Here is a 115,343-nt window from a genome sequence, read left to right as displayed (position 1 = left end):
ATGAGGATCAGGGTGAGGTTTGGCAACCCTTTCTACATTGTGCTGAAATATTAAAATTATAAAAATGCGTAGTTTAATCAGCTGATTTAATCATCGTGGGTAGTATTTCTGTTTTTTCAGTAGAGAAAGTGGCGATGAGCTTGGCTTGAATTTTTCTCCAAAGTAAAAAAGCAGCGATAATAAATCCACTCATAAATCCGATACGTAATCCAATCGGACCACCGTTACCGTAAAAAGCGATAATATAGCTGATGGGTAATGAAATTAACCATAAACAATAGATACCAATATTCATTGGTGTTTTTGAATCTTGTAGTCCTCTAAGTCCTGCAGAAAGTAAGTTTCTAATGCCATCTACAAATAGGGTTAACGCAGTAATAATGAAAAAGCATATGGCTAAATGAATGATAACTGGATTACCTATGTCGTTGGGCGTCATAAAAAGATTGATGAGATAATGAGGTAAAGCTAAAAACAGTATTAATACACTCGTGAAAAAAACAGTCAGAATGAGCATGGCAGAATTAATATATTGTTTTATTAAGTTTCCATTATGGTTGCCATACGCTTCACCAACTAACAGTGATAATGCTTGTGATAAACCTAAGCTAATAACCACGACCAGCATAGCGTATTGAGAAACGATTTGTCCTGCAGCTAAGGCAATGATTCCGAAATAGCCTAAGAAATAGGTAGATACCGCCATAGCACCTAGTTCGCCACCAAATTGCAAACCAATCGGATAACCTAGTGTAAAGATACGTCGGCATATTGACCAGTTGGGTCGTAAATTGCCAGAAAATATTTTGTATTGGCGGATTTTATTTTTACACAGCATGTATAACAATATACCGCTGCAAAATAGGGATTGTACGATGAATGTAGCACAGCTTATACCGCCTAATGCTAGCTGAGGTAAACCAAATTGACCGAATACAAAACCATAAGTGAGGAGTATATTGATGGGAAGGCTGAGTACAGAGGTAAACAGCGTAAATTTAGGGTTTCCCGTACCTGAAAAAAACTGTGAAATAACCACTAAAAAGAGGGTGGGGATAATCGATAAGCCAGCAAAATAAAAATAATCTTTTGTGAGCGCTATTAAATGCGGGTTTTGTTTAAATAGAATTAATAGTTTGTCCATATGCCATAATGTACCGCTCGCTATCATGGCTAATAGGGTGGCTAACCAAAAGCCATTTCGTACGATGCTGCCAATTTCAGACAATGTTTTATTTTGACCACGTGAATGACTAATTAAAATCCCAACGGCATAAAAAATGGTTGAAACCGCCATCATGATGGGCGTATAGGTGGTAATAGCTAGTGCACCGGCGGCTAGTTGTATTTTTCCGAGCTTTGCGAGCATTAATATGGCTACAAAGCAGGGGATCATGTTAACCAGTAAATTCATACTGAGGGGCAATGCCAAAGCCATCAGTTTGTTGGTGTTTTTTAATCTATTTTGATTATGCATCAAAGGGCAAGTTCTCATGAATATTATTGATATTTGAAAGAAATAATAGCATCAGGGACGTGACTATAGCTAATATTGAGCCTAAAATAGTGCTTCTTAGCCTGGTATCTCTTCCTATAGACTTACAAAAAATAACGTTAAAAACATGATTGATCCTAACGAAAAAATAAAGCTTGTTGAGCTAACGGAATACAATCCAGAATGGCCAAAAATATTTGCCGATGCCGCAAATGAGATTAAATCTATTCTGAAAGAAAATTGTGTGCAAATTCATCATATTGGTAGCACAGCCATCCCCAATATTTATGCCAAACCAATCATCGACATACTTCCCGTAGTCAAAGACATAAGTTTAGTAGATTCATTAAACCATGAATTTGAAGAGCGAGGCTACGTTTGTATGGGAGAATACGGTATTTCTGGCCGTCGTTTTTATTGGAAGTCTAAAACTAAAAGAACACATAATATTCACTTATTTGAGCAAGGGTCACCTGAAGTTAAGCGCCATTTATTATTTAGGGATTTCATGATTGCGTATGAGGATTATGCGCAGGCTTATTCACTGGTAAAACAGTCGTTAGCCGAAGTATTTTCTGAAGATATAGAAAATTATTGTAATGGAAAAAGTTCTTTTGTCCAGATGATCGATTATAAGACCGGCTCGGCAAAAACCGAACAATTAAATGCCCAAGATAATATTATTATTGAACCGTACAATTCTAATTGGTCTAAATTAGCTGAAGCCGAGATAAAAGCAATTAGAGGAGTTTCAAGCCCATTATCGTATGTTTCAATAGAGCATTTAGGCAGCACTGCTGTACCAGGACTTTCAAGCAAGCCAATCATTGATATTTTTATTGCTGTAAAATCTATAGAGGAAGCTAATCAATGGATTAAGCCACTTGAGACATTGGCTTATGTTTTTTGGGATGAGAACCCAAATAAATCTCATTTGAGATTTTTTAAAGGCATGCCACCCTTTGGAGAAAAAAGAACTCATCATATTCATATTATTGATATCAGTAGTATAAAAATGGAACATCGAATTTTATTTAGAGATATCTTAAGACGAGATCATAAAATTAGGCTTGAATACGAAGCGCTCAAAATAAAATTATCAGAATCTAATTCGGCTGATCGCGAGGCATATACTGATAAAAAAGGCGAATTTATTAAAAAGGTATTGCGGGAACGAGGTTATTTAAAGCCAATATCTCGATAAAATAATAAAACATGTGCTGTAAACATGTGGTCATTTTTTTATCATACTGCATGTCTATCTTCTAATTTGAATTTTAGTCTTCATTTTGTTATTTTTGTTTCTTATTTGCTATCAGAAAATTTAACATGCTCCTAAAGCGAAAGAAAAAGCCTTCATATCTTGGAAAAAACCTTGAATACCTACTAAAGCTACATAATATTGATATTAAAAATTTAGCTATTCAAACAGGCATTCCTGTGGCTACTATTGTTCGAATGCGGAAAAAGGATAATAACCCAACAATATCAACTATCGAACCTTTATTGGATTTTTTTCGTATTGATATAGATGATTTACTTTACAAAGATGTATCGCATCCAGAATATCAAGTAAAAAAACAAACGGGTAATCTGGTTTATATTCCAGTTATCGAAATGGCGAACGTTAAGGACGTTAAATCTTCTAAAATTATTACATTTATCGGTGCTGCAGGAATTACAAACAAGCAAGTATTTGGGGTTCCTATCATGACAAATACTTTAGCACCTGCTTTTCAAAATAATTCCATTGTTATCATCGATCCTGTACTTTCACCTAAAGAAAGCGATTATGTTCTCTGTTGTCTAGATGAAGATCCTACGCCTGTTTTTAGACAAATTTTTATGGATGGTAGCCAATACTTTTTTAAACCCATTAATCCTGGTTTTGGCGAAATGAAGTTTCATAAAACATTCGATGTTATAGGTGTTGTTATTAAGTCGATTGGTTCATACCGATAAACTAAAAATATTTAATGTCTGATATTTCTACGAGCGAAGAATTGGTTGATGAAAAGTTGAAAAGTATAAATAATTGTCATTATCTTTACTTTTTCATGATGCTATTTATCACGATCTTCATTGTTTGTGATACGACGGCCTTTAGGATGACAACATGTTTTGGAAAAACTGTTCCTACAAGCGGACTTATCATTCCTATCATGTTTGCTTTGGGAGATATAATAGCCGAAGTATACGGTTATTCCATTTCTCGCATACTTATCTGGAATAATTTAATTTGCCAATTCATTTTTGGCCTATTAATAACTTTGGTACTTTGTTTTCCTTCCCCTCCAGGAGATAAATTTAATATCCACTATACATTAGCTTTCCAACATATTATACGTACCAATATCACAAGCTGTTTATCCGTAACAACCGGCATGTTTACAAATGCGTTTTTAATGTCTAAGTTAAAAATCTGGATGAATGGAAAGCGGGTTTTGGGTAAGAACGATTCTATCAAGTGCTATTAGTGAGTTTGCTTTATGCTTTGTTGCCTATACAACACTATATGTAGGATTGAAAGGGATTAGTGAAATTTGGGGTATCATTGTCGTTGTGTGGTATTACAAGCTGCTTTTTTCTTTATGTGCAGCGCCATTTGTTATCATTTTATCAAACTTCATAAAAAAAAGAGAGCAAAGAGACGTATATGATTACCATATCGATTATAACCCCTTTATATATCATTTAAGAAAAGCTGATATTAAGAATAATAGTTAAAGAAAAATCATGGTATAGGTCTAATGAAGGTTAATGGAAATATATGGATAGCTTGGAAAAATAACTATGTTAAAGCCAAAGATAATTAATTTCTTTTCTCATTTAACCAATAGGATAGAACCAGAGTTTACCTTTCGACTCGTTGATATCGTTTATAGTCCTAAGCATGGTCACGAAATATGTGTTATGCAGCTATCAGGAAAAAATATATTCCCTAAATTTACAGCTGAAGAAATACTATCAAACCCATCTGCTTTAGTGGGTTTAAGCTCTAGAGATGCAGTGAGAATTACTCAATTAGATTATCTAATAAAAGAGAGAAAGAAAAAATGCCAAGTCCTGGAGGTAGATAAAAATGGCTCGATATTACTCAAGGATTCATTCGGCAGAATAGCTCGTTATTCAGAAAAATATATTTCATCAAATCGGGACTTATTAAATACAATGAAAAGTGATGATGCGCATGATTTGGGCTATCGAGTGGGGTTTAGAGATGGTTTTGAAATAAAGAAATTTAAGAAGCAAGCAGAAAACCTTTTTAGGAATAAACTAAAAAAATTTATTCCTTATATAAAATAATTATAGCATAGGGGAACAATAGTCTAGACTTACTTTTAAGAATAAGTCTTCTATTTTTTCTCTTTTATCTTTTGGTAAGTTCGCTATGGGTAAGGTTGCTAAGCCAAGAATCTTATAAAGTTGAGAGATTGGTTGAGGCAGGGAATCCAAATGTTTTATGAGTGTATTTATATCGCCTCGTTGAATTGGCCCTGTAAGAGATTTTTCAGGCGAAAGAGTTGCCTCAAGATTATTAAGCGTGCTTTTCATTAGACTTATAATAATTTTTGACGCCATTTCTTTTTCTACTTCAGCATCTTCTAAACAAAATAATGCGTTCTGACAAACCGTAACCAAATAATTTGAAGCAAAAACCCCTGCTGCATGATAAGAACCTTTTTTGTCTCTATTCACTGTGTAAAGAATAGACCCAATATCAGTAAAAATATTATGTAAGATTGCTACTGCTTTGTCATCGCCTTCAATCGCACAGTAAGTTCCTGGATATTGTGTGACGCTAATTTCAGGTTTTGCGAAGCTTCGCATAGGATGCACGCTAGCAGTAAAACAGCCTATTTTTTTAGTCATTCTTAATATTTCGGAAGATAATGAACCACTACAATGAAGTACGATGCTATCTTCCTTTAAGTTAGAGCTTTCAACTAGTTTGTTACAACAGGATTCTATCTGATCATCTGGGGTTGTAATAAATGTAATATCTGCTGGTAATAGCTCATTGATTTTCTTTGCTTGACCTTGTCCTATAAAGTATACCGCTTTTTCGCTACTCTCTATAGAAGAGTTGCATACTCCTTGAATCAAGCCAGCGTTATGAGAAAAAATTAATTTTGCGATTGTTTTACCTAAGTTACCTGCGCCAATAATATTTATAGTAGGATTCAAAATAATCTCCTTGTGTTCACTTATATTGGCTTAAAGTAACTAAAAATAAAACGATAATCAACAAAACAATAAAATATTTTGAATTCGGATTAAAATCCATATATAATAATTTATTATAGTTAATAAGCCATATAATATTAAAGGGGGTCTATAATGAAGTTGAACTTTAATAGACGCTCCTAAAATTTTAGGGGTTTTTCATACTTTATAAGTAAGGCTAAAAATTACTGTCACCAAAAATTTTTACGGCAAGGGATTAAAATGGAAGCATTAGAGTATCAAGAAGAGAGAAGTTACCACTTTTTACCTGCCCTATTAGTTGAAGATAATGTTGTTTGCCAGATGGCAATTCATTCTCAGTTAACTCACCTAGGCTTCCAGGTACAAGTGAGTCGCTATGCTCCCGAAGAATTTCGGCCATGGTGTCCCCGAAATTCGTTCGCATGACGCGACTGAAATTAGGCCGCGATACGTCCTGCGTCCGGCACGCACTCACTCCTTCGGAGTTCATGCCCGTGCCTCCCACAAATGACTTTACGGCGTGATGCGTTTCCTGCTTCGCCCGTCAACGCACGCCTATCGCGGGCTCTTCGACTTCGCATTGCTTTCACAATGCTTTCCTGTCTCATCGTATGTGGTTAAAACAGCAGAAGAAGCTATTAACCTAGTTAGTAATAAACTTTACGCTTTAATTTTAATTAACTTAGGGTTACCTGATCAACCTGGTGAAGCGGTTATTCAAGCAGCTCGTGACTGTAATTTAAATCAATCAACACCTTTGATTGCTTGTTCAACACATATTGATAAGGAAAAGGAAGATACATGCCTAGCATTAGGAGCGGATAAAGTACTAATAAAACCTATTCTAACTGAACAGTTGGTAGAAGCTATTGAAGAGAATTTATTAAAGGAAGCTGCCTAAATAAAAATTATTATCACATAAAAATTTTAAAAAATAAGTTAACATTCTATTAGGAAAAATAGAGGATTTATTTTAAAGCTAGTGTTATTAGTATGGATAATTTTTTCAACAAAATGTCATTGAGTGAAATCAAAAAAGAATTGTATTCATCATATTTTTTTTGTTTCAAATTATTTATTGGGACTGAGCAAGCTTTATATGGCAAGTGAGTCGCTATGCTCCCGAAGAATTTCGGCCATCGTGCCCCCGAAATTCGTTCGCATGACGCGACTGAAATTAGGCCGCGATACGTCCTGCGTCCGGCACGCACTCACTCCTTCGGAGTTCATGCCCGTGCCTCCCACAAATGACTTTACGGCGTGATGCGTTTCCTGCTTCGCCCGTCAACGCACGCCTATCGCGGGCTCTTCGACTTCGCATTGCTTTCACAATGCTTTCCTGTCTCATCGAAGGGTGGGCATTGTGTGCGAGTTGCTTTAAATAGGATTGCTATAAATATAGAAGCTGCATTACGAGCAGAATCGCTTGAATAGGCCAAAGTATTTGTCAGTAGTTAATTCAAGTTTCTGAAGAAGCCAAAGAAGCCGCTAAAAAAGCGATAACAGAGATTTCTTAGAAAGAACAGGCAGTTAAATTGAATAAATTTTTGTGGGAAAAACCGCCTACAGACCCATGGCGTATTTCTTGTTCGGCAATACATGTTTGGAAAGCCGATCTGGATCAGATTGATAATGAAACGGGGCAATCCTTAGTCTTCTTTTTTTCAGAAGAAGAAAAGAGGCGTTTAAATGCTTTCAAATTTGAAAAGGATCGTTTTCGTTATGCGATTACCCATGGTATGAAACGATTAATCATTGCGCATTATTTAAGTGGGCTACCAGAAAAGATAATGTTTACATCTAATAAACAAGGTAAACCGGCTATCGCTTTACAACAAAATTGGCTTAAATTGGAATTTAATATTACCCATTCTCATCGCGTTATTTTAATTGCGATAACAATAGAAGATCCTATTGGCATTGATATTGAGTACCATTCAGAACGTATTCCTATAGAAAATTTAAGCAACATTATTTTTTCCTTACAAGTGAGTCGCTATGCTCCCGAAGAATTTCGGCCATCGTGTCCCCGAAATTCGTTCGCATGACGCGACTGAAATTAGGCCGCGATACGTCCTGCGTCCGGCACGCACTCACTCCTTCGGAGTTCATGCCCGTGCCTCCCACAAATGACTTTACGGCGTGATGCGTTTCCTGCTTCGCCCGTCAACGCACGCCTATCGCGGGCTCTTCGACTTCGCATTGCTTTCACAATGCTTTCCTGTCTCATCGAAAGAAAAGGTTTTTTTCTCGAAATTAGTAAACCAAGAGGAAAAAACTAAAGCTTTTTTTCGTTGCTGGACACGTAAAGAAGCTTATTTAAAAGCAAAGGGGTGCGGCTTAACAAGCAGCCTCAATAATTTATCAGTTGATATGACAAAGTTTCCCACAAAAGCTTGGCTAAAGAATTTAAGAAAAGAAAGTATAACCTGGAAACTCTTTCCTTTGAATATTGATAAACTCTATACTGCTACTGCAGTTAGTACGCCCTGTAAAGAAGAAGTAATATATTATAGTTTGTTAGATCAAAAAATTTTAAATTATCTTTAGCCTTTAAAGAAAAATTTAATAATAACAAGGATGTTAAATGTCAAAAATAGTCGTTATGTTTCCCGGCCAAGGTTCACAATACCTAGGAATGGGAGAAGTCCTTTTTAAAAAATATCCTAAGCTCATTTCGGCGGCTAGCGAATTTTGCGGATTTGATATTAAAAAATTATGTATCGATGGTCCTACAGAAAAGCTAAATGATACACAATTTTTGCAACCCGCAATTTACATGGTTAATGCACTTTCTTACCTTGATTTAAATGAAAATATAAGCAAAGAAAAAGATTATATTTTTATTGGTCATAGTTTAGGTGAGCTAAATGCCTTACAAATAGCAGGGGCCTTTGATTTAATAACGGGTCTTGAAATCGTAAAGGCAAGAGGTATAGCGATGTCTCATATTAAAACTGGTGGCATGCTAGCAATCCTTGGAATGAAATTAAAAGAAATAAAAGGAATATTGGAGACAAAATTTGATCGCTTAGCCTATATAGCGAACATAAATACAGCTGATCAGACGATTATTTCTTGTCATGAAACTGTTATTGATTTTGTCGAAACTACAATGAGAAATGCTGGGGCAAAAGCCATTATTAGGCTTAGAACAAGCGGGCCATTTCATTCCCCTCTAATGAATAAAGCATTATTTGAGTTCAAACATAAAATTGAACATATAAGTTTTAAAGAAATTAACAAAGAAGTTATATCTAATGTGGATGGTAAACCTTACGAAAATATAAAAGTTCAAGAAAAAATTGTGAATCAGTTAATTTATCCGGTGCAATGGCATGCATCTATTAAATATCTTATTTCTCAGGGTTACGAAACATTTATTGAAATTGGTGAAAGAAAACTACTTACTAATATGATTAATAATATAAAAAGTAATAGTGAAATCATGTAAATATTTAGTTATAAACTTATAAATTAATACATATGCATAATAAATTACCTAAAGATCATAAATATAGAGATGAAGATATAGTAATTATAGGCATGTCATGCCGTTTTCCTGATGCCGAGGATAAAGAAAAATTTATATCTAATTTAATTAAAGAAAAAGCTAGTATTAAAGAAATACCAGATGAACGTTTTTCAGCAGGCTTATTGTATGAAAAGAATATAATTAAAAGCAAGTGGATTGGGTTACTTGCGGATGTTGATAAATTTGATAACGGTTTCTTTAATATTTCGGATATGGATGCCGAGCAAATGGATCCGCAACAGCGGATTTTACTTGAAGAAACCTGGCATTGTATCGAAGACTCTGCCATTAATTTGGCTACCCTCCAAAATTATACTACTTCTGTATACATGGCTGGAATGGCATTTGACTATTTATTAAGGATTTTAAATAAAGATGACATAAAAGTTAAAGCTAAAACGTGTATTAATAATTATGCATGTGCTTTATCTAATAGAATCTCTCATCATTTTAATTTTACTGGAGAAAGCTATTCTTCGGATGCGGCATGTGCATCATCCTTTGTGCCAGTAAAACAAGCTTTTAATGCTCTTCGTCAGGAACAATGTTGTTTTAGCATCGTCGGTGCCGTAAATATTTTAAGCCACCCGCTTCGTTATATAGATTTTTCAAAATCGCATATGCTGGGAGCAAATGGTATATGCAAAACTTTTGATGCAGCTGCGGATGGTTATGTCCAAGGAGAAGGAGCAGGCGTACTATTACTAACCACCTATAAAATGGCAAAAAAAATAAAAGCGCATATTTATGCAGTGCTTAATGCTATCGAGCTTTCACATAATGGGAAAAACAATTCAATAACTGCACCATCTAAAAAAGCACAAGTTGATTTGCTCCGTAAAGCTTTAGATTCCGCCGAACTAAAACCTCAAGATATATCTTATATTGAAACTCATGGGACGGGTACCCCTTTGGGAGATCCAATTGAAGTACATGCTATTAAGGAGGTATTTAACTTTAAACAGCAGCTTTATATTGGTTCTGTAAAATCTAATATTGGTCATCTTGAGGGCGCAGCTGGTATTGCGGGTATTATTAAAGTTATTTTAATGATGCAAAAAGACGTAATACCGGCATCTATTAATTATAATGCTGAAAATCCGCTATTAGAATTAACAGGTTCTAACATTAGAGTTGCAAATAGGTTGATTGCATGGGAAGCGGATCAAGGCAACTCTATAAAGAGGCAGGGGTAAGTTCTTTTGGCTTTGGAGGTGCTAATGGACATTGTATCTTACAAAAATTTGTTGAAGATGATATTTCTCATGCTTCTTTCAACAAAATAGCCGACTATAATATTCCATTTTCAGTTTCGGCTCAATCAATAAGTGCTTTAAAAAATCTCATACGAATATCTAAAGATAGATTAAAAGATTGTGACGAGAAAAATATAAATCAATTTTGTCTGAATGCACTTCTTAGTCGACAACCGTTAAAATATCGCTATATAACACAATTTCATAGAAAAAAAGATCTTTTAGATAATCTCATTCAAGCTGAAAAAAACTATGAACCTTTGTGCTCTAAAAGCAAAAAAATTTCTTTATACATTGGCGAGTTAAATAAAAAAAATATTTCGTTAGTTAGTAAAATATTAAAAGCCGGTATTAGAATAGATATTCTGATTCCGAGCAGCCAAGCTATGATGGATGAATTCCTTCTTAGTATGAATAAATGTAATCCAAAAGAGTTCTCCTATTTATACAGGTGTGCTATTTGGTCTGAAAATGAGATCATAACTCCTGCTTATATTAGCGCAGAAGCTATAAGAGCCATATATACTTCTCTTTTAGGAGATACTATTGCTTTTACTAAGTTTAAAGACAAAACAACTTTTTTGCATTCCACAAATAAGAGCTTTAAAGAGGAATTTGAATATCATAAAAGGTTACTATCTAGTAATGAAAAGGGTGAAGTCCATAAGGATGCTATATATTGTTTATCGTCTATAGCGGCTATTCAATCTATCGAAGATCGATTTAAAATTGACGTATTTAATAAAGATGCTAATTTAAACTATCTAAAATTTTCTATCGGGTTGAATAAAAAAAATATTGCACATATTTATGAGATTATTACTAATAACTCAGATGACGAAATAGATTTAGATTCTGAAGAGGTATCATTATTTGAGGAGAATAATTTACCTTTCTCATGGCGAAAGCGATTTAATGCCAGAAATGATACAAAGTCTGTCATAAATATGCAGGATAGGTTTGGCTCTATCCCTGTAATTTTTGTTGATGATATAAAGAAGCTAGAACATACGACTAAAAATTTTTTTCCAGTTCAAAATAAAAAAGATATCTTATCTATATTGATATTTTTATGGAAAAAGGGCTATAAAATTGATTGGGATACAATTTATTCAAGAAGTTTATTTAAAAATGAACCATTAATACTATACCCTTTCGATAAAAAAATTTATTGGAAAACCAATGAAACTAATTTAATAGTAAATAAAGAGGTAATAGAGGAAAAAGAAAAGGTTTCGCCTAACTTTATTGAAGAATTAATAAATTTACTGGGTATTAAGGGTGAAATATCAACTATCAAAAGTAATTCTTTATTTGAATTTGGAGTTGATTCTATCGTCATTTTATCAGCGCACACCGAAATAACCAAAAAATACGGCAATATTCCTATTTCTATATTTTTTGAATCGAAAAATATAGGTGATTTAATTGGCAGAATAGAAAAAATTCTTAACTCAAATCAAGAAACCGATAGTCAAGTCAAAAACAAACCACTTAGATGCTCAAGTCATAATGCAAAAAACGATAAACAAGTTTTTATTGCTGGTATGGCAGGGCGATTTCCAGAAGCAAATAATATTTTTGAATTTTGGGAAAATCTAAAAAATGAAAAAGATTCTGTAACTTCAGTTCCTGAAGAACGTTGGTCAAGTTCCTTAAAAGATCATTATATAAAAATGCATAATAAAGATTATAGAGAACCTTTTTCCGGTGGTTTTATAGCAGATATTGATAAGTTTGATGCGGAAAATTTCGGTATATCTCCTAAAGAAGCTCTGTTTATGGATCCCCAGGAACGAATGTTTTTAGAAGTTACTGAAGAATGTTTGGAGCATGCAGGAATCAACAAGAAGCTATTAAAAAAACTTAAAGAACAAAAAAAGCGGATTGGCGTCTTTGTTGGTAGCACATTTAACAACTATCAGTTGATTTTAGCTGAAAGTTCTGAAGCTCATGCCACGTCTATAAACTCTCAAACTTACTCTATTGCAAATAGAGTTTCTTATATTTTTGATTTTACTGGGCCAAGTTTGGTTATAGATACCGCATGTTCCTCTTCGCTCTATGCCTTCCATTTAGCATTAAATAGCATCCGATCAAATGAATGTGATTTGGCAATTGTTGGTGGGGTTAATTTAACGCTTCATCCAAGTAAATATGAAATGTTGATTAAACATGGATTTTTGTCTTCCAAAGGGCATTGTAATGCTTTTGGTTCAGATGGTGATGGCTATGTTCCAGCTGAAGCAATAGGGGCTGTAATATTATGCAGAGGAGATATCGTATCGGAATTTAATTTAAATAAATTAGCAAAAGTTGCGGGCTCAGGGGTAAGTCATGGAGGGAAAACGAATGGATATACTGTGCCAGACCCAAATGCTCAAGCGCAATGTATAGAAAATGCGCTAAATGATGCAAAATGGATAGGGGATGATATTACCTATGTGGAGGCTCATGGAACAGGAACATTACTCGGAGATCCAATTGAAATAGAAGGACTCTTGAAAGTTTTTACAGGGAAAATTAAAAGTTATGGCTGTTATATTGGTTCTGTAAAATCCAATATAGGTCATGCTGAGGCTGCGGCTGGTATTGTGCAACTCATTAAGGTTACTTTACAGTTACAGTATAAAACACTTGTTCCATCTCTTCTTTTTAGTCCAACTTATAACCAATATATTGATTTTAATAATTCGCCCTTTGTTGTTAACCGAGCGACGCATTTTTGGGAACCAATTCAAAATGTAGATGATGAAGCAAATATGCGAAAGGCTGGAATCAACTCATTTGGAGCTGGTGGGGTAAATGTGCATGTATTAGTTGAAGAAACTACTTCAGTTCCGTATGTAGCTAGTCAGTTAGATGAAGAGCAGTTAATTGTTATTTCGGCAAGAAACCTTGCCTGTTTGAAAGAAAATATAATGCGATTAACTCGGTATATTAAACTTGTAAAGCCTAATTTACATCAACTAGCATTAACACTTTCAAGGTTGAATTCTCATAAAACACGCTTTGCTTGCGTTACAAAAAATATTGATGGGTTAATAAAGCAACTTGCTGATTGGTACGATGGGATAGTTAGTGAAACTGTATATGTTGGAGAGGCAATAGAAGAAAATATAAATTCAAAAAGTGATGTAATTAACGAGTTATTTAGTATTCATTTGTATGACAAAGTAGCAAAACTATGGGTACTTGGCTTTAATATAAATGATAGTGCTATAGATTCAAAAACTATTCCTAGTTTAGGAATTCCTCCCCGAGGGTTTATAAAAAAACGTCACTGGCCATATGATACTTATCTTCCTAAATATAAAAACGTATTTAGCTTTTCAGATTCATTTATTAATATTAATAAAGAATGTGATTCTCAGCCTGTTTCTCAAACTGTTTCTAAAACAGTCACTAAATCAACTTTAATAAAACAGGTTCAAACTATTGTAAGTAAAGTTTTAGGTTATGAACTTAGTGAAATTAATGTTGATAAAGGGTTCTTTGAGCTAGGAATGGACTCCTTAATGTGTTTGCAGATTATTAGTGAATTAAATAGCTTATTAAGCTTATCGTTAGAGGATGTGGATATTTTTAATTATAATACCTGTGAAACTCTAGCCCAATACATATGTCATTTTTTTAATACAAAGAATGATTCAACTGAATCTATGTGTAATTTACATAGTGTTGAAAAAATTGATAAACCCGATGAATTTTTAAAAGAAATTGAAAGTTTTTTTCAAGGAGTTGCATAGATGACGATTTCCCTAAAAGAAGAAAATGAAAAATTAAAAACCTTATTGGAAAAATCCGTTTCCATTATCAAACGTTTAGATAATGGAAAGAAAAAAGAAAAAATAGCCATAGTAGGGATGTCATGCCGTTTTCCGAATGATTGTTATACGATAGAGAAATATTGGCAACTGCTTAAAGAAGGCGTAATTGTTAACAACAATTATCCAGAAACAAGAGAGTTTGAAACAGGCCTAAGTTTGAGTTATCCAGCTTCTTACTTAGAAAGTATTGCAAAATTTGATCCACTATTTTTTGGTATTTCGCCAAAAGAGGCGGAGGATATGGATCCGCAACAACGTATTCTATTAGAGCTTGTTTGGGAGGCAGCAGAACAGGCTGGTTATAATGCAAAACAACTTGATAAAGATACGACGGTTTACATTGGATGTATAGGATCTGATTTTAATCAAATCCTAAATAAGCATCAGCACAGCAACTCGTACACGCTTACTGGAACGCTTTCAAGTATTCTTTCAGGACGCATTGCTTTTACTATGGGATATGAAGGGGAGGCTATTACGATTGACACAGCCTGCTCTTCTTCGCTTGTGGCATTAAACCTTGCATGTAATTCACTTTTAAATCGCAAATGTAAGTTTTCATTGGTAGGCGCAGCTAACCTTATTTTAGAGGAATATGTATACAATCAGCTTAACAATATTAAAGCGCTTGCTTCAGATGGTTATTGTAAAACGTTAAGCGCAAAAGCTGATGGATACGGCCGTGCTGAAGGGTGTGCTATGCTTCTCCTCAAGAGATTGGATGAAGCTATTAAGGACAATGACAATATTTTGGCAGTTATAGAATCCATTCAAACTAACCATGACGGACATAGTAGTGGTTTAACTGTACCTAATGGGCTAGCCCAGAAAAAGTTGATTCAATCTGTACTGAAAAACAGTGGCTTAACTCCAAGCCAGATAGTTTATTACGAGATGCACGGCACAGGCACACCTCTTGGCGATCCTATTGAATTTAAAGCTATCCAGGAAAGCATATTTGAAAACCCTCACGAGAGGGAAATTCCCCTCTATATTGGATCATCAAAGACTAATTTGGGGCACTCGGAGGCATGTGCTGGTCTTGCAGGTGTTATTAAAGCTGTATTAATGCTAAAAAATAATTGTATTGTTCCATACTCGCTAAGTTTACAAGCTATTAATCCTCGTATTAGATTGACTCCAGAAATTGCTATTGCTGATAGGGCTATAGCGGTAGATATGAAGAATAAAGCTATAGCTATTAATTCATTTGGATTTAGTGGGACCAACGCTGCTGTAATAATATCAAACTATAATATTAATCCAAACCTTATCGAGAAAAATGAATGCAAGTATTTGTTCTCATTGTCATCAAATAGGGAAGTTTCCTTAATTAACTATATAAAAAAATATATTGCTGCTATTGAGGATGATAATGGACTTAATATTGTTCAAATATGCCATACAACTAATATCTCTAGAAGTTTTGATAAATACCGCGTTAATTTTGAGATACATTCTAAAAAAGATTTACTAACTAAACTTAATGAAGTACTTGAAAAACCAAATTTAATTTTAAAAGTGTCCCCTAATAAGCTTGGAATTATAGATGAATTGATTATTAATGCTATTAATAATATTAGCGGTATAAAACATGATTTTCCAGTTATATACGAGGAAGTCATTAGTTTATTATCAGAAAACCAAGCTCTAGCTCCGAGTAAATTAATTTATAAATATCTGGTTGCAGGATTAACTTTAGTTAAGATTTTACAAAGTATTTTTATTAACAGCACATGGTGCTATAGCGGATTGTCTTGTATTTTACCATTCTACTTATTAAACAGAAGTAAGAATATTAATTTTTCAAAATTGATAAACATAGTAAATTTCGAGAATCTAACTCCCGAATTATTAGCTCAAGTTTTAGATAAGCCGAATAAAATAGGCGCTGATCTATTTTATAGTGTAATAGATTTTCAATTGATACCTGTAGATAATAAAAATATTCTAGAAATAGACTCTAATTATCCAGTATGTGCTGATTGGATAAGTCATATTATTTATAAGCTATTAAATGCAGGGGAAAGCATAAATTGGGAGTATTATTATAAAAATAAAAATTATATAAAAACTACATTGCCTACCTATGCATTCGAGCAAGATATTTTTTGGCCCAAACTAATAAAAACCCAAAAACAGGATGCTATTAGCTGCACGACTTTGTTAGATATGCCTAGTGATATTCAGTATTATGATATAACAAAAGCTATATTTAATTATGAAAGTATTCAAGCCACACATAATGTTGTGCATATAGGAATATATATAGACTTATTGCTCATAACATTAGGAGGCGATAGAAAATTTCATATTTCAAATATGATTTTTTTCTGCCCGATCATTTTTAAGAAAAATATTGATAAAAAAGTAATTATTAGAATTACTTCCTATGGATCCCAGTATATATGGGCTTTTTTATCTAAATTACATTCAGATACTATTTGGACAAAGCACGTAGAAGGTAAAATTGAATATAGGGTTGCGTTTGAAAATGATTTGACTTGTCCTGGAAAGAGGAAATATAAAACTTTATCCGGTGATTCTTTCTATAATTATTTAAATAAATCTTTAGACTTATCACTTGGCGATAAAGTTAAAAAAATAATTAAAATAGATGTTATAGAAGAAAAACAATTTTTAGTGCATATTAAATCAGAATCTATAGCAGAGAATCTCTTGCCATTTTCTTCTGAGGTGCTTGATTGTTGCGCACAAGCTTTCCATATGCATAGCTACTGTGTAAATGAAAAAGTAAAGTACATGGTAGCTTCAATGGAAGAGATTGTATTTTTTAATTCAAAAACCAATTTAACTGATATTAAATGCCTAATAGATATAGTAGATAAGACTGAAGATGAACTTATCGGCAATCTTAATTTATTTGATTCAGATAACTTAATTATAGCCAAAATAACCGGTTGTTTTATGAAGAAGGTTACTTTGGATTTAAGTAAAATAACGTTGGAAAATATACCAATATCGCACAAATTTAAAGACCCATCTGAATTTGAAAAGTATTTAATAGATACATTTTGTGCTTTACTCGGCATAAAACACAAAGACGTTATCGATATGAAACTTCCCATGACAAATTATGGATTAGATTCAATTTCGGCTTTGATTTTAAAAGAAAAACTGGATCCTTGGCTATCTAATAAGCTAGATATAATAGACCTGACTAATGATATTAGTATTGAATCTATTTTAAAAAGAGTAGATCAAAGTAGCTTTGATTTAGAAGGCAACAAATCTGAAATTCATTCTCATAGTACCCGTACTGAGATACATCAATGGATAAAAAACATTAGAATCAGCCCTGAAGCAAAATGTGTTTTATATGCTATTCCTTATGGTGGGGCTGGAGCCTCTGTTTTTAACAATTTAATAAAACATTTACCTAGCTGGATACACCTTTCTCCAATTCAGCTTCCAGGAAGAGAAGATCGTAAAAATGAAAACCTATATACAGATATTCAATTATTTAATAGCTGTTTACCTGAGTTAATTCAAAACCATACTGAGTTACCTTTTTTATTTTATGGTCATAGCTTTGGAGCTTTAATCGCTTTTAGATTAATGCTCCATTTTAACACTATAGAGCAAGCATTAGGGGTAATCGTTGCTGCTTGCTCTGCTCCAGGACTTCAAGAAAACCCATGGCTTAAAAAGATAAAGCAGAAAATTTTAGAAAAAATTGGGCTAGATTTAGTAACCATAAGGAGCCTAAAGTGTTTAGATAGAAAACAGATTTCAGTTTTATTATCAATATTTCAAATGGATAACTTAAAATTAAATGAGGGTGAAGCACAGTACTTTCTTAAAATATTACTAGCTGATTTATGTGTTGTTGATTCTTACCCTAAACATATAGATAAAATTTCAAAGCCTATCCTTGCGCTACATGGATTGAAGGATGACCGTGTGGATAAATTAGAAGTAGATGCTTGGTCACATCTAACAACCTCATTGATGCAATTAAATGAGTATAATGGAGATCATTTTTTCATAAGAAATGGTGACATTGCTTATTCTATAGCTTCAGATATTTCTATTTTTGCACAACAGGCTTTAAAAGAAATAGAAATACTTATCAATTAATAACTTTATGGAGAAAAAAATGAAAGTAATGCTTCTTAAACAATATAATATCGATCCAACTAAAGCATTAGCATTAGTAGATTATCCGATGCCTCAACCGAGCGAAGAAGAAGTGCTTGTTGAAATTTATGCGGCATCGATAAATCCAATTGATGCTCGAATAAGATCGGGATATGGTAAAGCGATTTTTTCAGAAAAGACCCCATTACCTATTATATTAGGGAGAGATTTTTCAGGCGTTATTATTAAAGTTGGAGCTAATGTAGAAGAATATAGGGAGGGCGATAGCGTTTTTGGTGTAGTGAGTCCCTTTAGAGTGGCAGGAATGAAGCAGGGGAGTCATGCGAAATATGTCTGTGTGCCTATTTCTGAAATCATAAAAAAGCCTAATAACATCGATTATATTCAGGCTGCTTCTTTGCCTTATGTTGCCCTGACAACCTATAGTGCCTTAATCAGCCAAGCCGGTATGCATTATAACGATTATAAGGGGAAAAAAGTTTTTGTTTCTGCGGGTGCTGGAGGTATAGGAAGTTATGCCATTCAGTTTTTAAAGGCAATGGGTGCATACATTGTTACTAGTTGCAGCAGTAAAAATATTGAATATGTTTGCAAGCTTGGTGCTGATGAAGTTATAGATTATGAGAAGGAGAGTGCGATTACGATAAATGATTGTGATATTGCCTATGATTTACTTGGAAAGTCTAATATAGAACCGATGTTATCTTGCTTAAAAAAAACTTCTCCAGATTCTTCGATTATCTCTGGTATTAAAGTGTTATTAGATAATGGGCTAGCGCAACTTGAATCTGCTGATACAACTTGGACCGTTCCTAGCTATAAAAAAATACTTAAGGATTTTGATATTGAATTAGCTAAACTATTACCTTATTCAGCAAAATACATTTCTATTGTTGGACCGATGATGCCGCTTACTGATTCAAAAGGATTACATGCAGGTATGCAGCAATTTGTTTCTGACACATTAAAATATAAAGCTTTCCAGGCGAGTGAGTTTGGAAGATATTTCAATTATTCATTTTTTGAACCTAACGCTGAAGGATTACGTTTATTGGTTGAGCATATAGAATCTGGAAAAATTGATCCATGTGTTTCTCAAATTTTTTCTCTTACTCAAGCACCTGAAGCACATAGGGCGATAGAGACGGGGCATACCAGAGGAAAAATTGTATTTGATATGAGCTTAGTAAATAAAGATAATTCTACTGAAGAAATAGAAAGTATGCACTGTATGAAACATTGATAACGTGTGCTAATTGCAATGGAAAAACAATATACTGCATTAATCGTTGGGGCCGGACCAGTTGGTTTAGTTACTGCTCACTTATTAGAGAAATTTAATATTAAGAGTTTAGTAATTGATAAAAAACACACGGCTTACACTTATCCTAGAGCTATTGGTATTGATGATGAAACTTTACGTATTTTAAGAAACGTATGTCTTGAAGATGAAGAGATAAAAAACTTATGTAATAAACCAAAAATTGAATATTTTACGCCAAGTGGTTATAAGCAGTTCATACCAAACGAGACTTATCGTCCTTTTGAATACCCTATTTTATCAACATTCTATCAACCAGAATTAGAAAAGATTTTACGGGGCAAATTGTATGCTTCAAAATTTGTAACATTTATTTCTTCATGTGAGATCCTTAACTTTATAAAAAAAGACGATTATTATTTAATAAACGTCTTTTATCTTGGAAAAGTCGTTCAAATAAAAGCCAATTATATTCTTGGATGTGACGGCGCTAAAAGTTCTGTACGTAGATTGTGCGGAATACAGTTTGAAGAGTTAGGTACTGGTGAAGATTGGGTTGTCATTGACCTTTATGATAGCCAAAAAATTAGGGATAACATAAAAAACATTGCAAAAAATGGAATTTATAAGTTTCCTTGCGTCACAATTAATTTTCCACCAAAAATGCGTCGTTTTGAAGTTAAAATACCTACTGCAATTAATTTTGTGGATAAAAACAGCGATAACCTTATACAGTTACTTTTGGAAGATTTTATAAAAGACGAGAATCCTCATATCATACGTTCAAGAATATACAAGCGAAATTTTTGTTTGGCAGAAAACCTTTCTGTAGATAATGTTTACTTGCTTGGTGATGCAGCGCATTTGATCCCACCATATGGCGGGCAAGGAATGTGTTCTGGAATCAGGGATTCATATAATTTATGTTGGAAATTAGCAAGCGTTATTCAAAAGAAATCCTCTCCTAAGCTTCTAGCCACATATAATGATGAACGTTCTGCAGCTATTAAAGAAACAATGCAGTTTATCCATAATTTAACTAAAGATATAGCAGAAACAAAAGATTCAGAGCCAATTAATTGTCATTACTATAGAAAAATAAAACCTCTACCTAGGGCTTTAGCTTCTATGAATAGTGGGGTATTTTCAAGCGGCTCTTGGCTCCCTTCTATTTTCATTTCAAAAAACAATGAAATAAATAGATTAGATGACCTATTAATCGGTAAATGGAGTATCTTATTTAATAAGGATCACTTTGTTAAGTTTAAATCGTTTTTATTGCAATCTAGTATAAATTTAAACTCAATAGATATTGATTTATCAACAATTAGTAATTTAGAAAATTTAGTAAATCAAAGCCTTTATGAACATAATGTAGTTAGTTTAATTAAATCTGGGCTTGCTTTAATTATACGCCCTGATTTATTTATTTTTAGAGTTATTGAACACGAAAATGAGTTGTCATTAGATAATAATATTTATTATGGTTGAGTGTGATGTATTGATCGTAGGTGCAGGTCCTGTAGGACTGACACTAGCAATAATTTTAAAGAAATTTAATATTTCTTATAAAATCATTGATAAAGCGTATACCTGGTCAAGCAAAAGTAAGGCTATGACAATCACGTCACGCACATTAGAGCTTTTAAATACAATTGGTATAGCTGAAAATATAATAAAAGAGGGTATACCGTCTTATTACCTCAATTATTTTTATAATAAATATAAACTTGGCCAAGCCAAGTTCAGTCGTCTTGATAGTAAGTATAATTTTATATTACAAATTTCACAATCTATAACTACTAAAATACTTAATGATCAACTTGAAAATTTAGATACTACAGTAGAACGTGGGTTAGAACTCACCTCGTTTGAACGTAATGATAGATGGATAACGTGTTACATTTACAATAATCGCAGCGATATTCACAGTAATATTAGGACAAATTATTTAATTGCTTGCGACGGTGGACACAGTGCTATTAGAAAGTCTGATGGGATGATTTTTCATGGCGAAGAAGATGATGAAACATTTCTTATGGCGGATATTCCTATAAAAAATTTACCTTTAGCTTTTGATCAGCGGCATCTATTTTATTTAATGCATTCTTTCCTTTACATTATGCCTATTACGTATAATGGGAATAATTTTATTTATAGAATCATTACTACAGAAAAAAATAAAACTGAATATACGAATAATTCTGTACTTGAACTGTTTAAAAAACACCTATGTAATTTACATTATTCTAATATAGAGTTTGGGGATCCCATATGGATATCTACTTTTAATCCAAAGCAATACGTTGTAAATAGTTTTTATAGAAACAAGGTAATTTATGTAGGAGATGCCGCTCATATTCAAAGTCCTATTGGATCACAAGGCCTTAATACCGGAATACAGGATGCATTTAACCTTGGCTGGAAACTTTCTTTTGTTCTTCAGAATGGATGGAGTCAATCTATCCTTAATAGCTATAATGCGGAAAGGAAGGCAGTTGCTAATAAGTTATTTGACTACAATAATTTTATAAGCAAAGTTGTTTTTGGGCATAAGCCTATTAAACGATTTTTTTCTATATTATCCAAGGCCACATTAGGAATAGATTTTTATAATTTAAAAGAAGTGGAAATAATTTCGCAATATAGAGTTAATTATAACAAGGTAAACAGGTCACCCATAATTGGGAGTAGAATGCCAAATTTTAAGCTAGATGATGAAAGATCAATATACGACGTTCTTTGTCCTACTAAATTTAATCTAATCCTCTTCGATAATAAAAATATCTCTAATTACACTAAAACTAATTCGCTAATAAATTTAATTCTAATAGAAAAAAAATGGAATAAATTAAAAAACGAGTTTTTTTTAAAAGCATTGGCGTACTTAATTCGGCCTGATTGCTATATTATGGATGTATTAAACTCCGAAATTGATATAAAGAAATTAATTTCATCAGAAGAGTTTTTTAATCTCTATGTCCATAAAAGATTAGGTTAGAGCTTTTGTTTGTTATACTTATGATTCAGAGGCTAAGTAAGCCATTGTCCACTATATTGAGCAAATTATTTGAAGTCTAGTAGACTGTAAATGCTTCTAAGCTTGATTTATCTAGGTTGCCCGCCCATTTCACGATGTGAAAACCAGCCAAGACCTCACTTTTGCATCGTCTCTACGAGACTTGAAAACTGAGGTCTTGGCTTTGGGCGGGCATGAGAATAAATTAAAGTAAAGATAGTAGAAGAAGAGAGAGAGAAGAGAAAAATTTCATATCTTTAAAATTATTAAATAAATTTATAGAATTATCTTTAATCCAATAAAAAAATGAGGTTCTCCCTATGGTCAAACCATTATCCCTAAAAGACTTCAGATCAGTCAGAAAGATATTAGAACCAAAAGATTTTGGATTGGGCTCTAAAAACCCCGATCCTGCGCCTACTGATCTTATTGACAAAGAATCATGGGATCATTTAACTAATTTGACTGATCATGTGGCCATACTGACATCGAATCATTTTGGAAGCATTATAAATGAATTATTAAGTTTTAAATTACTATGGTTAAGGTTAATTAATACTGAAAACTATAAAGATTTTTATTTAGAAACTTGTATATTATCAGTCTATGAAGATCTTGAGGCTGCTTGTTTTAATTTATTACATGGCTTTTATAGACAAGTATTTCAAGTATTGAGAAGCGCCTTAGATCATATGATAGTAAGTATCTACATAGAAACCATGGATCATAAATCCTTGGAGAGTAAATGGGCATTTGAAAAACAAGAAATAAAGTTTGGAAATGCCTGTAATTCTTTAAAAAACTATCCAGCTATAAAAGAATTAGAACTTTTCTTAGAAGAAAAAGAAAAAGATAGTTTGTTCCAGGCTAAAAATAGAGAAAAAAACTATGAAGGAGGTTTGATAAGACGATTATTTGGAAGATTAAGTAAATATATTCATCCCGATCATGAATATACAAATGGCCATCTATGGGAAAGTAATGGTCCAATTTTTCATCCGGTTTCTTTTTCTTGTGCAGTGGAATGTTACCATGAAATAATTTTAGTATGCTTATTGCTGTTTAAAATGGTCAAAAAAGATTTTCTTATTGATAGTGAAGACATTGAAACATTTTACCGCCTTTATAATTTGGGTGTTCTTGAAAGATCAAGTACATTAAAATCTGCTATGAAATATGTTTTTACAGGTTATTTTGAAAATTCAAAAAGTTCAGAGCCTGTAAACTAAATTGTGTAAATGCTTATTATTACCTAAGCTAATGCGCTGAAAAAAGCACTAGCGATAAAAGAGAAATAAGTAATGAAACAAGAACAAGAAATAAATATAGCTCCCGAATTAATCAGTGAATTGGCTAAATCCATAAAGAGTGAAAAAGATATATCTGCGCTGAGCAAGCAGCTATTAAAGCTCACGGTAGAACGAGCCATGGATGCAGAGCTAGAGGAGCATCTAGGCTACGAAAAGCACGCGATAGAAGGCAAGAATACGGGAAATAGCCGCAATGGTTATTCACCGAAGCGATTAAAGGGTGATTTTGGCGAAGTTGAGATTAACACGCCTAGGGATCGAAATAGTACGTTTGAACCTCGACTTATACGCAAAGGACAAACGCGCTTGACGGAGTTTGATGAACAGATTTTAGCGCTGTATGCCCGAGGGATGACTACCCGTGATATAGCGGCGACGTTCAAAGAAATGTACGGTGCGGAGGTATCGCACAGCTTGATTTCTAAAGTGACTGAAGCCGTGATGGATGAGGTGACGGTGTGGCAGAATCGCCCCTTAGAAACGGTATATCCTATCGTGTATTTAGATTGTATCGTTATTAAATGCCATCAAGATAAACGTGTGATCAATAAATCCATCTATTTGGCTTTGGGCATTAATTGTGAAGGACAAAAGGAATTACTCGGCTTGTGGATAGCTGAAACCGAGGGTGCAAAATTTTGGCTATCTGTATTAACCGAATTAAATCATCGTGGGGTAAAGGATATTTTTATTGCTTGCGTGGATGGACTAAGCGGGTTTCCAGAGGCAATAAACGCGGTATTCCCAAAAACGAAGGTTCAGCTCTGCATTGTGCATCTTATTCGTTATTCCTTACGCTACGTACCGCATAAGGACATGAAAGCCGTGGTAGCGGATCTTAAGCTTATTTACCGTGCTATTTCTATAGAGCAAGCCGAAGAAGCGCTTCTGATGTTCAGTGAAAAATGGGATAAAAAATATCCCGCCATTAGCCGTACCTGGCATAAAAACTGGAGTAATATGGTGACCTTATTCGATTATCCTGACGACATACGAAAAATTATTTATACCACCAATGCCATTGAATCACTCAATAGTGTGATTAGAAAATCAATTAATAATCGTAAAATCTTTCCTAATGACCAATCGGCATTAAAAGTAGTATATTTAGCGGTACAGAAGGCATCACAAAAGTGGACGATGGCTTTACATGATTGGAGAGCCGCTATGAATCGATTCGCTATCGAATTCGAGGGTAGGTTCTCCTGACACGGCACTTACACAAAATTGTTTACAGGCTCAATGATTAACAGTCATTTGCTTAAAATATAACTTATTGAAAAAACAACAATTTTAACTGTGGCGGCTATTACAACTATCACAGAAAAGCACATGAAAACCCGTTTCAATCACGCAAAAGTCCGGCACGGATTTTATATACGTTATTGCTGTTTGCTACAATGTCATCAAATGAATTGACTAAAAAATAATCTATGAAAAAACAATGTCCACAGGCTGTAGAAACCAAACGATTACTTGGTTTAATACCTAGTCTTAACGATTTAGATGACTATTACTGCATGATGCAAAATAAGCAATTTGTTGATTGCTATGGTGTAGCGTTTAATAAAGAAGAACTTTATAAGCGAGTCATTTCAGATATCAATCACTGGCAACAATATGGTTTTGGCATGTGGCTATGGCGTGATAAAGAAAATAAAGATTTCGTTGGTCGAGCAGGGTTAAAATATTTCCTATTGGATAATAAGAATGAAGTTGAATTGGGTTATGCCATAAGACCTGAATATTGGGGAAAAAGTATAGCTGTGGAGATGTCTTTAATGGCTATTGAGTTAGCATTTAATAGACTTTCTTTACCAGAACTTATTTGTTTTACGAGCTTTCAAAATTACCAATCATTGCGTGTTATGCAGAAACTAGGATTTGGCTATGAAAAAGATTTTGTCTATTTGGATATCCCCCATAAATTACACCGTTTAAGTACTGTGAATTTAGTGCTTTAATCTTAATCTACTTTTTAGTTTTTTCTAGAGCTTTTATAAGATCTTCAATGACTTTAAGGTCATCAATTTTAAAAGGCTTTTCAAAAAGAAAGTCTATTCCGGCTTCTTTACAAATGCGTTCCATCGACTTAAAGGGGTAGCCTGTTAAAGCAAAGACAGGAAGGTAGGATTTGTTCGTTTCTTTTTCCCAGTCACGATAATTTTGTACAAGATCGATTCCATCTGTTTCGGGCAAAACGAGATCTAATAACGCCCATTTGTACGTATAACTTTTCAAATAACTGAGTGCTTGAACACCATCTTCAACTGCTTTAACACGATAACCTTGCTGTTCAAGTAAGTTTTTTATAGCACGTAGAACCAGTAGATTATCTTCAGCTAACAGGATTGAGTATTTTGGAAAAGAATCCTTTTTTTGTATGCGTTCTTTTTGTTTGAAAGAGAATAGACGACGAGCGATTTTTCTCATGGTATTGTTATTTATTGTATGAATATTTTAGATTACATTGATTATTATATATCTATTATATAGTTATAACTACCTGAATAGAGCTCAAATAGAAAGTATGAGGATAGCTAAGTTATAAGGCTCTGGGTTCTGATTTGGTTCCTTTTCTCTCCTGTGTTATCTTTTTCCACTTATTAGCGGAATAATGTATGAAGATTAAGATTATTAACGTATTTTCTTATAATCATCAAGGTGGAAACCCCTGTGCCATAGTCGATAATGCTATCGCGCTTAGTGAAGAAGCCATGCAGAAGAAGGCAACTGAGTTAAATCTGCCTGAAACAGTTTTTATCATCCCTGATAAAAATCAGTACTTGTTACGGTTTTTTGCAACAAAAGGCGAACTTCCTCTGTGCTGCCACGGTACGCTTGGTGCGGTCTTTTATCTATTTAAATCCAATGTTAACCAACGTCCAACTATAAAGACCTATAAAGATAATATCAAAATTGATGTTAAATATGAGAACGATTTGGTCTCCATGTCTATTGCCAATAAGGGAAAAGTATTAAATACCCCTATAGACCCTTCTGTCATCAGTACGATGTTGAATATCGAAAAAGAATTTCTAGCAAAAGATTTGCCCTGTACCGCCGCTTCTATAGGAAGTCCTAAGTTATTCGTCCCGTTTATTAATAGGGCAGCTTTATTTGATATGAAGCCCGATTTAGACTTAGTTTCTCAATGGTGTAAAGATAACGCCATTAATGGTCTTTATGCTTACTCTAACGATGTAGAAAACCCTAACTTTGATTACGTAGGGCGGAATTTAAATCCCTTATTTAGCCACCAAGAAGATATTGCAACAGGCACGGCCGCGGCGGCACTATGCCAAATGCTATGCAAAAGCCGCGGTCAATCAGAGGGTACTTTTACCATAGAGCAGGGTGCTAATTTAGGAAGCCCCAGTCAAATCTATGTTTCTATCTCAAAGAAAAGCATAGAGATTAAGGGGCAAGCTTATTTTTCAAGTTGAAGATGCTTTTTACAAGCTCTAATAAGGTTAGAATTACACCTTTTCTTGTTCTAGCTCTTCTTTAGAAAGCTTCAGAATTTCTTCAATAGTACTTTCATCAAACCCTTTGGACTGCATAATTCTTGTAACAGAATTTACACCTTTCTCAAAGCCTTCCTGTTTTAGTTGTTGTGCGAATGTCATGATAATTTCTTTATCCTCTGGTAGATCAGTAGTGAGAATTTGAACAAGCTGCTCAACGGCATCAGGCTCATTCTCATCCTGGGTCTCATTTATTACATATTTTACCATAAACCGACGAGATTCTTTATTTAACTGCTTTAATATCCCTTTAATAGCTTCGCGTCTCTGTTTAAGAATAGTCAAAAAATTCCTTGTCCGAGAATGCTTTAGAAGCATTTCCATTAAAAAAGCGAGGCCGTCTTTAGCAAGCTCATCATCTGAAAGAACCGTTAGGTCAAGTAACGTAAAGGGCATAAAAGCAACTTGTTTAGCAAGATCAGGGGTATCGAAGCACTGATAGACATCGAGGGGATGTGGGTAAGGCGACTCTATACCATGATAAAGGCAAATCGGTAAGACAATCGGTAATTTTTTGTGGCCTTGGCGAATATGTTGATCCATAGCCGCAATACTATATTGCAATAACCTAAATGCCATTAATTCTTCATTGGCGGTTGATTCTGCCTCTAACAGAAAGAAAATATATCCTTCTTTGTTATCAAATTGACAGCGATACACAATATCTGAATGAATTTGACGAAACTTAGGTAAAATAAAACTCTTATCCGTTAGTTCTAATGTATTTATATTAATACGCTTATAGATTTCGGCTGGTACTCGTGCTTTAAGATAGGAAATAGCTACTTTCTTTTCTGTGAGAGATATTTTAAAGAGCTTATCAAAAGGTTGGTGGATCGTAATGGTCATTTTTTTATTATCCCTTATTTTTAATTAACCAATTGTTTTTACTACAGAAAGGAAAATTAGGGTTTCTTTTTTTCTTTAGCTAGGAAATCATCTATAAGCTTATTAAGAACCTCTTTCACGGTTAATCCTTTGGCTGCAGCTATCACTTTTAATTCTCTATGCTTTTCTTGGGATAGCATAAACCCAACTCGAGTGAGCGGATTTTTTTGGCTTTTAGAAAGTTTTGTCACATTCATCCCTTACTTAAATATAATAATGTAAAAATTTACACTTGACAATTTTTACATTATAGCATAACTTTATAAAGTATTCTTATTTAGCTAAGAGCTAACATAAATATAGGTAATTAAAAAGAGAAGCGCTAGTAGCCGAGATTCGCACTCTCAACTACCAGCTAACCACAATCTACTTACTAGGAGTAAACTATGGCTAACGTCAGTTTAAATCAATCCGTCCGTGTTCAGCAATCGTTAGAAGCACTTACCTATCGATCCTGCCAATTGAGTAAGCAAACTCAAATCCTAACCAAACTCATTACGTTACAGCTCGGCAAGTTAACCCATCAACTAGACAAAGAGCGCAAGCAATCCAAAAAATTTATCCCTCTCTATGATCGAGAAAAATTTGTACAGCTTAACGAACTTTATCTATCAAAAGTTAAACAACTCCTTAATAGGCTTTTCCTGGAAGAACAGTTATTAGAAGAGAAATTGCATAACCATCAAGCCATTATCAATCGCATTAAGTCAGAGGTGGCTCATGCTTAGTAACCCTTACCAATCCTAGGGTTGTACATCTTTAGGAACATTTAAACCACTAAACAACCTTAAATGAGTTAAGGAGTCATCATGACTATGAATGTCAATGTAAATCAATTTTGGTGCTTAGAACAACCTGCTCGCGATTATCTATTTGAAATCAAACATTTGAATGAGCATTTATACCGACTTAAACATGCTACAACTAAACTTTTATTTGATTGCCATGCTTACTTTTTATCTTATGAGATGCTTTGTAGGCTGATTCAAAAAGAAGAGTTCGGATCAATCAAATTAATCGATATTAAATATTTATACCAACTTTTTTATTCCCAACGATTGGATGAGTTAAAACTAATGGCATCCGACTTAATGCCCTATAAAGAGCGATTACATAAGTGCTATCAAAAACACTTCCGCCCCGTAATAGACGAGATAGAAAAAGGGGAGGTTAAGTAATTATATGCCGATAATTAAATACTGAGGGATTATTTAAATCCCTAGAGTTTCCTAACCACCAACCCCGTTAGGGGCGACAGCGACAATGCGCTAACACTGTCGCTGTCGCTGTCTGGCCACTTAGCATAACAACCTAATACTAGTAGGAGTTAGCCTCATGACCACATGTAGCTTATCTCGATCGCTCGATCGAAGCAAATTTAAAAATGTCAATATCCAGTTTCATGAATTCCAGTTTCATGAATTCCAGTTTCATGAATTCCATCTAATTTTTTATCTATTCATAATAAGCACATCCAAAATAAAAAGAGGTTGTGGAATGTATGCGTATCTCAGCACTAATTCCCAAATGTATGGGAGTTGATATGGCCTACAGTGAAAAAAGAGAATTAGCTTGGAGTAGAACGCTCTTACATGAAGATTATTATAATAACGAACGTACTAAATTATCCCTTATTAAAAGAGGAATAAATCATCCATCATCATTGCAATTTCGATTAGAAAAACTGTTTCTTTTACACCAAAACCTAAAAGGTTATGTTTTTTTAGGAGATCTTTCAGAACAGGAGGTTTGCTGCCTTCTTTTAGCAGCCTGGGGTGTGGGAATAAAAGAATGCGCAAACATACTTAAAATAAAAGAAGATACCGTACATAAAATCCGTACTAGAGCCTGCCAAAAATTAAATGCCATTGATATACCTAATGCTGTATTTAAAGCAAGCGAGGTAGGAATTTTCATGGTTGATAGCATTGATTTTATCATCGAGCTCCGGAATAAAAAAACTCAACTCATTCAGAAAAATATAAAAACTGAGGAAATGGACAATGCCTAATAATAACAATAAATCAAAATTAAAAGATTCCTTAGATAGTATATTAATTGAGCTAAAAAGTCTAACAGAATTAGTTATCGAACTAAATAAACCATTGGCTAATACAAAAAAACTCGCATTAACTTTAAATTATGACGAAGCTATTCCATTATATTTAATTGGTGACCCTGTGCGTGTACAACGCATTATATTAGAGTTAATAACGAATGCTTTAACATTTACTGAACAAGGAAAAGTGACATTAACGGTTCGGCTCAGCAGAAGCAATTACCACGAAAGTATTATAGAAATTGCTGTGAGTGATACGGGTATTGGCATGTCGCCGGAAGAGCTAAAAGATATATTTACTCGCTTTAAACGCTTAACGCCTTCTTCCCAGAGTATTTATAAAGGGGAGGGTTTAGGCTTGAGTATTATAAAGCAATTTGTTGATGATGTGGGCGGGGAAATTTTAGCGAGTAGCCAAGTAGGGCAAGGTACGACATTAAGTTGTTTTATACCCTTTGAAAATCCGTTAATCATAGACTCGGTCGATATTGTGGGATTGATTCCGATCAAAGTCAACAGCGAGGTTTAGCCGTTAGCTCGAGAGCTATTTTTTATATAGAGTTAGTAGGAAATACAGGGGCCATCTATTAGTTAGTTGCTGTTGTATTAATTTTTCATTATATTCCTTTCCCTATATCAAGGGACGAGATTTAGTGAAGAAAAACCTAGTGAGTCTCTACCTACTTGTTATGCTCTCCAAAGTAATGGTTTAATTCAATATAGTATTCTACGGATTTTTTAGAGATAAAAATAATAATTAAATGCTAATACAGCATTTCTCTTTTAAATTGAAAAACTTTAGTCATGATAACAATTACATCCACGTTTACGTCTGATCCTATTGCAGAACCTTTACAATTATTTTTAAAATTGATTAATGAAGTTCCTGAAATAAAAATTTCTCCTTATAGACAAATATTTCAACAATTACTTGATCCAGATAGTTTATTTAGACAGAACCAAGATACCAATATTATTTTGATTCGTTTTGAAGATTGGTTACCTTCTGAATCTGGAGAAGATAAAGGGTTATTTGCAGTTAGCCATGTTAAAAAAATGGCTGATAATTTCTTATCAACGCTTCAGGTACAGGCGAGTGAATTGCAAGGCCATCTGATTATAGGAATATGCCAACCTAGTCCCACTGTTTATGAAAATCCCATTTTAAAAGAGACGTTTAAAGAATTAGAAGTAGTGTTTCAACAAGCAATTACTCAATTAATAGGGGTTGATTTACTTACATACGATGAGATTAATACTTATTATCTAATTTCTGATTACCATAATCCATATGCAGATAAATTAGGACATATTCCTTATACGGAAAATTATTTTTATGCGCTGGCGGCTATGCTGGCTAGAAAAATTCATGCGATAAAGCACGCAGCTAATAAAGTTATCGTGTTGGATTGTGATTACACTTTATGGGATGGGGTCTGTGGTGAGGAAGAAGATGTAACGAATTTAAAGATAACAGCCGCCCAACAAGCGTTACAACATTTTGTTATCCAGCAGCAACAAATAGGAAAACTTATTTGTTTGTGTAGCAAAAATAAAGAATCAGATGTTTGGTTAGTGTTTGATAAACATCCGAATATGCTATTAAAGCGTGAGCATATTACCTCGCATCGAATAAATTTGAAAGAAAAAGCGCTCAATATAGCTGAAATAGCAGAAGAACTTAATTTATCACTCAATAGTTTTCTGTTTATTGACGATAATAGTCGTGAATGTAAGTTTATGAACGAGTTACAGCCCGAAGTGCTGACTATTCAATATACTGATAATATTTTGCATGTATTACAACATATTTGGTTTTTGGATAAACTGAATGTAAGCATAGAAGATACACAACGTACCAAATCCTATCAGCAAAAAGTGAAGCTATCCGCTTCAAAAGCCTATAATTCTCTTAGTCAATTTATTAATGATTTGCAGTTAGAAGTTCAATTATTAGAACTCACAATGGATCCTTCCCAGGTAGACCAACTAAAGAGAGCGGCTGAGTTAACGCGAAAAACCAATCAGTTCAATTGTACGACAGGTAGATTTACAGATAAGCAATTACAACAGCTTTTAAATAGTTCGAAGGTTGTCATCGTTCATATTAAAGATAATGAGAGAAACTATGGTTTGAAGGGAGTTATTATTTTTGAAATAAAAACTAATTCTCTCGAAGTATCAAATTTCTTATTAAGCTGTGAAGTGTTAGGCCGTGGAGCAGAGCACCGTATTCTTAATGAATTGGGCCTTATCGCTAAAAAAAATAATGTATCAACTATTAAGTTTCCTTTTATACCAACAGAGAGAAATGAACCCGCTAAAAATTTCTTAGCAAGTGTTTGTGATCCTGTTTTAAACGAAGGAGATCCAGTCACTCATTTTAGCATCTCTACAGAAAAAGCTTGCTTGGTTAAATATGATACAACGCAAAACTTTGTTAAATATAAAAAAGAAAAAACCGTACACACTGTAGAAAAACAGAAAAAAAAGGAAAATGCGATAGATTACCTTAAGATCGCAAATGAGTTTTCTACAATAGAGCAAATTCAATCGTGTTTAAGAATAGCGCGTCGTAAAAACTTCATTAATACTAATTTTATAGCACCTGAAACTTCTCTTGAGAAAAAATTGGTAAATTTATGGGAAGAAACTTTAAATATTTCAGGGCTCGGTTGTACGGATAATTTTACTCAACTAGGTGGTGATTCAATAAAAGCTACTCTATTAATAGCTAAAATTTATAGTATTTATGAGATAGAAATAAAAATAGATGAACTACTGACTAGTACTATAATGGATCTTGCTACTTTAATTGAAAGTAAACAAAGTGAACAAATCGATTATCCTAAAGAGGTGGCTTTAATTGGAGACAGAGAAAATAAGTTATTTCCACTTTCCTTTGCGCAACAACGACTTTGGTTTATGGATCAATTGGAGCCAAATAATCCTCTTTATAATATGTTTGTTGCGTTTGAACTTTTAGGTGAGTTAAACAAAGAAGCTTTAAAGCAGTCATTTTTGATTTTATTAGAGCGACATGAGAGTTTACGAACAGCATTTATTACGCAGGAAGGACAGGCTTATCAAACTGTTTTGCCTTATACACCGGAGTTGCTTGATTTTACTTTGGAAGAAATCAGCGATTCATCTGAACTTTTTTTACAAAAATTAGCGCATGAGGAGGCTCAACGGGTTTTTCAGCTTAATAATGCACCTTTATTAAGAGTTAGAATGTTGGAATATACGACGGATCGTCATGTTTTGATGTTATCTATGCATCATATTATTCATGATGGCTGGTCATTTCATATTTTTTGTAATGAGTTATCAGAAATTTACTCGGCATTAATTGAAAAAAGACTGATTAATTTACCAGTAAAATATTGGGATTACATTGATTTTTCGCAGTGGCAGCGGCATTTATTAGATGAAGCTAAACAAGAAAACCTGCTTAGTCATTGGTTAGAAGAATTATCTGGCTTTTCTCCTACAAAATTACCGCTAGATTATTCAATAGATGATGTTAACCAAAACAGCTATGAAGGGGCACGAATCCCCTTTTCAATCAAAGCGGAAACTGTAGCGGCTATTAAAAATCTTTCACAAGCTAATCAAACCACGCTGTTTACATCTTTATTTTCCGCGTTTTCACTATTGATAGGGCGTTACACGGGACAAGAAGATCTTGTCATTGGTACACCGATTTCAGGCAGGCATTCTCCAAATCTTGAGCATGTCATTGGATTTTTTATCAATATTTTAATGTTACGTACTGATACAAGTCTTGATCCTAGTTTTGAGGATTTTTTAAAGTTAAATAAAAAAATGATTTTAAAAGCTTTCCAGCACCAGGACTTGCCTTTTGAAAAATTGGTTTCTGCCTTAAATCAGTCGCGAAGGGTGGGAGAAAGCCAGCTCGATAATATCATGTTTATTTTTCAAAATTATCCTGTAGATCCTATAGAGTTAGCGGGTTTAAGTTGTAAGCGTATATTATCCGATAATGAATCTTTATTGTTGGCTGATTTTGAAAGCGCGAAAGTGGATTTATCTTTATATATGCAAGAAGTTGGCGACCAGTTGCAAGGTCTTTTTGAATATAATACCCAGTTATTTCAGCGTTCAACAATCGAAAGGCTTATTGGACAATTTCAGAGATTATTAGAAAATATCGTAGCCACACCGGCATTGCCCATTTCAAAAATATCGTTGCTGGATAAAGAAGAATGTATCCAATTATCGGCTGGGCTGAGTACCTACAGTAAAGATTACCCGGTTGATTCGTCATTATGTGAATTATTTCAACAGCAAGCTGAAAAAAAACCTAATAACATTGCAATAAGTTTAGGCAAAGAAGTCATTACCTATCAACAATTGAATGAACATGCAAATCAATTAGCGCGTCATTTAATTGACTTGGGTTTGCATCGAAAACAAACTGTTGGGCTTTATTTGGACAGAAGCGTTGAATTATTGGTTAGTTTGCTGGCTATTTGGAAAGCAGGAGCAACCCCTGTCTGTATCGATCCAAATTACCCTAAAGAGCGGGTTCAGTTTATTGTCAATGATTGTGAACCCGCGATGTTAATAAGTCAGGGAGATTTATATAGCAAGCTAGAGATAACGTTGAGACAACCTAATAAATTAGGGAGTATTGTACCCAGCATAGATTTAAATCAAGAACCTTGGCAAGATCATCCTTCTAAAACGGACTTAATGACTATAGCTTCTCCAGATGATGTGTTTTATATCATTTATACGTCTGGTTCGACAGGAGAGCCTAAGGGCGTACTGATTGAACAACGGGGCGTTGTCAATATGGTTTACAACCAGATTGAACTATTAGGTATTCATTCTAAGGATCGCATTTTACAGTTTGCTCGTCCGACGTTTGACGCTTTTTTTTGGGAGATATTGGGAACCTGGTTGGCAGGTGCTCAATTATGCTTAGTTTCTAAAGATATTAAATTAGTAGGTTATGAGTTAATAGAAGCATTGAAAACCGAATCTATTTCGGTCGCTACCTTGACCCCTTCAGTAGTGGAAATTATTCCAGAGGGAGTCGTATTACCCAAGTTGCGGTGTTTAGTATTAGCCGGTGAAGCGGCATCTGTCGCAACGATTGAAAGATGGAGTGGGCATTGCCAAGTTATTAATGCCTATGGCCCTACTGAAACGACTGTCTGTGCTTCCATTGAGAAAGTAGATTTATCAAGTGGTAAATTAGGTATTGGAAAACCTATTGCTAATGTAGAGATTTATTTGTTAGATGCCAATTTAGAGCCTATCCCCATAGGATCTGCTGGAGAGATGTATATAGGTGGAATGGGTGTAGCAAGAGGCTACTTAAAACGTGAAGCATTAAATCAGAGTAGCTTTTTGACCATTTCATTGAATGGTCAAAACAAGCGTCTTTATAAAACGGGTGATATGGCGCGATGGTTATCCGATGGACGCTTGGAATATTTAGGAAGAGTTAATGATGAACAGATAAAATTGCGTGGATTTCGTATCGAACTCGATGAAATAAAACGGCAGATACTTAAACATCCCGCCATTGCTAATGCAGTAGTAAGGGCATATGACCAGCATCTTATTGCTTACTTAGTGACTAAGCCTACTCATTCTCTCGAAAAAGCCGTCTATCTTTCTCATGCCGAGGAGCAAACCCAGCAGTGGCTTAAGTTGTATGAAGAGCTTTATCAGCGCTTGGATGCAACGCAACCACTTAATTTCAATTGTTTAGGCTGGAATAGTTCGTATACCCGAGAACCTTTTTTAGAAGAAGAAATGCAGGAATGGATCGATACGACCGTCGAAAGAATACTTTCTCTTAAGCCCAAACGCGTTTTAGAAATTGGTTGTGGGGCTGGGTTATTGATGACACGTATAGCGCCTTATTGTGACTTTTATAGAGCAACTGATTTTTCTGAGGCGGCGATCCAGTATTTAGAGAAGGTACGATTGAACTTAAATTTACAGGAAAAAGTAAGTTTGTTACAAAGAGCGGCAGGCGTTTTTGATGATAAAGAGCAATCTGATTACGATGTCATTATTATTAATTCAGTGGTTCAATATTTTCCTGATATAGAGCATTTGATTCAGGTGATAGAAGGATCAATCGTTTGTATGAAGCCTGGCGGGAAATTATTTATTGGAGACATTCGTAGCTTAAGGCATTTAGAAGACTTTCATCGCGCTACTCTTTTGTCTAATACCGGAGCCGAAAAAAAGCTATCTGAAAGGAGTGTCGCGGATAAAATCAAGCATGAAGAAGAGTTGCTTATTCAAGACAGTTTTTTTGAAAAATTTGCACAAAGCCATCCCTTGCTTGAGTGTGCTATCACACAAATCCGTCGCGGTAGGCACATTAATGAGTTGACACAGTTTCGTTATGATGCCGTTCTATGTAAAAAAGGGCCTCAGTCTGTTCCAATGTTGCGGGTATCTTGGACGGCATGGGGTGAAAAATTTACAACACAAGAAACGATTCAAAAAACTTTATTACATGAGTCGCCTTCTTATTTAGCTATTCAAGGTATTCCTAATGTTAGATTGCCTCTCTCTAAGGATAAATTATCTGAAATAACGAATAGTTCGGCAGAGAATCCAGAAATATTATCCGGTTTAGCTGAAGAATTAGGCTATCGAGCCGTTATTAACTGGTCTAAACACGATCCCGTACATTGTTTTGATATTGTTTTTTATAGGGGGGAAGAATTAGTACATATTGTTGAACAAGATCACTTTTCTGATCAATTATCAAATGTAGAAAATTGGTCGACCTATGCAAATCAGCCACAAACTATTAAGCTGCAACAAGGCATTCTAAGTGATGTAAAGGAAAAAATTAAAGCAATACTTCCAGATTACATGATCCCCGCTAATTGGTATTTTATTGAAGAGATGCCATTGACATCTCATGGAAAAATTGATGATAAATTTTTAAGAAGCTTGCGTTTAGAAAAGGCTAATTATTCATTTAATCCTCCTACTACAGAAACCGAAAAACAGTTATGTTTATTATGGGAGTCTTGCCTAAATATTAATAATTTAGGTATTGATGATAATTTTTTTGAAAATGGTGGGGAGTCATTACGCGCGGTTGAATTAATTTCTAAAATAAATGAAGCGTTTAATCTAGATCTTCCTGTAAAAGTTATAATGGATTTTCCAACTATTAAAGCATTAGGCACTGTTATTGAGAAAAAACAACTGGGTGAAAAAGAAGTAACCTCTCCTTCTTTAATAAGTTCAGTGGTCACATTAAAAAAAGGGTCTAATGATGAATTGCCGTTATTTCTAATACATCCAGTAGGCGGAATGGTATTTTGCTATAAAGCTTTAATAGAGCAATTAAATTTCAATGGTGCTTGCTATGCCTTGCAAGATCCCAGTATTGGGGTCAAAAAATTAATTTTTTCTAGTATTAAGGAAATGGCGGCCAGCTATATCGAGTGTATTAAGCATTTCCAACCTAAGGGGCCTTATAAGCTAGCAGGGCATTCTTTCGGGGGTACGGTTGCTATTGAAATAGCCCGACAGTTGATAGAAATGAAAGAGGAAGTTCAATTTGTTGCTTTATTTGATACCTGGGCTAGGGCAAGTAATAAAGAGAAATTACATCATCAAGTAAAAGAATCGCTTGTTAAAGAATATGAGGCTACTAAGCGAAAGGAGTATAGTGCTAAGCTATTTCGAGTAGGGCCTATTATAGATTTGTCTTTTTGGATAAAACTAGGCGCAGATCGTATGAATCTATCTTTAAATTATCAAGTTCCAAAAAACCTAAATTTTCCCATTATTTTGTTTAAAGCGGAGGAAAGTTCAGATAAAACAATAGGCGAGCAAGCATCATTAACTAATTACTGGGACAAATATAGTGCTGATCTAAAAATACACAGTGTTTATGGAAATCATGAATCTATGTTAGAAAATCCTTATGTTAGCCAGACTGCCTTTTTACTGGATTTTTATTTGAGAGCTGATTCTAAATTACAGCAGGAGCATGCTCAAATGACTAAAAGGTATGGCGCAAATTATTAATATATTTTTTATAGGCTAGGAAATTACCTATGTTAAAAGAAGAGAAAACTTATAAGAAAACGATGGATCTTTTATCTATAGGGGTTTATTGGAAAGATAAAAAAAACCTCTATATTGACTGTAATCTTTATTTTTGCCAATTATTAGGTATAGGCTCGAGTGATATCATTATTGGAAAAAATGATGAAACTTTGAATAATGAGATTCATTACAAGGATACTTCTAAAACAATAGACGGGCAAACAACGGTCCTAGAGAAAAGCATTATTCATAAAAAGGGGATTAAAAAACATTTGCTTATTCATGAAGTCCAGTTAGAGGATAACAAGGATAATGAAATAAAAATTATGGGGGTAGTGACAGAAATTACTTCTTTAAAAAAAGAGATTTTAACCTTAAAAAAATATAAAAAGGAAGCTCAAACCTATTTAGAAAATATTATGGCTAGGATGCCAGGTAGTGTGTATTGGAAGAATAGGGAAGGCGTATATTTAGGGTGCAATGGCTACGTTGCTAAAATAGCAGGTGTTTCTTCTATAAAAGAAGTGATAGGCAAGACAGATTTTGATTTCTCTTGGAAAGACGAGGCTCCTACTATTTTACAAGCAGAACGTGAGATTATGGAAAGTGAAGTCCCTAGAGAGTTAGAAATCTCAGGTAGGTTATCTAATGGAAAAAAAGCTACCTTCTTAGTTATTAAAACGCCTTTATATAATGTTAAGAAAGAAGTTATAGGTATTTTGGCTACTTCTTTAGATATTACGGAAAGAAAAAGATTGGAAGAAAATTTAGTTGCCGAAAAAGAAAAGGCAGAAGCGGCTAATCAGGCAAAAACTGAGTTTCTGGAAAACATGCGTCATGACATCCGAACGCCCTTGTCGGGAATCGTGGGTTGCGCTCATTTGATTCAAAGGCAATCAAATAATCCAAAAAAAGTAGAAGAATATGCGACAGACCTTGTGGACTCAAGCAATGCTTTATTGGAATTCCTGAATAAAATATTAGAAAGTATACAGGTAGCAACGGGAGAAATTCCGCTCTTAAGGAAAAAATTTGACTTAAATAAAATATTAGAACAGGTCGTACACTTAAACAAGCCGCAGGCTGATGTAAAAAATCTTGATTTACATTTTTATTATGATAAAAATATTCCTCCGTACTTGCTAGGCGATCCCATACGACTACAACGTATTGCACTAGAACTCGTGACCAATGCGTTAAAATATACGGATAAAGGTGAAATTAAAGTCAGCGCACGTTTAATAGAGAATAAAAAACGTGAAGTGATCATTGAATTGCGTGTCAGCGATACAGGGATGGGTATTCCTCGAGATAAGCATCAAGAGATTTATACTCGCTTTACACGCTTAACGCCCTCGTATCAGGGTATTTATCCAGGAACAGGCTTGGGTCTTTCAGTGGTTAAACAATTTATTGATGACTTGGGAGGTGAGATTCAGCTTGATAGTCAACCCAACCAAGGTTCAACCTTTACGTGTTACATTCCTTTGCAAGAATCGTTATCACCACCTACCGATAAAAATGAAACAGAAGAGACTTTATCGTTTGCAAAAGGTATTCACGTACTCACTAAAAAAACGACTGTGGCACCTGGGTTACAAGAAATGCCTGTGACGACAGGAAGTCGCGTGTTAGTGGTTGAAGACCATCCAATCGCTGCCAAAGTAGCACAGGGCGCGCTGTTAGAGCTTAACTGCCAAACGGATATTGCTCCAGATGGGAAAACAGCGTTAACTTTGGTAGAAAAAAACTATTATGATCTGATATTGATGGACATTGGCCTCCCGGATGGAGATGGTTGTGATGTAACACGTCGTATTCGTTTAAAACAATGGCAGAGTAATCCATCGGTTCCTATTATTGGATTAACAGCACACACCGTTGAAGAAAAGAAGAAGCGTTGTCTTGAAAATGGAATGAATGCGATCTATAGCAAACCATTAACCCCTGAGAAAGCCTCAGAAATACTCAGTGTGTTTCTATCACACTCACAAGCCTCTGCTTTAAAAGCAAATCGTGATGAATCCTCCAATAATAATGATTTACAGTCATTGCCTCTTTTAGATAAAGAGAAGGCGTTAAAACTACTGGGTAGTGAAGAAATATTTCATGAGCTGCTGGGATTACTAGAAAGCGGGTTGATAAAAGAAATAGTGGAGCTAAAACAATATCATCAGGACAAGGATTGGCAGGGTGTAGCAAAGTTGGCACATAAATGGAAAGGTGGAGCTAGTTACTGTGGTGCGAGTCGCTTAGAACAAGTCTGCAAAGAAATTTGCAAAGAAATAGGAGCTGCATTAAAAGCAAAATCACCTGAGAAGCTCGAAATACTTTATCAAGCGTTACTTCAAGTTGTAGAAGAAACTAACGAAGCAGCTAGAAAAATTATAGCGTCTGATAAGTAGATAATTAAAGCAATGTATCTTCCTAAAGAATTGGAAAAAAATATCCTTAGTATCTATGGGCAAGTGGGCAGAGAGTGGTTAGATAATTTACCCCACTTATTGTCTTATTATTCTAAAAAGTGGCAGTTAACGGTTAAAGATTGTTTCAATAACGCCAGTTTTAATGTAGTTGCCAACGTTATTTTAGAGAATGGTCATCCAGCTATTTTAAAGTGTGGTGTTCCTAGTAAAGAGTTTATGAATGAAGTAGCAGCGCTTCAGCATTTTAATGGAGTAGGGTCTGTAAAATTATTGGGTGCAGAAGCAGGTGCAGGTATTATGTTATTGGAAAGGCTGGTACCAGGTACTTTGTTAGAAGAGATTCCTGATGAAACACAACGTGTAATAAGCAGTGTGGAGCTTATACAGAAACTACATAGACCCTGCCAAGAGACCGCTTTATTTCCTAGCTTAGCCGATTGGTTTCAAGGATTTCAGCGTCTTTTTCAATATTTTCAGGTCGGAACAGGGCCTTTTCCTAAACAGTTAGTTGAACGAGCAGACGCTATGAGCCAAGAGGTTATTAACCTCGATGGGGCCTACGGTATTGCTACATGGGGATTTGCACTACGGTAATATTTTATTGTCAGATAAATATGGTTGGTTAGCGATTGATCCTAAAGGGGTGATAGGTGAACGCGAATATGAAATTCCTTTCCCTCGCTTGAAGGGTGAAATTAATGAAAGCCTTATTAAGCGCCGATTAGACCAATTCATAGAGATATCTGGATTTGATAAATCACGTGTGTTGGGCTGGGCTTTTTGCAAAGCGGTATTAGCGGCCTGGTGGTCATTTGAAGATCAGGGTGAAATTTGGCAACCTTTTCTAAGGTGTGCCGAAATATTAAAAGTATGAAAATGCATATAAATAGCAAAACTAGACGTTCAAAACATGATTGATCCGAATGAAAAAATAAGGTTTGTTGAACTAACAGAATATAACCCAGAATGGCCAAGAATATTTTCTGATGCTGCCAAGGACATTAAATCTATTCTGAAAGAAAACTGTGTCCAAATTCATCATATTGGTAGCACAGCCATACCTAATATTTATGCTAAACCAATCATTGATATGCTGCCTGTCGTCAAAGATATTAGTTTGGTCGATTCATTAAACCATGAATTTGAAAATCTAGGCTACGTTTGTATGGGAGAATACGGTAATCCTGGCCGTCGTTTTTATTGGAAGTCTAAAACTAAAAGAACCCATAATATTCACTTATTTGAGCAAGGGGCATCTGAAATCAGGCGTCATTTATTATTCAGGGATTTCATGATTGCGCATAAAGATTATGCACAGGCCTATTCGCTGCTAAAACAGTCATTAGCCGACGTATTTTCTGAAGATATAGAAAATTATGTCAATGGAAAAAGTTCTTTTATCCAGATGATCGATTATAAGACCGGCTCAGCAAAAGCCGAACAATTGGATGCGAAAGATAATATTATTATTGAACCGTACCATTCTAATTGGCCTAAACTAGCTGAAGCTGAGATAAAAGCAATTAAAGGAATTTCAAGTCAATTATCATATGTTTCAATAGAGCATTTAGGCAGCACGGCTGTACCAGGGCTTGCAAGCAAGCCAGTGATTGATATTTTTATTGCTGTAAAATCGATAGAAGAAGCTAAGCAATGGATTAAACCACTTGAGACATTAGCTTATGTTTTTTGGGCTGAGAACCCCAGCAAATCTCATTTGAGATTTTTTAAGGGCATGCCGCCCTTTGGATCAAAAAGAACCCATCATGTTCATATTATCGAGAACAGTAGCGGAAAAATGGAACATAGAATTTTATTTAGAGATATCTTAAGACGTGATCAGAAAATTAGGCTTGAATATGAAGCGCTTAAAATGAAATTGTCAGGCGCTCATTCGGCTGATCGCGAGGCATATACGGATAAAAAAGGTGCATTTATTAAAAAAGTGTTGCGGGAACAGGGTTATTTAAAGTCAATATCTCGATAAAATGTGTGAAGATGATAAATTTAGTAAAAAAATTTAATACGAAACAGGACGTATAGTATGCAGATTGATTTTCCATTATCTCCCTATGAAAATATCGTATTTGATATAGGAAATGTCGTTTTAGAGTGGAAGCCTGAGGAGATACTAAAAAATGCCTGGGGAGTTTCAACAAACTTTCAATATTATATAGATAAAACATTTGGATCACCTGAGTGGCTGAAATTCGATAAGGGGGAAATTCAACTTGATGAACTTTGTTTGATATTTTCTACTAGGTTAGGAAAATCAGTTGAAGAGATGCGTAGATTATTGGAAGTTGCTAAAGAGTCTTTAGTACCTTTCCCGAAAAGCTTGGAATTATTAGATAGTTTTGAAGAGGTAGGTTTTAGCTTGTACGCTTTAACTAATATGCCAGATTACACATTTAGCTATTTATTTAATAAGTATGAATTTTGGAAAAAATTTAAGCATATTACAGTCTCTTCTCATGTCAAAATGATTAAACCCGATCTAGCTGTTTATGAGCATATGCTCAATAAAAATTCTCTTGATCCTGCCAAAACTATATTTTTAGATGATAGTTTTAAAAATGTACAGGCTGCTAATGAGTTGGGGATATTAGGAATACATTTTTTTGATGCAGAAAATTGTATTGAACAATTAAGAGTTTATAGTACAGCTAATAACTTCCCTTGTGCAGGCGAGAGCACTTAGTGAAAAATGCGTACCATATATTCTTTATGTAATAGGAAGTTTTTTTGAAAAATAAAGTTGCAGTTGTGGGTGCTGGCATCATTGGAATAACCAATGCGGTTTGTCTTCTGCAGGAAGGCTTCTCAGTTACCGTGTTTACCAAAGATAACCCACTGGAAACAAATTCGGATGCGGCGGTTGCTACATGGTATACACCTGATAATTCTAAACCGATGTTACAAAAATATTGTTTAGAAAGTTTAACTAAGTTTTATGAATTAATAGAATTTGAACCTTCTTGTGGCGTAAAAAAAATTCCAGTGATCCTTTATTTTAAAGGGGAAGAAGATTTTATAAACAGTGTTTGGGCAAAAGAACCCCTTAAAACATTAGTTAATCTTAGTGATCCGCCTGCCAAGCAAGCAAAAATACCAGGATTTCCCTTCTCGGTGCTTGTGCATAATCCTCTTATAGACCCTACTATTTATCGACCCTATATGCTGAAAAAATTTAAAGCATTAGGTGGAGAGCTTAAAATAGAAAAAATTGATTCCCTAACAGAATTGACTGATTTATATGACGTTGTTGTGAATAGTGCAGGGTGGGAAGCTAAATATCTAACCCATGATCCTCTGATATATCCAGCTCGAGGCCAGACCGAAACGATAAAAATACCTCAAGATTTAGGAGCTAGTTATTCTCTAAACGTTGAAGCAATGGATGCTTATGTTGTTTTTCGCCCTTTGAGTGAGGATTGTGTCATTGGGACAACCTATCAAGTAGGTGATTCTGACAGAGCAGTAAGAGAGAGTGATAAAAAAGCAATTTTTCAAAAAGTTTCTGCTTTTTTTCCTTACGTTAAAGATAAGAGTATTGAAGCAACCTCAAAAACGGGTATTCGTTGTGGAAGATCTGAAGTACGGATAGAGGGAGAAGAAGTAAATAATACTCATGGTAAGCAATCACTTATTGTGCATTGCTATGGACATGGCGGCACGGGGTATAGCGCTTCATGGGGTAGTGCGGATGAAGTTTTGAAGCATTGTAAGCCGTTTACTCCAAGTATGAGGCCAACTTTACGATAAATTAATTTTATGGAATCAAAATACGAATTTAAAAAAATAACAGATCTTTTAAAATCCGATGATGAAGATATTAAGCAACAGCTTATAATTCCTGGATTATTTCTTATGGTTTTTGAGAGCTTTAAGAAATATGTTGTATCTACGGTGGATGAATTTTTTTCAGATCCTGAATACAACACAAGTTCCTTTGTTCGGAAGCGAGGCGCTGAATTTAAAGAAATAATAAAAAATTTTGGAAAAAGGAAAAATAAAGCTCAACATAAAGATAGTACTTTTCGAGGCGCATTACATTTTTTTAGTGATCTTGATGCGATAACCAGTGAGGAAGTAAATGAAATTGAACGACTTTCTCTTGTTAGAAATGATGTAGGGCATGAATTGTTTAATATCATTGTAGATGATCGAAAACCTATTATAATATTTGAAAATATAGATACTATAATGGGCTTATATTCTAAGATTCATAAATGGTATATTAAAGAAATAGAAGCAGAAATTAACCCTTTATTTATTGAAAACAAAGACAATATTGATTTTGAAAATGTTACTTTGTTTGAAATAGAGTTATTAAAAATAATAATATCGAAAGCATTGTTAACAAAAAAAGAAAGAGAAGAAGTGAATTTACCCTGATAGATAATTTCAGTTATATCGATCTACTATCAAAATAAATATCTGCTATTTCCACAAATCTTGCTGAGTTAGTGCTCCGTTTTAGCTGGATAACAATCGGAATAATGGATTGAATATAGGTGCGTAGGTTTTCTTCAGTTGAAGATGAGTGCGCTTGCTGCATCATAAAAACGAGCTGATCAAAACAACCTTTCGGGGTATCGGCATGCACTGTGCTGATACTGCCAGGATGGCCACTATTTGCAGCTCTCAGAAACGACCACGCTTCGGTGCCCCGTAATTCGGAAAGCAGAATCCGATCAGGTCTTAAGCGTAAACAGGCTTTAAATAGTTTTTCTACCGTGATGGTTTCATCGTCTTCATTAAACAATAAATGTACAGCATTAGGCTGATTAACTTTAACCTCGCGCGTATCTTCTAGGGTGATCAACCGCGCTGTCTCAGGAATCAGTTTTAAACACGCATTCAGAAAGGTTGTTTTACCTGTGCCAGTTCCACCACTAATGATCATATTCTTTTTAGCTTTTATGGCTACTTCCAGAAAACCAAAAATATCTTTCTTGGCATGCAATGATTTTAGTAAATTTGTTGTTTGTGCATATGTACTCTCGTTTGCAGCGGCATATTGGTCAAAAACCCCGCTTTTCTGATAATCCTCTAAACTCATATCACGCCGTGAATGACAGCGAATGGAAAAGATAACCTTATTTTTTTCACAAGCAGGTGACATAACACATTGCACACGTTGACCTGTGGGTAAATAACCGGAAAGCAAAGGATTGGGAAACTGCTTATGATTAAATTCTGTAATCAGGTTTGCTAAGGTTTCAAGATAACCGAGTTCAAGTGGTTCACTGGTGTACCGAGTAAACTTCCCCTTTTCTTCAACAAATATCGCACCTGGTTGATTAATGCACACTTCAGTAACACCGTTAGTTTGCAAATAGGGTTGTAACGGCGCTAAGTATTTTTCTAGGGCTTTAATCGACATATGTTTTTTTTGTTAAAAAATATTCATTTTAGAAGTGGCCGTTTGATTCACCGCACTAAAATCGAGATCGTGTGCCACAAATACTTGAATAGGACTACCTTGATTAACCCATAGGGTAGGTGGAATCATACCGGCCTGTAGTGTCTGCTGAGCTGTTTGGTTAAAACTATTGGCTATGGCCATACGATAAGCCTGTGAAGCGTTATAAGACGCATTACTATCTACACCGACATTCGATGTGCCTACACCTAAGATAGAAAGCAATGCCGTTGTACCAAACTGTTGCCAGAAATGATGATTAATGGTGTCTGCTGACATGCCCGCCATCCCGAGCGAATCCACACCAGGCGAAGCTAGATTTAAGCTAATACCGTCTGGTGTCATTAAACGTGTCCACACCACAAAAACTCGTGATTGACCTTGTAATATGCCACTTTTATATTGACCGACTAAGCGACTGCCTGGCGGTATTAACACCTGTGATCCATCTTCGGCATAAACCGGCTGATCAATGGTTGCTCTTAAACTCCCTGGCAGATCAGAATTAATTGCAGTCTCTAAAATGGCATGGATCATGTGACCTTCAGCAATTAACTGATTTAAAGCACCCATCTTCGTTACTTTAACACGTTGATTAGAAACGGTACTAGTTTGTTGTAAAAATTGACGGTTAGCATCCATTTCACCCGTATTCACTGTTTTATCGGTGTTGACCGTGTGATTATCATTACTCTTGTTTGCTTGACTCAATAACATCATCGGTGCGGATAAACGCTGTTGTAATTCTTTTTGCTTTTCCTCTAATAAAGCGAGTTGTTGTTCTGATAATGGCTTTGTTTCGGGTGAATCTGATTTTTCTCTTGGTTTTTTTTGTTGGGTACTCGGCGTGGTATAGCTTTCCTCTACCGAAAACTCGCTTTTAGACGTTGTTTTTTTAGAGTTAAAATAGAAGTGTGTTACTAATAGCAATAATAGCCCACCGAGAATAACGAGTAGTACCCGTTTTTTACCCGCTGGCTCTGCAATCTCGGGTAACCCCTCAGAGGAGGGTGTTTGTGATGTTGGTTTTACCATTGTGCTTCCTATTGCCAATCGCCTAGAAGGGCATCGTTATAGACGCTGGTCACATAACGCCCACTGCGTAAGGTAAATTGCTCGGCAGTGGTATTAACCACCACATAGTTTCCTTTCACGTGATAATTAACGAGCGTCTCTTTACGTTTTTTATCCACTACAAAAATAGCCGGTAAACTACTTTTGAAACGAAAATAGGTAAACTGACCATTGCAATCAAAGGCTTCAATCGGTGCTAAACGTTGATCGCCAGTAAAACTATATTTCCAGTTGATTTGGGTAGGATCACAAGTACCAATCGCATTACTTTTTCCACGGTTATCATAACCGGCCGTCGGATAATTAAATTTTAATTGATAGGTTGGTGAGATCTTTGCATCGTTGGCATCTAATTGAAAGTTATAGCTATTGGCACTGGTTAATACGGTCATACGATGAGACAGGAAAGCATTGTGAAAGCAATGCGAAGTCGAAGAGCCCGCGATAGGCGTGCGTTGACGGGCGAAGCAGGAAACGCATAACGCCGTAAAGTCATTTGTGGGAGGCACGGGCATGAACTCCGAAGGAGTGAGTGCGTGCCGGACGCAGGACGTATCGCGGCCTAATTTCAGTCGCGTCATGCGAACGAATTTCGGGGACACGATGGCCGAAATTCTTCGGGAGCATAGCGACTCACTTGTTGGTTTTAGAGGCTGCCGTCGGTTTGATAAACAAATTGTTTTTAACTGGTACCGCTTGCCAGGCTAAGCTATCGCCAATGGAGATATTTTGTACTTCCTCATCCGGCGCGAAAACAATTTGTGTTTGGTAACCATACGCGCCATGAATCATCACTACATTATTGGGATCATAATTGACTGTTTTTACATGCCTGTCTGCGGCAACAGGCCGAGGCAATAAAGCCGCCTGTACAAAATTCATATGCCCCATCACGAGTGAGACAAAAACAAACAGATTTATTTTTTTATTCATATTATTTCCCTTCTTCATGGCTTAAATTAACCGGCGTTACTTGATAGTACGTCACGGTAAATCCGAGTGGATTTCTATCTAATTGAGTTTGCGTGGCGGTAATCGATTGATATTGCCATTTTACAATCGCTTCCTCATGGGCAATCTGCTGCGTATTAGCGGATTTATCACGTAATTGCTTTTCAAAACGAATAGCCGCGGTATTGTCATTCAAACGAGAGACTGATACTACGCGCACTCTTATGGCTTTATCTTTACCATATTTGTGATAAGGCGATGTGGTAACCTGACTATCTACTTCCATCTCATATTGTTTACGGATAGTAGGGTTTGATTGTGTCCAGGCTAATTGATAGGGCACTTCTAAATTGTCACTGTCATAGCTTTCACGATTCATCACATAATGAATCAGGAAATAACGCGTCATTTGCCAATTAGCGCTTAGGTGTGAGGGTTCTAATTCGCCGAGTTTAGTTATTTCACCCGTCGCGTTATTAAATGCATAGAGATAGGGGATTTTTTGTTTAAGTGGCACTAAACAAACCAGCGTGAGGAGTGCCAGTAACAAGGATAGTAATAAGCCCACATTAGCTATCAGTGAATAACGCAACCAAACACTTTTACGTTGATAGATATCGTAGCGCCAATCTGCTGCCGTTTGGTAATGCGCTTCTTTCACATTATTGTTAACGTCGTTTGCCTGACTCATTGTTCTTTACCGTTTTTGTTGTTTTAGAAAAATGATTAATTATTTTTTCCTTGTTGTACCGCCTCATTAATTGTGGATTGTTTTTGCGCAGCGGCGCGGTTTGCGAATGAATTTCTCGCATATTTGAACCCTTGGCTGGCTAAGTGCGCCGCCGTATTGATACCACTGCTTGTTAAAGCGGATTTCACCATACCGCCGACTTGGTTTAATGCCGCTAAAGTAAGACCGCCACTTAAACTACTGGCTATGGATAGACTTTGTTTTAATAGAAACGCGGTGATGAGCGATAATCCACCAAAAAGTCCCACTGTAAAAAAATTAGGTTTGCCGACCGAGGCTTCATAGGATAAATCTGGTAGTACCAAATTGATAATCGACAACATCAAGACCAGAATGCTGGTGGTTACAATGGGTACCAGTGAAAAATTAAATAATTTTCTTAACCAACTCACAAACCAACCGCGTGTGGATTCAAACAGGATAAAGGTTAAAAACAGTGGTCCTAAAGCCAAGGCAATCGCCATCGCTAATTTGGTGTAAATTAACAAGCCTAATGCAGATATACAGCATAAAAAAGTAAAGGCCATAACAAAAATACCACAGAAAAAAAGATAGAATCCTTTGCTAAACATAACCGTTGCTGCTTCCATCCCCGCACTAAAGACTTGATTCAATCCTTGTGCAATCGTTTCATCAGGCATTTGATAAGGCTTCTGACTAATGATTTGTGCAATATAATTCGGTTCGTTGGTAAAAATATTGTAGATGAGCAAGTGGTACAGAGACCAATTCGTACATAAACTACAAACGACTAATAAAACGATTAAATGTCGACTAATCGTCATCAGATCCGCGCTCAAGGTGTGTGTGGCAAAGCGATAACCCAGTAACACAATATAGAGCGTACTTAATGCGACCAACGTGTTGCTATAGTGTTGTACCCATTGCTCATACGTTGTTTGTACAAAGTAACCAATTACATCATCGACTGCTGCGAGTGTATCGGTAATAAAACTTTGTACAAAAAGCATTACCATTCCATTTTAGCCCAAGCATCTTCCTCTCTGGTTGCGCTGACTTTTTTCCAAAAGGCGGGATCTCTAAAATTCGCTAATGTCGCGGAGGGTGCAATAAATTTCGCCTTCATTAATTGTTGATAATATTTTTGCGTCCATTCGGTACATAACTTTTTTAATTCCCCGCCGTTCTGATCGCCACTATAGTAAGCAGCACACTTATCAATAGGAAAATTCGGTGCCCTGACAAAAAAACTTCTTTTCATAAAAGCAATGTCTTGATCATTCACCAGCGGATTTTTTTTATGACATCCGACTAAAAATAAACTAGCCAACATAACGATGGCTGCAATAAACGTATAATAGTTTTCATTGATCATGTGGTTACTCCTTACCCAAAATTAATTTTTGTCTTTAGAACGATAGGATCGTGCGGTGCATGTAAAGGTTCAGTTGAACAACTCACCAGAAAGGCGCCTAGTAATAACATTAATGCCACATACGGTGCTAGTTTTTGCATGGTCATACTCCTTGGTATTTACCTCAGGGATGTCAAAAAATGCGCATTTTGAAGGTCAAGGTTAACCTCGGCTTGCGCATTAATCGCATGTTGTTGATTCATCAATGCTAATTGACGCAACACTTCAATCTGAATTAAGTTATTTTCGACAGTAAGACGGTTTTCTAAATCAACCGCTTCTTTTAAGGTGCTGGTTGTGCCAATCTGTGAACGCAATTCGTTTGCGTAGTTAATTTGTTCTTGAATTTTATCATAGCTGAGCTGACTTGCCGCTCTTGTGACTAAAGCGGTTTTTGCTCTTAAGCTGTAGAAGCTTTGATCGGATCGATTCGGATTTACTCGATTGTAAAGCGCCATGGCAGATGGAAATTCTCTTGCTAATAAACGTAGTACGACGCCTAACTGTCCATCATTACCACCGTGCGTCACTAGATTTAAAAGTGAACTCCAACGATCAGCTTGCAATCCCCAGGACTGAAAATCATTAAAGCGCCAATTTCCCCATTCAGAGCGCCCCGATACCGCTTGTTGTATCTGGCGATTTAATCGTGAAATCGTCGATTGAATATCCGCCATCTGCATTTGATATCCTTCGATCTGTGCTGCAATATGTAATAAGCCGCTAATAAAGGGATCGGCGTAACTGGTTAATGGAAAAAATATCAACCAGCTTAATAGTATAATTTTAACCCGCATGTGATTTTCTCCGCTGATGGAAAATCGGTAGCCAAATGTTTGGATCATTGCCGACTTCAGCACGAATGATATCGAGGAGAGCGATGGTTTCAGTGCGCCCTGAAATGATAGCAATTTCATCATCCATATGTTGTAGATTGGCTCTTAAGACGACCGATGTTTTACCTCGGCCATAGTTCAGTAGAAAATAATGGCTATCATTGGGTAAGGTTTTAATCAGTTCAAATTCGCGGTCGCTTAAACCGAAATGCTCAATATACGTTTTTCGATCCGCCATCGGATTGGGAAAAAAGATCTTACACGCCGCCGCTTCGTTAATAGCGGCCTGATTTGCAGATGAGGTAGTATCAAAAGCAGCTTGTGTTGCCAGGCCAAAACAATTATTTTTCTTGCGCGGTGTTCGAGATAAATCATTGATAATGTTTTTAAAATAATCATCTTGTAAGGCCAACCAGGCTTCATCAAGAAAGATAAGGCCACGTTGACCTTCCAGTTGTTGACTAAAGCGATGTAATAAATACATCAAGGTCGGTGTTTTGCAGGATTCGTCTTTTAGAATATGGCTTAAATCTAAACCAATAACATCAGATTCGTAACGCTGCTGTTCAAAACAATCCTGTTGATTATCAAATAACCAGCTATTTTCACGGTCACTGTGCCATGACTCAAAGCGTGCGCGCAGTGATCCTTTACTATTTTTACCGAAGAACGGTGCAATATGACAAAACTGTCTTTCGCTCGGATCCAAACGATACAGGCCAGTAATGGTTTCTTCTATCACTTTGATATCGGATTCATCTAATGGCTTCGTAGGATATTTTAAAAGTTGTTTAAAGAGTTGTAATAGGAAGGTACGATTTTCTGAAGTATCCGCTAATTGGCAGGGATTAAACCCCGTGGCAATGCTAGGTTTTAAAACTTCATAAGTCCCACTCAAAGCCCTGACTAAGATTTCCAATCCGCGATCTTTATCAAAGATCACACGTTTGCCGCCAAACTTCATACTCTGTGCAATCAGAAATCCAACCAGTACGGTTTTACCACTGCCGGTGGCACCGACCACCATAAAGTTACCGACATCTCTATCATGAAAATTAAAATAATACGGACTACCGGATAAGGTTTCTAATACCGTGACCGCATTACCCCAGAAATTATGTTCACGTTGGCCAGAAGGGGAGTCATGCAAGCTCGCAAAGGCGGCGATATTTTTAGTAGAGATATCGGCTTCTCTGACAATGTAACCAAAATTACCTGGTAACTGCGCCCAGAAGCCACACTCACAACCTACATCCTCTCGAACACACACGATATCGCGATCGGATAACAAGGCGATGATTTCGCCCACGTGTTGGTTTAATTGTTCTAAGGTTTCTGCATAGCACACTAAACTAAAATGATGTTTGCCATAATTCACTTCACCACTGGCGGTATCATCAAAAGACTCATCAATTTGTTCGGTTTGTCGTACAGATTCTTCTTTGGTTTGCTGCATATCATGCTGCTGATCACGTAAACGTGCTTTGGCAAGATAGCGGTCATAAAATCTAAAAGACTGCGTTAGCGTATATTCCATCCGTAGCGAATTAAGACCGTCTAATAATCCTTGATAAGTCATTGCTGGATACGCTTTAATCGAAATAACCGCAGCAAATTGCTTCAACTGATCACTAGTGCGATATTCAATCGTGCCAGTATGTCGATTAAAAAATAATCGTTTCCTCGGTAAATACGTGCAAGCATCCTGTTTGAGTAAAGGGATAGACAGCTTATCCCCATTGATCAATTGATCGATAAACGTTAAAGGCGCAGAAAATGTAATGCCATTGTTTTGATAAACACCCAATAATTTAGGTTGATAATCCGATAAGGTTTGTAATACTTTTTGAGTGACGGCCACTAAGGCTTCGTATGTTTTAAGTAATTGTTGTTGCTGTGCAAATTTATCGGCTTGATGGTTTAGTTTTTTAAACCAATTAAAACTTTGATTTAAAATACCTTCAGCCGGTTTTGTGACGATACCAATGTACATGTCATTCTGAAACATAGGGCGCTGCTGAATTTTTTGACGATATTTTTCATTGAGTTGCTGTGCAAAGCCTGACTGAAACTCTCCCGCAGGGAAAGCGATGGTTTGACGGCACACTGTCCAAAAATAAATCGCATATTCAGAGGAAAAACTTTTTAACAAACTATTTCGGCGATTTTTATAGGCATCTAAGGTGGCTTCACTGTGTGTGAGGCCATCAATGCCTGACAGTTGAATGATCTGAATGAGTTTGCCACTTTTATCAATCAACGTGTCATCGTTATAGTGCCCTATAATATTAATGTGTCGTGAAGCATTAGCTTCGTTTCTGAGTCGTCGGTTTGATGGGTTATGTCCAAGCTTTCTTATTTTAGACAGCATGTTTTATCCAGGCTGATAACTATTCGTGCCGCCCCAAAAGCCACTGTTTAAAACAGGCGGCGTTTGCGTAAAATACTTCAACCATAATTGAAAAAATTGTAAATCCTTCATCGCTAACCGAAATAAAATCAGGTGTATGGCACCAAACAAAGGAATACCCATTAAGGTATGAAGATCAATACAAACCATCATGTTTACCGCTACATTAGCGAAAAACAAACGTAGTGGAATGCCCATAAATACCGGTGGTCGTGTTAATGCCAATGCTAAGGCGTCAACTTCGATCGGATAATTTTTCACAGTCATTCCTTGTTATCGTTTTTATTAAAAAATGAGGCCATGTATTGTGCTTGCAATACCACTGGCGCCAAATATAACGGCGATACCGATTAAGGTTTGTATAAAATATTTCCACTCGATGCGATGGCTAACACATAACAATCCGACAGCAATAATAGATATTGTTGCAACAGCCAGTCCCGTGCCGCCATACATGAAATCAATAACCCAATTTAAACCTTGACTCACCGGTGTTTCACCACCATAGGCCCATGACAATGAAGGGAAAAATAAGGAAAGACCCATTGTTAAATAAATCAGTTGAAATCTTCTTTTTTTCCCTTTTCTTAATGTCATATTTTTAATAAAAAGTGAGGAATTTAATAAAGATATTATAACTTATTTTTTATTAAAAAACACTATAAAAATAGATATTTTTTAATTATTTTGTAAAAATAATCTTTACTTTTTTATGTTGAAATTTGTTCACTTTACTAATGTAAAACGCTTCGCCAGATTGTAATTCTTGTTTAATGGAATCAGGGTGAATAATGAAGGATTTATTACGCTTTACACTACCCATTCCGGTTGAATTGTCCTCGCTAATCTGAGCAGTAACGTCAAATCCATCTTCGGTGCCAACCCAGCTCGCAACACTCTCCGCACTTTCATGATCATTCAATCGATGACAAATTAACGTATTCACACAATTTAATAGTTGATTACCAAAATTATCATCGACACGTTTTAAATCGGCTAAACCCTGGGTACCAAAAATAGCGTGAATGCCTTTGCCACGTCCCATATTCACGAGGTTTAACACTTGTTCGCCGGCAAAGACAGAGAACTCGTCAAATACCGTAAAAATACGCTGCTTGGTTTCTAAGCGATCAATGACTGCTTTGATATCATTGATGATTAATTTACCTAGAACCTTCGCAAAGCTGGGAAAACGTAAGGCGGGTAGGGCAAAATACACTACGCTGTTGGTTTGAATGATTTCTTCTAAATTAAAGGTATTATCCGTTTTTTCAAAAAAAGCACCGAGTTCAGAATGGATTAATAAATTCAAATGCGCCTGTAATCCCGTAATATCTTTCGCATCATACTGTTGTAAACGGAGTACACGGCTTTTAAGTGTTTCATTGGTGATGCCGCGCGTTTTAAGCGCCAACTCTCGAAAATCTAAACAATTAACAACGGTTTTTAAATCAAAGGGTTTGTTCAAATGTAACAGCACTTCAAACGTAGTTTGTAAGTAATCTTCAGCAATCGAACGGTAATAATCGTTTTCCCACTGATCTTTAAGGCTGATTAATTTATCTTTAAGCTCAGTATAACCGCCGTGCGCTAAGGGATCATAGTGGTGATTGTCTGCGCAGTTAAAGCCATAGAAAGTACGTCTGTGCTCCTGTGATTTTTTCTGTAGCCAGGCGACATTTTCTTCGGTGGGTTTACCATCGATAATAATCAAGGGATACGCTTGTTGCACAGCGCGTTGATAAAAGCGTCGCAAAGTAACCGTTTTACCACCGCCTGTGGTGCCCAATACCAAGAGCATCTGATTGATAGCGCTGTCAGGTACAACAATCGCTTCTTGCGCGTCAGAGAAGCCTAAAAGCGTTCCTTCTTGGACTTGTTTGTTCGGTTTAAGAAAATATTTTTTCCAATTTAACGTATGCTGCTTCGATGAGGATTCCATGCCCCTTTGAATGGCCTTCAATTCCCATTCGTGTGTAGAGTTCGGAATCCATTCTGTCATGCCAAATAAGCCCGCAAACAGGAAGGGAAAGCCAAGCGCATAATCAATTCCCTGTTGATAAATAAACCTTAATGCCGCGCTAAAACCGCGACTAAACACTATTTTCCAAAATGTCAGATTTTGCTCAAAGCAGGCGTGCATCAATTCAAAAAATGATAAGCTAAAATGTGATTGCCATTCGATGAAGAAACTACTGGCGAGTGCCAACACTATACCCACTAAAAGTATCAACCAAACGGAATAACGAAATACTCGGATTAAGATAAGAAAAAGTAAAAGACCAAGCAAAGCTACTAAGCTTTGCCATAAACAACAAAGCGCAATTAATAACCATTGAATAATTTCGCGTGGATGCTCCAGGAAACCACTATCCTGCATGGATATCCGCGTTGATAGGATTTTTTTCTAAAAATGGTTTTAGTGCATGAATTTTGACAAAGGGCATCGCTTTTGCAGCTTCTTTCAATCGAGGCACCATCGATTCATGACAAAAATACCAAACTTCTTGTAAGGTAAATTGGGTCGCATAGGTTTTTAGGATGTCATCTAAACGTTGTCTGCTTTTAGAGGAAAGTTCTACTTCAATAGCCACCTGTTTTCCATCGGGAAACATTAATATCCCATCCGGTAAATGGCCTTCTTTGCCCACACCTAGTTTACATTTCTCATGCTTTAGTTTTCGTTCGCTAATCCAAGTGGCATCCGGATAAATTGTCATTAACTTAATATGAAGATTTATTACCATGCGATCATGGTAATAATTTGCAAAGTTAAGTTGGCGCATGTGTGGTAATGGCGTGAAACGTGCGCCAGCCGGCGTTAAGCGAAATACTCCATGTTTCATATGCCAAATTCGTTCATGTTGTAACAAATTATGGCGGACTAGTTTACTGAGTAATTGGTAATTACGGGGTTTTCGCAAAGAAAAGCGTTGGTTGATCTGCGGCATTTCACAGAAACCAAATTCATTGATAAATTTTAAAATTTCTACATCACGTGATGTTAATTTCAAAAAAGAATTATCCTAATTACTTTTATATAAATAATGGATACTCTTTTAATGAAAATCAAGTGATATTGAAGCAAAAAATAGTTAAAAAAGTTATCCATAGGCGCGGGACTCTTCAAAAAAGTCCAAGCGACTATGGGTAACTTTTTAACTGGGTTCTGCTACATTTTGTCTTTTTATCTTTTCTTGTTTCAAAAACTCATCTAAATAAATTAGATTGATATGAGGATTGATGTGTTTTGCATGTTTATAAATAAGATCATAATCGGCACTCAAAAAATAAGCGCAATACGATGCTTCTATCAATATGCTAGCATCAAAAAATCTATCCTTAGCTGGCGTTTGACGATTTGTTTCAGTTAGAAAACCCAAATACAACTGAGAATAAAGAAGAGATTTAAGTGCCGGATAACCCGACATATTGTAATAAAATTTAATTACTTCCTTGTCACTTAAAATACCTTGCTCATTCGTAGCACGCTGAATTAGCTTTCGAACATAATCTATTTTATCAGGGTTATCTTTAAAATCACCTAAAAATTCAAAAAGTAAGCGCTGAAAGCCTTGTTTATATTTTTTGAATTTTTCATATTGGATCGGATACCAAGTTGCCCGAGATATATTGAAGTAATGTTGACGTTCTTCGATATACCCTATAGCATCTGCTTTATGCTTTGCATCTTTTAAGTTATCTCCCTCTTGAAGTAAGGCAGTTTTCCTCCAGTCACTTGAAAAATATTCTACAGGCGTATCGTCCTTTATCCTTTTAACTTCAGACATATAAAGCTCTGTACTGAGGTAGCAACACTCTGGATTCAAAATTTTAATAAAAGAGAAGTCATCAAAGGTTTTAGTAGGATTTTTACTTGTAAGGGTTTTGGCAAGTTCATAGGTTACATATGGACTTATAACAGGTATCAAATTTTTTTTATTTAAAATATCATTAAATTCTTTTGGGGAAATACCAAGTTCTACCAGATTACTAATGACACAGGTATCTAAGAAGATCGATTGCTTCATCGTAAATAAAATCCTTATTATTAAAAATACATTATAAGTCTATAACAATGAAATGGCTTTTATATGTTGTTTTTTTCTTCTTCCTTCTCTCTCCTTCCTACTACTTCTACTTTGATTTATTGTTATGCCCGCCCAACAGCCAAGACCTCAGTTTTACAAGTATCGTAGAGACGATGGAAAAGTGAGGTCTTGGCTGGTTTTCACATCGTGAAATGGGCGGGCAGCCTTTATGAATCAAGCTTAGAAGTATTTACAGTCTACTAGACTCCAAATAGCTAGCTCAATATAGTGGGTAATAGCTTACTTAGCTTCTGCAAAAAATAAATTTCTTTTAGTAGTGAATTATTATCATATAAAAAATAAATAAAGTGTTATCGCTAGATTTAATAGATAAAAATAGAATATACTTTCATAGAAATTAATTTGCATTAGAAAAAATACAATAGGGATAAAAAAACAATCGATGCTTAAATTGTTTTTAAAAAAATCGTTGATTTTCACGCTTGGCAATCATGATGACCTTAGTTTTGGTATGTGCTTTCATTACGGGTACTACAATTTTAGAAAAGACTTCACACTGGCGAAAAGATATTATTTAGAAGCAGTTAAGAAAGGGAAAGAAAAAGAAGCTTACTACCATTTACACAAACTTGCGGAGGAAGAGAAATCTTTTATTGATTCTTTTTATTACGGAGGAAGAAACAACGAATGTGGTGAGAGATGGAAATCAGCATTGGAATTTTATGAACAGATTGTTAAAGGGAATAGCTGGTCTAATTTGGTATGGCAAATAGGTGGCAATGAAAAAGCAAGTAAGGAAAACTATGCACCCGCTATGTATCGAGCGGCATTACTTTTTAAAGAAGATCATTTATCTACACCTGAACAAAGCATTAAAAAAGATTTAGCCACTGCGTTGATATGGTATAGGAAAGCGGCTATTGCGGGTTCCCAAAAAGCTTTAGCTGAATTGATTGCATACAGTAAAGACTACCCAAAAGCGGCATTATATCTTGCTCAAATGTATGAAAGAGGCGAGATTGCTAGTGAACTATCCATCAATTCTTTTATAGAGGACTATAACTCTGCTGTACAGTACTATGAGAAAGCAAAAGCCCTAGGTGATCCTATCGCGGCTTGTCGATTACATCAGCTAAAAGATTTAAAAGACTTAGAGAGCCCAAAGCATACAAAAATCCTTACAAATTCAAAAACTCAGGATGATCTCAGTGTCTCCAATCTCTGGGATATCCTCACTAAACAACTGGGGGAAATGCCTGGGATTAATGAATCACTAGAATATAGCAATTTCTGTGAAGCATTTGGAAGAATACTCACAAGTGAAGAAAGATTAGGATTTGGTATTTTCTATAAAGAGCTTGGAAGAAAACCAACTTCTGACGAAATACTAGGGTTTGACACTTTACATAAAGAACTTGGAAGAATACCAACATTCGACGAAGTCATAGGATTTGACATTTTATATAAGCAATTTGGAAGAATACCAACAGTACATGAGTTATTAGGATTTAAAAAACAACCAGTGCCTTCTAAAAGCTCAGCAATTCCAAAAGAGCCAAATAGTTTAAAAACGCCAAAAAATAAAACAAACCTACCGGATCAGAAAGAAGCAATTGCTCATAAAGAAGAACAAACCTCTTCTAAAAATTCAACCGTTCCCCAAGCGCCAACACGTTCAAAAAAACCAAAAGAACAAGATAATTTAAAAGATCAGAAAAAACCAGAAATATTAAAAGAGACTACTTCAAAGCTAAATAATTCGGTCCATGATGCTAAAAAAGAAAAACCAGTTATAGAGAATAAAAAAAATCCTTTCAGTTTCTATAAAAAGACAACCGATCAAAAAGCTGAGGACAAGAACTCAGTATTTCAGTTAGGCTTGCAGTGTCAATCTGATAATAAAGAAAAAGCATTTGATTATTTCATAAAAGCAGCGCAGTTGGGACATTCAGAGGCACTGCTCATCTTAGAGCGATTAGCGCATGAAATGAATCCGGATAAACAACTACAGCTATTTAATCTTTATCGAACCCCACCGTTTAGTGATCAAAATAAGGCTTTATACTGGTGCCAACAAGCCATGCAAGGTAGTGACTTACAAGGCTTAGAATTAAGCACAGAAAATATTAAAGCATTGTTTGAATCTAAACAGAATATCAATCTTCAGCAGCTCTCACAGATTCTTAAATCGTCTACGCAACAAGAAAATAAAGGTTTATTTAATTTATTCAAGTAAATGTGATTGACAATAAAAGAATAACTTCGTTAAAGGAAGCAAAGAAATGCACGATTTCTATCAAGTTTTAGGCGTCAGTTCGAATACTTCATCGCAAGCCATCAAGAAAGCTTATCGAGAAAAAGCCTTATCTGAACATCCGGATAAGGGCGGTGATGCTCAGAAAATGGCATTACTCACGACGGCGTATCAAACATTGAGTGATCCAATCAGAAGGCAACAATTTGATAAAGATTGGTACGTTTTTAATGCCTCTAATGAGAGTGAAATGGTAGTAACGCCAGAGGGTTATTTACCCACGGCAGGCACCCCTTTTTCGGAAAAGTTTAGAAAACAACATAGTGAGTTTATTAAACAATGCTATGCTAAACCACTTCACAAAAGTTCGGTGGCTCAATATCTAAAACCCTTTCACTCCGATCTGTATCTAAGCAAAGAAGATAAAAAAGAAAGCAATATTTTTGCGTTGATGCAACAAAAAAAGACCACTGTTTCAGAGGTTAAGCTTAATTTTCAATCGTTAACGCCAGAAAAATCGATTAATTATTTTTTAGAATTTTTGCAGGGTCATTATTCTTGGCAAGCACTTCAAGATTTAACCCAAGAATTTGCTGGAAAACTAAAACAACTAGAAACATTAGGACAACAGGCGGGCTATGAATCTCAGTTATATCAGGGTATTTATGAAATTTTATTGGTAGCCGCTAAAGAAAAGCCACCTACCGAAAAAATTCTCTATTCATTAAAGAAAATAACCGATTACGCCAAAGTAACCGCTGATCAGTCGATGACTTTTATGGCGCCGTTATTGCAAAGTAAGTATTTCCGTAACTTACACGCACAAGCTTTACACTTGTATTGGCTATCAGATGAACAAGTATTAGAGGAATCTTTTTTAAGAGCATTCGATGGTCAGAAGGCGATAGAAAAATTAATTGAAAAACTGAAATCGCAAGTCTCTGAAAAGCAATCTTCTGATCAATCCAGTGGAAATCTAACCCATCTGCTGCGATACGCACGTTTATTATTCAAACTAGAACAAGACATACAGAAACGTCGCTTTACCACACCTGAAAATCGTGCCACTTTTTATAGAGAAAAAGCATTTCATCTGCTCGATTGGTTACCCGCCATCATGGGATTTGCAGAATATGCGGTGATTGTTAATACCTTATTACAAATTGGACTCACATTACAAAAAGCGGCTGCACAAGAATCAAATCCCATCCTGCGCATGGCGGATGAAAGACTCGTTGCTCAAATTTATCTCGAAGCCGTCGGTATTGCTCACCATGCAACACCCGAAGTTGAATTGTATGCTTGCCTACACAGCATAAAATGCTTGCTGTCTTGTCATTATACCCATTCCGAATCAGAACAAATAATAGAGGCACTACAACATCGTGCACTTTGGCTAGCCGATTTATTTCCTTTTTTTCAAGCAACGCAATCCAATGCGAATTTACTGGCCGAAGAAGATAAAAATTTGCTCTTAATGCGCCAATTATTACACGCACTAATCGATAAAATTGATAACAAAAAAGAGGGTGTAGAAAAAATTGCGATTGATCACAGTTATGTGCGTGTTTTTTATCAAGCCTATGAAGCCTGTTTAAAAAACTGGTATCAAAAGAATCATGATCCTGAATTAGAAAAAAAATTCCGTCAGCGCTTAATGCAGGAATTATTAGTCAGTAAAGAATGGACCAGCGATGATCTGGATTACAATCTCAATGCACCGTGGCCATTAGATAATTTAAGTGAAGAAGGCTGGACTCAACCTGAACCGGCACTACCCTTAGCTAAAAAAATGAATATTCCTACCTATAAAACGGTACACGGAGTAGAAATCAATTATAAAACTGGAAGAATGGCCTTTATTCTGGATTATTGTGAAGACAGCGAAAGAGATTACAACCATTTATTAACATGGTTTGATCTAGAAGAGATGTTTCAGCGTCGCCTGGGATCTGCTGTGTTCAGCTTAGATGCGGCCGATCCTGACATGCCATATCACCCCTTTAACCAAATGCGATTCGCACCATCGACGCTGCATCACTCACAGCTGCTACATACGATGTTGCTGACGGATTACTTATTAAAATTTTTAACCGTCGGTCAAGAAGTACAGCGCCGTGATCCTTATCAACTCAGATCATTGGACGAAATAACTCAGCATCTTCCTGATTATCTCAAAAAAGTAATCACGGATTTTCATGCCAGTCATCATGAAGAATCACTCAATCGTTTTTGGATTGAATCAGAGGAAGTCGATCTAGCGATTGATGATGGAAATGCTAATAAAGATGGCACGGTATTATTTGCCTTAGGCGACCTCAAAATGGTGGTCAAGCATCACAAACTTAAGCGTGATGCCGAAGGTAATCTGGTTGATAAAGAAGGTGAAGATGAAGGTTGGGAGTGTTACGTATTAACACCCGCACAGAAAGTAGAATTAGAATGTGGAAAGCGAATTATTTCCGAGCCTGCCTTGCTGATCATAAAAGACAGTTGGGAACTTATTTTCTGGGAAAACCATAAGGCAACAGCACATTGTTCCTTAGAAGGTGATACGCACCTTTTAATTCGTTTAAACGGACGGCCACGTGATGAAAACGAAAAAGTTAAAATAGACGATTCAGAATCTTTACGTCAAATCCATAGGATTGTTTTAAAAGCGGCTACTAAAGCAAATATGCCGCATCGTTACTCGCCTGAGTTTATCTTTGCACAAGAATTTACCAAATATTACAACGAGTTTGCTATTTATTTTCCCGAATTTGGACGCTTAAGAGAACTCAGTAAAGCAGCGACCTTAGTCAATATCATGGCGGCTCAACGTGCCACGAATAAAGAAGAAATTCAGTTATCAGAAAACCGCTTGCAAGATAAGAAATATTGGACCGCTGCAGAACATGACTACTGGAAAGAAACGGAAGAGGAAGTTAAAAAACTCGTTAGAGAGAACATAACGGAACAGTTCCAGGAATGGCGTCGTCAACTTTCCAAAGAAAAGCTGACACAATCGCGACAAACCTCACTGAATGACATTAGACGGCAAATAGGCAGTTTAACCTTTACTAAAAACTCCCCTGAAATTGTAGCGCTCTGCGATAAATTTTATGAAGATACCAAAGCAAAAATCATTGCTGAGCATGGGCGTTCGGGTTGGAATAGTGTGTCGCATAAGATCCGATCAGAAGCGATTGACTCTAAAGTACCTCAGCTTATTTTAGATTTACAAACACAAAAAAAGACCGAATGTCGCAAACAATTACTCGAGTTATTTAAAAACGAATTAGCCGGATTATTTTTTTCGAACCCGAGCCAACTCATCGATAAATTTTTAGAAGCTAACGATAAGCCTCTGCTCGATCAGTTGGTTGCTTATGATCGAAATCAAGTCGCTAAGAAGATCAAAGCGCTCTATCCCGAACATACCGAAGAAAGTTTAGATGGAGCACTGAATCATTCTTTACTCACGATAGATGATATTGTTGAAAAAGAAACACCAAAAGCACTAGAGCAACATAAACAACAATTAAAAAAACGATTAGGCGAACGAAAAGTATTAGAAAAATCCTTTGTTGACTTAGGTTTTGCATGCGATGCCGAAGAAGTCGATTTAAAAGGAACTTGTTTATGGGTGCCGGCCAGTTTCCGACATAATGTTGAAAAAAGCCATACGCGAACAGTCTATGGCGGTGTGCATATTTTAGGGATTGCCAGACAGATTAGCCCGGCGCAGATGCAGATTTTAGCCAGACAAACTACCCAAGCAGGGCAGAGATTATGGCAAAATAAGGTATGGGGCGATGCGGCTAACCGTTATCATTCCACTTTAATGCGACAGCAATTTCCGGATTCTAAATATGAAATAAGAATAGATCGGTATTTTAAAAACCCTGTTGCAGCACGTTACCCCGATGTAACTGTTCTTTTAAACGGAAAGCCCATTCATTGTTCTGAAGTGAAAACGGGCTCTGCGCCTATTAACCCTAGGCAGGCAGGAGCAGATAGTTGGATAAACGCAAATAGATGCCCAGCAGAGTTATTTCGCTATCCAGGATGTCCTATTAATTTGTATGACTATGCGAAATACTTTCGTTGACAATAAAAATATAATTTATTTTGGAGAATAACATGTATCAAGAAACATTTAGCCGCTTCATGAAATTGATAAGGCCATTAATGAAAACACAAGGATTTACCTCAAAAGGTAATAATTTTTATAAACGACATCCGCAAGGCAATATAGGTATCATCAATTTTCAAAGAAATAGGGATGGGCTTCCTAAGTTTACTATTAATATAGGTATTTATTCATTGGTGTTAGCAGAGTTTTTTTTAGCCAAATTTAATCAAAATAAGGTAGCAGAATATCCTTTGCTTGGAGATTATCATTGGGACACAAGAGTTGGTTCTTTAGTTCCTAAGGAGCACCCTTCTAGACAAAAGGATGAATTTTGGCAGGAAGTTGGTGACAAATGGTGGGAATATAATGATAAAACAGATGTAGAGGAATTATTTAAAGAGATTAGTCCATTAATACTAGATTATGGAATCCCTGCTATTAATCAGCATATTACTGACGAACAATTAATCGATGAGTGGCTTATTTTAGCTGAAAGTACCAAGAAACATGCGGAAATAGAAGTTGGCGAATTACGTGCTAGAGTACAAATATTGAGAGACCTTTCAGTTTTACTGCTAGCTTATGGTAAAAAAGAAAAATTTAAAATGATAATGTCTGAATTTAATAAATACCTACAACACCACCCAGAGTATACTGGTTTAAAAGAGGACTACGATAAACTTTTTAAAGAGCCAACTTTTAATATAAAAGAATTAACTTCAGAGAAGAGGAAAATTTACGAAGAAGAATCATCAAGTTCTGATCATAAAATTAAAAAAATAAAGCCCTAATTATTGCAAATTAACATGTATCAAGAAACATATACACGAGAACAATTTGGTAAAGAACTGAAACAACGTGTCTCTAATAAAGAAGCTATAGAATTAATTGGGCATTAACTATATATATGGCTCACGTCCAGAAATTGATGATATTCTTGAAGAACTTTTACTAATATTAAATAGGATGGAAGATGATCCGCAATTTGCTTTTTCTTATGAAGAACTTAATCAAATTGCGGATGATTTGATCGCGGGAAAAGAGGTTAAGTTATAAGATGTATAGGCTCTAAATTGTGATCCCGATATTTATTCCAAAATTCAAACCCAAGCGTATGGTGACAAAAACCGCTCCATAAATTATCTAAAAATAGGCTTTTATCTATATCAGGCGAATTGCTAGGAAGGAATAGTTTAGTTTGGTAAATGGCTAAACCTTCGGCACTGCTTGCTGAGCGGTATGGAATGATTATCTTATAAGCCTGTCCTTTTGGCGATAGACATTCAAACGCGTCAATTAAAAGCGCCTCATCACGGTTATCGCAGTCTGTATAATAGCCATCAACGCCAACAAAGGCATAATCACCAGGGGATAAGGATATCGTGTTAAATTTTTCTCTGGCTTTGTCTGCGGCATGTTCATATGAGCTGCTCTCGAACCATTCAAACCAAGATTCGTCTGCTTTTTGGATAGAAAGCAGTGGCATAATATTTTCACCTGCTTCTAGGGGGTAAATCATATGCGCCATGTAAGTGCCAAGGAAATGTCCAAAATTACTATACCTATGATCCATGGATGTTTTGTGGAGTTTTATAGACATTTTTATAGTTCTTAATGGGTAATTTTGATCTAATGCAAATTAGCATCTTTCTATTAAGGAGACAACTTCTGGATAGCCTGTCCCGCACGGGAATTATTGAGGTGGTAGGGGTGTGCTGAAATTAGTATAAATCTTTCTATTCCTAGAAATCCACCTAAAAAAATAAAAAATAAGGGGTAAGTAAATGAGAAAACCTAAATTCATTAAAATTCAGGTAGTATTTTTTTATTTATTATTCATTATCCCTCCTCATGAGAAATTTTTTAAAATTTATTTATGCCGTCGCACGAACAGTCAAAGTACTTGACGGTTGCTCAGTGAATTTAAAAGAATTTTTAAAAAAATAAGGAGAATGCTCAGGGTTATTTATTAATGGTTGAGCTTGTGTTGATAGCGGTTCAACTTCTTCCCATGAACTGTGAGAAGATAGACTATCGCTATCTGAATAGGATTCAGATAGCTCATCAGTTTCCTGATAGATAGCTTGCTCGGCTTGAGACTGTGCAGCCAGCTTTAACTGCTCCATACTGTATTTGGGGTTATCAAGCACCGTTTTTAAATTACGGCGTAAAACATTGAAATCCAGTGCAGGCATCCATTTGAATAAAACAGGTTGCATCGCTCGATAGCGTTGCGTCAGTTCCTCTCCAAATTTCACAATATCATTATCATTGGAATTTAGGATGAGACCCCATAAAGCGATAACATCTGGGAAGCTTTTTCTAGGTGTAGAAGTGCCTTGATCATGATAATATTGCGTATAGTCTCTTAATACAGTCGATACGTCATCTTTAAAACTCTGTAGCAACGTATCTGAAGCATAAAATATTGGGATATTATTTTTTTTGACTTTTCTTTCTTGTAGCAAGATGGATAAATGTTCCAGTGTTGACGTTAATAATATATCTTGATGTTCAGATGGGTCATTACCAATTAATGTTTGGATAAACTGAATAGTCGCTTGGACTTTCTCACAATACGTCGTTTCATTGAGCTGCTTTTTATGGCTTTGTATGTGCTGGGAAAAAGCCGCTAAGCAATCTGATAAACATCCTTGATTGTTATGAATCTGCTCGATCAGCCAAGCTTTCCATGCTTTATGCCAACATTTTTGCTGCCATTGCCACCAATGATAAGGCTGTTGTTTAATCAATAATTGAAGTGATTGTTGTAACAATTCATGACGGGTTATGACTATCTGTAATGCTGGATCAGATAAAGTCAATGCATCAGGTGATTCGACATCAAAAACCATCGAAAAAGAAAGCTGTGCTAATAATGCTTGCTGGACTTCTAAGAATTGTAAGCGATGATGATTAAAAAATAACCCAACCCATTTCTTTATAGGCTTTGGAATTAATAAACGATGTGATGCTAGGGTAATAAAACTATATTCTTTAAGTTGGTACCTTTCTAATTGATACAGCCATTTCTTTTGATTTACATTGCCATGCTTTTCGATAGCATGCTGTATTTGATGAAAGGTAGTGTTCTCAAGCTTCAATTGATAATTAGGCAAAGGAATATCAGGTAAACCTAATGAGGGAATACATTTTGCAAACGTATAACTGACATCATCACAGATTACTTGTCCTTGCGCTTCGATGGCTTTTAAGCGTAACAATAGCGCTTCAATCACTTGCTCTCTTAACACGACCAGCTTATTTGATTCAGTCAGTAAAAAATGTTCGTAGCTTTCCGCAATAGACGGAGGAAGACGCATAGGGCGAATCCAGGCTTTTTGTTTTGCCATGAGTTCTTTTTGCGCTTCTGAAAAACGATCTTGGTATTGAGTGATAACCTCCAATAAAAACAGTAAGCCTTGGCTTGAATAATATTGAAAAGGTTCATGTATTTTCCATTGTTTATAGGCTTGAACAATCATTTGTTGAGTCGCGGCATCATTTTCTACTTTTGCCTCATTAAAACGTTGTTCTAAACTATCTTGACTGAAAGAACGCGCTAGCAATTCTTCCCAATTGAAGCGATCTAAAATAGATTGATCAATTTTTAGTCGTCGAACAATATCTTTTAAAACGGATAGCGATTGATGAGTTGATTGGTGTCTTGTTTCGGCTAATGCCTTGCGTAAGCCTTTACGATCGGTAACAAAGTGTGAGGCATGATAAACGTATTTTTCAGTCAGTTGCTTACAGTCATTTAAAACCGCTAAGCCTTCTGGCTGTAGATAAGCAAGACCCCAGGTTTTATTTGATTTTATGTTTGCTTGATGCGTTTGATTATACTGCGAGATAGTTTCAACTAAATTAAACATAATTTGTTTCCTATTTATTTTTATTTTTCGGGATCAAATTGTTGAATAGCTTTTGAAAGAGGTAATTGAAAACTTGACTCCAACGGTTTACTACCGGATTTGTAAACTGCTAAAGCAAGTTTAGGATCACCTACCAATTTTGGATCAGGTTTACTGTGGGAGAACCCTCTAGCCGCGTTATCGTGTTCTAAACTGCCTATGAGCGTGCAGGGATGATGAATACTTGGATTAGCATGATACTTTCGGTAACGTTTTATAAAATCTTTGCGTAAAAATGATAAAGTCTTTTCAGATTGCTGGCATAAGTAAATCCACCCACCCATATCACGTATCACGCAATGTGTGATGGTATTATCAAATACCACACTGTTATAACGACCGATGGTTCGTATCGCATGGATAACTTGCATCCATGCATTCTGTGCAAACTGTCGGCTATCACCTTGGATCAAGGCGATTAGTTCAGCCGCTATGGGCATGCGCCATAATTCGCGATCAGGATTTCTCAGTGTATCTAAGATAGCAGTTTTCACTTGGGCTAAAGGATAAGGACAGAGACACTGCCAGTACGTTTCTACCAATAAAGTAGACACTTTTCTGTTAAAAGATTCTGCCAACAGGGTTAGCCATTCTAAAAATTCTTTTTTATCGTCGTCGGTCATGTTGTTTTCTCCAAATTATTCTTCAGTTTTAGAGCGGTTAAGCCATTGTTTACCCACGGTAAGGTTATGCTCTAGCGTAGGGCTTAACCCACTTTCAGCTAAGCGATTAGCGTGTTTTACGGGTGGTGATTGTTTACGGCGTGACTCACGTTGTTCTTTAGCCAACCAGGTATTGATATGACGAAAAATCGTCAATGTTGTTTTAAGTTCAGTGGGATTTGCTTCATTCCAGGCTTGTATTTGGCGTAGTTCTTGTAAAACGTTGATGTTCGGATACGTTTTTTGCCAATTTTCTAGTTGTGCAGGCGTTACCAAAAATTGATGGTTTTTCTGTAGGGGGATGGCAATGTCGATAGTGAGAGGTGTTTTTACTAAACATAAAGATTTATTAACAGGGATTTTTAATGGGCTGCTGCTGAGCGCGACGTCTGTCGCGCCAACATCATCATCTTGTTTCTGAAATTGTTTCTGATCCTGCTTCTGCTTCTGATCCTGTTCCTGTTCCTGATCCTGTTCCTGGCTTCGAAGGGGCTTCGAAGGGCCTAAATGAAATAAGTCACGGTATCTTTCATAAAAGGCCATTCGAAGGGGTATATTAGGAAGTTTTTTATAGATTTTATTAATATTTTTAACAAGATTATCGCTTTTTTTAAGCGCACCTAATTCATTCGCGGCCATATCATGTACCCAAACATGATCGGTCTCAGCGTCATAGGAGCAAAATTTTATTTCTATAAGTTCTTTAATCCCTTTTGACACGCCATCTAAAGGCATTCCTGTTTCATGAGCGATAAAAAAGAAGGGTAAATAATAAAAACAAATCATGTTGGTGTGGCTACAGGCCATTAAATACAAGGCAAGGACTTTTGCTTCTAATCCACAATCTTTTATTTTTTTACCCATGGGGCTTATCCAAAATTTGCAGGAGATTTTTGCATAGTCACGCATGGTATTTTTTTCCTTTTATAATAAAAATTTATATGTTTAATTGATCTTTAATTTATTTTTTTGTTCTTTATGTGATAATTTTGTTAAATTGGCTGCTCTTGATATAGATATTTTTGACTGATCAACATCGGTAATTAGCTCGCTACAACCGTATTGAAGTATTTTTTTAACTTGCCTGTATTGAATTTTGGAACTGAATCCAAGTGAATTTGAAATAAAAACATCTGTCCTTCCTCTAACTTTGTCTAAATTGAGACGGAGTTTTTGTTTAAAATATTCATTTTGTTTAATTTCAAATAAATCAGTTCTTTGACCTTGGCGATTTCCAATATATTTTTCTAATGCAATCCCTATTGCTGCACGTTCGCTTATTAAAAAAGTCTTTACTAAATCTTCAGTTATATAATTCCCTTCAGCCAAACTTCGCAGAGAAAATTTCCAACAAGGGATTGTTTTTTTATTTTTTTCTTGGTAAATAAAGAAACTTTCGTGACCAAATATAAGTGTATAATCTTCATTAATGCAGGGTGGTCTATTTATATTTAAAAAAGTTTCTTTATTTTTTAAAGGTTTTAAGTTGTCGGATACATGAATACGACTAGTCAATACATGAATTAATTCACAAGGATAAACCGCCACTTCTTTAAGCGATAAACAGAGATTTTTTAAACGATAAGCAATTTTAAAAGAGACCAAATCCTTCCAATCCACTTCCCCGCGCATCATCCAAACTAAATGTAATGCGAATTCCAGAGGCATTTCACTACGACCACGATACCAATCACTAACACTTTGTTGTGGAATTCCTAAAGCTTCCGCAACCTTTGTTGCTGAACCGAAGTGAGCAATTACTTTTCTTAATGAATTGATGAGCATTATTGATATCCGCTCCTTATCATTATTTTTATGTAAAAGCATTTTATATAAATTACCTACGACATATGTCGTAGGTAAATTCGATAACCTGATAAAGATGAAGAGATAAAAATAAACCTGGTTTTAAATAAAAAGTTAATAAGGGGATTAAGAATGCAACCGCGACTAATTCGATTACGTGATGCACCAACTTATTTAGGGATGGATAAGAACCGATTTAATAAAGAAGTAAAACCTACCTTATCCATTATTCCGATAGGAAAAAGAGGAATTGCATTTGATCGACTTGATTTAGATACCTGGGTTGAGCATTATAAAGCCTGTAATGGTCGCCCCGCTGATAGGAGTAAAAAATTATGGGGCGAAAAAGAACGTCGGGTCTCCTTAACCGCAAAGGTATCTGGCACATCGACAAAAAAATACTCGGACAGCGCATTTGCGAAAGTACTGGATCAGATTCTCTCGAAGAAGCCGAAATCTACCTCGCAAAACGTATCGAAGAGATAAGGCAAGTTAAAATTTATGGTGTTAGATTACAACGAACTTTTAGGGAAGCAGCAACTCGCTACTTACTGGAAAATCAGCATAAATCTAGCATTATAGAAGCGGGTTACTTAATTAAACATTTGGATAGATTTATAGGAAATTTGTCCTTGGAAAATATCCATAAAGGCACTTTACAAGCGTATATCGATTCAAGAGAAAAGGATGGGGTAAAAAAGACAACTATCAATCAGGGATTAGAGATAGTTCGTCGTATTTTAAATCGGGCAGCCGGAGATTGGGTTGATGAAAATGGAGTTACTTGGCTTGCTACAGCGCCTAAAATCAAATTGCTAATCGAAACAGATAAACGTAACCCGTTTCCATTAAATTGGAATGAACAGAGCAGGTTATTTGCTGAGTTGCCACTTCACTTACAGAGAATGGCGCTCTTTGCAGTTAATACAGGCTGTCGGGATAAAGAAATTTGTCGTTTACAATGGGATTGGGAAGTAAAAGTACCGGAATTAAATACTAGTGTTTTTATTATTCCAGGAGAAAAAGTAAAAAATCGACAAGATCGCTTGGTAGTGTTAAATCAAGTAGCTAGTCAAGTGATTCGGGAAGTAAGGGGAATGCACCCAACCTATGTGTTTGCCTATAAAGGGCACTGTATAACTCGGATGTTAAATTCCGCTTGGCTTAAAGCGCGTGTACGAGCAGGTTTATCTCGTGTAAGAGTACATGATCTAAAGCATACTTTCGGACGAAGATTACGTGCGGCTGGAGTAAGTTTTGAAGATAGGCAGGATTTGTTGGGGCACAAAAGTGGGCGTATTACTACTCATTATTCCCAAGTCGAGTTAATTAGTTTAATTCAAGCGGCTAATAAAGTTTGTAGAGAAGAAAATCGAAAGCCGATACTAACGGTATTAAGAAGGGTAGCTTAATAGTAGCTCCCGCAAAAGTCCCGCAAGGGATTTTTTAGATTAGTTCGAAAATGATGTAAGTGTTTGATTTAATTGGTGCGCTCGGAGGGACTCGAACCCCCGACACCCAAGTTCGAAGGTTGGGTATCACCCATATACGTTTGGCTGGTTGGTAGGTGAAATTGTACGCAGAGTATCAAATCTAACAATCAGGGAGGCTGTTCATAAATTTATTGCTCAGCCTTTGAGCACAATCATCACAGTTGGAGCAGCCTCTGATCTTAAACCGCTCATTGCGCCTCAAGTTTTAGCTAAGGAAAAAGATGCTACTGCATTTTCAGTAGCGGCGCGCAATAATCCAAATTCTATTCAAGCTGCTGTAGAAAATTACCCCATCGACTTTGTAGATACGGAACGAGGATTTAGCTCCGAGCTTTGCGCCGCAAATATAGTTACGAATGCGCAAGGGTTGGCCAAATTTTACGATTCTCTGCTCACAAATGACATAATCATCGATGCCTGCCATCGCCGATTAATGACAGAAACATCCATTCAGTCTGAATGTGACGCCACGTTCCTGACCCCCTCAGCGTATGGGCTTGGAGTGATGAAAAGTTTCGGAAAAATAGATGAGGATGGCTCTTTTGTTCTCAGCCGATCTGCCTTTGGCCACGTTGGGGCAGGAGGGCATTTCGCATTTGCAGAACCTTCTTGTGGCTGTTCAATGGCCTTTACTATGCGACGTATGAGTAGTGGCCTTCATATTGATGAACGCGGTAAGAAGCTTATCACAGCATTTTATCAAGACCTCGGGTACGAAATTAGCAGCGATAAAAAAAGTTTTGAAAGGAAGCATAATGCAACAATATAAATCAATTGATCTATTAGGGAAACGTTTTCCTTCCGATCTACGGCAGCCATATTATGTTCCTCATCAGATGCGTTGGTTGGGACCAAATACCAAGGTATGTGCAATTGGAAGTTGCTTTGCAACCAATTTCTCAAGGTGGATCGCGCTTCAAAACGTTCCTGTTATATCGCCGGTATGGGGACTTCATTATAATTCCCGCACAATTGCTGAAGAAATCCGGAAAGCAACCGGTGCTCAAATAAATAGAGTTATCTGGAAAATTTTAGAAGAAAATGGGAAATATAAATATTATGATGCAAAACGTCATCCAGTATTCGCGGACACAGAAGAGAACCTCTTTCAAACTGTTTCGGATATTGAAATAAAAGCATCGGTAGCAGTCGCAGACGCGGATGCTTTTATCATTACATTGGGGTTGTCAGAAATATGGGAGCAACGCACTAACTCCGGTTGGGAAGTATTAAATCGTTCTCCTCTTTCCCAGCATGTAGAGCAAGGGTTGCCAGACGTTAGGTCACGCTTTCAATCCATTAATGAAATTATAACTGATTTGAAAGAAATTGTTAGTGCGATTGATCAAACAGGTGGTCCTATTAGACCTATTGTGTTTACGGTGTCGCCAGTACCGTTAAAAACCACCGGTGCTGACATCGATGCGCGGATTGCTAATACTCGCTCTAAAGCAACATTGATTTCAGCATTGCATAATTTTCTTGAAATTATCCAGAAACCTGGTCGAGCCTCAGTATTTTATTTCCCGGCGTATGAGCAGTTTCAATATACTGATACCGATGAGCAAATCTGGCAGCGCGATATGAGACATATTCATGCGAGTAAGATTGATAAAGTTTGCTTCTCTTTTTGTCATATGTTTGCAGATGACCCCGATCGATTTTCATTATTACCAGATTTTTCCGTACCGTTGGTGTAATCATGACAACTGAAATCTTAACGCCAATGAGAGCGACTCCATCCCTTATTTCACTGGGTGTTTCAACCGCAAAAAATTCTATTCTCCCTTTATTGGCCGCATCAATTATTTGTAAAAATGAGACCACTTTTTTAACGTCAAAAGATTTCTGTTTGATTGATGTTGATACGATGCTTGATATGCTCAAGTTGTGCGGAGTGAATGTGATGCAAAATAATGACTCAATTCATCTTGACTGTAGTTGCGTTCACCAAGTGCATCTTAAAACAGAGTATACCGAGAAAACACGCTATAGCATTATATTGTTTGGAGCGCTGCTAGCACGATTTGGCGAATGCTCAACCTCGTTGCCTGGAGGATGCGATCTTGGTCGAAAATACGATATTCATTTGGATATTATGCGGCAATTAGGTTTTTACGTTGAAGATAGTATGCAGGGCATTAAGGCAATTCGAACAAATAAGGCATCAACGCTGGTAAAATTACGTTATCCTTCCGTTGGTGCGACACTAAATGCGCTCATTATTGCTTCGAACAGTGAGCCGCAGAATGGCGAAGTCATACAGTTAGTTAATTGCGCAATTGAACCAGAGATAGATAACTTAATTGAATATTTAGTAAAGTTAGGTTGTGCAATTGAGCGAAACTGGAGAACAATTTCTATCACAAGGGCTAAAAGAATAAATATTGAAAAAGTATGGCATGCTCCTATTCGGGATCGTATAGAAGCTGGATCATTTGCTTTAGCTGCTGCATTGTTAGGCTCTAAGATAATTATTCAAGGAGCACCAATTAAGTATATGGATGCCGTAATCGCTCTGTTGGTACAATTAAATGTTTATGTTTTTAACTTTGGTGATGCGTTAGTTGTTGATGGATGTTCGATAAATCGAAGTATGACAATTAATATCAATACTGAACCATATCCCGGATTTCCAACGGATCTACAACCCATTTTAGCAGCACTTTGCTCAGCCCAGTCCGTGCCATGTGCAATAACTGATACCGTAATGCCAGAAAGAACAAAGTATATTGCTTCATTAAATGCTCTAGGCGCTAATCTACGCTATGAACAAGGAGTTATTAAAGTATTCCCAGCTTATGAAGCTTGTCCAAATAAAGAAATTGTTTCCGTGACCGCTACCGATTTAAGGGCGGGCATGGCCGTGATTTTATATGCGCTTAAACAAGGGCGGGCTTGCCGGATTGAAAATTTTTTCCAGGTACGGCGAGGATATTCTAATGTTGAAGAAATAATTAGAAGTTTAGGGGGAGAGCTACAGTGCAATGTATTCAATAATTGAAGCTGCTACGTGGTGTTGGCATGTCTATATACCAATTAAAACAAACACGATGTTCTAGTATGAAGATACCTGAAAATAATCTTCGGCCCTATCAGATCGTTAATCTTATTGCTTTCAATTCATATGGGATAAATTCCATAGCAGAGCGGTGCTATTTTCCTCGAAACCTTCAAGATTTGACAGAAATCTTAGAGGAAACTTATGAGTCTAATCCTAAAGTTATTGGCGGCGGTAGCAACATAATTCTCTCAACAAATAAATACAAAAATCCAATTATATTATTATGTGGTTTCAACCAGTATTTGGTAAGTGATGCCAATTTTATTTCAGTTGGGGCCGGTGTCAAATTATCAACTTTGGTAGAGTATACGAATGCCTGTGGATTAAAGGGGATACAACGGTTAATCGGAATTCCAGGTTCCGTTGGAGGAGCTGTTAGAATGAATGCTGGGGCATATGGCCAAGAAATTGGGCAAGTTGTTAATTGGGTGGATACCCTAGATATAAAGATGGGTAAAAGAAAGCGTTGGGAAAAACATGAACTTTGTTTTTCATACCGGACAAGTTCATTTGCTTTAGATAATTATATTATAACTGATGTAGGTCTAAAGCTATCATTAGATGAAAATATACCTTTAGCTGAGCGTGTTGAGTTAGTGAGATCTGAATCTGCGGAGTTATTAGCGATTAGAATGCAAAAGATACCTTATCATATGCCAAATGCAGGAAGTGTGTTTAAACGAACACAAAATTCTATGCCTATAGGACTTATGGTGGAACAACTTGGCTTGAAAGGATACTGTATAAATGATGCGATGATTTCTTATCAACATGCAGGTATCTTTGTGAATAAAGGATTTGTTATAGGAAAGGATCTCATTTCGCTTGCAGAATTTGTTCGTGAAAAACTCGCTAGTCGATTTGGTGTGAATATTGAATTAGAACAGGTAGTCATTTGATGATTAGACTTCGTGTAAAAGAAAAAGTGCAACATTTTTTCCGTCGCATCGGGCGTGCAAAAACGGTGGGTGTGAGAGCGGTTATTTTCAATACCCAAGAAGAGGTATTGTTAGTAAAACATACCTATCGCCCGGGCTGGCACACTCCTGGAGGTGCGGTGGAAAGTGGTGAATCTCCCATTGATGCTATATGCCGTGAGATCTATGAAGAAACCGGTCTTGAGGTAACTACCGAACCCCAAATATTTGCAGTTTATAGGCACCGATGGAGAGATTTAGATGATTACCCAATCTTATATGTTGTCAAAGATCAAGAGAGTACACCAGTGACTAATGACAAAATAGAAATATCCGATGTAAAGTGGTTTCCGTTATGCGCGCTTCCCGAAGATATAACTAATAAAACCCGCGAGCGGATTGATGAAGTTCTTGGTAATAGAAAAACTGCAAAGGTTTGGTAATGAGTATTAATTCTATTAAAGATAACTCATATGTTTTAGCGGTTGGTGAGCAGGATCGTGAGCGGCTTACCATACTGAATGATATTTATGGTGAGGCCAGCCGGAGTTTTTTGGAGAGCGTATTTGCACGCATACCGCATCCTAGTGTGTTGTGCGATATAGGATGTGGTCATGGGCATATATCACGATTTATTGCAAAGACATTCAAAAAATCAGAAGTAATAGGTATTGATCAATCAGAGAGGCAATTATCAGAGGCTCAGAGATTATTAGATTTAGAAGGACTGACTAACGTACAGCTATCTTTACCTGATAATAAAGACTTAATTGGAATAGCTGATTTTTGCTATAGTCGATTCGTGCTTATGCATCAAAGTGAGCCTCGTAAATTAATCGAAAATATAAAAAAAATTGGAAACCCCGCCGCTTATTTTGTTTTTGAAGAACCTTCTTTAAAGGACGTTATTTCTTATCCTTATCGAGAATCGGTGTTCCGCGCAAATGAGCTTACATTGACTTTAGGAAAACAAAAAAAAATAAATTACAGTTATGCGGATGGTATTATTTCAGATATAGGGCATTATTTCAGGATATTTGATATAAATGTAGTGCAACCATATTTATCAAATGCTCGTAAGAAATCAATTATATATTTATCACTAATGCAAATTGCAGAGGAGTTGATAACTAAAAACTTATCAACAAAAACAGAAATTGATGCATTGATAACGGATTTAAAAGGATTTTCTCGGGATGAGAAATCCATTTGTTCAGGGTTAAAAATATATCAAATTTTTGCAAGTAATCACCAAATATGACGGCGAAGAGGGAGATTATGGCTCGTGTTGTCGGTTCTAATGATCGCATATGCGTGACTTGTTTGCGTGATGTAGAAAAGGTAGCTTTTTTTTGGGAGCCTACGCACGTATTATCGCTACTTGATCCATGTCTGCCTTCGGAGAAATCACCCAAGCTAGAGAAAGCCAAACACATTGTTTTGCGAATGTATGACCAGGAAGACACAGGGGCAACTGGCCATTTTTCGAGTATAATCGAACGTGCGTATGAACAGCTATCTAGCATCTTTGCAAAACCTAAAAACAAGGTTTTGATTCATTCGATGAGACAGGAAAGCATTGTGAAAGCAATGCGAAGTCGAAGAGCCCGCGATAGGCGTGCGTTGACGGGCGAAGCAGGAAACGCATCACGCCGTAAAGTCATTTGTGGGAGGCACGGGCATGAACTCCGAAGGAGTGAGTGCGTGCCGGACGCAGGACGTATCGCGGCCTAATTTCAGTCGCGTCATGCGAACGAATTTCGGGGACACGATGGCCGAAATTCTTCGGGAGCATAGCGACTCACTTGGTCATGCTGGCGTCAGTCGGTCCACAGCTTTCGCATATGCTGCTTTGTGCATCTTGTATGCGTCCGAAAATACCACGGATATATTCACGCGATTAATGGGAATAACTGAAAAACCGTGGCCTAATGATCGCATTGTTGAAGAATTTGATAGAGTTTTAAATCGTGGTGGAAGTTTAACTACAACATTAAAAATATATAAGGGCATGTATCCCTTACGTCTGGAAGCTTATCGTAGGCTTAACCGAAAACGAGGATTGGTTTCTCCGGTTTCAAGATAGTACATCAATTTTTTGCAGAGACTAAGTAAGCTATTGTCCACTATATTAAGCTAGCTATTTGGAGTCTAGTAAACTGTAAGTGCTTCTAAGCTTTATTTATAAAGATTGCCCGCCCATTTCACGAAGTGAAAACCAGCCAAGACCTCACTTTTCCATCGTCTCTACGATACTTGTAAAACTGAGGTCTTGGCTTTGGGCGGGCAGTAAAGTAAATCAAAATAGAAGTAGTAGGAAGGAGAGAAAGAGGGGAAAGGAAAAGAAAAAATAACTTAAGATAACTAAATATAATTCGTTCCAATTTCTTTATAAAAATAAAAAATGACAATAAAATTAACTCTACTAAGAATTCTAGATATTTCTACTAGTTGGAATGATATCCATCATCAACTTTCAAAACCTGATTTTATAAAAAAAAATTTTACAGGGAAATTATTTGAGGAGTTTTGTAAGTATTATTACCTTACCGAGCCTTCGGTACGCAGTGAATATAAAAACGTTTGGCTTTTTTCAGAAGTTCCTCATTTGGTTAGAAAGAAGCTAAATATCGGGACTCGTGATTATGGTATCGATCTTATCCTTGAAGGGCATGATAATGATTTTTCGTCAGTACAGTGTAAATTTAGAAGTGATCAAAACGCTCCGGTTAGCTGGACAAAAGATAACTTAGCAAGTTTTTTTGCTGAATCAGAAAAATCAAAATATATAATTGTTTTTACCAATGCTTCCGGAGTTGATAGTTATTCTCTAACAAAAAATAGAGGACGTATAAAAGTTGTTACTTTAGGGGATCTTCTAAATTTATCACAATCAACTATTAATCAAATTAAAAATCGAATAAAAGGTAAAAAAATAACTGCGCCTGTAAAAAAACCAAGAGATTACCAACAGAACGCTATTAATGCGGTTATTAATGGTTTTAAACAGCATGATAGAGGTCAATTAATTATTCCTTGTGGAGCTGGAAAGACACTTATCGCATTATGGATAAAAGGAGCACTAATGGCTAAACATACATTGGTGCTAGTTCCTTCTTTAGCCTTACTAAGACAAATAAAGAATGAATGGAACTCCAATAATAACGATTATATACCCTATATTTGTGTTTGCTCAGAAAAAGATATTGATAAGGAAAATGATAGTTTAGTAGTAACTATTTTTGAGATCCCTGGTAGGGTTACCACCGATCCCAAAGAAGTTCGTAAATTTTTAAGCCATAACAAAAAAAGTATTATTTATGCGACTTATCAAAGCTTAGAAGTAATTTGTAAAGTGGCTAAAGATCTCAATTTTGCTTTTGATTTAGCTATTTGTGATGAGGCGCATAAAACAGCAGGGCATAGATCAAATAAATTTTGTCTAATCCATGAAGAGGAAAATATAAAAATAAAAAAACGTCTTTATATGACAGCCACCCCGAGGGTTGTATCAAATAGATTAAAAAATGAATGGAAGAATAAGGAAATTACGTATCTTTATGACATGAGTAATAGAAATATATTTGGTCGTGAATTCTATCGTATGAGTTTTAAAGAGGCTATAGATAGAAAAATACTAGTCGATTATAGGATTGTTGCTATAGGGGTTAGCAACAGAGAAGTAGAAGAAATGATAAAACAGAGAAAATATACCTCTGAGCATGAAACAACAGCAGATGAAATTGCTAATAATTATGCACTTGAAAAATTTAGCCGAGAACACGGCACAGCGCATGCTATTACTTTTCACTCAACAGTTAGAAAAGCAAAAGATTTTCAAAAAAGACATAAAGAAATTTTTCCTGATATTCGGGCTTATCATGTGAATGGAACTCTTACTACAAATGAACGGGTTGTCATTATGAACGAATTTAAGAGTTCCGAATATGCAGTGATGACGAACGCAAGGTGCCTTACAGAGGGCATTGATATACCTGCTATTGACACTGTGTTTTTTTGTGATCCTAAAACTTCAAAAGTTGATATTGTCCAAGCGACGGGCAGGGCTTTACGAAGAGCTCATAATAAAGAAAAACAGTTAGGTTACATTGTAGTCCCCATTTATCATGCAGATGAGGAAAAGCTAGAAGAGGAGATAGAAAGTGGATTATTTAAAAACCTTATTAGTGTAGTTAGGGCTTTATCTTCTCAGGATGAAAGATTAGAGGAGGAAATAACACAGATTAAATCTGCTAAGGGGAAAAGTCCTATAATTTCACAGCATATAAGCACTAATTTAGCTTGTAACTTGATTATTCCCTATAATTTCACTGCTCAGATAAAAGATAATTTATTTTATCAAGAAATCAGTACAATTCGATTAGGTTGGTTACCATTTGAAGAAGCTAGAGAGTTTGTCCATAGTTTAGGCCTAAAAAAAGGAGATGATTGGTTAATCTACTCTAAAAATGGAAAGAGACCTGAGAATATACCATCAAACCCTGATAAAGCATATAAGAGTACAGGATGGGTATCTATGGGGGATTGGTTAGGAACTGATTACATAGACACTAAAAAAAGAGCTTACTGGCCTCATGGAAAAGCAAGAGAGTTTATTCGTAAATTGAAATTGCAAACTGGAGAGGATTTTCAATTATTTTGTGAAAGTGGGGAGAAGCCTTCAGAGATACCCAAAGCCCCTGATCAAGTTTATAAACAAAACGGATGGGTATCTATGGGGGATTGGTTGGGGACTAATTTCATACATACACACAAGCGGAGTTATCTACCATTTGAAGAAGCAAGGCTAATTATTCATAAATTTAAAATACAAACTCAGGAAAAGTATCGAGAATTTTGTAAAAATGGAGATAACCCTGAAAATATACCTGCAAGTCCAGCAACAGTATATAAAGACACAGGATGGGTCTCATGGCCTGATTGGTTGGGGACTAATTTCGTACATACACATAAGCGGATTTATCTATCATTTGAAGAAGCAAGGCTAATTATTCATAAATTTAAAATACAAACTGGGAAGGAATATCATTCATTTTGTAAAAGTGGAGATAAACCCGAGAATATACCGTCAAATCCTGATAAAACATATAAGGATAAAGGATGGGTATCTATGGGGGATTGGTTGGGGACTAATAATAAATCTTCTTTTGATTATGAATTTCTTCTCTTTGAAAAGGCAAGAAAGTTTGTTCGTGATTTAGGTTTAGAAACTAGAAACGACTGGTTGAATTATTGTAAAAGTGGAAAGAGACCTGAGAATATACCTTCGAATCCACAAAGAACTTATAAAGATAAAGGCTGGATATCATGGACAGATTGGCTTGGAAAACAGGAGGAAAATGATTCATAATCCGCGGGGACAACTTCTATTTAACTATTTTATAATTTGCTAATGACTTGATTATTATATAAATAGTATCCATTATTATATAATAATAATTAGGATAATTCTTTTTGAAATTAACATCACGTGATGTAGAGATTTTAAAATTTATCAATGAATTTGGTTTCTGTGAAATGCCACAGATCAGCCAATATTTTGGCTTGCATAAACCTCGTAATTATCAAATTATTAATAAATTAGAACGACACAAGCTGTTGTTACATGAACGCATTTTTTATCGGCGGCATGGCTTGTATCGTTTAACACCAGCCGGTGCCCGCTTTTCTCAGTTACCACCTTTGCATAGGGTACCCTTAGCTAATTACCATCATGACTACATGGTATTAAATCTTTTTATGAAATTAAAGGCGATTTATCCTGATTCATCATGGATTAGCGAACGAAAATTAAAACATGATAAGTATAAATTAGGGGTAGGCCAACATGGCCATTTGCCGGATGGCATATTAGTTTTTGCTGATGGAAAACAGATTGCTATTGAGGTAGAACTTTCTTATAAAAGCAATCAACGTTTAGAGGACATTTTAAAAACCTATGCGACCCAGTTTGCCTTGCAAGAGGTTTGGTATTTTTGTCACGAATCGATGGTGCCTAAATTAAAAGAAGCCGCAAAAGCCATGCCCTTTGTCAAAATTCATGTACTAAAAACATTTTTAGAAAAACAACTCACTCACGTGCATGCCCTTACAGGATAGCGGCTTTTTAGAACGACCACGAGAGACTATTCAATGTGTGTTGATTGGACTTTGTTGTCTATGGCAAAGCATAGTTGGTTTATTGGGTCTTTTACTTTTTCTTATCTTAATCCGAGTATTTCGTTATTCTGCATGGAAGGTATTGTTTATTGGTCTGGTATTAGCACTTACCAGTAGCTTGTTGATCGAATGCCGATCACATTTTGACCTATCATTTTTTGAATTGATGCGCGCAGGGTTTGACCAAAACCTGACATTTTGGAAAATAGTGTTTAGTCACGGTTTTAGCGCGGCAGTAAGGTTTGTTTATCAACATGGAGTTGATTATGTGTTGGGCTTTCCAATCTTGTTTGCGGGCTTATTTGGCATGACAGAATGGATACCTAACTCGACTCATGAATGGGAACTTAAGGCCATTCAAAGGGGTAGGGAATCCTCATTGAAGCAGCATACGTTAAATTGGAAAAAATATTTCCTTAAACCGAACAAACAATCCCAAGAAGGAACGCTTTTAGGCTTCTCTGACGAACAAGAAGCGATTGTCATATCAGACAGCGCTATCAATCAGATGCTCTTAGTGTTGGGCACCACAGGCGGCGGTAAAACGGTTACCTTGCGGCGCTTTTATCAACGAGCTGTCCAACAAGCGTATCCCTTAATTATTATTGATGGTAAACCCACCGAAGAAAACGTTGCATGGTTACAGAAAAAATCACAGGATCACGGACGTACTTTCTATGGTTTTAACTGCGCTGACAATCACCACTATGATCCTTTAGCACATGGCGGTTATACGGAGCTTAAAGACAAGCTGATTAGTTTAAAAGATCAGTGGGAAAATGATTACTACCGTTCAATTGCCGAAGATTACTTGCAGACTACATTTGAAGTGTTGTTGCATCTCAAAGAAGCCTTTGATTTAAAGACTGTCGTTAACTGTTTAGATTTTAGAGAGTTAGCACTTAAAACACGCGGCATCACTAATGAAACACTTAAAAACCGTGTACTACGGTTACAACAGTATGATGCCAAAGACATTACAGGGTTACAGGCACATTTGAATTTACTCATCCATTCAGAACTCGGCGCTTTTTTTGAAAAAACCAGCAATACCTTTAATTTAGAGGAAATCATTCAAACGAATAGTGTGGTGTATTTCGCTTTACCTGCCTTACGTTTTCCGAGTTTTGCTAAGGTCTTAGGCAAATTAATTATTAACGATATCAAAGCAGTGATTGATCGTTTAGAAACTAAGCAACGTATTTTTACGGTATTTGATGAGTTTTCCGTATTTGCCGGCGAACAAGTGTTAAATCTTGTAAATATGGGGCGCGGTAAAGGTATTCATGCGATTTTTGGTACACAAGGGTTGGCTGATTTAAAACGCGTCGATGATAATTTTGGCAATCAATTATTGAATTGCGTGAATACCCTGATTTGTCATCGGTTGAATGATCATGAAAGTGCAGAGAGTGTTGCGAGTTGGATTGGAACACAAGACGGATTTGATGTGACTGCGCAAATTAGCGAAGACAATTCAACCGGAATGGGCAGCGTCAAACGCAATAAATCCTTCATTATTCATCCTGATTCTATTAAGCAAGAATTACAATCAGGCGAAGCTTTTTATGTTAGTAAAGTAAATCAATTTCAACATAAAAAAGTAAAAGTTATTTTTACAAAATAATTAAAAAAACACTATATTTATAGTGATTTTAAATACAAATTAAGTTAAAATAATCTTATTAAATACCTTTAATTTCATAAAAAAAATGATATTAAGAAAAGGGGAAAAAAGAAGAATTCAACTAACTTATTTAATCATTTGTTTTTTCTTATTTTTCCCTTCCGTATCATGGGGATATGGTGGAGAAACCCCTGTTAGCGACGGGCTAAATTGGTTTATTGATCGCATGTATGGCGACACGGGATTAGCTATTGCGACACTATCGATTATTGCCGTAGGACTATTATGTGCGGGTCATCGTATCGAGTGGAAATATTTCATACAAACACTGATTGGCATTGGCATTATATTTGGTGCCGGTAGTATGGCAAGAACCATACGTAGCGCTGTTTATTAATAAAAACAATAACAAGGAATACTGTGAAAGATTATCCGATCGAAGTTGACGCCTTAGCACTGGCATTAACACGGCCGCCGGTATTTATGGGTATTCCACTGCGTTTGTTTTTCGCTAATGTAGCGGTAAACATGATGATTTGTCTTGATCTCCATACCTTAATGGGTATTCCTTTGTTTGGTGTGATACACCTGATTTTATTTCGCTTAACAATGAAGGATTTACAATTCTTTCAATTATGGTTGAAGTATTTTATGCAAACGCCACCCGTTTTAAACAGTCACTTTTGGGGTGGTACGAATAGTTATCAGCCAGGATAAAACATGCTGTCTAAGATAAAAAAGAGGGGATATAGTCCCATAGACCAAAGACTTAGAAAAGAAGCCAATGCGTCACGCCATATTAATATAGTAGGACACTATAACGATGAGACGTTGATCGATAAAAGCGGCAAATTGATTCAAATTATTCAAATAGAGGGCATTGATGGTCTTACACATAGTGAAGCGACCTTAGATGTCTATAAAAATCGGCGTAATAGTTTATTAAAAAGTTTCTCTTCTGAAGTTGCGATTTATTTTTGGACAGTGCGGCGTCAAACCATCGCTTTTCCTGCTGGAGAATTTCAGTCAGGTTTTTCCCAGCAACTCAATGAAAAATATCGTCAGAAGATTCAGCAACGCCCGATGTTTCAGAATGAAATGTACATCGGTATTGTCACAAAACCGGCTGAAGGTATTTTAAATCAAGGTTTTAATTGGTTTAAAAAACTAAACCATCAAGCGGGTAAGATAGCCCAGCAACAACAGTTACTTAAAACGCGCGAAGCCTTAACGGCGGTGACTCAGAAAATAGTAAAAACCTTATCTGACTATCAACCACGATTACTCAGCGTTTATCAAAAAGGCGGCATGGCCTTTTCTGAGCCTTTAGCATTGATGGGTCAATTGATTAATGCTGACAAACAAACGATTCCCTTGTTGATGCAAGATGCTTCTGCTTATTTACCCAGAAAACGATTATTTTTTAATCGACATAGCGGCACGATTGAATCCCGTACGGGTGATAACATTAAGCAATTTTCTGCGGTTATTTCGATTAAAGCGTATCCTTCTATGACCTATCAAGGGATATTAGATGGCCTTAATTCACTACGCATGGAATATACCTTAACGCAATCCTTCCGATTCTATGATCGTTATTTAGCGAAGACTCGCTTACGCGATCAACAGCGCGATATGCAACAAACCAAAGAAGAATCCGTGCGGCAAACGGAACAAATTGATGAATCCTTTGATGATACGGCCAGTGGCGAAGTCAATTATGGGAAACATCATTTTAGTTTAATTTGCTATGCCAACACCTTAGAACAACTAAACCAACACGTAGGAGAAATCATTGCCTTGTTATCCGATCGCGATATCGTCTGTGTTCGAGAAGAGGTCGGTTGTGAATGTGCTTTTTGGGCGCAGCTACCAGGTAACTTTTCTTATATTGTGCGCGAAGCGGAGATCTCTACTAAAAATATCGCGGCTTTTGCGAGCTTGCATGATTCACCTCGTGGTCAACGTGAGCATAATTTCTGGGGTGATGCGGTTACGGTGTTAGAAACCTTATCCGGTAGTCCGTATTATTTTAATTTTCATGAAAGAGATGTCGGTAACTTTATGGTGGTCGGTTCAATGGGTAGTGGTAAAACATTACTGGTTGGATTTCTGATTGCACAAAGTATGAAGTTTGGTGGCAAACGTGTGATCTTTGATAAAGATCGCGGCTTAGAAATCTTAGTCAGAGCCTTGGGTGGTACGTATGAAATTCTAAAACCAGGGATTGCAACGGGATTTAATCCTTGCCAATTAGCAGACACACCAGAAAATCATACGTTTCTATTACAGCTTTTTAAACAATTGCTGAAATCACCGACTAAACCCTTAGATGAATCCGAAATAAAACTCATTGAAGAAGCGATTACGGGTATGTATCGCTTAAATTTAAGTGAAAGACAATTTTGTCATATTGCACCTTTCTTTGGCGTTAATAAAAAAGGCTCGCTGCGCGCACGGTTTGAGTTGTGGCATGGCGGTTGTGAAAATAGCTGGTTATTTGATAATGCACAGGATTGTTTTGAACAGCAGCGTTACGAATCTGATGTCATCGGGCTTGATTTAAGCCATATTCTAAAAGACGAATCCTGTAAAATACCGGCCTTGATGTATTTATTACATCGATTTAGCCAACAACTCGAAGGTCAGCGCGGTCTTATCTTTCTTGATGAAGCTTCGCCCGCCTTACAAGACAAGTATTTTAAGCCCATTATCAATGATCTATCCCGTACTCCGCGCAAGAAAAATAATTGTTTTGGCTTAGGCACGCAGGCCGCCTATGACACAACGTTGTCAAAAAATCATCAGGTGATTAATGAAGCGGCCGCATGCAAAATCTTTTTCCCTAATCCGATGGCGGATCGAAAAACCTATATGGAGCATTTCGGTCTAAGTGAACGAGAATTTGAACTGATTAAAACCTTACCCAATGAAAGTCATTATTTTTTATTAAATTACGGCCGAGGTAAAACATCCGTCGTCTTACGAGCAAATTTACAAGGCTTGGAAGACGAGATTGCGGTTATTTCAGGACGTACCGAAACCATCGCATTACTCGATACCATTCGTGCTGAAGTGGGTAATGATCCAAGCATTTGGCTACCGATTTTCCATCAGCGGAGAAAATCGCATGCGGCTTAAATTGGTTAAAATCATGACTTTAAGTTTATTAATACTTTGTCCCTTAAAGAGTAACGCCGATCCTTTTATTAGTGGTGTATTGCACCTTGTCGCACAGATAGAAGGGTATCAAATGCAGATGGAGAATATTCAATCGACGATTTCACGATTAAATCGTCAGATAAAACAAGCGGTATCAGGTCATTCTGAATGGGCACATTGGCGATTTAGGGATTTTCAATCCTGGGGACTTCATGCCGATCGTTGGGGTTCGCTTTTAGAACTAGTAACGCATGGTGGGAATGACGGTCAGTTAGGTCTCATTCTTCGTTTATTATCACGCGAATTTCCGGCAGGCATCGAACTTTACAACCGAGTGAATCGGAATCGATCGGATCAACAATTTTATAGCTTAAGAGCAAAAACCGCCTTAGTCACAAGAGCGGCCAGTCAATTGAGCTACGATAGAATTCAAGAACAAATAAACTATGCAAACGAATTGCGTTCACAAATTGGCACCACCAGCACCTTAAAAGAAGCGGTTGATTTAGAAACCCGCATTAACCTAGAAAATAATTTAATTCAGATTGAAGTGTTGCGTCAACTAGCGTTAATGAATCAACAACACGCGGTTAATGCACAAACGGAGGTCAATCTCGACCTGCAAACGGCGCGCTTTGTTGCTTCTATTCGGTAAATACTAAGGAATATGACTATGCAAAAATTAATACCGTATTTCACATTCATATTATTTCTAGGCATTTGTGTCGTGAGTTGTGCGGCAGAACCCTTACGAGCACCGAACGACAACATGGTGATTAAAACAAAAATTAATACCTGGTAAGGAGTAACAAAATGATCAGTGGAAACTATCATGTGCTGGTTTTAGCCTTCATCATTATGGCCGGTTTGTTTTTGATCAATGAAGATTATTATGCGCTGACAGTAGCCTTTGTTGTGATGGGTGGTTTGTTAGTGTTAGGCGTATGCCAGGGCTGAAATGATAAACCTTTCTCCAGACAGCTTTATTACAGACACATTATCCGCCGTAGATGATGTGATTGCTTATTTTGTACAAACTACTTATGAGCAGTTGGTACAAGGCTACAGTAACACCTTATTGGCCTTAAGCACGCTCTATATTTTGTTGTTGGGTTATCGTTTTGCGATGCATACTTTAACGGCGGATTTTACAACCATTTGCCGACATTTGATCGTTTTATTAGTAGTGACCAGCTTATGCACTAATTGGTCAATGTATCACTTATTTATTTATAATATTTTTACTAACGAGCCAAATTATATTGCACAAATCATTAGTCAGACGCCAGGTCAGATACCGGATGAAACGATTGCACAGGGACTCAATCAAGTCTTTAGCACAGGGATGGAAGCAGCAACCGTCTTGTTTAGTAAAGGATTCTATCTTTTTTTCTGTGGTCTTTTTGTCGCGGCCTTTACCTTTTTATGCTGTATGTCCGCGCTAGGACTTTTAATTTATACAAAATTGGCGATGGCCATTGGCTTGGCTTTGGGGCCCATTTTTTTAACCTTTATACTTTTTGAATCAACACGCGGTTGGTTTGTGAGTTGGTTGGGCAAATTATTTAACTTTTCACTGGTGCCTATTATCACCACCAGCATTCTAGTGTTGATGTTGTCGATTATTAATCTAGTGTTGCCTGATTTAGCGTATGAAGCCACCGTGAGTAAACCTAATTTTTTTACGGTAGGCATTTTTGGTGGATTATCACTCATCACCGCGTTTCTATTAAAACAAAGCCTATCGATAGCCAGTAGTTTAAGTGGTGGCCTTACCTTAGCGGCCTTAAATCAAGTCGGTGGTATGGTGAAATCGGCTTTAACGAATAGTGGTGCTAAGGCGGCGGCTAACTTAGCCAGTCGCGGTTTTAACACTGTGCGTGGTGCATTAGCAAACCGCGCAGCCGCCCAAAAACAATCCACGATTAATGCAGCAGTACAACAAGGAAAAGATAAAGATTAGTTAGTCATTTTTATAAAACAACAAAAATAGTAAAGAATGATGAGTCAGATAAAAGACGTTAACAGCGATGTAAAAGAAACCTATTACCAAGCGGCTGATGATTGGCGTCACGATATTTATCAAAGTAAAACGCTTTGGTTACGCTACTCTCTGATAGCTAACGCAGGCTTATTACTATCCTTGTTACTGGCACTCCTCACCCTGGTTTGTTTAGTGCCACTCAAACAAAAAGTGCCTTATCTATATACGTTTAATCATGCGACTGGTGAAGTAACCAAACTCGGTGAATTAGAACCCACACACTTAACGGCTAATTGGCAAATGACGCGTTTTTTTCTCATTCATTATGTGATGAATCGTGAAAGCTATGACAGTGATCATTTAGAAATACCCTATCAATTAGTTTGGGCACAATCCAGTCCAACGATTCGTCAACAATACGATACCGAAGTGGATAGTCAAGCTAGCACATCGCCTTACCATAAATACGGTAAAGATAAAGCGATTAGGGTACCTAAAGTATGGCCTTCTCGTTTAAATGACCACACAGCGGTTATTCGATTTGAAAAGCATTTGATTGATAAAGGGACTAATACACAACAAATCGCGCATGAAGAAGCGATTGTAAAATGGCAGTATCAATCCGTTAAAGCCACGCAAGCCCAACTAGATAGAAATCCACTCGGATTTACCGTGACATATTATCAAGTGACCTCGGTTAATTTAAGCCACGAAGAAGGAAAATAACATGAATAAAAAACTAAGTTTCTTTGTTTGCATCCTCATGATCATTATCCCGCTTCATGAGACAACAGCCGCTTTATTGCCTCGATCCGTTGCGGCAGATAAGCATGTAAAAACAGTCAATTATGATCCAAATAATGTCGTAATGATTCAGGGTGCCTATGGTTACGAAACGCACATTATTTTTTCGCCAGATGAGAAAGTACAAAATGTTGCTATTGGGGATAGCTTAGCCTGGCAAACCAAATACATTGAAAATAATTTTTTTATCAAGCCGATAGCCGCCTCTAAAACAAATATGACGGTGTTAACCAATGTGAAGAGCTATAACTTTGAACTAGCTGCCAATGACGAAAAGATTTCACCGCTCTATCAATTAACATTTACTTACCCGACCGGCGGTTTTGATAATCGTGGACAAAGTAACGCCATAGGTACTTGTGATCCTACACAAATTAATTGGAAATATAGTTTTACGGGTGATGAAAGCTTAGCGCCGATTGAAGCCTTTGATTGTAACGGTCAATTTACGTATTTTCGGTTCAAAAGTAGCCTGCCTGCTATTTTTGTCGTTGATAAGAAACGTAGAGAAACGCTCATAAATTATCACATGAAAGGCGACTACGTGATCGTAAATACCACAGCGCCACGATTTACCTTACGCAGTGGACGTTATGTAACCAGTATTTATAACGAAGCTCTTTCAGGCGAGGAATAAGACGATGGAGAAGCCAACACCAACCACTACGGATGGGTCATCAGACATCGCGCAACCAGCGCGAAAAAAGCCGGTACTCATTGTCATTCTCGGTGGACTATTATTTTTATTAGTCACACATTTTTATTTTAATGCTAAAAAGACAACGTCAAAAAACGAATTCCAGGTAGAAGAAAGCTATACCACACCGACTACGGCATCAAAAAAATCAACCATCATACCGATAAAAGAAAAATCAGAGGCAGAAGAAAAGCCACTCTCGGAACAACAACTCGCCTTATTGGAAGAAAAACAAAAAGAATTACAGAAACGCTTAGCCGCACCGATGCTTGTACTCAATCAAGAAAGTAAGGATCACACGGATCATGTTGTCAAAGAAAACAAAGTGTTGAATACGGATGCGAATAGTCAATTTTTACAACAAGCGAGTGCCACTTCCCATCAAAGTGTTCAAGCAACCCAAGTAGGCGCTTTAAATCAATTGATAGGCGAAGGTCAAATCATTCATGCCATTTTAGAAACGGCTATTAATTCTGATTTACCAGGCAACTTAAGAGCAATGATTGATCGGCCTGTTTACTCAGAGGATGGATCACGGATATTAATACCGTTAGGCAGTCGCTTAATTGGTCAATATAAAAGCGGCATGTTACAAGGCCAATCACGCGTGTTTGTGGTTTGGACACGACTCATAACACCGGAGGGTGTTAGCTTAAATCTCGCTTCGCCTGGCGTAGATACTTTAGGTATGGCGGGCATGGCAGCAGATACGATGGATCATCATTTTTGGCGACAATTTGGCTCTGCCATATTGCTGTCAGTGCTGGGTGTCGGTACATCTAATGTGGGTGTGGCCGAAAATACCTCCTATAACGCCACACAAGCCTATCGAATCGCTGTGGCAAATAGTTTAAATCAGACTGCACAACAAGCCTTACAGCAGCAGGGCATGATTCCACCGACCTTATGGATTAACCAAGGTAGTCCTATTCAAGTGTTTGTTGCCCATGATCTCGATTTTAAAGCGGTTAATCAAACGACAAATTCTAAAATTAATATTTTCTAACCAATAAAAAATGTCTATCAAAGCTTTAGAAAGTTATTTAGAACCATTAAAACCTTGTTTACAAACAGAGGGCGTCACGGAAGTGTGTATCAACCGACCAGGCGTTGTGTTCGTTGAAGAGAAGGGATGTTTTAAACAATACACAGCAGAAAAACTTGAATTTGGCTTTCTTGAGACCTTAGCGCATCTCATTGCAGAATTTAATCATAAGCAATTTCCGCATCCTTTAATTTCTGGCGATTTACCTAGCAGCGAGCGGGTACAGTGTGTCATGCCGCCGGCTTGTGAAAAAAATAAGATTATTTTTTCTATTCGCTGTCATTCACGTCGCAATATGAGTTTAGAAGATTATCAAGCCGCTGGAGTCTTTGATTCATCTAATTCTGCAAATGATAACTCGTATGAGCAAACAGCCGATTTACTCAAGGACTTATATGAGGAAACGTTGAAAGATAAGAAAAAAATTCTAAAATTTCTACAATTAGCCATAAAAGCTAAAAAGAATATCCTTATTAGTGGCGGAACGGGTACAGGTAAAACCACCTTTCTGAATGCGTGCTTACAATTGATTCCTGATACTGAACGCTTAATTACCGTAGAAGACACTCGAGAAGTTAAGGTTAAACAGCCTAATACCGTTCATTTGCTTTTTAATCAAGACGATGAAGAGATTACGGCTGAAAAACTATTTAAGACGTGTTTACGCTTAAGACCGGATCGAATCTTATTGTCTGAGTTACGCGGTGCCGAGGCGTGGTCGTTTTTAAGAGCAGCCAATAGTGGCCATCCTGGCAGTATCAGCACGGTGCATAGTGATACACCGCGAGCTTGTTTTGACCAGCTCGTTTTTATGATGCAGCAAGCGGGTAACACATCGAGTGAAGAAAAATTACGTGCCTACATTCAATCTATTATTCCTATCGTTATTCAATTAAAGCGCAGTGCCAATAAAACGCGATTCGTAGAGATAGCCGAGGTTTATTTTAGTAACTCTTTTACCTAAGGCGATTTATCGCATCATTATGAATAACGGATAATTTCCTATATTCACAATGATAAAATTATCTAATTAATTTTATTTTATGAGAATCTTGCTAAGATTGTAATTAGGTAATTTTTATTAAAAAATATTTGTATATTAGTAATATTTTATTACTATTTTTACAGTAAAATTCTATAAGTCCCTATTTTTACAGTCATTTTTTAACATTAGTTGACTTAATTAATTAAATTATGGTTATATATTATTTCGATATACATTCCATATTAGTTATAAACTTTACTAATAAATTACTAACAAATTATAAGTAAGAGAGAAAAATTTATGAACCCATCAATAGATACAACTTGGACAGAAGAAGAAGCTAAATTAACTGAGTTTGAACTCCTTCTTTTGAAAATGTTTCATGTATTTAGTCGTTGGCAAGAAGACTGTGAGAAAGTAGCTAGTCAAACGGATTTAACTAGCAGTGAGCTATCTATCCTGCATACGATGAGACAGGAAAGCATTGTGAAAGCAATGCGAAGTCGAAGAGCCCGCGATAGGCGTGCGTTGACGGGCGAAGCAGGAAACGCATCACGCCGTAAAGTCATTTGTGGGAGGCACGGGCATGAACTCCGAAGGAGTGAGTGCGTGCCGGACGCAGGACGTATCGCGGCCTAATTTCAGTCGCGTCATGCGAACGAATTTCGGGGGCACGATGGCCGAAATTCTTCGGGAGCATAGCGACTCACTTGTTCACACATATATTTTTCAATAAGCAACGCGTATTTTAGATGTATATGAATGACGCCTCGTCTCATTGCACCGATATGCTCACGACTTATGCCTAATACCTTGGCCGCTTGATTCAACGTTCCACAGTGTCGAATAAAAGTATCAAAAACATTTTCTGTCATGCTTTGCTCCTATTATCCTTCTTTCTTTTTGAACAACACATTATATAGAGATGCCTGGGAACATATTTTCCGCAAAAACTAAATAAACTAAGCGAAGAAAAAATATAAAGAGGGGTAAAAAATGCAGCCGAGACTTATCCGTTTGCGTGATGCGCCAACTTATTTAGGAATGGATAAAAATCGATTTAATAAAGAAGTAAAACCTTCCTTATCTATTATCCCAATAGGCAAGAGAGGGGTTGCCTTTGATCGGCTTGATTTAGATGCTTGGGTGGAAGATTATAAGCAATGTAATGGCCGCCCTGCTAATAAGAGGAGTAAAACACTATGGGGCGAAAAAGAACGTCGGGTCTCCGTAACCGTAAAGGCGTCTGGCACATCGACAAACAAATACTCGGACAACGAGTTTGCGAAAGCACTGGATCAAATTCTCTCGAAGAAGCGGAAATCTACCTTGCAAAACGTACCGAGGAAATAAGACAAGCTAAGGTTTATGGCGTTAGGCCTAGAAGGACTTTTAGGCAAGCTGCTATAAAGTATGTAGAGGAGAGTCAAGAGAAGCCAAGTATTGCAGTTGAGGCTACGCAATTAAAAGTTTTGGATCGATATATAGGGCATTTGCCACTGGAAGCTATTCATATGGATAGTCTTAAAAAATATATAGAAGATCGTGAAAGGATAGAACCGAAAAAAAAGAAGAAGACTAAAAAGGACAGTGCGGAAAATGTAAAAGTGCTCAAAAAAAGAACGATCAACTATGGATTACAAGTGGTTAGGCACATTTTAAATTTAGCTGAAAAAGAATGGAAAGATGAATATGGATTAAGTTGGTTAATAAAAGCGCCAAAGATTAAATTAGAGGAGCAGAAAGACGCAAGAAAACCTTACCCTTTATCACAGGGAGAACAAATGAGGTTATTTTATGAGCTTCCTGTTCATTTAAGAAGGATGGCCTTATTTGCAGTTAACACAGGATGCCGTGATCAGGAGATTTGTAATTTAAGATGGGAATGGGAAATTAAGGTACCGGAAGGTTCAGTCGATGAGACAGGAAAGCATTGTGAAAGCAATGCGAAGTCGAAGAGCCCGCGATAGGCGTGCGTTGACGGGCGAAGCAGGAAACGCATCACGCCGTAAAGTCATTTGTGGGAGGCACGGGCATGAACTCCGAAGGAGTGAGTGCGTGCCGGACGCAGGACGTATCGCGGCCTAATTTCAGTCGCGTCATGCGAACGAATTTCGGGGACACGATGGCCGAAATTCTTCGGGAGCATAGCGACTCACTTGCTTTTTAATTCCTGAATGGCAAGTTAAGAATGGAGAAGAACGGCTTGTCGTCTTAAATAAGATAGCGCATCGAGTGATTGAGGAAGTGCGGGGAGTTCATTCGCAGTATGTGTTTACTTTTAAAGGTAAGCCTGTAACACGGATGTCAAATTCAGCTTGGAATAAAGCACGGAAGCGGGCTGGTTTACCTCAAGTGAGGGTACACGATCTCAAACATACCTTTGGACGACGTTTACGTGCGGCTGAGGTGAGCTTTGAAGACCGTCAAGACTTGCTAGGGCATAAAAGTGAACGGATTACGACTCATTACTCCCAAGCTGAGTACAACAACTTAATTCGTGCTGCGAACAAGGCGTGCGATGTAGAGAGTGGAAAGAAGTTAATTATTTTAAAGCGAAACCGACGATCGTTGGCTAGCTCCGGCAAAAGTCCGGCACGGGGATTTGAGGGATTGTCTGAAAATGGCATGAGACCTTGATATATCTGGCTCCCCGAGCAGGACTCGAACCTGCGACCCAATGATTAACAGTCATTTGCTCTACCGACTGAGCTATCGGGGAATTAGCTATCAAAAGGCCGCTTATAGTAATCGGATGCCATACAATCGGTCAAGCGCTAATAAAAAAATCAGATGGGTACTAGGTTCTTGCCTCAAACCCCAGAATCGCTTAGAATGCGGACGGTTTTAGACCGTTTGTTGACAGACTTCTTTCTAAACTGAGTTTAGCTCCGTTTGGAAAGAAGTCTTCGCGTGTTTTTGGAGATTCTAAGATATGTACGCAGTTATTTCCACAGGTGGAAAGCAATATAAAGTAGCACCAGGCGAGCTGATAAAGCTTGAGAAATTGTCCGCTGAGGTAGGTGAGACCGTTGAGTTTCCTGTCTTATTAGTAGCAGGTGAAGCGGCTGATCTAAAAGTGGGTACACCCTACTTGGCCGATGCAAAAGTGACGGCATCCGTGGTTGAACATGGCCGCCATGATAAGATTAAAATTATTAAGTTTCGCCGCCGTAAGCATCATCGTAAGCAGATGGGGCATAGGCAGCATTATACCGCAGTTAAAATTACAGAAATTTTATAGGGGTTTGTCCTAATGGCACACAAAAAAGCAGGGGGTAGTACCCGAAATGGTCGCGATTCCCACTCTAAACGTCTAGGCGTAAAGCATTTTGGTGGTGAGTTTGTGAAGGCAGGTAATATCATTATCCGTCAGCGCGGCACACATTACCATGCTGGTAGTAACGTCGGAATCGGTAAAGATCACACTATATTCGCTTTAGTCGAAGGTGCGGTTAAGTTTATGCGCAAAGGTCCTAAACTAAGACAGTATGTCTCTGTTATGCCAATAACGACCGACGCTCAAGAGCAAGCACAAGCAAGCTAAACGTTAATTACTAACTTAATGACCCCGCTTGACGGGGTTTTTTTATGAAATTTCTTGATGAAGTAGAAATCCTGGTAGAAGCAGGGAAAGGTGGCGCGGGTTGTGTCAGCTTTCGTCGGGAAAAATTTATCCCTTTAGGCGGGCCTAATGGCGGCGATGGCGGTGACGGTGGCAGTGTCTATTTGAAGGCCAGTGCTAATCTGAACACCTTGATTGATTTCCATTATAACCGTCTTTATAAGGCGAAACGGGGTGAGAACGGCAAAGGGAGTGATTGCGCCGGAAAAAAAGGCGATGATTTGATCCTGGAAGTGCCCGTAGGAACGCAGATATATGATGCGGATACGGAAGAGTTTATTGGCGATTTGATGGTCTCAGACCAAGAGCAACGGGTCGCTCAGGGAGGCTGGCACGGCTTAGGAAATGCGCGTTTTAAAAGTAGCACCAACCGTAGTCCCCGCCAATTTACACCCGGCCAAGTAGGGGAAACCCGCCGTTTAAAGCTTTCGCTTAAGTTATTAGCAGACGTAGGACTGGTTGGCTTGCCCAATGCAGGAAAATCTAGCTTAATCCGTTCCGTATCGGCGGCTACACCCAAAGTAGCAGATTATCCTTTTACGACGCTACAACCGCATTTAGGTGTGGTGCGTTTAGAATATGCACGTAGCTTTGTTATCGCAGATATACCTGGCCTTATTACGGGTGCCGCTGAGGGTGCCGGTCTGGGTATTCGTTTTCTTAAACATTTGGAACGTACTGGCTTACTTTTACATGTGGTTGACGTTTGTCCTGCAGATGGCAGTGATCCGCTGGTTAATATCGCCACGATTGAAGAAGAACTTGAAAAATACAGTCCTGAGCTAGCCGCTAAGCCACGATGGTTTGTGTTGAATAAAATCGATTTGCTCACTACACCTGAATTAGAAGAAGCGTATCAACGCTTAAAGAGTAAACTTTCTTCCGATAGACCCCTTTTTGAAATTTCAGCCTTGCAACGTGTAGGGACTAAAGCATTATGCTATGCTTTAATGGACTTCTTGGAACAAGCTAATTCGGCTGTATAAACACTATCTATTATCGTCTAATTCTTGGTCGATATGCTTAGAGGGTTGATTAATACGCTGTTTTAGATTTTTCCCCATTTTAAAATGAAGTCGGTATTTTTCAGGCGCTAAAAAATGTTGGCCTGTTTTGGGATTAAAAGCAGAGCGTGCGGCATTATAATGGGAAGAGAAACTTCCAAAACCACGGATTTCTATGCGACGGCTTTGTTGTAACGCTTGTTCTAGCGTTTTGACTAATTGTTCAACACTTCGTTTAACGACGGAAGTCGATAGCTGAGGGAACTTTTTTATGAGTTGGTTAATGAGTTCTGGTTTAAGCATAGCTATAATTGATCCTATGATAAGTCTGATTAAGCCAAAAAAATGATCCGAATACAACTACGTTACTTGCCGAATTTAATTACTTGTATTCGTTTTGTACTAATAGGTCCTATTCTATGGGCTTTACTTAAGAAGTGTTATCCTTTTGCATTCTATCTATTTTTAATAGCCGGCTTAAGTGATGCCTTGGATGGTTTATTAGCACGTTTCTTTGGCTGGACAACGCACTTAGGTGCTTTATTGGATCCACTGGCCGATAAATTATTACTCATGGGGAGTTTTATTGTTCTGGCTTATCTCAATCAAATTCCACTCTGGTTAACGGCGCTGGTCATAGGGCGTGATATTTGGATTATGGGTGGTGCGCTTATTTATCGCTATTGGGTTGGCCCTTTAGACTATAAACCGGTTTGGATTAGTAAATTAAATACTTTCTTGCAGCTGGTCTTAGTAACTTTATTAATTATCAAGTTAGCTTTTTTTTCCTTACCCGATCTTGTTATCCAGCATCTGGTTGAAGCGGTGTTTGTTACGACATTACTGAGCTTCGTTCAATATACTTGGGTATGGGCAAGGCATGCCGCTTTTTATTTAAAAGTCGGTGCAAAAAATCCAAAGCGAGAGTTATTATAAGATATGACAACGCAACTTATTCTTCCTATTCAGCCACCCGATGCGAATACCTTTGAAAATTTTTATACCAGTACCAATAATTCTGTTTTATTGCAGTGTTTGCATAATTTTTCTTTAAAAATGGGAGAACCTTATATTTATATATGGGGAAATCCGGGTGCAGGTAGCACACATTTGTTACATGCGTGTTGTCATGAGGCACAAAAGCGCGGTTTTTCGGTGGCTTATTTGCCATTGGGTGCGCTGAAAAAAAACAGTAGTCCAGAAATTTTTCATGGTTTAGAAACGGTTGACATGGTTTGTGTGGATGAGCTTGAGAGTATTGCGGGTGATCGGCTTTGGCAAGAAGCGTTATTCCATTTTTATAATCGTTTACAGGAACAAATGCACTATTTATTAGTAGCGGCAAAAAGTATTCCTAAAGGTTTAGATTTTTCATTACAAGATTTAGTGTCTAGGTTAGCGAGCGGTGTTTTGTTACAAGTGCGCGAATTAAACGACAGTGAAAGATTGTTGGCGTTGCAACAGCGCGCACGCTTAAGAGGCTTAGAGTTTTCTGATGAGGTCGGTCAATTTTTATTGTTACGACTTCCTCGTCAATCCAATAAACTTTTTTCAGCGCTTGAACAATTAGATAGCGCGACCTTAAGTTTAAAGCGCAAATTAACGATTCCTTTAGTAAAAACGATTTTAGCGCTTTAGTGTAACTTGAGTGCAATGGTGGCAACTCTTTTTCCTAAGGCTTTGCAAAGCCGTTTTTCTTCATCACTGAGTGGGTTTTTACTATCTTTTCCTGCCATGTGCGTGGGGCCATACGGCGTTCCGCCGGTTTGGGTAGTGGACAAATCGGCTTCTGTATAAGGTACGCCAACCACAAGCATGCCTAAATGCAGCAATGGCAACATCATGCTAATCAAGGTCGTTTCTTGTCCACCGTGTAAGCTAGAGGTAGAAGAAAAAAAACCAGCCGGTTTGTTAACCAGCGCGCCTGAAAACCATAGGCCACTCAGATGGTCAACGAAATGTTTTAAGGGGGCTGCCATATTCCCAAAACGCGTCGGACTACCCAAAATTAATCCACTGCAGTCGCGTACATCTTCAATGCTGGCATAAGGCGGTCCTTCGCTAGGAATTTCAGCCGCGGTGGTCTCGCAAACCGTAGAAACTTCAGGCACCGTACGAATCCGTGCCTCTATATCGCTTACTTCTTCGATACCGCGCGCAATCTGTTGTGCCATCTTTGCAACGGCACCATAACGACTATAGTAAAGGATGAGTACATAGGGCTGCATCGATGGCTCCTTATAAAGTAACTAGCTAACAAGATTAGTTTATATATTAGCACTTCCACAGTCAGTGATTTGTTTTTTTAATAAAGCGCTGTAAAAAACGTAGCGCCACCGCCGGTGGCGTTGATGACTGTTTTAGCGGATGCTCTAAATAATCCAGGACCTAATAATTGATTATTAAAGCTGAGAATTGAACCCACTAAATAGAGCGCGTCATCGCTGTTTTTTTTATCGGCAGAATGATAGTTGATAAGATTAAACAAAGGTTGTTCAATAAAAGGTTGGGCAATTGTATCTAAAGCAGCCGTTGCTAATATTTTTTTAAATGCCGATGGCTGTGTTTCTTTACCAATCGTCATGCCTTCGCCTTTACCACCCGAAAATTTCTTTAAAACCCAAGCGTCTTTATTAGCGTCTGCAAGACGTTTGATTTTTTCATCGATTAAATACGTTGGTATCACATACTGGTGCAAGCGATTCAATTCGTCGGTGCTCAGATAGTTGGACATAATGTTTTTATTGCATAATACGGCAAACAATCGTTTATCGTGTGCTATAAATATCGTTCTTAGATCATTAAAATAAAGGTTATCGCTTATTTGAGTGAGTAGTTTAGGGTCCATCGCCAATAATTCTTCTTGTTGTAAATTTAGTATAAATTGTTCGTTTTCTTCAGTTTTGTTTAATAGGTGTTCTTCAGGCGAAGTAGTAAAAACGTTTGCATGCGAAAGATTAGGTAACAGTTTGTTTTTTAATAAGTAAATTTCAGCGCTTTTTTCTTTGGCGATAAGAACAAGTGAGTCGCTATGCTCCCGAAGAATTTCGGCCATCGTGTCCCCGAAATTCGTTCGCATGACGCGACTGAAATTAGGCCGCGATACGTCCTGCGTCCGGCACGCACTCACTCCTTCGGAGTTCATGCCCGTGCCTCCCACAAATGACTTTACGACGTGATGCGTTTCCTGCTTCGCCCGTCAACGCACGCCTATCGCGGGCTCTTCGACTTCGCATTGCTTTCACAATGCTTTCCTGTCTCATCGTATGAATTGATTTTTTTAAATCAAAAAACGCTTGTATTGTGGTTGTGCTGTTGATCGAGGGTTGGCTAAGCTTCAAGGCAAGTGAGTCGCTATGCTCCCGAAGAATTTCGGCCATCGTGTCCCCGAAATTCGTTCGCATGACGCGACTGAAATTAGGCCGCGATACGTCCTGCGTCCGGCACGCAGTCACTCCTTCGGAGTTCATGCCCGTGCCTCCCACAAATGACTTTACGGCGTGATGCGTTTCCTGCTTCGCCCGTCAACGCACGCCTATCGCGGGCTCTTCGACTTCGCATTGCTTTCACAATGCTTTCCTGTCTCATCGATGGACGCTTATATTTTTGGAACATTTCTTCATATAAATATTCGCTAAATATAAACATGTTACTCGGGAATCGCGCATTTATTTCACATATTTTTATATGGTAGTCGTTGTCAAAAAGAAAGTCCGGGCGAATGGCGCCGAGTTGATAAGGTTTATACTGGCATGTGGCTAATAAATTAAGTGTTTTATCGGGTAGCGATAGCATGTTTTGTATAGCATGATCTTTAAAAAAATGCGTGACTATTTGCGTGACAGCTTTTGTGAGTAAGGTATGTGCCTCTTTTATCTGATCAATTAATGTTTGGCTGAGCAATAAGGGATAAGGATTAAAGTCGTATTTTTTAAAATCTATTGCGGGGGATGCCTTTTTGTTTAATTGTTTAATTAAATTATTTTTATCTTGTTTGAATTGCAAATAATCGGTTAAGGCTTCAGGTAACAGTTGTTTGATAGGGTTCATAGCGTTTATTTATATTAATTTGCCTTGTTATTAAGGCTTTTCAAAAAAATGAATACGTTTTAAATGTCTTTTTTTATCTTTTATTAGGGTTCTTCCATGCAGATACCTTTTATTATGTAATAAAAGGATTTGATTTTTATCTAAAGCTAAATGACGCGTATGTTGCGTTGAATAAGCCAAATTTTCAAATTCATGTAGGGCTGTTTTTTGTGCGCTGGTTAATTTTTCTAGATCGATGATTTCACGTCTATAGCGCAGATTTAAATCCTTATCAATGATGGGCGCTGTTATAGCGGTGATGCCTTTATAAAACTCTTGCGGTACCTTGATAGTAACGGGATGGTTTTGTAATACATATAAACTTTCTTTAGATAAGCGCGGTATTAAATCCCGGTGATCTACGATTAGGTTTTTACCGCCGTCAAATTGGTCTGGATTTAAGACATATAAACCAAAATAATCAGGCACTTTTTCTTCGTATGAACAATCCGTATGTAAATAAAACTCATTGGCCTGGTGGGAACGGGCTAGATAATCGGCAGTAGCGCTTTCGGCAGCTACTTTAATATCCCAGACAAAAGACTCCCGGTCATTGTGCTTGTGCGGTATATCGATATTTTCGGCAATGCGTTGCAGGGTTTGACCTTCATCCGCATAAGCCAGTGAAATAATCAGCACCCCAAATTTTTTGAGCTTAAAGCGGTAACGCGCATAAGGCGTGTTATCGCTATTTTTTGTAGTCAGGCTTTCATAGCAGGCATTCGGTAGTTGAAGCGGTTTACTGGTACGGGCGAGCTGGTCTAAATTAACAGGCACATCTAGCGGGTTTTTTATATTATTTTTCATGTAAATGGGACTGTTATTATTTTTATGCATCAACACGAAGGGACAGGCATCAGATAATCCTATCTTATAGGAATAAGCTTTATCGAACCTTAAGCTTCCCTTTTAATCAATTAGATCAGTATTTGGCTTACATTTTAGGGTTTGTTCGATCCTGATCGGGTGGTGGGACGCGCTGTTTCCAGAGGGCTCTTAAGTTGTTTCTGGGGGGGCTCTATGGTATAAAACATCGCGCTTAATGTACTCACAGCAATGGAATTTTCGGCAACACAGTCGGAATTCAAGTGCGAAGAGTATAAGGCGTTATTTCACACACCTATTGTTAAGGTATCCGAGGGTGGCTATAGCCGTTACGCCAAAAGCCTAGGCTTTTGATTTGTGCGGGGTAGTCTTCAGGTATTGATAGGTGGAGGTTTAACCCAGCGAAGCATTTTTAACTCGATTGCTAGGCAATAACGAGAGTAAGTTTCGCGATTTTGGAGAGTAAGAACTGTGTCAACAGCAACATTAAGACAATTATTTGAAGCCGGTGTACATTTTGGTCACCGCACCTGTTTCCGTGAGCCTAAAATGGCGCCTTATATCTATGGCGTTAGAAGCGGAATCAGCATCGTCGATTTAGAAAAAACTCGTGATTATATTACTGAAGCCCTCAACTATGTGGCTAAAATCGCTGCAAGACCGGGTAGTAAGATTTTATTTGTAGGAACAAAGCGAGCAGCGCAAGATTTAGTGAAAGCTGAAGCGAAGCGTTGTGGTATGCCCTATGTTAACCATCGTTGGTTAGGTGGGCTTTTGACAAACTACCGTACGATTCGTCAGTCCGTTAGACGGCTGAAAGAGTTAGAAGCACAAAGCTTAGATGGTAGTTTTCTTAAATTAACCAAGAAAGAAGCCCTCAATTTACAACGCCAAATGGATAAATTAGAGCGGGGTCTGGGTGGTATCAAGGATATGAGCGGTTTGCCTGACGCCTTATTTGTTATTGATAGAGGTTACGAGGATATCGCCATTGCTGAAGCGCAAAAGTTAAAGATACCTGTTATCAGTGTCGTGGATACCAACCATTCACCTGAAGGGATTGATTACATCATTCCTGGTAATGATGATGCGGCACGTGCCATTGAGCTTTATACCCAAATGGTGGCAGATACAATTTTAGAAGCGCGATCAAAAGCAGACAATGCTTCGGATATTCCTGCGAAAGAAGCTGAAAAAGCGCAAGTAGTGGACGCCGAAGAAAAAGTTGCTGAAACGGTAGCGGATAAAAAGGGAGAATAAAAACATGGTAACACCAATAACAGCCGCGCTGGTTCAAGAATTACGTGCCCGAACAGGGGCCGGTATGATGGATTGTAAAAAGGCATTAACCGCTGCTGAGGGTAATTTAGATGCCGCGGCAGATGCGATGCGTAAATCAGGTCAAATCCAGGCTGAGAAAAAATCAGGTCGTATTGCAGCAGAAGGTTTAATTGTTATTAAGTCGAATGCAGAACGTTCTATTATTTTAGAAGTTAATTGTGAAACGGATTTTGTCGCCCGCGATGAAAACTTTAAACAGTTTGTTGATGCGGTAACACAATTAGCGTTGGATAAGCATATAGACTCTGTAGAAACACTTTTAGCGGCTTCTTTCCCTGGAACGGGCGAGTCTGTAGAGACTACCCGCCAGAATTTGATTGCTAAGTTAGGCGAAAATATCCAGATTAGACGTTTAGCCTTTGTTGATGCAAAGGCCGGTGGCGTCATAGGTTCCTATGTTCATACGGGACGACTGGGTACTATTGTGCAACTACAAGGCGGCGATGAGCAGTTAGCGAAAGATTTAGCCTTGCATATTATTGCTAATAATCCTTTAGTAGTTTCAGCCGATGATGTTTCTAATGATGTCATTGCAAAGGAACGAGAAATTTTTACGGCACAAGCACAGGCTAGCGGTAAACCACAAGCCGTTATTGATAAAATGATTGCCGGTCGAATCACAAAGTTTCTTAATGAGGTAACTTTGTTGGGACAACCTTTTATTAAAGATGAAACGATGAACGTGGAAAAATTGCTGCGTGAATCACAGGCCAAAGTGGTTGGTTTTGTTCGTTTTGCCGTAGGAGAAGGCATAGAAAAGCCTAAAGAAGATTTTGCTGAAGCGGTCATGGCGCAAGTCAAAGCCTCATAGTATAAAAATCTGCAGTAGTAAGCTTTACTTTTGTATCCTCGGTGCAGGCCGAGGATGACAGGGAAGTGGAGAAAAGGTTATCATCCAACTCTTAGTTAAAACAGCGTGTTAATTCTATGACGTCACACCCACTTAAGTATCGTCGCATTTTACTTAAACTCAGTGGAGAAGCACTGAATGGAAAGACTTCTCAAGCCCTTGATCCTACTATCCTCCATGCCATTGTTGATGAAATTATTGAAGTTGCCGATTTAGGTGTTCAAATTGGTATTGTTATTGGTGGTGGAAATCTTTTTCGAGGCGCCGCTTTAGCGCAAATAGGGATTGATCGCATTACGGGTGATCAAATGGGCATGCTGGCTACTTTTATCAATGCACTGGCTTTAAGGGATTCATTTGAAAAGCGTGGCAAAGTAGCAAAAATTATGTCAGCTATTTCCACGGGAAGTTTAGCTACATTATTTGAACGGCATAAAGCAAAGCGTTATTTAGAAAAAGGCTATATCGTTATTTTTGCGGGGGGAACGGGTAATCCTTTAGTGAGTACGGATTCTGCCGCTAGTTTACGTGGTATAGAAATTAATGCGGATGTGTTATTAAAGGCAACGCATGTGGATGGCATATTTTCTGCTGATCCGAAGAAAGATAAGAATGCAACTTTGTATTCACATATAAGCTATCAAAAAGTGTTAGAAGAAGAGTTAGGTATCATGGATTTAGCCGCTTTTTCTCAATGTCGCGATTATAATTTACCTATTCATGTGTTTAATATCCAATCTAAAAACACCTTGCGTGACATTATTCAAGGTAAAAAGAAAGGTACCTTGGTTAGTAAAGGGGAGTAAAAAATATGAGTATTGATTCAATCAAATTAGCCGCCGAACAAGGTATGCAAAAAGCTATTGAGGCGTTGGAATTTAATCTTGCTAAATTACGTACCGGTAGAGCGCATCCTAGTTTATTAGAGCAACTGCGTGTTCCCCAGCATGATAAAGAAGTGCCTTTAAATCATGTGGCGAGTATCAGCGTTGCTGATGCGAGAACATTGTTGGTGACACCGTGGGATAAATCATTGATGGCTGCTATCGAAAAAGCCATTAGAAAATCAGATTTGGGTTTAAATCCGGTGACGGCTGGTAATGTGATGCGTGTGCCATTGGCAGCGCTGACCGAAGAGCGTCGACGCGAAATGAGTAAGCTGGTTAAAAAAGAAGCCGAAGCCGCGTGTGTTTCTATCCGTAATCATCGTCGGGATGCTAATAATCAGTTTAAAGAGTTGATAAAGAAAAAATTAATCACTGAAGATGAAGAGCGCCGCGCTCAAGACATGATTCAGAAAGTGACCGATCGCGCGATTAGCGATGTAGAAAAAGTAGCCGGTATAAAAGAAAAAGAACTGATGCAGGTATAGTGCTCTTTTTATGACGCAAACGCTTTCCGCCACTTCTTCTGCGAAACATCCTCGCCATCTGGCTATTATTATGGATGGAAATGGTCGTTGGGCTAAAAAACGGCATTTGCCCCGTATGTTGGGTCACCAAGAAGGGTTAAAAGTTGTTCGTAAAATTGTTAAGACCTGTGGCGAAAAGGGTGTGGAAGCACTGACGCTGTTTGCTTTTAGTAGTGAAAATTGGCAGCGGCCGCCCCAAGAAGTGAATCATTTGATGACACTTTTTCTTAATACCTTAAAAGGTGAAATCGAAAAGCTCAATCAAAACAATGTACAATTGAGGATGGTGGGCAGCTTAAAGCGTTTTAAAGAACCTTTACGCCAATGGATAGAAAAATCGCAGCAACTGACCGCAAAAAATACCGGTTTAAAGCTCATTATTGCAGTCGATTATAGTGGCCAATGGGATATTATTCAGGCGGTGCAAGCCCTGGCGCAGCAAGTTAAGACCGGCACACTGCAAGCTGAAGACATTACTCAGGATTTATTTGCACGTTATTTAAGTTTGTCTGATCTGCCTCCTCCTGACTTATTAATCCGTACCAGCGGCGAATACCGTATTAGCAATTTTCTTTTATGGCAGTTGGCTTATACCGAACTCTATTTTACAGAGACGTTATGGCCTGACTTTAATGAAGAAGAATTGCACAAAGCCTTCCTTTTTTATTCGCAGCGGGAACGACGCTTTGGTTACACCAGCGAACAACTCTCGGAACTCAATGCTTAAACTTAGAATTTTAACGGCATTCATCTTAATTCCTTTGGTGGTAGGGGGTATTTTTTACTTATCCTCTCCTGCTTTTATGGCCATCACCGCTATCATTATGCTGCTAGGCTCATGGGAATGGTCACGCTTAAGTGGTTTAATTGATATTAAAAAACGCATTTTATACGTGGCTTTACAGGCTATGATTCTGTGGCTGCTGATGTTTTTTCCAGGACTTAACCCATGGCGCGGGATTATCGTTTTTGGGTTGATTTTTTGGGTGTTTCTCTCTATTTATTTACTCTGGGCGCGAAGAAGGCCGGTGTTACCGACGATACCGCTTATGCTAAGAGCGGGTTTAGGCTGGTTAATCATGACCTTATGTTGGGTGGCGCTTCAGGCGCTGCATTTAATACCTTTTTATCTGTTGTTTATGTTGCTGATTATTTGGCTGGCGGATTCAGCAGCCTATGCGAGTGGTCGTCTCTGGGGACAACATTTATTGGCACCTACCTTGAGCCCTAAAAAGACTTGGGAAGGCATGCTGATAGGATTGCTGGTTACTTTTTTAGCAGGGTTGCTGATTCAAACGCTTTTCAAGGGCGTTAAGCCTTCATTAGGGGAAATATTTTTAATTATCGTAGCGACCGGTTTAGCTTCCATTGCAGGCGATTTGTTTGAAAGCCAATTAAAGCGCTTAGAAGGATTAAAAGACAGTGGGCATTTGTTACCGGGTCATGGTGGTATTCTCGATCGTATTGATAGTTTATTGGCAGCGGCACCCGTCTTTGCGGGATCTCTATTATTACTAGGTTTAGCTTTATGAAGGCCTTAACTATTCTGGGTTCAACAGGCTCAATCGGCGTCAATACCTTAGATATTATTGGCCAACATCCGGATCGTTTTAAAATTATTGCATTAACGGCGCACCATAATATTGAATTACTTTTTAAGCAGTGTATTCAATATAAACCAACGTATGTGGTGGTGAGTACTGAAAAGTTAGCGGACAATTTACAGCAACGTTTAAGAGAAAGATCTTTAAGTACGGAAGTATTGTTTGGTGCTAAAGCATTGGCCGATGTGGCGAGTCTTTCTGAGATAGATACCGTCATGGCCGCTATTGTAGGCGCCGCGGGATTATTACCGACTTTGTCCGCGATAAAAGCCAAAAAGCAGGTATTGTTAGCGAATAAAGAAGCGCTAGTGATGGCGGGTCCTTTATTCATAGAGGAAGCGAAACGTTCGCAAATAACGCTATTGCCTATCGATAGCGAACATAATGCTATTTTCCAATGTTTGTATGGCAGTTTTGAGCCGGGCATTCCACCCAAAGAAGTATCTAAGATTATTTTAACTGCATCCGGTGGCGCGTTACGAAATAAACCGCTGGCGCAGCTTAAAGAAACAACACCATTAGAGGCTTGCCAACATCCTAATTGGGTGATGGGACGAAAAATTAGTATTGATTCAGCCACGTTGATGAACAAAGGTTTTGAAGTTATAGAAGCGCATTTTTTATTTGGATTATCACCTGATCAAATAGAAGTGGTGTTGCATCCACAAAGTATTATCCATTCACTGGTAGAATACCTCGATGGTTCGATGCTAGCCCAATTGGGTAGTCCGGATATGCGTATTCCTATTTCTTATGCTTTAGCATGGCCTGAACGATTAGAAAATGCTGCAGCGCGTTTGGATTTGCTAAAAGTAGCACAACTTGATTTTAAACCGATTGAAGCAGCGCGTTATCCCTGTTTGGATTTAGCGATGCAAGCGCTTAAAATAGGTGGCACGGCTACCACGATTCTTAATGCTGCGAATGAAATCATGGTCCAGGCTTTTTTAGAAGGGAAAATTCGATTTACGGAGATCGCCTCACTTAATCAGCAAGTACTCGAAAAGATCCATTCACGTCCGGTTGTCAGCGTAGAAGTGATCCTAGAAGATGACAGTTTAGCCCGTGCGGTGGCCTTAGAAATGGTTGAACAAGCACAGAAAAGTATACTCATCGCAATGGGGTTTTCGGCAAGGCGCCGCGAAGGTGAGCAACCGGAATGTATGCAAAATACATGAGGATTGTGAACTGAGCGGGAACACAGCTGATGTCAAGTGCGAAGAGTGTATGGCATCTTTATCAGATACTGCTATGATGGGCATCCACACAGCTACTTTATAACTTTATTTAAAAAATAACTCACATGTACCGTTTATTTAGATTTTGTTTACCAACAATTGCTTTGCTAGCAACCCTATTACCGCTGCAGGCACAGGCTTTTTTTCTAAGTCGTATTGATATTAGAGGATTGCATGGAATAAGCCGGGATACCGTTTTGAGTTATTTGCCCGTGAAAACGGGGCAAACGTTTAATCCCGAACAATCGTCACAGATAATCGATGCGCTGTATGCGACTGGTTTTTTTAGTAATGTGAGTTTGCAAGAGCAAGGAAATACCTTAATTATTAATGTGGTCGAAAGGGCGACGATTGGTGAAGTAACCATCACGGGTAACAAAGAAATTCCCAAAGATAAACTCGATGAAATACTCAAAAAAATAGGCTTGGTTCAAGGGCGGTTGTTGGATAAATCCGTTTTAAATCGAATGGTTTCCCAGCTTCGATCGCAATACGATATGATGGGTAAATATTCTGCACGTGTTAGCCCAGTTATTCTTCCGCAAGCTAATAATCGAGTTTCCGTTCGGATTGAGATATCTGAAGGGCTTACCGTGCAAATAGGCGGTATTTCTATTATCGGCAATCATGTTTTTAGTGAAAGAAAGTTGTTGGGTGCATTGCCTGTATCGTCTGCACATTTTTGGTCTTTCTTTACTAACTCCGATCAATACAATCAAACGAAATTAGCCGCTGCAATGCAAGCTTTGCAATCTTATTATCTTGATCGCGGTTATCTTAAATTTAAGGCTGATTCTACCCAGGTTACGTTAACACCGGATAGAAAAACAGCTTATATTATTATTCATGTCACAGAAGGGCCACAGTATAAATTTCGTGGTTATGAGTTGGCGGGGCGTGCTTTATTAGATCAAGGTAAATTGCAATCAGTTCTGCGCAAAATGAAAACCGGCGAAGCATTTTCTAGACAAAAAGTAGTGGATGCAGAAGAAGGTATTAAAAAAGCATTAAGTGATTTTGGTTATATTTTTGCGACAGTTAACACCTTGCCCGATGTCGATGAGAAAAATAAAACGGTTTTTCTTACCTTTTATGTTGATCCAGGTAATCAGATTTATGTACGACACATCAATATTTCAGGTAACTTAAAAACACAAGACGAAGTCTTTAGGCGTTTATTACGACAACAAGAAGGTGGTTTATTCTCAGGCAGCGATATGAAAGAGTCTATAAGACAGCTGAGCTTGAGTGGTTTTTTAGAGGGTGAACCCCAAGTAAATACCGTGCCTATTCCAGGATATACGGATCAAGTTGATTTAGATTTAAATATTAACGAAGCGCATGCGGCGCAAGCATTATTTAGTTTAGGTTATGGTACCAACGGTCCCGTGATCGGTGCTTCCTTAAATCAAAACAATGTGTTTGGAACCGGTAATACCTTGGGTCTTAACTTTAATAATACGCGTGCGGCGACTATCTATAGTATTAGCTATAACAATCCGTATTACACCTTAGACGGTGTGCAACGTGGTTTTGATCTTTTCTTCCAGCGTTCTACGCCCAGTAATCTGAATACAACGACGTATAGTACGAATACCTATGGTGGTGATCTACATTATAGTATTCCTTTCGATAATAAAGGCGACACCTTGCAACTTTCAGGTGGTTTGCAAAAGTTACAACTCAATTTGCCGCCCTTTAGTCAATTATCGACGGAAGTACAAAACTTTGTTACGCAGCACGGTACACAATTCAATCAGCTTTTACTGAGTATAGGCTGGACGCGTAATGGTTTAGATCGGCTTGTTTTTCCAGAAAAAGGACTTTACCAAAGCGCCAGTGCGCAATTGGCCTTACCCGTCGGTGGTAAACCATTGGACTATTACAAAGCCAATTATACCGGCATAGATTACCTTCCATTAGGCCATGATTTCATACTGCAAAGCCGTTTAAACTTGGGTTATGGAAATGGATTTGCTTCTACGACCGGATTACCTTTCTTCGCTAACTACTATGCGGGGGGAATAGGCGTAGATGGCCAAGTCCGAGGTTATGAGGTGAGTTCTTTAGGACCTAGAGATAGTAATGGTTATCCTTTAGGGGGTAATATCATGACCGCAGGAAGTGTGGCGCTTATTTTTCCTATGCCGGCTTCTGTCTCTGAGAAGGTTAGAACAAGCGTCTTTGTAGATGCAGGTAACATTTATTCTACATTAGGCGTCACTCAAGCAAATAATCCGCGTGGGGGGACTGCCTCAGGCCCTGTACGCTATTCAACCGGTCTTAATGTAGATTGGCGAGTGCCTGTTTTTAATGTAACATTGAGTTTTAGTGTGGCTAAGACAATCAATCCAAAGCCAGGCGATCAAACCCAAGTCTTCCAGTTCAACATTGGAACTGGTTTCTAGTATAAGCTTATTTAAGGAGCTGATAATGAAAAAGGTCTGTCTATTATCTCTTGCATCATTGTTTACCTTGCTAGCGGCTAATGCCCAGGCGGATGGTGTGAAGTTAGCAGTTGTTGATATGCAATCTATACTGCAAAAAGCTCCACAGATAGCTAAAATTAATGATAGTTTAACCAAGCAATTTAAAGGGCGACAAGATCAAATCGTTCAAGCGCAGCACAACTTACAAAACGAAACGCAAAATTTAGAAAAAAATGCAGCGGTTATGAAAGTCGATGAGCGCGCTAATTTAGAAAAGAAAATCATGATGGATCGTAATAATGTTCAGAGCATGGTAGCTTCCTTTCAAAAAGATCTCTCTAAGCAACAAAGTGATTCCTTACACGGTTTTAGCCAGCAATTAGACAGCGTGGTGAGTAAATTAGCTTCGCAAACTGGTCTTGACCTCGTCGTGCAAAAGGGCAGTACTTTATACGCTAAGAGTGATTTGGATATTACCCAACAGGTTTTAGACGCTTTAAGAAAAGCCTAAAAAACTTAAGCCACTCTAAATTGACTTTTAATATACTCATAGCAATGAAGTATTTGGCAAGGCGCCGCGAAAACGAAGCCACCGGAGTGTATGGATGATACATGAGGATGGCGAGTTGAGCGGGAACACAGCCAAATGCTTAAGTGCGAAAAGTATAAAGCATAGAGCTAATGCATGCAGCGCTCCTATCGATTAGAAGAAATAGCGCGTTTAATCAATGCTGATTTAAAAGGCGATGCCAATCGTACTATCAGTGGAATCATGACGTTGCAAAATGCAAAGTCGGGTCAGATTTCATTTTTAGATAATAAACGTTATCTAAAATATCTTTCTCATACACAGGCTTCAGCTGTTATTCTACGTCCAGAATATGCGGCCGATTCGCCTTGTGATAGTTTAGTCACGGCGGATCCTTATCTTGCCTTTGCAAAAATTGCTAAACTTTTTGAAAAGCCAAGACACACGCTAGCCGGTATACATCCCACCGCGGTAGTTGGTGAACAGTGTCAGATACACCCCAGTGCGTCTATTGGTGCTTTTTGTGTGATTGGCAATCATACTTCTATCGCCGAGGGTGTTGTGATTGCCTCGGGTTGCCAACTCGGTGAAAGTATTTTTATTGCGGCTAATAGTCGTTTAGAGCCGAATGTGACTTTATATGCGGATACCGTGATTGGTGAACGTGTGATCATTCATAGTGGCAGTGTGATCGGTAGCGATGGTTTTGGTTTGGCGAAAGAAAAAGACGCGTGGGTAAAAATTCCTCAATTAGGTAAAGTCATTATTGGGGACGATGTAGAGATAGGGGCTAATGTCAGCATTGATAGAGGCGCTTTAGAAGATACCGTGATTGCTAAAGGCGTCAAACTAGATAATCAAATTCAGATCGGTCACAATGTACACATCGGTGAAAATACAGCGATTGCGGGTTGTACAGGTATTGCAGGTAGTACACATATTGGCAAAAATTGTATGATTGGTGGCGGCGTCTGTATCAATGGACATATTGAGATAGTGGGTAATGTCATGATTACGGGTATGTCCAGTATCGTTCATTCTATCCATACACCAGGGATTTACTCCTCAACGCAATCGGTGCAGCCACAAAGAGAATGGCAAAAAAATAGTGCTCGATTTCGTCAGCTTGATAAAATCGTTAAACGTTTAAAAAAAATCGAAAGTTTTTTTGCTAAAGAAATTAAGAAAAAAGAATAGACCTTTTTAGCGGTCTATGCTCATAGCAATGGGATTTTCGGCAACACAGCTGAGAATTCAAGTGCGAAGAGTCTATTAAACTAGGTAAGAATTATGAGTAATACGATGGACATACAAGAAATATTAACTTATTTGCCGCAACGTTATCCTATTTTAATGATTGATAAAGTTATTGCGATAGAGGCAGGCAAGTCGATTATTGCAATTAAAAATGTCACCGTGAATGAACCTTATTTTTTAGGTCATTTTCCCGGAAAGCCCATTATGCCAGGCGTGCTTATTTTAGAAGCCATGGCGCAGGCAACGGGTATCCTTGCTTTGCATGCAAATAAGGAGCGCAATAAGGAAGGTTTCCTTTATCTTTTTGCCGGGATTGATAACGCACGTTTTAAACGTCCTGTAGTGCCTGGAGATCAATTGCGTATTGAGGCCGAGGTATTAAAGGTTAAAGGTGATATTTGGAAGTGTAAAGTCAAAGCAAAAGTGGATGGAGAGCTAGCCTGTGAAGCGGAATTGATGGGCGCTGGGAGAAGGTCCTAACTATGATCGATCCGCAAGCTAAAATTGATCCCAAAGCAAAGCTAGGGGAAAACGTTTCAGTTGGTCCTTGGACTATTATTGGTCCCGACGTTGAAATAGGCGAGGGAACAATCATCGGTTCTCACGTTGTCTTAAAAGGCCCTACCCATATTGGTAAGGCGAATAAAATTTACCCATTCGCATCGATAGGGGATGATCCGCAAGATAAAAAATATCAAGGCGAAAAAACCCATCTTGAAATCGGTGATCATAATGTTATTCGTGAATATTGCACGATTAACCGAGGCACAACACAAGATAAAGGGTTAACTAAAATCGGTGATCATAATCTTTTCATGGTTGGATCGCATATTGCGCATGACTGCCTGATAGGTGATCATACTATTTTTGTAAATAACGTCGCATTAGCAGGTCATGTTACGGTAGGTGACTACGCTATTTTGGGCGCTTATAGTGCAGTACATCAATTTTGTAAGGTTGGAGAATATAGCTTTATTGCGGCAGGTAGTATGGTAAGACAAAACGTTTTGCCTTATGTGCTAGTAGAGGGAGGGCATGACGCCAGAGTGTGTGGCCTTAATAAAGAAGGCTTAAGGCGCAATGGATTTAGTGATGAAACGATTAATGCCTTACGTGCGGCGTATAAATTTATTTTCCGTAAGAATCTAACCGTGCAACAAGCATTAGAAGAATTAGAATCTTCAATAGCGGATTATCCTCAGGTAAAACAAATGGCCAGCACACTCAAAAATTCTGATCGTGGCATCATCCGCTAATCGCCCGCTACGAATAGGTATTGTTGCCGGTGAAACCTCGGGTGATCTATTAGCGGCTGATTTACTCAAGCAGTTAAAAATTAAAGGAATAGCCTTTGTAGCAGAAGGTATTGCCGGTCCTGAAATGCAGAAACAAGGCTGTCGATCTTTGTTTGCCATGGAAACCCTCTCCGTGATGGGCTTGGGTGAGATTCTTAAGCAACTTCCTCAGATATTGCGTTTACGCAGCCAATTAATTCAGCACTTTATTGCGAATCCACCTGATGTTTTTATAGGTGTTGATGCACCTGAATTTAATTTGGGTGTAGAAAAAAAATTAAAACAACACGGTATAAAAACCATACACTATGTCAGCCCCAGTGTGTGGGCTTGGCGGCGATGGCGACTTAAAAAAATTGCTAAGGCGGTTGATTTAATGTTGACCCTCTTTCATTTTGAAAAACGATTTTATCAAGAAAATAATATTCCTGTGGAATGTGTGGGACATCCTTTTGCCGATAACATTGCCTTAGAAACCGATGTTTTGCAGGCTAGAAAACATTTAGCATTGCCTGAATCTGCGTCCATCATTGCATTATTACCAGGCAGTCGACGTAATGAAATTGATTATCTAGGTCGATTATTTCTTGAAACTGCACAACGTTGCTATAAAACAAATCCAGCACTTGTGTTTGTGGCGGCAATGGTCAATCAAGAAAGAGCAGCACAGTTTACAGCGCTTAAATTAGCGATAGCGCCCGAACTACCTATTACACTGATACAAGGCCAATCGCGTCAGGTAATGGCTGCTGCGGATGTTGTTTTGTTGGCATCTGGTACAGCCACCTTAGAAGCGATGCTACTTAAAAAACCGATGGTCGTTGCTTATCGCATGAGTGCTTTGTCCTATTGGATGGCAAAATGTTTAATCAACGTAGATCACATTGCGTTGCCTAATTTATTAGCCAATAAAACCTTAGTACCCGAATTTATTCAAGAAAATGCAACGCCTGAAAAATTGGCTGAAGCATTATTTTATTATTTGAATAATCCCACAGTCGTTAGTACACTGCAAAAGGAATTTTTAATATTGCATCATCAATTGCGTTGTCACGCCAGTGAAAAAGCAGTTGATGCATTGCTTAAGCTTTTATCGCATTAATCCGTCATTGTTGATTGTCGCGCTTCGCTCGCAATGACAGCGCGCGCGGCAATCCAGTAAATAAGCCTAGTGCAATAGAAGACACTTTCTAGGAAAGCAACAGTGGAACATCTTATTGCCGGTGTGGATGAAGTAGGGCGCGGTCCTTT

General features: G+C 37.4%; 117 protein-coding genes, 1 tRNA gene and 1 pseudogene (2 of these 119 only partly in view). 83 read left to right on the top strand and 36 right to left on the bottom strand.

Annotation, left to right across the window (positions count from 1 at the left end; all coding sequences use genetic code 11):
• Nucleotides 1-62: the 3' end of an aminoglycoside phosphotransferase family protein gene (locus tag KX723_RS06575; RefSeq protein ID WP_218813599.1), read on the top strand. The gene continues 820 nt to the left of window position 1, outside the view; 62 of the gene's 882 nt are visible here — the last part of the coding sequence; its start codon lies beyond the left edge, outside the window; the stop codon is at nucleotides 60-62.
• An 11-nt stretch (nucleotides 63-73) separates the two neighbouring features.
• Here KX723_RS06575 and KX723_RS06570 read toward each other — a convergent pair whose 3' ends face one another.
• Nucleotides 74-1,477: an MATE family efflux transporter gene (locus KX723_RS06570; protein ID WP_218813598.1), complete on the bottom strand. Its 1,404-nt coding sequence runs from the start codon at nucleotides 1,475-1,477 to the stop codon at nucleotides 74-76.
• Between the two features lie 145 nt (nucleotides 1,478-1,622).
• On the opposite strand from KX723_RS06570, the gene KX723_RS06565 reads away from it, so the two are divergent.
• The 5 genes from KX723_RS06565 (at nucleotide 1,623) to KX723_RS06545 (ending at nucleotide 4,801) form a co-directional block, all read left to right on the top strand.
• Nucleotides 1,623-2,699 carry a GrpB family protein gene (locus tag KX723_RS06565; RefSeq protein ID WP_218813597.1) on the top strand — a complete coding sequence of 359 codons (1,077 nt, stop codon included), beginning with the start codon at nucleotides 1,623-1,625 and terminating at the stop codon, nucleotides 2,697-2,699.
• Between the two features lie 125 nt (nucleotides 2,700-2,824).
• Nucleotides 2,825-3,457, top strand: coding sequence for a helix-turn-helix domain-containing protein (locus KX723_RS06560; RefSeq protein WP_218813596.1), 633 nt, complete (start codon nucleotides 2,825-2,827; stop codon nucleotides 3,455-3,457).
• Nucleotides 3,458-3,471: 14 nt separating this feature from the next.
• On the top strand, nucleotides 3,472-3,972 hold the full coding sequence (locus tag KX723_RS09880; protein ID WP_218813595.1) for a VUT family protein: 501 nt from the start codon (nucleotides 3,472-3,474) through the stop codon (nucleotides 3,970-3,972).
• Nucleotides 3,926-4,222, top strand: coding sequence for a VUT family protein (locus KX723_RS06550; protein ID WP_218813594.1), 297 nt, complete (start codon nucleotides 3,926-3,928; stop codon nucleotides 4,220-4,222). The genes KX723_RS09880 and KX723_RS06550 overlap by 47 nt, the downstream gene beginning before the upstream one ends.
• Nucleotides 4,223-4,288: 66 nt before the next feature.
• A complete protein-coding gene (locus tag KX723_RS06545) occupies nucleotides 4,289-4,801 on the top strand; it encodes a hypothetical protein (RefSeq protein ID WP_218813593.1) in 513 nt (170 codons plus the stop codon).
• On the opposite strand, the gene KX723_RS06540 is transcribed toward KX723_RS06545, so the two are convergent.
• Nucleotides 4,802-5,683 carry a Rossmann-like and DUF2520 domain-containing protein gene (locus KX723_RS06540; RefSeq protein WP_246562432.1) on the bottom strand — a complete coding sequence of 294 codons (882 nt, stop codon included), beginning with the start codon at nucleotides 5,681-5,683 and terminating at the stop codon, nucleotides 4,802-4,804.
• 261 nt (nucleotides 5,684-5,944) lie between these two features.
• On the opposite strand from KX723_RS06540, the gene KX723_RS06535 reads away from it, so the two are divergent.
• Entirely contained in the window at nucleotides 5,945-6,130 is a 186-nt protein-coding gene (locus KX723_RS06535; RefSeq protein ID WP_218813592.1) for a response regulator, read from the top strand.
• Between the two features lie 11 nt (nucleotides 6,131-6,141).
• On the opposite strand, the gene KX723_RS06530 is transcribed toward KX723_RS06535, so the two are convergent.
• The gene (locus KX723_RS06530) at nucleotides 6,142-6,312 is read right to left on the bottom strand and encodes a hypothetical protein (protein WP_218813323.1); all 171 of its coding nucleotides are present in this window, start codon (nucleotides 6,310-6,312) and stop codon (nucleotides 6,142-6,144) included.
• A gap of 5 nt (nucleotides 6,313-6,317) precedes the next feature.
• On the opposite strand from KX723_RS06530, the gene KX723_RS06525 reads away from it, so the two are divergent.
• Entirely contained in the window at nucleotides 6,318-6,605 is a 288-nt protein-coding gene (locus KX723_RS06525) for a response regulator (RefSeq protein WP_218813591.1), read from the top strand.
• Nucleotides 6,606-6,881: 276 nt separating this feature from the next.
• Here the strand turns inward: KX723_RS06525 and KX723_RS06520 are convergent, their stop codons facing one another.
• Nucleotides 6,882-7,052 (bottom strand): hypothetical protein, encoded by a 171-nt coding sequence (locus KX723_RS06520; protein ID WP_218813323.1) that lies wholly within the window; start codon nucleotides 7,050-7,052, stop codon nucleotides 6,882-6,884.
• A gap of 187 nt (nucleotides 7,053-7,239) precedes the next feature.
• Here KX723_RS06520 and KX723_RS06515 point away from each other — a divergent pair, with 187 nt between their 5' ends.
• A complete protein-coding gene (locus tag KX723_RS06515) occupies nucleotides 7,240-7,752 on the top strand; it encodes a 4'-phosphopantetheinyl transferase family protein (RefSeq protein WP_218813590.1) in 513 nt (170 codons plus the stop codon).
• An 11-nt stretch (nucleotides 7,753-7,763) separates the two neighbouring features.
• On the opposite strand, the gene KX723_RS06510 is transcribed toward KX723_RS06515, so the two are convergent.
• Nucleotides 7,764-7,934, bottom strand: a complete 171-nt coding sequence (locus tag KX723_RS06510) for a hypothetical protein (RefSeq protein WP_218813323.1) — start codon at nucleotides 7,932-7,934, stop codon at nucleotides 7,764-7,766.
• Between KX723_RS06510 and KX723_RS09875 the strand changes: the two genes are divergently transcribed.
• The 11 genes from KX723_RS09875 to KX723_RS06455 all read left to right on the top strand — a co-directional run bounded on the left by KX723_RS09875 (nucleotide 7,907) and on the right by KX723_RS06455 (nucleotide 26,001).
• Nucleotides 7,907-8,254, top strand: a complete 348-nt coding sequence (locus KX723_RS09875) for a 4'-phosphopantetheinyl transferase family protein (RefSeq protein ID WP_218813589.1) — start codon at nucleotides 7,907-7,909, stop codon at nucleotides 8,252-8,254. The genes KX723_RS06510 and KX723_RS09875 overlap by 28 nt on opposite strands.
• Nucleotides 8,255-8,291: 37 nt before the next feature.
• Entirely contained in the window at nucleotides 8,292-9,158 is an 867-nt protein-coding gene (locus tag KX723_RS06500) for an ACP S-malonyltransferase (protein WP_218813588.1), read from the top strand.
• A 32-nt stretch (nucleotides 9,159-9,190) separates the two neighbouring features.
• Nucleotides 9,191-10,435 (top strand): beta-ketoacyl [acyl carrier protein] synthase domain-containing protein, encoded by a 1,245-nt coding sequence (locus KX723_RS06495; protein WP_218813587.1) that lies wholly within the window; start codon nucleotides 9,191-9,193, stop codon nucleotides 10,433-10,435.
• Nucleotides 10,393-14,244 carry a beta-ketoacyl synthase N-terminal-like domain-containing protein gene (locus tag KX723_RS06490; protein WP_218813586.1) on the top strand — a complete coding sequence of 1,284 codons (3,852 nt, stop codon included), beginning with the start codon at nucleotides 10,393-10,395 and terminating at the stop codon, nucleotides 14,242-14,244. The genes KX723_RS06495 and KX723_RS06490 overlap by 43 nt, the downstream gene beginning before the upstream one ends.
• A complete protein-coding gene (locus tag KX723_RS06485) occupies nucleotides 14,245-18,426 on the top strand; it encodes a beta-ketoacyl synthase N-terminal-like domain-containing protein (RefSeq protein ID WP_218813585.1) in 4,182 nt (1,393 codons plus the stop codon).
• Nucleotides 18,427-18,445: 19 nt separating this feature from the next.
• The gene (locus KX723_RS06480) at nucleotides 18,446-19,690 is read left to right on the top strand and encodes a zinc-binding dehydrogenase (protein WP_218813584.1); all 1,245 of its coding nucleotides are present in this window, start codon (nucleotides 18,446-18,448) and stop codon (nucleotides 19,688-19,690) included.
• Nucleotides 19,691-19,708: 18 nt separating this feature from the next.
• Complete coding sequence (locus tag KX723_RS06475) at nucleotides 19,709-21,199, top strand: FAD-dependent monooxygenase (protein WP_218813583.1); 1,491 nt, start codon at nucleotides 19,709-19,711, stop codon at nucleotides 21,197-21,199.
• On the top strand, nucleotides 21,192-22,709 hold the full coding sequence (locus KX723_RS06470; protein ID WP_218813582.1) for an FAD-dependent monooxygenase: 1,518 nt from the start codon (nucleotides 21,192-21,194) through the stop codon (nucleotides 22,707-22,709). Before KX723_RS06475 ends, KX723_RS06470 begins: the two co-directional genes overlap by 8 nt.
• Nucleotides 22,710-23,047: 338 nt before the next feature.
• A complete protein-coding gene (locus KX723_RS06465; RefSeq protein ID WP_218813581.1) occupies nucleotides 23,048-23,956 on the top strand; it encodes a hypothetical protein in 909 nt (302 codons plus the stop codon).
• 72 nt (nucleotides 23,957-24,028) lie between these two features.
• Complete coding sequence (locus KX723_RS06460; RefSeq protein WP_218813425.1) at nucleotides 24,029-25,246, top strand: IS256 family transposase; 1,218 nt, start codon at nucleotides 24,029-24,031, stop codon at nucleotides 25,244-25,246.
• Nucleotides 25,247-25,470: 224 nt separating this feature from the next.
• Complete coding sequence (locus KX723_RS06455; protein WP_218813580.1) at nucleotides 25,471-26,001, top strand: GNAT family N-acetyltransferase; 531 nt, start codon at nucleotides 25,471-25,473, stop codon at nucleotides 25,999-26,001.
• A 7-nt stretch (nucleotides 26,002-26,008) separates the two neighbouring features.
• On the opposite strand, the gene KX723_RS06450 is transcribed toward KX723_RS06455, so the two are convergent.
• Complete coding sequence (locus tag KX723_RS06450) at nucleotides 26,009-26,470, bottom strand: response regulator (RefSeq protein ID WP_218813579.1); 462 nt, start codon at nucleotides 26,468-26,470, stop codon at nucleotides 26,009-26,011.
• A 188-nt stretch (nucleotides 26,471-26,658) separates the two neighbouring features.
• Here KX723_RS06450 and KX723_RS06445 point away from each other — a divergent pair, with 188 nt between their 5' ends.
• Nucleotides 26,659-27,483, top strand: coding sequence for a PhzF family phenazine biosynthesis protein (locus KX723_RS06445; RefSeq protein WP_218813578.1), 825 nt, complete (start codon nucleotides 26,659-26,661; stop codon nucleotides 27,481-27,483).
• A 33-nt stretch (nucleotides 27,484-27,516) separates the two neighbouring features.
• Here the strand turns inward: KX723_RS06445 and KX723_RS06440 are convergent, their stop codons facing one another.
• Nucleotides 27,517-28,413, bottom strand: coding sequence for an Rpn family recombination-promoting nuclease/putative transposase (locus tag KX723_RS06440; RefSeq protein ID WP_218813577.1), 897 nt, complete (start codon nucleotides 28,411-28,413; stop codon nucleotides 27,517-27,519).
• Between the two features lie 56 nt (nucleotides 28,414-28,469).
• Complete coding sequence (locus KX723_RS06435) at nucleotides 28,470-28,643, bottom strand: hypothetical protein (RefSeq protein WP_218813576.1); 174 nt, start codon at nucleotides 28,641-28,643, stop codon at nucleotides 28,470-28,472.
• Nucleotides 28,644-28,838: 195 nt separating this feature from the next.
• Between KX723_RS06435 and KX723_RS06430 the strand changes: the two genes are divergently transcribed.
• The 12 genes from KX723_RS06430 to KX723_RS06375 all read left to right on the top strand — a co-directional run bounded on the left by KX723_RS06430 (nucleotide 28,839) and on the right by KX723_RS06375 (nucleotide 45,405).
• Entirely contained in the window at nucleotides 28,839-29,180 is a 342-nt protein-coding gene (locus KX723_RS06430) for a hypothetical protein (protein WP_218813575.1), read from the top strand.
• A gap of 81 nt (nucleotides 29,181-29,261) precedes the next feature.
• On the top strand, nucleotides 29,262-29,630 hold the full coding sequence (locus KX723_RS06425) for a hypothetical protein (protein WP_218813574.1): 369 nt from the start codon (nucleotides 29,262-29,264) through the stop codon (nucleotides 29,628-29,630).
• 365 nt (nucleotides 29,631-29,995) lie between these two features.
• Nucleotides 29,996-30,463, top strand: a complete 468-nt coding sequence (locus KX723_RS06420) for a helix-turn-helix transcriptional regulator (RefSeq protein ID WP_218813573.1) — start codon at nucleotides 29,996-29,998, stop codon at nucleotides 30,461-30,463.
• Entirely contained in the window at nucleotides 30,456-31,040 is a 585-nt protein-coding gene (locus KX723_RS06415) for a sensor histidine kinase (protein ID WP_218813572.1), read from the top strand. Before KX723_RS06420 ends, KX723_RS06415 begins: the two co-directional genes overlap by 8 nt.
• 275 nt (nucleotides 31,041-31,315) lie before the next feature.
• Nucleotides 31,316-38,560 carry a non-ribosomal peptide synthetase gene (locus KX723_RS06410; RefSeq protein WP_218813571.1) on the top strand — a complete coding sequence of 2,415 codons (7,245 nt, stop codon included), beginning with the start codon at nucleotides 31,316-31,318 and terminating at the stop codon, nucleotides 38,558-38,560.
• A gap of 29 nt (nucleotides 38,561-38,589) precedes the next feature.
• Complete coding sequence (locus tag KX723_RS06405; RefSeq protein ID WP_218813570.1) at nucleotides 38,590-40,986, top strand: PAS domain-containing sensor histidine kinase; 2,397 nt, start codon at nucleotides 38,590-38,592, stop codon at nucleotides 40,984-40,986.
• 12 nt (nucleotides 40,987-40,998) lie between these two features.
• On the top strand, nucleotides 40,999-41,601 hold the full coding sequence (locus KX723_RS06400; RefSeq protein ID WP_218813569.1) for an aminoglycoside phosphotransferase family protein: 603 nt from the start codon (nucleotides 40,999-41,001) through the stop codon (nucleotides 41,599-41,601).
• Nucleotides 41,558-41,881 carry an aminoglycoside phosphotransferase family protein gene (locus KX723_RS09765; RefSeq protein WP_218813568.1) on the top strand — a complete coding sequence of 108 codons (324 nt, stop codon included), beginning with the start codon at nucleotides 41,558-41,560 and terminating at the stop codon, nucleotides 41,879-41,881. The genes KX723_RS06400 and KX723_RS09765 overlap by 44 nt, the downstream gene beginning before the upstream one ends.
• Before the next feature lie 36 nt (nucleotides 41,882-41,917).
• On the top strand, nucleotides 41,918-42,994 hold the full coding sequence (locus KX723_RS06390; protein WP_218813567.1) for a GrpB family protein: 1,077 nt from the start codon (nucleotides 41,918-41,920) through the stop codon (nucleotides 42,992-42,994).
• Nucleotides 42,995-43,051: 57 nt separating this feature from the next.
• Nucleotides 43,052-43,708: an HAD family hydrolase gene (locus KX723_RS06385; protein WP_218813566.1), complete on the top strand. Its 657-nt coding sequence runs from the start codon at nucleotides 43,052-43,054 to the stop codon at nucleotides 43,706-43,708.
• Nucleotides 43,709-43,752: 44 nt separating this feature from the next.
• Nucleotides 43,753-44,772: an FAD-dependent oxidoreductase gene (locus KX723_RS06380; protein WP_218813565.1), complete on the top strand. Its 1,020-nt coding sequence runs from the start codon at nucleotides 43,753-43,755 to the stop codon at nucleotides 44,770-44,772.
• Nucleotides 44,773-44,781: 9 nt separating this feature from the next.
• Nucleotides 44,782-45,405 carry a hypothetical protein gene (locus KX723_RS06375; RefSeq protein WP_218813564.1) on the top strand — a complete coding sequence of 208 codons (624 nt, stop codon included), beginning with the start codon at nucleotides 44,782-44,784 and terminating at the stop codon, nucleotides 45,403-45,405.
• 13 nt (nucleotides 45,406-45,418) lie between these two features.
• On the opposite strand, the gene virB11 (KX723_RS06370) is transcribed toward KX723_RS06375, so the two are convergent.
• The 15 genes from virB11 (KX723_RS06370) to KX723_RS06305 all read right to left on the bottom strand — a co-directional run bounded on the left by virB11 (KX723_RS06370) (nucleotide 45,419) and on the right by KX723_RS06305 (nucleotide 57,863).
• Nucleotides 45,419-46,396 (bottom strand): P-type DNA transfer ATPase VirB11, encoded by a 978-nt coding sequence (virB11, locus tag KX723_RS06370; RefSeq protein WP_218813563.1) that lies wholly within the window; start codon nucleotides 46,394-46,396, stop codon nucleotides 45,419-45,421.
• 12 nt (nucleotides 46,397-46,408) lie between these two features.
• Nucleotides 46,409-47,470 carry a TraB/TrbI/VirB10 family type IV secretion system protein gene (locus KX723_RS06365; RefSeq protein ID WP_218813562.1) on the bottom strand — a complete coding sequence of 354 codons (1,062 nt, stop codon included), beginning with the start codon at nucleotides 47,468-47,470 and terminating at the stop codon, nucleotides 46,409-46,411.
• 8 nt (nucleotides 47,471-47,478) lie between these two features.
• Nucleotides 47,479-48,018, bottom strand: a complete 540-nt coding sequence (locus KX723_RS06360) for a TrbG/VirB9 family P-type conjugative transfer protein (protein WP_218813561.1) — start codon at nucleotides 48,016-48,018, stop codon at nucleotides 47,479-47,481.
• Nucleotides 48,019-48,142: 124 nt separating this feature from the next.
• Nucleotides 48,143-48,442, bottom strand: a complete 300-nt coding sequence (locus KX723_RS06355) for a TrbG/VirB9 family P-type conjugative transfer protein (RefSeq protein ID WP_218813560.1) — start codon at nucleotides 48,440-48,442, stop codon at nucleotides 48,143-48,145.
• A gap of 1 nt (nucleotide 48,443) precedes the next feature.
• Nucleotides 48,444-49,151, bottom strand: coding sequence for a VirB8 family type IV secretion system protein (locus KX723_RS06350; protein ID WP_218813559.1), 708 nt, complete (start codon nucleotides 49,149-49,151; stop codon nucleotides 48,444-48,446).
• A gap of 35 nt (nucleotides 49,152-49,186) precedes the next feature.
• Nucleotides 49,187-50,182 carry a TrbL/VirB6 family protein gene (locus KX723_RS06345; protein ID WP_218813558.1) on the bottom strand — a complete coding sequence of 332 codons (996 nt, stop codon included), beginning with the start codon at nucleotides 50,180-50,182 and terminating at the stop codon, nucleotides 49,187-49,189.
• Nucleotides 50,182-50,547: a hypothetical protein gene (locus KX723_RS06340; RefSeq protein WP_218813557.1), complete on the bottom strand. Its 366-nt coding sequence runs from the start codon at nucleotides 50,545-50,547 to the stop codon at nucleotides 50,182-50,184. The genes KX723_RS06345 and KX723_RS06340 overlap by 1 nt, the downstream gene beginning before the upstream one ends.
• Nucleotides 50,548-50,558: 11 nt before the next feature.
• Complete coding sequence (locus tag KX723_RS09760; protein WP_281421128.1) at nucleotides 50,559-50,687, bottom strand: hypothetical protein; 129 nt, start codon at nucleotides 50,685-50,687, stop codon at nucleotides 50,559-50,561.
• Nucleotides 50,688-50,705: 18 nt separating this feature from the next.
• On the bottom strand, nucleotides 50,706-51,383 hold the full coding sequence (locus tag KX723_RS06335; protein WP_218813556.1) for a type IV secretion system protein: 678 nt from the start codon (nucleotides 51,381-51,383) through the stop codon (nucleotides 50,706-50,708).
• On the bottom strand, nucleotides 51,373-53,793 hold the full coding sequence (locus tag KX723_RS06330) for a VirB4 family type IV secretion/conjugal transfer ATPase (RefSeq protein WP_218813555.1): 2,421 nt from the start codon (nucleotides 53,791-53,793) through the stop codon (nucleotides 51,373-51,375). The genes KX723_RS06335 and KX723_RS06330 overlap by 11 nt, the downstream gene beginning before the upstream one ends.
• 3 nt (nucleotides 53,794-53,796) lie before the next feature.
• Nucleotides 53,797-54,093, bottom strand: a complete 297-nt coding sequence (locus KX723_RS06325; RefSeq protein WP_218813554.1) for a VirB3 family type IV secretion system protein — start codon at nucleotides 54,091-54,093, stop codon at nucleotides 53,797-53,799.
• 24 nt (nucleotides 54,094-54,117) lie between these two features.
• Entirely contained in the window at nucleotides 54,118-54,429 is a 312-nt protein-coding gene (locus KX723_RS06320; RefSeq protein WP_218813553.1) for a TrbC/VirB2 family protein, read from the bottom strand.
• Between the two features lie 85 nt (nucleotides 54,430-54,514).
• Nucleotides 54,515-56,212, bottom strand: a complete 1,698-nt coding sequence (locus KX723_RS06315) for a type IV secretory system conjugative DNA transfer family protein (RefSeq protein WP_218813552.1) — start codon at nucleotides 56,210-56,212, stop codon at nucleotides 54,515-54,517.
• A complete protein-coding gene (locus tag KX723_RS06310; protein ID WP_218813551.1) occupies nucleotides 56,202-56,846 on the bottom strand; it encodes a hypothetical protein in 645 nt (214 codons plus the stop codon). Before KX723_RS06310 ends, KX723_RS06315 begins: the two co-directional genes overlap by 11 nt.
• A gap of 144 nt (nucleotides 56,847-56,990) precedes the next feature.
• On the bottom strand, nucleotides 56,991-57,863 hold the full coding sequence (locus KX723_RS06305; RefSeq protein WP_218813550.1) for a hypothetical protein: 873 nt from the start codon (nucleotides 57,861-57,863) through the stop codon (nucleotides 56,991-56,993).
• Nucleotides 57,864-58,335: 472 nt separating this feature from the next.
• Between KX723_RS06305 and KX723_RS06300 the strand changes: the two genes are divergently transcribed.
• The 4 genes from KX723_RS06300 to KX723_RS06285 all read left to right on the top strand — a co-directional run bounded on the left by KX723_RS06300 (nucleotide 58,336) and on the right by KX723_RS06285 (nucleotide 65,311).
• The gene (locus KX723_RS06300; protein WP_218813549.1) at nucleotides 58,336-60,120 is read left to right on the top strand and encodes a tetratricopeptide repeat protein; all 1,785 of its coding nucleotides are present in this window, start codon (nucleotides 58,336-58,338) and stop codon (nucleotides 60,118-60,120) included.
• 46 nt (nucleotides 60,121-60,166) lie between these two features.
• Complete coding sequence (locus tag KX723_RS06295; RefSeq protein WP_218813548.1) at nucleotides 60,167-64,231, top strand: DnaJ domain-containing protein; 4,065 nt, start codon at nucleotides 60,167-60,169, stop codon at nucleotides 64,229-64,231.
• Between the two features lie 32 nt (nucleotides 64,232-64,263).
• Nucleotides 64,264-65,046 (top strand): DUF4304 domain-containing protein, encoded by a 783-nt coding sequence (locus tag KX723_RS06290; protein WP_218813547.1) that lies wholly within the window; start codon nucleotides 64,264-64,266, stop codon nucleotides 65,044-65,046.
• 97 nt (nucleotides 65,047-65,143) lie between these two features.
• The gene (locus tag KX723_RS06285; RefSeq protein ID WP_218813546.1) at nucleotides 65,144-65,311 is read left to right on the top strand and encodes a hypothetical protein; all 168 of its coding nucleotides are present in this window, start codon (nucleotides 65,144-65,146) and stop codon (nucleotides 65,309-65,311) included.
• Here the strand turns inward: KX723_RS06285 and KX723_RS06280 are convergent.
• From KX723_RS06280 to KX723_RS06260, 5 genes are all read right to left on the bottom strand, one after another.
• Nucleotides 65,301-65,855, bottom strand: coding sequence for a hypothetical protein (locus KX723_RS06280; RefSeq protein ID WP_218813545.1), 555 nt, complete (start codon nucleotides 65,853-65,855; stop codon nucleotides 65,301-65,303). The genes KX723_RS06285 and KX723_RS06280 overlap by 11 nt on opposite strands.
• 274 nt (nucleotides 65,856-66,129) lie before the next feature.
• Entirely contained in the window at nucleotides 66,130-68,130 is a 2,001-nt protein-coding gene (locus tag KX723_RS06275) for a hypothetical protein (RefSeq protein ID WP_218813544.1), read from the bottom strand.
• 20 nt (nucleotides 68,131-68,150) lie between these two features.
• Nucleotides 68,151-68,792 (bottom strand): DUF6475 domain-containing protein, encoded by a 642-nt coding sequence (locus KX723_RS06270; protein ID WP_218813543.1) that lies wholly within the window; start codon nucleotides 68,790-68,792, stop codon nucleotides 68,151-68,153.
• Between the two features lie 15 nt (nucleotides 68,793-68,807).
• Nucleotides 68,808-69,695 (bottom strand): regulatory protein RecX, encoded by an 888-nt coding sequence (locus KX723_RS06265; RefSeq protein WP_218813542.1) that lies wholly within the window; start codon nucleotides 69,693-69,695, stop codon nucleotides 68,808-68,810.
• Between the two features lie 81 nt (nucleotides 69,696-69,776).
• Nucleotides 69,777-70,658 (bottom strand): Cro/CI family transcriptional regulator, encoded by an 882-nt coding sequence (locus KX723_RS06260; RefSeq protein WP_218813541.1) that lies wholly within the window; start codon nucleotides 70,656-70,658, stop codon nucleotides 69,777-69,779.
• Nucleotides 70,659-70,972: 314 nt separating this feature from the next.
• Here KX723_RS06260 and KX723_RS06255 point away from each other — a divergent pair, with 314 nt between their 5' ends.
• From KX723_RS06255 to KX723_RS06145, 24 genes and pseudogenes are all read left to right on the top strand, one after another.
• Entirely contained in the window at nucleotides 70,973-72,049 is a 1,077-nt protein-coding gene (locus KX723_RS06255; protein ID WP_218813540.1) for a tyrosine-type recombinase/integrase, read from the top strand.
• 112 nt (nucleotides 72,050-72,161) lie between these two features.
• A pseudogene (locus KX723_RS06250) lies at nucleotides 72,162-72,899 on the top strand (serine hydrolase); the annotation flags it as partial.
• The gene (locus KX723_RS06245; RefSeq protein ID WP_218813539.1) at nucleotides 72,886-73,830 is read left to right on the top strand and encodes a GSCFA domain-containing protein; all 945 of its coding nucleotides are present in this window, start codon (nucleotides 72,886-72,888) and stop codon (nucleotides 73,828-73,830) included. The pseudogene KX723_RS06250 and the gene KX723_RS06245, both read left to right, overlap by 14 nt.
• 2 nt (nucleotides 73,831-73,832) lie before the next feature.
• Nucleotides 73,833-75,134, top strand: coding sequence for a UDP-N-acetylglucosamine 1-carboxyvinyltransferase (locus KX723_RS06240; protein WP_218813538.1), 1,302 nt, complete (start codon nucleotides 73,833-73,835; stop codon nucleotides 75,132-75,134).
• Between the two features lie 59 nt (nucleotides 75,135-75,193).
• Complete coding sequence (murB, locus tag KX723_RS06235; RefSeq protein ID WP_218813537.1) at nucleotides 75,194-76,093, top strand: UDP-N-acetylmuramate dehydrogenase; 900 nt, start codon at nucleotides 75,194-75,196, stop codon at nucleotides 76,091-76,093.
• On the top strand, nucleotides 76,093-76,554 hold the full coding sequence (locus KX723_RS06230; RefSeq protein WP_246562594.1) for an NUDIX domain-containing protein: 462 nt from the start codon (nucleotides 76,093-76,095) through the stop codon (nucleotides 76,552-76,554). Before murB ends, KX723_RS06230 begins: the two co-directional genes overlap by 1 nt.
• Complete coding sequence (locus KX723_RS06225) at nucleotides 76,554-77,372, top strand: class I SAM-dependent methyltransferase (protein ID WP_218813535.1); 819 nt, start codon at nucleotides 76,554-76,556, stop codon at nucleotides 77,370-77,372. Before KX723_RS06230 ends, KX723_RS06225 begins: the two co-directional genes overlap by 1 nt.
• Nucleotides 77,373-77,389: 17 nt before the next feature.
• Nucleotides 77,390-77,845, top strand: a complete 456-nt coding sequence (locus KX723_RS06220) for a protein-tyrosine phosphatase family protein (protein ID WP_218813534.1) — start codon at nucleotides 77,390-77,392, stop codon at nucleotides 77,843-77,845.
• Nucleotides 77,846-77,882: 37 nt separating this feature from the next.
• Nucleotides 77,883-78,197 carry a hypothetical protein gene (locus tag KX723_RS06215; RefSeq protein ID WP_218813533.1) on the top strand — a complete coding sequence of 105 codons (315 nt, stop codon included), beginning with the start codon at nucleotides 77,883-77,885 and terminating at the stop codon, nucleotides 78,195-78,197.
• A 318-nt stretch (nucleotides 78,198-78,515) separates the two neighbouring features.
• Complete coding sequence (locus KX723_RS06210) at nucleotides 78,516-81,482, top strand: DEAD/DEAH box helicase family protein (RefSeq protein WP_218813532.1); 2,967 nt, start codon at nucleotides 78,516-78,518, stop codon at nucleotides 81,480-81,482.
• A 104-nt stretch (nucleotides 81,483-81,586) separates the two neighbouring features.
• Nucleotides 81,587-82,231 (top strand): MarR family winged helix-turn-helix transcriptional regulator, encoded by a 645-nt coding sequence (locus KX723_RS06205; RefSeq protein WP_218813531.1) that lies wholly within the window; start codon nucleotides 81,587-81,589, stop codon nucleotides 82,229-82,231.
• A complete protein-coding gene (locus KX723_RS06200) occupies nucleotides 82,215-83,918 on the top strand; it encodes a type IV secretory system conjugative DNA transfer family protein (RefSeq protein ID WP_218813530.1) in 1,704 nt (567 codons plus the stop codon). The genes KX723_RS06205 and KX723_RS06200 overlap by 17 nt, the downstream gene beginning before the upstream one ends.
• Before the next feature lie 85 nt (nucleotides 83,919-84,003).
• A complete protein-coding gene (locus tag KX723_RS06195; RefSeq protein WP_218813529.1) occupies nucleotides 84,004-84,315 on the top strand; it encodes a TrbC/VirB2 family protein in 312 nt (103 codons plus the stop codon).
• Between the two features lie 23 nt (nucleotides 84,316-84,338).
• Complete coding sequence (locus KX723_RS06190) at nucleotides 84,339-84,635, top strand: VirB3 family type IV secretion system protein (RefSeq protein ID WP_218813528.1); 297 nt, start codon at nucleotides 84,339-84,341, stop codon at nucleotides 84,633-84,635.
• Between the two features lie 3 nt (nucleotides 84,636-84,638).
• The gene (locus tag KX723_RS06185) at nucleotides 84,639-87,059 is read left to right on the top strand and encodes a VirB4 family type IV secretion/conjugal transfer ATPase (RefSeq protein WP_218813527.1); all 2,421 of its coding nucleotides are present in this window, start codon (nucleotides 84,639-84,641) and stop codon (nucleotides 87,057-87,059) included.
• A complete protein-coding gene (locus tag KX723_RS06180) occupies nucleotides 87,049-87,735 on the top strand; it encodes a type IV secretion system protein (protein ID WP_218813526.1) in 687 nt (228 codons plus the stop codon). Before KX723_RS06185 ends, KX723_RS06180 begins: the two co-directional genes overlap by 11 nt.
• 18 nt (nucleotides 87,736-87,753) lie before the next feature.
• On the top strand, nucleotides 87,754-87,882 hold the full coding sequence (locus tag KX723_RS09755; RefSeq protein WP_281421126.1) for a hypothetical protein: 129 nt from the start codon (nucleotides 87,754-87,756) through the stop codon (nucleotides 87,880-87,882).
• Nucleotides 87,883-87,893: 11 nt separating this feature from the next.
• On the top strand, nucleotides 87,894-88,037 hold the full coding sequence (locus KX723_RS06175; RefSeq protein ID WP_218813525.1) for a hypothetical protein: 144 nt from the start codon (nucleotides 87,894-87,896) through the stop codon (nucleotides 88,035-88,037).
• 1 nt (nucleotide 88,038) lies between these two features.
• The gene (locus KX723_RS06170; protein WP_218813524.1) at nucleotides 88,039-89,043 is read left to right on the top strand and encodes a TrbL/VirB6 family protein; all 1,005 of its coding nucleotides are present in this window, start codon (nucleotides 88,039-88,041) and stop codon (nucleotides 89,041-89,043) included.
• A gap of 36 nt (nucleotides 89,044-89,079) precedes the next feature.
• Nucleotides 89,080-89,790 carry a VirB8 family type IV secretion system protein gene (locus KX723_RS06165; protein ID WP_218813523.1) on the top strand — a complete coding sequence of 237 codons (711 nt, stop codon included), beginning with the start codon at nucleotides 89,080-89,082 and terminating at the stop codon, nucleotides 89,788-89,790.
• A 1-nt stretch (nucleotide 89,791) separates the two neighbouring features.
• Complete coding sequence (locus tag KX723_RS06160; RefSeq protein WP_218813522.1) at nucleotides 89,792-90,505, top strand: TrbG/VirB9 family P-type conjugative transfer protein; 714 nt, start codon at nucleotides 89,792-89,794, stop codon at nucleotides 90,503-90,505.
• Nucleotides 90,506-90,509: 4 nt separating this feature from the next.
• Nucleotides 90,510-91,571: a TraB/TrbI/VirB10 family type IV secretion system protein gene (locus tag KX723_RS06155; protein ID WP_218813521.1), complete on the top strand. Its 1,062-nt coding sequence runs from the start codon at nucleotides 90,510-90,512 to the stop codon at nucleotides 91,569-91,571.
• 10 nt (nucleotides 91,572-91,581) lie between these two features.
• Complete coding sequence (gene virB11, locus KX723_RS06150; RefSeq protein ID WP_218813520.1) at nucleotides 91,582-92,574, top strand: P-type DNA transfer ATPase VirB11; 993 nt, start codon at nucleotides 91,582-91,584, stop codon at nucleotides 92,572-92,574.
• Nucleotides 92,575-92,895: 321 nt separating this feature from the next.
• Nucleotides 92,896-93,234: a hypothetical protein gene (locus KX723_RS06145; protein ID WP_218813519.1), complete on the top strand. Its 339-nt coding sequence runs from the start codon at nucleotides 92,896-92,898 to the stop codon at nucleotides 93,232-93,234.
• Nucleotides 93,235-93,245: 11 nt separating this feature from the next.
• On the opposite strand, the gene KX723_RS06140 is transcribed toward KX723_RS06145, so the two are convergent.
• Nucleotides 93,246-93,470, bottom strand: coding sequence for a hypothetical protein (locus tag KX723_RS06140; protein ID WP_218813518.1), 225 nt, complete (start codon nucleotides 93,468-93,470; stop codon nucleotides 93,246-93,248).
• 327 nt (nucleotides 93,471-93,797) lie between these two features.
• On the opposite strand from KX723_RS06140, the gene KX723_RS06135 reads away from it, so the two are divergent.
• The 3 genes from KX723_RS06135 to KX723_RS06125 all read left to right on the top strand — a co-directional run bounded on the left by KX723_RS06135 (nucleotide 93,798) and on the right by KX723_RS06125 (nucleotide 95,235).
• Complete coding sequence (locus KX723_RS06135; protein ID WP_218813517.1) at nucleotides 93,798-94,565, top strand: site-specific integrase; 768 nt, start codon at nucleotides 93,798-93,800, stop codon at nucleotides 94,563-94,565.
• Nucleotides 94,513-94,683 (top strand): hypothetical protein, encoded by a 171-nt coding sequence (locus KX723_RS06130; RefSeq protein WP_218813323.1) that lies wholly within the window; start codon nucleotides 94,513-94,515, stop codon nucleotides 94,681-94,683. The genes KX723_RS06135 and KX723_RS06130 overlap by 53 nt, the downstream gene beginning before the upstream one ends.
• 147 nt (nucleotides 94,684-94,830) lie before the next feature.
• Entirely contained in the window at nucleotides 94,831-95,235 is a 405-nt protein-coding gene (locus tag KX723_RS06125; RefSeq protein ID WP_425516582.1) for a tyrosine-type recombinase/integrase, read from the top strand.
• A gap of 6 nt (nucleotides 95,236-95,241) precedes the next feature.
• Here the strand turns inward: KX723_RS06125 and KX723_RS06120 are convergent.
• Nucleotides 95,242-95,317: transfer RNA gene (locus KX723_RS06120), tRNA-Asn, on the bottom strand.
• Nucleotides 95,318-95,530: 213 nt separating this feature from the next.
• On the opposite strand from KX723_RS06120, the gene rplU reads away from it, so the two are divergent.
• From rplU to cgtA, 3 genes are read left to right on the top strand one after another with little or no spacing between them, the layout of a single operon-like run.
• Nucleotides 95,531-95,839 carry a 50S ribosomal protein L21 gene (rplU, locus tag KX723_RS06115; RefSeq protein WP_218813516.1) on the top strand — a complete coding sequence of 103 codons (309 nt, stop codon included), beginning with the start codon at nucleotides 95,531-95,533 and terminating at the stop codon, nucleotides 95,837-95,839.
• 12 nt (nucleotides 95,840-95,851) lie between these two features.
• Nucleotides 95,852-96,142 carry a 50S ribosomal protein L27 gene (rpmA, locus tag KX723_RS06110; protein WP_218813515.1) on the top strand — a complete coding sequence of 97 codons (291 nt, stop codon included), beginning with the start codon at nucleotides 95,852-95,854 and terminating at the stop codon, nucleotides 96,140-96,142.
• A 44-nt stretch (nucleotides 96,143-96,186) separates the two neighbouring features.
• Nucleotides 96,187-97,206, top strand: coding sequence for an Obg family GTPase CgtA (cgtA, locus tag KX723_RS06105; RefSeq protein WP_218813514.1), 1,020 nt, complete (start codon nucleotides 96,187-96,189; stop codon nucleotides 97,204-97,206).
• 3 nt (nucleotides 97,207-97,209) lie between these two features.
• Here cgtA and KX723_RS06100 read toward each other — a convergent pair whose 3' ends face one another.
• Nucleotides 97,210-97,527 (bottom strand): HU family DNA-binding protein, encoded by a 318-nt coding sequence (locus KX723_RS06100; protein ID WP_218813513.1) that lies wholly within the window; start codon nucleotides 97,525-97,527, stop codon nucleotides 97,210-97,212.
• A gap of 42 nt (nucleotides 97,528-97,569) precedes the next feature.
• Here KX723_RS06100 and KX723_RS06095 point away from each other — a divergent pair, with 42 nt between their 5' ends.
• Nucleotides 97,570-98,160, top strand: a complete 591-nt coding sequence (locus KX723_RS06095) for a CDP-alcohol phosphatidyltransferase family protein (protein WP_218813512.1) — start codon at nucleotides 97,570-97,572, stop codon at nucleotides 98,158-98,160.
• Between the two features lie 3 nt (nucleotides 98,161-98,163).
• Nucleotides 98,164-98,862, top strand: coding sequence for a DnaA regulatory inactivator Hda (gene hda, locus KX723_RS06090; protein ID WP_218813511.1), 699 nt, complete (start codon nucleotides 98,164-98,166; stop codon nucleotides 98,860-98,862).
• Here hda and wrbA read toward each other — a convergent pair.
• From wrbA to KX723_RS06065, 5 genes are all read right to left on the bottom strand, one after another.
• The gene (gene wrbA, locus KX723_RS06085) at nucleotides 98,859-99,452 is read right to left on the bottom strand and encodes an NAD(P)H:quinone oxidoreductase (protein WP_218813510.1); all 594 of its coding nucleotides are present in this window, start codon (nucleotides 99,450-99,452) and stop codon (nucleotides 98,859-98,861) included. The genes hda and wrbA overlap by 4 nt on opposite strands.
• A 77-nt stretch (nucleotides 99,453-99,529) precedes the next feature.
• Nucleotides 99,530-100,279: an ATP-grasp domain-containing protein gene (locus tag KX723_RS06080; RefSeq protein WP_218813509.1), complete on the bottom strand. Its 750-nt coding sequence runs from the start codon at nucleotides 100,277-100,279 to the stop codon at nucleotides 99,530-99,532.
• A gap of 37 nt (nucleotides 100,280-100,316) precedes the next feature.
• Nucleotides 100,317-100,604 carry a hypothetical protein gene (locus KX723_RS06075; protein WP_218813508.1) on the bottom strand — a complete coding sequence of 96 codons (288 nt, stop codon included), beginning with the start codon at nucleotides 100,602-100,604 and terminating at the stop codon, nucleotides 100,317-100,319.
• A gap of 37 nt (nucleotides 100,605-100,641) precedes the next feature.
• Entirely contained in the window at nucleotides 100,642-101,274 is a 633-nt protein-coding gene (locus tag KX723_RS06070; protein WP_218813507.1) for a hypothetical protein, read from the bottom strand.
• Between the two features lie 30 nt (nucleotides 101,275-101,304).
• A complete protein-coding gene (locus KX723_RS06065; RefSeq protein WP_218813506.1) occupies nucleotides 101,305-102,120 on the bottom strand; it encodes a TauD/TfdA family dioxygenase in 816 nt (271 codons plus the stop codon).
• 489 nt (nucleotides 102,121-102,609) lie between these two features.
• Between KX723_RS06065 and rpsB the strand changes: the two genes are divergently transcribed.
• The 14 genes from rpsB to rnhB all read left to right on the top strand — a co-directional run.
• On the top strand, nucleotides 102,610-103,398 hold the full coding sequence (gene rpsB / locus KX723_RS06060) for a 30S ribosomal protein S2 (RefSeq protein ID WP_218813505.1): 789 nt from the start codon (nucleotides 102,610-102,612) through the stop codon (nucleotides 103,396-103,398).
• Between the two features lie 4 nt (nucleotides 103,399-103,402).
• Complete coding sequence (gene tsf / locus KX723_RS06055) at nucleotides 103,403-104,290, top strand: translation elongation factor Ts (protein ID WP_218813504.1); 888 nt, start codon at nucleotides 103,403-103,405, stop codon at nucleotides 104,288-104,290.
• 116 nt (nucleotides 104,291-104,406) lie between these two features.
• Nucleotides 104,407-105,135, top strand: a complete 729-nt coding sequence (gene pyrH / locus KX723_RS06050; protein WP_218813503.1) for a UMP kinase — start codon at nucleotides 104,407-104,409, stop codon at nucleotides 105,133-105,135.
• A 5-nt stretch (nucleotides 105,136-105,140) separates the two neighbouring features.
• Complete coding sequence (gene frr / locus KX723_RS06045) at nucleotides 105,141-105,701, top strand: ribosome recycling factor (protein WP_218813502.1); 561 nt, start codon at nucleotides 105,141-105,143, stop codon at nucleotides 105,699-105,701.
• 10 nt (nucleotides 105,702-105,711) lie between these two features.
• On the top strand, nucleotides 105,712-106,467 hold the full coding sequence (gene uppS, locus KX723_RS06040; protein WP_218813501.1) for an undecaprenyl pyrophosphate synthase: 756 nt from the start codon (nucleotides 105,712-105,714) through the stop codon (nucleotides 106,465-106,467).
• The gene (locus KX723_RS06035) at nucleotides 106,460-107,272 is read left to right on the top strand and encodes a phosphatidate cytidylyltransferase (RefSeq protein ID WP_218813500.1); all 813 of its coding nucleotides are present in this window, start codon (nucleotides 106,460-106,462) and stop codon (nucleotides 107,270-107,272) included. Before uppS ends, KX723_RS06035 begins: the two co-directional genes overlap by 8 nt.
• The gene (gene ispC, locus KX723_RS06030; protein WP_218813499.1) at nucleotides 107,269-108,522 is read left to right on the top strand and encodes a 1-deoxy-D-xylulose-5-phosphate reductoisomerase; all 1,254 of its coding nucleotides are present in this window, start codon (nucleotides 107,269-107,271) and stop codon (nucleotides 108,520-108,522) included. Before KX723_RS06035 ends, ispC begins: the two co-directional genes overlap by 4 nt.
• Nucleotides 108,523-108,647: 125 nt before the next feature.
• Nucleotides 108,648-110,990 carry an outer membrane protein assembly factor BamA gene (gene bamA / locus KX723_RS06025; RefSeq protein WP_218813498.1) on the top strand — a complete coding sequence of 781 codons (2,343 nt, stop codon included), beginning with the start codon at nucleotides 108,648-108,650 and terminating at the stop codon, nucleotides 110,988-110,990.
• 25 nt (nucleotides 110,991-111,015) lie between these two features.
• Entirely contained in the window at nucleotides 111,016-111,522 is a 507-nt protein-coding gene (locus KX723_RS06020) for an OmpH/Skp family outer membrane protein (RefSeq protein WP_218813497.1), read from the top strand.
• 174 nt (nucleotides 111,523-111,696) lie between these two features.
• Nucleotides 111,697-112,737, top strand: coding sequence for a UDP-3-O-(3-hydroxymyristoyl)glucosamine N-acyltransferase (gene lpxD / locus KX723_RS06015; protein ID WP_218813496.1), 1,041 nt, complete (start codon nucleotides 111,697-111,699; stop codon nucleotides 112,735-112,737).
• 93 nt (nucleotides 112,738-112,830) lie between these two features.
• The gene (fabZ, locus tag KX723_RS06010) at nucleotides 112,831-113,277 is read left to right on the top strand and encodes a 3-hydroxyacyl-ACP dehydratase FabZ (RefSeq protein ID WP_218813495.1); all 447 of its coding nucleotides are present in this window, start codon (nucleotides 112,831-112,833) and stop codon (nucleotides 113,275-113,277) included.
• Between the two features lie 2 nt (nucleotides 113,278-113,279).
• Complete coding sequence (gene lpxA, locus KX723_RS06005) at nucleotides 113,280-114,053, top strand: acyl-ACP--UDP-N-acetylglucosamine O-acyltransferase (protein WP_218813494.1); 774 nt, start codon at nucleotides 113,280-113,282, stop codon at nucleotides 114,051-114,053.
• The gene (gene lpxB / locus KX723_RS06000) at nucleotides 114,037-115,194 is read left to right on the top strand and encodes a lipid-A-disaccharide synthase (RefSeq protein WP_218813493.1); all 1,158 of its coding nucleotides are present in this window, start codon (nucleotides 114,037-114,039) and stop codon (nucleotides 115,192-115,194) included. Before lpxA ends, lpxB begins: the two co-directional genes overlap by 17 nt.
• A 102-nt stretch (nucleotides 115,195-115,296) precedes the next feature.
• A protein-coding gene (rnhB, locus tag KX723_RS05995) for a ribonuclease HII (RefSeq protein ID WP_218813492.1) crosses the window boundary here: on the top strand, nucleotides 115,297-115,343 show its 5' end (the start). It continues 535 nt past the right edge of the window; only the first 47 of its 582 coding nucleotides appear in the window; the start codon lies at nucleotides 115,297-115,299; its stop codon lies beyond the right edge, outside the window.

The organism is Rickettsiella endosymbiont of Dermanyssus gallinae (genome assembly GCF_019285595.1).
GTDB lineage: Bacteria > Pseudomonadota > Gammaproteobacteria > Diplorickettsiales > Diplorickettsiaceae > Rickettsiella_B.
Note: the sequence above shows the minus strand (reverse complement) of the source record. Positions and strands in the feature narration are given on the sequence as shown.

Excerpts from the sequence above, each read along its gene's own strand:
- KX723_RS06545 (WP_218813593.1), top strand. The coding sequence starts at position 4,289 with ATGTTAAAGCCAAAGATAATTAATTTCTTTTCTCATTTAACCAATAGG.
- KX723_RS06180 (WP_218813526.1), top strand. The coding sequence starts at position 87,049 with ATGCGGCTTAAATTGGTTAAAATCATGACTTTAAGTTTATTAATACTT.
- KX723_RS06335 (WP_218813556.1), bottom strand. The coding sequence starts at position 51,383 with ATGCGGGTTAAAATTATACTATTAAGCTGGTTGATATTTTTTCCATTA.
- KX723_RS06135 (WP_218813517.1), top strand. The coding sequence starts at position 93,798 with ATGGGGCGAAAAAGAACGTCGGGTCTCCGTAACCGTAAAGGCGTCTGG.
- KX723_RS06275 (WP_218813544.1), bottom strand. The coding sequence starts at position 68,130 with ATGTTTAATTTAGTTGAAACTATCTCGCAGTATAATCAAACGCATCAA.
- lpxD (WP_218813496.1), top strand. The coding sequence starts at position 111,697 with ATGCAGCGCTCCTATCGATTAGAAGAAATAGCGCGTTTAATCAATGCT.
- KX723_RS06485 (WP_218813585.1), top strand. The coding sequence starts at position 14,245 with ATGACGATTTCCCTAAAAGAAGAAAATGAAAAATTAAAAACCTTATTG.
- KX723_RS06520 (WP_218813323.1), bottom strand. The coding sequence starts at position 7,052 with ATGAGACAGGAAAGCATTGTGAAAGCAATGCGAAGTCGAAGAGCCCGC.
- KX723_RS06270 (WP_218813543.1), bottom strand. The coding sequence starts at position 68,792 with ATGACCGACGACGATAAAAAAGAATTTTTAGAATGGCTAACCCTGTTG.
- KX723_RS06465 (WP_218813581.1), top strand. The coding sequence starts at position 23,048 with ATGGTCAAACCATTATCCCTAAAAGACTTCAGATCAGTCAGAAAGATA.
- KX723_RS06265 (WP_218813542.1), bottom strand. The coding sequence starts at position 69,695 with ATGGGTAAAAAAATAAAAGATTGTGGATTAGAAGCAAAAGTCCTTGCC.
- fabZ (WP_218813495.1), top strand. The coding sequence starts at position 112,831 with ATGAGTAATACGATGGACATACAAGAAATATTAACTTATTTGCCGCAA.
- KX723_RS06095 (WP_218813512.1), top strand. The coding sequence starts at position 97,570 with ATGATCCGAATACAACTACGTTACTTGCCGAATTTAATTACTTGTATT.
- cgtA (WP_218813514.1), top strand. The coding sequence starts at position 96,187 with ATGAAATTTCTTGATGAAGTAGAAATCCTGGTAGAAGCAGGGAAAGGT.
- KX723_RS06170 (WP_218813524.1), top strand. The coding sequence starts at position 88,039 with ATGATAAACCTTTCTCCAGACAGCTTTATTACAGACACATTATCCGCC.
- KX723_RS06500 (WP_218813588.1), top strand. The coding sequence starts at position 8,292 with ATGTCAAAAATAGTCGTTATGTTTCCCGGCCAAGGTTCACAATACCTA.
- KX723_RS06375 (WP_218813564.1), top strand. The coding sequence starts at position 44,782 with ATGGAATCAAAATACGAATTTAAAAAAATAACAGATCTTTTAAAATCC.
- KX723_RS06330 (WP_218813555.1), bottom strand. The coding sequence starts at position 53,793 with ATGCTGTCTAAAATAAGAAAGCTTGGACATAACCCATCAAACCGACGA.
- KX723_RS06365 (WP_218813562.1), bottom strand. The coding sequence starts at position 47,470 with ATGGTAAAACCAACATCACAAACACCCTCCTCTGAGGGGTTACCCGAG.
- KX723_RS06550 (WP_218813594.1), top strand. The coding sequence starts at position 3,926 with ATGGAAAGCGGGTTTTGGGTAAGAACGATTCTATCAAGTGCTATTAGT.
- KX723_RS06420 (WP_218813573.1), top strand. The coding sequence starts at position 29,996 with ATGGCCTACAGTGAAAAAAGAGAATTAGCTTGGAGTAGAACGCTCTTA.
- KX723_RS06140 (WP_218813518.1), bottom strand. The coding sequence starts at position 93,470 with ATGACAGAAAATGTTTTTGATACTTTTATTCGACACTGTGGAACGTTG.
- tsf (WP_218813504.1), top strand. The coding sequence starts at position 103,403 with ATGGTAACACCAATAACAGCCGCGCTGGTTCAAGAATTACGTGCCCGA.
- KX723_RS06480 (WP_218813584.1), top strand. The coding sequence starts at position 18,446 with ATGAAAGTAATGCTTCTTAAACAATATAATATCGATCCAACTAAAGCA.
- KX723_RS06385 (WP_218813566.1), top strand. The coding sequence starts at position 43,052 with ATGCAGATTGATTTTCCATTATCTCCCTATGAAAATATCGTATTTGAT.
- KX723_RS06225 (WP_218813535.1), top strand. The coding sequence starts at position 76,554 with ATGAGTATTAATTCTATTAAAGATAACTCATATGTTTTAGCGGTTGGT.
- KX723_RS06245 (WP_218813539.1), top strand. The coding sequence starts at position 72,886 with ATGCAACAATATAAATCAATTGATCTATTAGGGAAACGTTTTCCTTCC.
- KX723_RS06160 (WP_218813522.1), top strand. The coding sequence starts at position 89,792 with ATGAATAAAAAACTAAGTTTCTTTGTTTGCATCCTCATGATCATTATC.
- KX723_RS06455 (WP_218813580.1), top strand. The coding sequence starts at position 25,471 with ATGAAAAAACAATGTCCACAGGCTGTAGAAACCAAACGATTACTTGGT.
- KX723_RS06460 (WP_218813425.1), top strand. The coding sequence starts at position 24,029 with ATGAAACAAGAACAAGAAATAAATATAGCTCCCGAATTAATCAGTGAA.
- KX723_RS06400 (WP_218813569.1), top strand. The coding sequence starts at position 40,999 with ATGTATCTTCCTAAAGAATTGGAAAAAAATATCCTTAGTATCTATGGG.
- KX723_RS06210 (WP_218813532.1), top strand. The coding sequence starts at position 78,516 with ATGACAATAAAATTAACTCTACTAAGAATTCTAGATATTTCTACTAGT.
- KX723_RS06570 (WP_218813598.1), bottom strand. The coding sequence starts at position 1,477 with ATGCATAATCAAAATAGATTAAAAAACACCAACAAACTGATGGCTTTG.
- frr (WP_218813502.1), top strand. The coding sequence starts at position 105,141 with ATGAGTATTGATTCAATCAAATTAGCCGCCGAACAAGGTATGCAAAAA.
- pyrH (WP_218813503.1), top strand. The coding sequence starts at position 104,407 with ATGACGTCACACCCACTTAAGTATCGTCGCATTTTACTTAAACTCAGT.
- KX723_RS09765 (WP_218813568.1), top strand. The coding sequence starts at position 41,558 with ATGGGGCCTACGGTATTGCTACATGGGGATTTGCACTACGGTAATATT.
- KX723_RS06145 (WP_218813519.1), top strand. The coding sequence starts at position 92,896 with ATGAACCCATCAATAGATACAACTTGGACAGAAGAAGAAGCTAAATTA.
- rplU (WP_218813516.1), top strand. The coding sequence starts at position 95,531 with ATGTACGCAGTTATTTCCACAGGTGGAAAGCAATATAAAGTAGCACCA.
- KX723_RS06320 (WP_218813553.1), bottom strand. The coding sequence starts at position 54,429 with ATGACATTAAGAAAAGGGAAAAAAAGAAGATTTCAACTGATTTATTTA.
- KX723_RS06165 (WP_218813523.1), top strand. The coding sequence starts at position 89,080 with ATGATGAGTCAGATAAAAGACGTTAACAGCGATGTAAAAGAAACCTAT.
- KX723_RS06175 (WP_218813525.1), top strand. The coding sequence starts at position 87,894 with ATGATCAGTGGAAACTATCATGTGCTGGTTTTAGCCTTCATCATTATG.
- virB11 (WP_218813563.1), bottom strand. The coding sequence starts at position 46,396 with ATGTCGATTAAAGCCCTAGAAAAATACTTAGCGCCGTTACAACCCTAT.
- KX723_RS06280 (WP_218813545.1), bottom strand. The coding sequence starts at position 65,855 with ATGTCTATAAAACTCCACAAAACATCCATGGATCATAGGTATAGTAAT.
- KX723_RS06345 (WP_218813558.1), bottom strand. The coding sequence starts at position 50,182 with ATGCTTTTTGTACAAAGTTTTATTACCGATACACTCGCAGCAGTCGAT.
- KX723_RS06340 (WP_218813557.1), bottom strand. The coding sequence starts at position 50,547 with ATGATCAATGAAAACTATTATACGTTTATTGCAGCCATCGTTATGTTG.
- KX723_RS06355 (WP_218813560.1), bottom strand. The coding sequence starts at position 48,442 with ATGAATAAAAAAATAAATCTGTTTGTTTTTGTCTCACTCGTGATGGGG.
- KX723_RS06495 (WP_218813587.1), top strand. The coding sequence starts at position 9,191 with ATGCATAATAAATTACCTAAAGATCATAAATATAGAGATGAAGATATA.
- KX723_RS09760 (WP_281421128.1), bottom strand. The coding sequence starts at position 50,687 with ATGCAAAAACTAGCACCGTATGTGGCATTAATGTTATTACTAGGCGCC.
- KX723_RS06440 (WP_218813577.1), bottom strand. The coding sequence starts at position 28,413 with ATGACCATTACGATCCACCAACCTTTTGATAAGCTCTTTAAAATATCT.
- KX723_RS06080 (WP_218813509.1), bottom strand. The coding sequence starts at position 100,279 with ATGGCCGAAATTCTTCGGGAGCATAGCGACTCACTTGTTCTTATCGCC.
- KX723_RS06445 (WP_218813578.1), top strand. The coding sequence starts at position 26,659 with ATGAAGATTAAGATTATTAACGTATTTTCTTATAATCATCAAGGTGGA.
- KX723_RS06155 (WP_218813521.1), top strand. The coding sequence starts at position 90,510 with ATGGAGAAGCCAACACCAACCACTACGGATGGGTCATCAGACATCGCG.
- ispC (WP_218813499.1), top strand. The coding sequence starts at position 107,269 with ATGAAGGCCTTAACTATTCTGGGTTCAACAGGCTCAATCGGCGTCAAT.
- rpmA (WP_218813515.1), top strand. The coding sequence starts at position 95,852 with ATGGCACACAAAAAAGCAGGGGGTAGTACCCGAAATGGTCGCGATTCC.
- KX723_RS06100 (WP_218813513.1), bottom strand. The coding sequence starts at position 97,527 with ATGCTTAAACCAGAACTCATTAACCAACTCATAAAAAAGTTCCCTCAG.
- KX723_RS06075 (WP_218813508.1), bottom strand. The coding sequence starts at position 100,604 with ATGGCCGAAATTCTTCGGGAGCATAGCGACTCACTTGCCTTGAAGCTT.
- KX723_RS06510 (WP_218813323.1), bottom strand. The coding sequence starts at position 7,934 with ATGAGACAGGAAAGCATTGTGAAAGCAATGCGAAGTCGAAGAGCCCGC.
- KX723_RS06560 (WP_218813596.1), top strand. The coding sequence starts at position 2,825 with ATGCTCCTAAAGCGAAAGAAAAAGCCTTCATATCTTGGAAAAAACCTT.
- KX723_RS09755 (WP_281421126.1), top strand. The coding sequence starts at position 87,754 with ATGCAAAAATTAATACCGTATTTCACATTCATATTATTTCTAGGCATT.
- KX723_RS06220 (WP_218813534.1), top strand. The coding sequence starts at position 77,390 with ATGGCTCGTGTTGTCGGTTCTAATGATCGCATATGCGTGACTTGTTTG.
- KX723_RS06065 (WP_218813506.1), bottom strand. The coding sequence starts at position 102,120 with ATGAAAAATAATATAAAAAACCCGCTAGATGTGCCTGTTAATTTAGAC.
- KX723_RS06185 (WP_218813527.1), top strand. The coding sequence starts at position 84,639 with ATGCTGTCTAAGATAAAAAAGAGGGGATATAGTCCCATAGACCAAAGA.
- KX723_RS06035 (WP_218813500.1), top strand. The coding sequence starts at position 106,460 with ATGCTTAAACTTAGAATTTTAACGGCATTCATCTTAATTCCTTTGGTG.
- KX723_RS06255 (WP_218813540.1), top strand. The coding sequence starts at position 70,973 with ATGGGGCGAAAAAGAACGTCGGGTCTCCTTAACCGCAAAGGTATCTGG.
- virB11 (WP_218813520.1), top strand. The coding sequence starts at position 91,582 with ATGTCTATCAAAGCTTTAGAAAGTTATTTAGAACCATTAAAACCTTGT.
- KX723_RS06565 (WP_218813597.1), top strand. The coding sequence starts at position 1,623 with ATGATTGATCCTAACGAAAAAATAAAGCTTGTTGAGCTAACGGAATAC.
- KX723_RS06290 (WP_218813547.1), top strand. The coding sequence starts at position 64,264 with ATGTATCAAGAAACATTTAGCCGCTTCATGAAATTGATAAGGCCATTA.
- uppS (WP_218813501.1), top strand. The coding sequence starts at position 105,712 with ATGACGCAAACGCTTTCCGCCACTTCTTCTGCGAAACATCCTCGCCAT.
- KX723_RS06130 (WP_218813323.1), top strand. The coding sequence starts at position 94,513 with ATGAGACAGGAAAGCATTGTGAAAGCAATGCGAAGTCGAAGAGCCCGC.
- KX723_RS06430 (WP_218813575.1), top strand. The coding sequence starts at position 28,839 with ATGGCTAACGTCAGTTTAAATCAATCCGTCCGTGTTCAGCAATCGTTA.
- KX723_RS06410 (WP_218813571.1), top strand. The coding sequence starts at position 31,316 with ATGATAACAATTACATCCACGTTTACGTCTGATCCTATTGCAGAACCT.
- murB (WP_218813537.1), top strand. The coding sequence starts at position 75,194 with ATGAAGATACCTGAAAATAATCTTCGGCCCTATCAGATCGTTAATCTT.
- KX723_RS09880 (WP_218813595.1), top strand. The coding sequence starts at position 3,472 with ATGTCTGATATTTCTACGAGCGAAGAATTGGTTGATGAAAAGTTGAAA.
- lpxA (WP_218813494.1), top strand. The coding sequence starts at position 113,280 with ATGATCGATCCGCAAGCTAAAATTGATCCCAAAGCAAAGCTAGGGGAA.
- KX723_RS06315 (WP_218813552.1), bottom strand. The coding sequence starts at position 56,212 with ATGCAGGATAGTGGTTTCCTGGAGCATCCACGCGAAATTATTCAATGG.
- KX723_RS06200 (WP_218813530.1), top strand. The coding sequence starts at position 82,215 with ATGCCCTTACAGGATAGCGGCTTTTTAGAACGACCACGAGAGACTATT.
- KX723_RS06535 (WP_218813592.1), top strand. The coding sequence starts at position 5,945 with ATGGAAGCATTAGAGTATCAAGAAGAGAGAAGTTACCACTTTTTACCT.
- KX723_RS06195 (WP_218813529.1), top strand. The coding sequence starts at position 84,004 with ATGATATTAAGAAAAGGGGAAAAAAGAAGAATTCAACTAACTTATTTA.
- KX723_RS06215 (WP_218813533.1), top strand. The coding sequence starts at position 77,883 with ATGGCCGAAATTCTTCGGGAGCATAGCGACTCACTTGGTCATGCTGGC.
- KX723_RS06020 (WP_218813497.1), top strand. The coding sequence starts at position 111,016 with ATGAAAAAGGTCTGTCTATTATCTCTTGCATCATTGTTTACCTTGCTA.
- hda (WP_218813511.1), top strand. The coding sequence starts at position 98,164 with ATGACAACGCAACTTATTCTTCCTATTCAGCCACCCGATGCGAATACC.
- KX723_RS06260 (WP_218813541.1), bottom strand. The coding sequence starts at position 70,658 with ATGCTTTTACATAAAAATAATGATAAGGAGCGGATATCAATAATGCTC.
- KX723_RS06390 (WP_218813567.1), top strand. The coding sequence starts at position 41,918 with ATGATTGATCCGAATGAAAAAATAAGGTTTGTTGAACTAACAGAATAT.
- KX723_RS06470 (WP_218813582.1), top strand. The coding sequence starts at position 21,192 with ATGGTTGAGTGTGATGTATTGATCGTAGGTGCAGGTCCTGTAGGACTG.
- KX723_RS06450 (WP_218813579.1), bottom strand. The coding sequence starts at position 26,470 with ATGAGAAAAATCGCTCGTCGTCTATTCTCTTTCAAACAAAAAGAACGC.
- KX723_RS06475 (WP_218813583.1), top strand. The coding sequence starts at position 19,709 with ATGGAAAAACAATATACTGCATTAATCGTTGGGGCCGGACCAGTTGGT.
- bamA (WP_218813498.1), top strand. The coding sequence starts at position 108,648 with ATGTACCGTTTATTTAGATTTTGTTTACCAACAATTGCTTTGCTAGCA.
- KX723_RS06415 (WP_218813572.1), top strand. The coding sequence starts at position 30,456 with ATGCCTAATAATAACAATAAATCAAAATTAAAAGATTCCTTAGATAGT.
- KX723_RS06230 (WP_246562594.1), top strand. The coding sequence starts at position 76,093 with ATGATTAGACTTCGTGTAAAAGAAAAAGTGCAACATTTTTTCCGTCGC.
- KX723_RS06425 (WP_218813574.1), top strand. The coding sequence starts at position 29,262 with ATGACTATGAATGTCAATGTAAATCAATTTTGGTGCTTAGAACAACCT.
- KX723_RS06405 (WP_218813570.1), top strand. The coding sequence starts at position 38,590 with ATGTTAAAAGAAGAGAAAACTTATAAGAAAACGATGGATCTTTTATCT.
- wrbA (WP_218813510.1), bottom strand. The coding sequence starts at position 99,452 with ATGCAGCCCTATGTACTCATCCTTTACTATAGTCGTTATGGTGCCGTT.
- KX723_RS06530 (WP_218813323.1), bottom strand. The coding sequence starts at position 6,312 with ATGAGACAGGAAAGCATTGTGAAAGCAATGCGAAGTCGAAGAGCCCGC.
- KX723_RS06490 (WP_218813586.1), top strand. The coding sequence starts at position 10,393 with ATGGGAAGCGGATCAAGGCAACTCTATAAAGAGGCAGGGGTAAGTTCT.
- KX723_RS06305 (WP_218813550.1), bottom strand. The coding sequence starts at position 57,863 with ATGAAGCAATCGATCTTCTTAGATACCTGTGTCATTAGTAATCTGGTA.
- KX723_RS06350 (WP_218813559.1), bottom strand. The coding sequence starts at position 49,151 with ATGAGTCAGGCAAACGACGTTAACAATAATGTGAAAGAAGCGCATTAC.
- KX723_RS06240 (WP_218813538.1), top strand. The coding sequence starts at position 73,833 with ATGACAACTGAAATCTTAACGCCAATGAGAGCGACTCCATCCCTTATT.
- KX723_RS06295 (WP_218813548.1), top strand. The coding sequence starts at position 60,167 with ATGCACGATTTCTATCAAGTTTTAGGCGTCAGTTCGAATACTTCATCG.
- KX723_RS06070 (WP_218813507.1), bottom strand. The coding sequence starts at position 101,274 with ATGAACCCTATCAAACAACTGTTACCTGAAGCCTTAACCGATTATTTG.